At 32.3% G+C, this 115343-nt stretch carries 90 protein-coding genes, 2 tRNA genes and 1 riboswitch (2 of these 93 running past the window's edge); of the genes, 39 read left to right on the top strand and 53 right to left on the bottom strand.

The window, feature by feature from the left end; all coding sequences use genetic code 11:
* From thrA to FUA26_RS09675, 3 genes are all read right to left on the bottom strand, one after another.
* Nucleotides 1–1845: the 5' portion of a bifunctional aspartate kinase/homoserine dehydrogenase I gene (gene thrA, locus FUA26_RS09685; RefSeq protein ID WP_147135083.1), read on the bottom strand. It extends 1554 nt beyond the left edge of the window; the window shows 1845 of its 3399 coding nt (coding positions 1–1845); it begins with the start codon at nucleotides 1843–1845; its stop codon lies off the left edge, out of view.
* A 262-nt stretch (nucleotides 1846–2107) separates the two neighbouring features.
* A complete protein-coding gene (locus tag FUA26_RS09680; protein WP_147135080.1) occupies nucleotides 2108–3382 on the bottom strand; it encodes an O-acetylhomoserine aminocarboxypropyltransferase/cysteine synthase family protein in 1275 nt (424 codons plus the stop codon).
* A gap of 188 nt (nucleotides 3383–3570) precedes the next feature.
* Nucleotides 3571–3696: riboswitch (SAM riboswitch) on the bottom strand.
* 85 nt (nucleotides 3697–3781) lie between these two features.
* The gene (locus FUA26_RS09675) at nucleotides 3782–5326 is read right to left on the bottom strand and encodes a hypothetical protein (RefSeq protein WP_147135078.1); all 1545 of its coding nucleotides are present in this window, start codon (nucleotides 5324–5326) and stop codon (nucleotides 3782–3784) included.
* A 149-nt stretch (nucleotides 5327–5475) separates the two neighbouring features.
* On the opposite strand from FUA26_RS09675, the gene FUA26_RS09670 reads away from it, so the two are divergent.
* From FUA26_RS09670 to FUA26_RS09660, 3 genes are all read left to right on the top strand, one after another.
* Entirely contained in the window at nucleotides 5476–6651 is a 1176-nt protein-coding gene (locus tag FUA26_RS09670) for a 2-isopropylmalate synthase (RefSeq protein WP_147135075.1), read from the top strand.
* Between the two features lie 11 nt (nucleotides 6652–6662).
* Nucleotides 6663–7772 (top strand): 3-isopropylmalate dehydrogenase, encoded by a 1110-nt coding sequence (gene leuB, locus FUA26_RS09665; RefSeq protein ID WP_147135073.1) that lies wholly within the window; start codon nucleotides 6663–6665, stop codon nucleotides 7770–7772.
* Nucleotides 7773–7948: 176 nt separating this feature from the next.
* Nucleotides 7949–9391, top strand: coding sequence for a mannosyltransferase (locus FUA26_RS09660; protein ID WP_147135070.1), 1443 nt, complete (start codon nucleotides 7949–7951; stop codon nucleotides 9389–9391).
* Here the strand turns inward: FUA26_RS09660 and FUA26_RS09655 are convergent.
* From FUA26_RS09655 to FUA26_RS09620, 8 genes are all read right to left on the bottom strand, one after another.
* Complete coding sequence (locus FUA26_RS09655; RefSeq protein ID WP_147135067.1) at nucleotides 9375–9605, bottom strand: hypothetical protein; 231 nt, start codon at nucleotides 9603–9605, stop codon at nucleotides 9375–9377. The two genes, FUA26_RS09660 and FUA26_RS09655, sit on opposite strands and share 17 nt — an antisense overlap.
* Before the next feature lie 24 nt (nucleotides 9606–9629).
* On the bottom strand, nucleotides 9630–9926 hold the full coding sequence (locus tag FUA26_RS09650; RefSeq protein ID WP_147135065.1) for a hypothetical protein: 297 nt from the start codon (nucleotides 9924–9926) through the stop codon (nucleotides 9630–9632).
* A 200-nt stretch (nucleotides 9927–10126) separates the two neighbouring features.
* Nucleotides 10127–10951 (bottom strand): pseudouridine synthase, encoded by an 825-nt coding sequence (locus tag FUA26_RS09645; protein WP_147135062.1) that lies wholly within the window; start codon nucleotides 10949–10951, stop codon nucleotides 10127–10129.
* A gap of 114 nt (nucleotides 10952–11065) precedes the next feature.
* Nucleotides 11066–11968, bottom strand: a complete 903-nt coding sequence (locus tag FUA26_RS09640) for a geranylgeranylglycerol-phosphate geranylgeranyltransferase (protein WP_147135059.1) — start codon at nucleotides 11966–11968, stop codon at nucleotides 11066–11068.
* Nucleotides 11969–12016: 48 nt separating this feature from the next.
* A complete protein-coding gene (locus FUA26_RS09635; protein WP_147135056.1) occupies nucleotides 12017–12946 on the bottom strand; it encodes a mevalonate kinase family protein in 930 nt (309 codons plus the stop codon).
* Between the two features lie 79 nt (nucleotides 12947–13025).
* Nucleotides 13026–14111 (bottom strand): diphosphomevalonate/mevalonate 3,5-bisphosphate decarboxylase family protein, encoded by a 1086-nt coding sequence (locus FUA26_RS09630; protein WP_147135053.1) that lies wholly within the window; start codon nucleotides 14109–14111, stop codon nucleotides 13026–13028.
* 5 nt (nucleotides 14112–14116) lie between these two features.
* Nucleotides 14117–14650, bottom strand: coding sequence for a DUF1697 domain-containing protein (locus FUA26_RS09625; RefSeq protein ID WP_147135050.1), 534 nt, complete (start codon nucleotides 14648–14650; stop codon nucleotides 14117–14119).
* Nucleotides 14651–14654: 4 nt separating this feature from the next.
* Nucleotides 14655–15857 (bottom strand): BaiN/RdsA family NAD(P)/FAD-dependent oxidoreductase, encoded by a 1203-nt coding sequence (locus tag FUA26_RS09620; RefSeq protein ID WP_147135047.1) that lies wholly within the window; start codon nucleotides 15855–15857, stop codon nucleotides 14655–14657.
* Between the two features lie 105 nt (nucleotides 15858–15962).
* Here FUA26_RS09620 and FUA26_RS09615 point away from each other — a divergent pair, with 105 nt between their 5' ends.
* The gene (locus FUA26_RS09615) at nucleotides 15963–16775 is read left to right on the top strand and encodes a hypothetical protein (protein ID WP_147135044.1); all 813 of its coding nucleotides are present in this window, start codon (nucleotides 15963–15965) and stop codon (nucleotides 16773–16775) included.
* On the opposite strand, the gene FUA26_RS09610 is transcribed toward FUA26_RS09615, so the two are convergent.
* Genes FUA26_RS09610 through msrB form a run of 4 tightly spaced genes read right to left on the bottom strand, consistent with a single transcriptional unit; the run spans nucleotide 16772 to nucleotide 22736 of the window.
* Nucleotides 16772–20479, bottom strand: a complete 3708-nt coding sequence (locus tag FUA26_RS09610) for a metallophosphoesterase (RefSeq protein WP_147135041.1) — start codon at nucleotides 20477–20479, stop codon at nucleotides 16772–16774. The genes FUA26_RS09615 and FUA26_RS09610 overlap by 4 nt on opposite strands.
* Nucleotides 20480–20514: 35 nt before the next feature.
* On the bottom strand, nucleotides 20515–21738 hold the full coding sequence (locus FUA26_RS09605) for a bifunctional alpha/beta hydrolase/OsmC family protein (RefSeq protein WP_147135038.1): 1224 nt from the start codon (nucleotides 21736–21738) through the stop codon (nucleotides 20515–20517).
* Nucleotides 21739–21748: 10 nt separating this feature from the next.
* Nucleotides 21749–22285, bottom strand: coding sequence for a peptide-methionine (S)-S-oxide reductase MsrA (msrA, locus tag FUA26_RS09600; protein ID WP_147135035.1), 537 nt, complete (start codon nucleotides 22283–22285; stop codon nucleotides 21749–21751).
* A 1-nt stretch (nucleotide 22286) separates the two neighbouring features.
* Nucleotides 22287–22736: a peptide-methionine (R)-S-oxide reductase MsrB gene (gene msrB / locus FUA26_RS09595; RefSeq protein WP_147135032.1), complete on the bottom strand. Its 450-nt coding sequence runs from the start codon at nucleotides 22734–22736 to the stop codon at nucleotides 22287–22289.
* 140 nt (nucleotides 22737–22876) lie between these two features.
* Between msrB and FUA26_RS09590 the strand changes: the two genes are divergently transcribed.
* Nucleotides 22877–24157 (top strand): Pycsar system effector family protein, encoded by a 1281-nt coding sequence (locus FUA26_RS09590; protein WP_147135030.1) that lies wholly within the window; start codon nucleotides 22877–22879, stop codon nucleotides 24155–24157.
* Here FUA26_RS09590 and FUA26_RS09585 read toward each other — a convergent pair.
* The 9 genes from FUA26_RS09585 to FUA26_RS09545 form a co-directional block, all read right to left on the bottom strand.
* Nucleotides 24154–26532 carry a GAF domain-containing protein gene (locus FUA26_RS09585; RefSeq protein ID WP_147135027.1) on the bottom strand — a complete coding sequence of 793 codons (2379 nt, stop codon included), beginning with the start codon at nucleotides 26530–26532 and terminating at the stop codon, nucleotides 24154–24156. The genes FUA26_RS09590 and FUA26_RS09585 overlap by 4 nt on opposite strands.
* 119 nt (nucleotides 26533–26651) lie before the next feature.
* On the bottom strand, nucleotides 26652–28526 hold the full coding sequence (locus FUA26_RS09580) for an alpha-amylase family glycosyl hydrolase (RefSeq protein ID WP_147135024.1): 1875 nt from the start codon (nucleotides 28524–28526) through the stop codon (nucleotides 26652–26654).
* Between the two features lie 19 nt (nucleotides 28527–28545).
* Nucleotides 28546–29502 (bottom strand): alpha/beta hydrolase, encoded by a 957-nt coding sequence (locus tag FUA26_RS09575; RefSeq protein WP_147135021.1) that lies wholly within the window; start codon nucleotides 29500–29502, stop codon nucleotides 28546–28548.
* Between the two features lie 2 nt (nucleotides 29503–29504).
* On the bottom strand, nucleotides 29505–31445 hold the full coding sequence (locus FUA26_RS09570) for a glycoside hydrolase family 13 protein (RefSeq protein WP_246109117.1): 1941 nt from the start codon (nucleotides 31443–31445) through the stop codon (nucleotides 29505–29507).
* A 2-nt stretch (nucleotides 31446–31447) separates the two neighbouring features.
* Entirely contained in the window at nucleotides 31448–33562 is a 2115-nt protein-coding gene (locus FUA26_RS09565) for a glycoside hydrolase family 97 protein (RefSeq protein ID WP_147135018.1), read from the bottom strand.
* Nucleotides 33563–33577: 15 nt separating this feature from the next.
* Nucleotides 33578–35887, bottom strand: coding sequence for a glycoside hydrolase family 65 protein (locus FUA26_RS09560; protein ID WP_147135015.1), 2310 nt, complete (start codon nucleotides 35885–35887; stop codon nucleotides 33578–33580).
* 7 nt (nucleotides 35888–35894) lie between these two features.
* Nucleotides 35895–36554: a beta-phosphoglucomutase gene (pgmB, locus tag FUA26_RS09555; protein WP_147135012.1), complete on the bottom strand. Its 660-nt coding sequence runs from the start codon at nucleotides 36552–36554 to the stop codon at nucleotides 35895–35897.
* Entirely contained in the window at nucleotides 36547–37923 is a 1377-nt protein-coding gene (locus FUA26_RS09550; RefSeq protein WP_147135009.1) for an MFS transporter, read from the bottom strand. The genes pgmB and FUA26_RS09550 overlap by 8 nt, the downstream gene beginning before the upstream one ends.
* A 133-nt stretch (nucleotides 37924–38056) precedes the next feature.
* Nucleotides 38057–39130, bottom strand: coding sequence for a LacI family DNA-binding transcriptional regulator (locus FUA26_RS09545; protein ID WP_147135006.1), 1074 nt, complete (start codon nucleotides 39128–39130; stop codon nucleotides 38057–38059).
* A 248-nt stretch (nucleotides 39131–39378) separates the two neighbouring features.
* Here FUA26_RS09545 and FUA26_RS09540 point away from each other — a divergent pair, with 248 nt between their 5' ends.
* The 5 genes from FUA26_RS09540 to FUA26_RS09520 all read left to right on the top strand — a co-directional run bounded on the left by FUA26_RS09540 (nucleotide 39379) and on the right by FUA26_RS09520 (nucleotide 49325).
* The gene (locus FUA26_RS09540) at nucleotides 39379–42297 is read left to right on the top strand and encodes a SusC/RagA family TonB-linked outer membrane protein (RefSeq protein ID WP_147135003.1); all 2919 of its coding nucleotides are present in this window, start codon (nucleotides 39379–39381) and stop codon (nucleotides 42295–42297) included.
* A gap of 11 nt (nucleotides 42298–42308) precedes the next feature.
* Entirely contained in the window at nucleotides 42309–43910 is a 1602-nt protein-coding gene (locus tag FUA26_RS09535; RefSeq protein WP_147135000.1) for a RagB/SusD family nutrient uptake outer membrane protein, read from the top strand.
* Between the two features lie 15 nt (nucleotides 43911–43925).
* On the top strand, nucleotides 43926–45026 hold the full coding sequence (locus tag FUA26_RS09530; RefSeq protein ID WP_147134997.1) for a SusE domain-containing protein: 1101 nt from the start codon (nucleotides 43926–43928) through the stop codon (nucleotides 45024–45026).
* A gap of 19 nt (nucleotides 45027–45045) precedes the next feature.
* Nucleotides 45046–46509: a SusE domain-containing protein gene (locus tag FUA26_RS09525; protein ID WP_147134995.1), complete on the top strand. Its 1464-nt coding sequence runs from the start codon at nucleotides 45046–45048 to the stop codon at nucleotides 46507–46509.
* A gap of 65 nt (nucleotides 46510–46574) precedes the next feature.
* Nucleotides 46575–49325, top strand: coding sequence for an alpha-amylase family glycosyl hydrolase (locus FUA26_RS09520; RefSeq protein WP_147134992.1), 2751 nt, complete (start codon nucleotides 46575–46577; stop codon nucleotides 49323–49325).
* 85 nt (nucleotides 49326–49410) lie between these two features.
* Here FUA26_RS09520 and fsa read toward each other — a convergent pair whose 3' ends face one another.
* The 3 genes from fsa to FUA26_RS09505 all read right to left on the bottom strand — a co-directional run bounded on the left by fsa (nucleotide 49411) and on the right by FUA26_RS09505 (nucleotide 52439).
* The gene (fsa, locus tag FUA26_RS09515; protein ID WP_147134989.1) at nucleotides 49411–50064 is read right to left on the bottom strand and encodes a fructose-6-phosphate aldolase; all 654 of its coding nucleotides are present in this window, start codon (nucleotides 50062–50064) and stop codon (nucleotides 49411–49413) included.
* 18 nt (nucleotides 50065–50082) lie between these two features.
* Nucleotides 50083–52122 carry a transketolase family protein gene (locus FUA26_RS09510; RefSeq protein WP_147134986.1) on the bottom strand — a complete coding sequence of 680 codons (2040 nt, stop codon included), beginning with the start codon at nucleotides 52120–52122 and terminating at the stop codon, nucleotides 50083–50085.
* 235 nt (nucleotides 52123–52357) lie between these two features.
* A tRNA-Leu gene (locus FUA26_RS09505) sits at nucleotides 52358–52439 on the bottom strand.
* Between the two features lie 119 nt (nucleotides 52440–52558).
* Here FUA26_RS09505 and FUA26_RS09500 point away from each other — a divergent pair.
* The 10 genes from FUA26_RS09500 to FUA26_RS09455 all read left to right on the top strand — a co-directional run bounded on the left by FUA26_RS09500 (nucleotide 52559) and on the right by FUA26_RS09455 (nucleotide 67062).
* On the top strand, nucleotides 52559–53947 hold the full coding sequence (locus FUA26_RS09500; RefSeq protein WP_147134983.1) for a dipeptidase: 1389 nt from the start codon (nucleotides 52559–52561) through the stop codon (nucleotides 53945–53947).
* 122 nt (nucleotides 53948–54069) lie between these two features.
* A complete protein-coding gene (locus FUA26_RS09495; RefSeq protein ID WP_147134981.1) occupies nucleotides 54070–54936 on the top strand; it encodes a DMT family transporter in 867 nt (288 codons plus the stop codon).
* Between the two features lie 92 nt (nucleotides 54937–55028).
* A complete protein-coding gene (locus FUA26_RS09490; protein ID WP_147134978.1) occupies nucleotides 55029–55616 on the top strand; it encodes an RNA polymerase sigma-70 factor in 588 nt (195 codons plus the stop codon).
* A gap of 141 nt (nucleotides 55617–55757) precedes the next feature.
* Nucleotides 55758–56879: a FecR family protein gene (locus FUA26_RS09485; RefSeq protein WP_147134976.1), complete on the top strand. Its 1122-nt coding sequence runs from the start codon at nucleotides 55758–55760 to the stop codon at nucleotides 56877–56879.
* Between the two features lie 13 nt (nucleotides 56880–56892).
* The gene (locus tag FUA26_RS09480) at nucleotides 56893–60252 is read left to right on the top strand and encodes a SusC/RagA family TonB-linked outer membrane protein (protein ID WP_147134973.1); all 3360 of its coding nucleotides are present in this window, start codon (nucleotides 56893–56895) and stop codon (nucleotides 60250–60252) included.
* Between the two features lie 4 nt (nucleotides 60253–60256).
* Nucleotides 60257–61735, top strand: a complete 1479-nt coding sequence (locus FUA26_RS09475; protein WP_147134970.1) for a RagB/SusD family nutrient uptake outer membrane protein — start codon at nucleotides 60257–60259, stop codon at nucleotides 61733–61735.
* Nucleotides 61722–63203 carry a hypothetical protein gene (locus FUA26_RS09470; RefSeq protein WP_147134967.1) on the top strand — a complete coding sequence of 494 codons (1482 nt, stop codon included), beginning with the start codon at nucleotides 61722–61724 and terminating at the stop codon, nucleotides 63201–63203. The genes FUA26_RS09475 and FUA26_RS09470 overlap by 14 nt, the downstream gene beginning before the upstream one ends.
* A gap of 4 nt (nucleotides 63204–63207) precedes the next feature.
* Nucleotides 63208–64353, top strand: coding sequence for a cytochrome-c peroxidase (locus tag FUA26_RS09465; protein WP_147134965.1), 1146 nt, complete (start codon nucleotides 63208–63210; stop codon nucleotides 64351–64353).
* Between the two features lie 30 nt (nucleotides 64354–64383).
* Nucleotides 64384–65796 (top strand): T9SS type A sorting domain-containing protein, encoded by a 1413-nt coding sequence (locus FUA26_RS09460; protein WP_147134962.1) that lies wholly within the window; start codon nucleotides 64384–64386, stop codon nucleotides 65794–65796.
* A gap of 165 nt (nucleotides 65797–65961) precedes the next feature.
* Complete coding sequence (locus FUA26_RS09455; protein ID WP_147134960.1) at nucleotides 65962–67062, top strand: DUF4407 domain-containing protein; 1101 nt, start codon at nucleotides 65962–65964, stop codon at nucleotides 67060–67062.
* Nucleotide 67063: 1 nt separating this feature from the next.
* Here FUA26_RS09455 and FUA26_RS09450 read toward each other — a convergent pair whose 3' ends face one another.
* Both FUA26_RS09450 and FUA26_RS09445 read right to left on the bottom strand, forming a co-directional pair.
* The gene (locus FUA26_RS09450; protein ID WP_147134957.1) at nucleotides 67064–67342 is read right to left on the bottom strand and encodes an STAS domain-containing protein; all 279 of its coding nucleotides are present in this window, start codon (nucleotides 67340–67342) and stop codon (nucleotides 67064–67066) included.
* A gap of 155 nt (nucleotides 67343–67497) precedes the next feature.
* Nucleotides 67498–67776 (bottom strand): hypothetical protein, encoded by a 279-nt coding sequence (locus FUA26_RS09445; protein WP_147134955.1) that lies wholly within the window; start codon nucleotides 67774–67776, stop codon nucleotides 67498–67500.
* Between the two features lie 204 nt (nucleotides 67777–67980).
* On the opposite strand from FUA26_RS09445, the gene FUA26_RS09440 reads away from it, so the two are divergent.
* Entirely contained in the window at nucleotides 67981–68418 is a 438-nt protein-coding gene (locus FUA26_RS09440) for a Cif family virulence factor (protein ID WP_147134952.1), read from the top strand.
* A gap of 145 nt (nucleotides 68419–68563) precedes the next feature.
* Here the strand turns inward: FUA26_RS09440 and FUA26_RS09435 are convergent, their stop codons facing one another.
* The 8 genes from FUA26_RS09435 to FUA26_RS09400 all read right to left on the bottom strand — a co-directional run bounded on the left by FUA26_RS09435 (nucleotide 68564) and on the right by FUA26_RS09400 (nucleotide 73842).
* Nucleotides 68564–69142: a PhnA domain-containing protein gene (locus FUA26_RS09435; protein ID WP_147134949.1), complete on the bottom strand. Its 579-nt coding sequence runs from the start codon at nucleotides 69140–69142 to the stop codon at nucleotides 68564–68566.
* 30 nt (nucleotides 69143–69172) lie between these two features.
* Nucleotides 69173–69532 (bottom strand): MmcQ/YjbR family DNA-binding protein, encoded by a 360-nt coding sequence (locus FUA26_RS09430; protein WP_147134946.1) that lies wholly within the window; start codon nucleotides 69530–69532, stop codon nucleotides 69173–69175.
* Between the two features lie 60 nt (nucleotides 69533–69592).
* On the bottom strand, nucleotides 69593–69991 hold the full coding sequence (locus tag FUA26_RS09425; RefSeq protein WP_147134944.1) for a GNAT family N-acetyltransferase: 399 nt from the start codon (nucleotides 69989–69991) through the stop codon (nucleotides 69593–69595).
* Nucleotides 69988–70599, bottom strand: coding sequence for a DUF4230 domain-containing protein (locus FUA26_RS09420; RefSeq protein ID WP_147134941.1), 612 nt, complete (start codon nucleotides 70597–70599; stop codon nucleotides 69988–69990). The genes FUA26_RS09425 and FUA26_RS09420 overlap by 4 nt, the downstream gene beginning before the upstream one ends.
* A gap of 5 nt (nucleotides 70600–70604) precedes the next feature.
* Nucleotides 70605–71354: a cyclase family protein gene (locus FUA26_RS09415; RefSeq protein WP_147134938.1), complete on the bottom strand. Its 750-nt coding sequence runs from the start codon at nucleotides 71352–71354 to the stop codon at nucleotides 70605–70607.
* Between the two features lie 63 nt (nucleotides 71355–71417).
* The gene (gene hemW, locus FUA26_RS09410; protein ID WP_147134936.1) at nucleotides 71418–72605 is read right to left on the bottom strand and encodes a radical SAM family heme chaperone HemW; all 1188 of its coding nucleotides are present in this window, start codon (nucleotides 72603–72605) and stop codon (nucleotides 71418–71420) included.
* A 37-nt stretch (nucleotides 72606–72642) separates the two neighbouring features.
* Entirely contained in the window at nucleotides 72643–73200 is a 558-nt protein-coding gene (gene ruvC, locus FUA26_RS09405; protein WP_147134933.1) for a crossover junction endodeoxyribonuclease RuvC, read from the bottom strand.
* Nucleotides 73201–73842 (bottom strand): outer membrane beta-barrel protein, encoded by a 642-nt coding sequence (locus FUA26_RS09400; protein ID WP_147134930.1) that lies wholly within the window; start codon nucleotides 73840–73842, stop codon nucleotides 73201–73203.
* Nucleotides 73843–73869: 27 nt separating this feature from the next.
* Between FUA26_RS09400 and FUA26_RS09395 the strand changes: the two genes are divergently transcribed.
* Nucleotides 73870–74829 (top strand): lysylphosphatidylglycerol synthase domain-containing protein, encoded by a 960-nt coding sequence (locus FUA26_RS09395; protein WP_147134927.1) that lies wholly within the window; start codon nucleotides 73870–73872, stop codon nucleotides 74827–74829.
* 1 nt (nucleotide 74830) lies between these two features.
* Complete coding sequence (locus FUA26_RS09390; RefSeq protein ID WP_147134924.1) at nucleotides 74831–75955, top strand: glycosyltransferase family 2 protein; 1125 nt, start codon at nucleotides 74831–74833, stop codon at nucleotides 75953–75955.
* 12 nt (nucleotides 75956–75967) lie between these two features.
* On the opposite strand, the gene FUA26_RS09385 is transcribed toward FUA26_RS09390, so the two are convergent.
* The 4 genes from FUA26_RS09385 to FUA26_RS09370 form a co-directional block, all read right to left on the bottom strand.
* On the bottom strand, nucleotides 75968–76444 hold the full coding sequence (locus FUA26_RS09385; protein ID WP_147134923.1) for a hypothetical protein: 477 nt from the start codon (nucleotides 76442–76444) through the stop codon (nucleotides 75968–75970).
* A 98-nt stretch (nucleotides 76445–76542) separates the two neighbouring features.
* Nucleotides 76543–77994, bottom strand: a complete 1452-nt coding sequence (locus FUA26_RS09380) for a M56 family metallopeptidase (protein WP_147134920.1) — start codon at nucleotides 77992–77994, stop codon at nucleotides 76543–76545.
* Nucleotides 77995–77996: 2 nt separating this feature from the next.
* Complete coding sequence (locus tag FUA26_RS09375) at nucleotides 77997–78359, bottom strand: BlaI/MecI/CopY family transcriptional regulator (RefSeq protein ID WP_147134917.1); 363 nt, start codon at nucleotides 78357–78359, stop codon at nucleotides 77997–77999.
* A gap of 140 nt (nucleotides 78360–78499) precedes the next feature.
* Complete coding sequence (locus FUA26_RS09370) at nucleotides 78500–80752, bottom strand: T9SS type A sorting domain-containing protein (RefSeq protein WP_186826895.1); 2253 nt, start codon at nucleotides 80750–80752, stop codon at nucleotides 78500–78502.
* A 227-nt stretch (nucleotides 80753–80979) separates the two neighbouring features.
* Here FUA26_RS09370 and FUA26_RS09365 point away from each other — a divergent pair, with 227 nt between their 5' ends.
* Nucleotides 80980–81480, top strand: coding sequence for a DUF456 domain-containing protein (locus FUA26_RS09365; protein ID WP_147134911.1), 501 nt, complete (start codon nucleotides 80980–80982; stop codon nucleotides 81478–81480).
* Nucleotides 81481–81753: 273 nt separating this feature from the next.
* On the opposite strand, the gene FUA26_RS09360 is transcribed toward FUA26_RS09365, so the two are convergent.
* From FUA26_RS09360 to FUA26_RS09350, 4 genes are all read right to left on the bottom strand, one after another.
* Nucleotides 81754–82428: a response regulator gene (locus tag FUA26_RS09360; RefSeq protein ID WP_147134908.1), complete on the bottom strand. Its 675-nt coding sequence runs from the start codon at nucleotides 82426–82428 to the stop codon at nucleotides 81754–81756.
* 13 nt (nucleotides 82429–82441) lie between these two features.
* Nucleotides 82442–84274, bottom strand: coding sequence for a tetratricopeptide repeat-containing sensor histidine kinase (locus FUA26_RS09355; RefSeq protein WP_186826894.1), 1833 nt, complete (start codon nucleotides 84272–84274; stop codon nucleotides 82442–82444).
* Nucleotides 84275–84391: 117 nt separating this feature from the next.
* Nucleotides 84392–84538: a hypothetical protein gene (locus FUA26_RS15710; protein ID WP_186826893.1), complete on the bottom strand. Its 147-nt coding sequence runs from the start codon at nucleotides 84536–84538 to the stop codon at nucleotides 84392–84394.
* A 307-nt stretch (nucleotides 84539–84845) separates the two neighbouring features.
* Nucleotides 84846–85865: a LacI family DNA-binding transcriptional regulator gene (locus FUA26_RS09350; protein ID WP_147134902.1), complete on the bottom strand. Its 1020-nt coding sequence runs from the start codon at nucleotides 85863–85865 to the stop codon at nucleotides 84846–84848.
* A 198-nt stretch (nucleotides 85866–86063) separates the two neighbouring features.
* Between FUA26_RS09350 and FUA26_RS09345 the strand changes: the two genes are divergently transcribed.
* Nucleotides 86064–86879, top strand: coding sequence for a helix-turn-helix domain-containing protein (locus FUA26_RS09345; protein WP_147134899.1), 816 nt, complete (start codon nucleotides 86064–86066; stop codon nucleotides 86877–86879).
* Here FUA26_RS09345 and FUA26_RS09340 read toward each other — a convergent pair.
* Nucleotides 86876–87442 (bottom strand): RNA polymerase sigma factor, encoded by a 567-nt coding sequence (locus FUA26_RS09340; RefSeq protein WP_147134896.1) that lies wholly within the window; start codon nucleotides 87440–87442, stop codon nucleotides 86876–86878. The two genes, FUA26_RS09345 and FUA26_RS09340, sit on opposite strands and share 4 nt — an antisense overlap.
* Before the next feature lie 137 nt (nucleotides 87443–87579).
* On the opposite strand from FUA26_RS09340, the gene FUA26_RS09335 reads away from it, so the two are divergent.
* From FUA26_RS09335 to FUA26_RS09290, 10 genes are all read left to right on the top strand, one after another.
* Nucleotides 87580–88722, top strand: a complete 1143-nt coding sequence (locus FUA26_RS09335; RefSeq protein ID WP_147134893.1) for a FecR family protein — start codon at nucleotides 87580–87582, stop codon at nucleotides 88720–88722.
* A gap of 156 nt (nucleotides 88723–88878) precedes the next feature.
* On the top strand, nucleotides 88879–92511 hold the full coding sequence (locus FUA26_RS09330) for a SusC/RagA family TonB-linked outer membrane protein (RefSeq protein ID WP_246109116.1): 3633 nt from the start codon (nucleotides 88879–88881) through the stop codon (nucleotides 92509–92511).
* A gap of 11 nt (nucleotides 92512–92522) precedes the next feature.
* Entirely contained in the window at nucleotides 92523–94058 is a 1536-nt protein-coding gene (locus FUA26_RS09325) for a RagB/SusD family nutrient uptake outer membrane protein (RefSeq protein ID WP_147134887.1), read from the top strand.
* A gap of 183 nt (nucleotides 94059–94241) precedes the next feature.
* Nucleotides 94242–95624 (top strand): TlpA family protein disulfide reductase, encoded by a 1383-nt coding sequence (locus tag FUA26_RS09320; RefSeq protein WP_147134884.1) that lies wholly within the window; start codon nucleotides 94242–94244, stop codon nucleotides 95622–95624.
* 2 nt (nucleotides 95625–95626) lie between these two features.
* Nucleotides 95627–96832 (top strand): TlpA disulfide reductase family protein, encoded by a 1206-nt coding sequence (locus tag FUA26_RS09315; RefSeq protein ID WP_147134880.1) that lies wholly within the window; start codon nucleotides 95627–95629, stop codon nucleotides 96830–96832.
* 4 nt (nucleotides 96833–96836) lie between these two features.
* A complete protein-coding gene (locus FUA26_RS09310; RefSeq protein WP_147134877.1) occupies nucleotides 96837–98066 on the top strand; it encodes a TlpA disulfide reductase family protein in 1230 nt (409 codons plus the stop codon).
* Between the two features lie 19 nt (nucleotides 98067–98085).
* The gene (locus tag FUA26_RS09305) at nucleotides 98086–99288 is read left to right on the top strand and encodes a TlpA disulfide reductase family protein (protein WP_147134874.1); all 1203 of its coding nucleotides are present in this window, start codon (nucleotides 98086–98088) and stop codon (nucleotides 99286–99288) included.
* Nucleotides 99289–99307: 19 nt separating this feature from the next.
* Nucleotides 99308–100492, top strand: a complete 1185-nt coding sequence (locus FUA26_RS09300; RefSeq protein WP_147134873.1) for a TlpA disulfide reductase family protein — start codon at nucleotides 99308–99310, stop codon at nucleotides 100490–100492.
* A gap of 7 nt (nucleotides 100493–100499) precedes the next feature.
* Complete coding sequence (locus FUA26_RS09295) at nucleotides 100500–100988, top strand: protein-disulfide reductase DsbD domain-containing protein (protein WP_147134870.1); 489 nt, start codon at nucleotides 100500–100502, stop codon at nucleotides 100986–100988.
* Between the two features lie 4 nt (nucleotides 100989–100992).
* A complete protein-coding gene (locus FUA26_RS09290) occupies nucleotides 100993–102480 on the top strand; it encodes a hypothetical protein (RefSeq protein WP_147134867.1) in 1488 nt (495 codons plus the stop codon).
* A gap of 246 nt (nucleotides 102481–102726) precedes the next feature.
* Here FUA26_RS09290 and FUA26_RS09285 read toward each other — a convergent pair.
* The 4 genes from FUA26_RS09285 to trxA all read right to left on the bottom strand — a co-directional run bounded on the left by FUA26_RS09285 (nucleotide 102727) and on the right by trxA (nucleotide 104831).
* A tRNA-Asp gene (locus FUA26_RS09285) sits at nucleotides 102727–102800 on the bottom strand.
* Nucleotides 102801–102930: 130 nt separating this feature from the next.
* Nucleotides 102931–103860 (bottom strand): DUF58 domain-containing protein, encoded by a 930-nt coding sequence (locus tag FUA26_RS09280; RefSeq protein ID WP_147134864.1) that lies wholly within the window; start codon nucleotides 103858–103860, stop codon nucleotides 102931–102933.
* A 12-nt stretch (nucleotides 103861–103872) separates the two neighbouring features.
* Entirely contained in the window at nucleotides 103873–104418 is a 546-nt protein-coding gene (locus tag FUA26_RS09275) for a ClpP family protease (protein ID WP_147134861.1), read from the bottom strand.
* Nucleotides 104419–104513: 95 nt separating this feature from the next.
* A complete protein-coding gene (trxA, locus tag FUA26_RS09270; RefSeq protein WP_147134858.1) occupies nucleotides 104514–104831 on the bottom strand; it encodes a thioredoxin in 318 nt (105 codons plus the stop codon).
* Nucleotides 104832–105150: 319 nt separating this feature from the next.
* Between trxA and FUA26_RS09265 the strand changes: the two genes are divergently transcribed.
* Entirely contained in the window at nucleotides 105151–107223 is a 2073-nt protein-coding gene (locus FUA26_RS09265) for a hypothetical protein (RefSeq protein WP_147134857.1), read from the top strand.
* Nucleotides 107224–107267: 44 nt separating this feature from the next.
* On the opposite strand, the gene dnaE is transcribed toward FUA26_RS09265, so the two are convergent.
* From dnaE to FUA26_RS09250, 3 genes are all read right to left on the bottom strand, one after another.
* A complete protein-coding gene (gene dnaE / locus FUA26_RS09260; RefSeq protein ID WP_147134853.1) occupies nucleotides 107268–111653 on the bottom strand; it encodes a DNA polymerase III subunit alpha in 4386 nt (1461 codons plus the stop codon).
* A gap of 180 nt (nucleotides 111654–111833) precedes the next feature.
* Nucleotides 111834–112283, bottom strand: coding sequence for a ferritin-like domain-containing protein (locus FUA26_RS09255; protein WP_147134850.1), 450 nt, complete (start codon nucleotides 112281–112283; stop codon nucleotides 111834–111836).
* A gap of 148 nt (nucleotides 112284–112431) precedes the next feature.
* Nucleotides 112432–112881, bottom strand: coding sequence for a ferritin-like domain-containing protein (locus tag FUA26_RS09250; protein WP_147134847.1), 450 nt, complete (start codon nucleotides 112879–112881; stop codon nucleotides 112432–112434).
* Between the two features lie 201 nt (nucleotides 112882–113082).
* Here FUA26_RS09250 and FUA26_RS09245 point away from each other — a divergent pair, with 201 nt between their 5' ends.
* From FUA26_RS09245 to rimM, 3 genes are all read left to right on the top strand, one after another.
* Nucleotides 113083–114141: a lactonase family protein gene (locus tag FUA26_RS09245; protein ID WP_147134844.1), complete on the top strand. Its 1059-nt coding sequence runs from the start codon at nucleotides 113083–113085 to the stop codon at nucleotides 114139–114141.
* Nucleotides 114142–114227: 86 nt separating this feature from the next.
* Entirely contained in the window at nucleotides 114228–114749 is a 522-nt protein-coding gene (locus FUA26_RS09240) for a 30S ribosomal protein S16 (RefSeq protein ID WP_147134841.1), read from the top strand.
* Nucleotides 114750–114890: 141 nt separating this feature from the next.
* Nucleotides 114891–115343: the 5' portion of a ribosome maturation factor RimM gene (gene rimM / locus FUA26_RS09235; protein ID WP_147134838.1), read on the top strand. 78 nt of this gene lie beyond the right edge of the window; the window shows 453 of its 531 coding nt (coding positions 1–453); the start codon lies at nucleotides 114891–114893; its stop codon lies off the right edge, out of view.

The following is a 115343-nucleotide window of genomic DNA, read 5'->3' as shown; positions in this document are numbered from 1 at the left end:
TGGTTTAGCCGTAATTAATGTACCTTCATCATTTGCATTAAACGTATTTAGTATACGTAAGTTAATGTTTTTTTCAACCAGCGGAATAATAGTTTTAGCATGTAAAACAGAGGCACCAAAGTTTGCCAACTCATTAGCTTCACTAAAAGAGAGTTCTCTAATTTGTTTAGCATCGGGCACTAAATTAGGGTCGGCGGTATAAATACCGTTAACATGTGTGTAGTTTTGAAGCTCTTCGGCATCTAAAAAATTAGCTAATAAAGCCGCTGTATAATTACTGCCGTTTCTACCCAAAGTAGTAGTTTCATTATTTAAATTTGAAGCAATAAAACCTGTTACAATATTTACAACACCTGTATTTTGTTTGAAATAATTTTTTGTGTTTTCTTTTGAAAGTTTTGATAGCGGTTGTGCATTACCAAAAGCGGCATCGGTTTTTATTAAGTTTCGCGCATCGGTAGCTTTAGCCTTTATACCACGAGCATTTAATAAATTAGCAATAAGTTTAACCGATAATAATTCGCCTTGCGCCAAAATATTATCCTTTGTTTTTTTACTGTAGTCTCCTAACAAACTAACCCCTTCAAATAACTTATCTAACAATAAAAATTCTTCTGAAAAATCTATACTTTCAGCAGGTAACTGTTGGTATTTTTTAAAAGCCTCTAAATCGTTTTTATAAGGTTTACCCTTAATGGCTTTGTTTAAAATAGCCTCTAAATCATCAGTAGCTGAACCTCTTGCCGATACCACAACACTTATTTGCTCTCCGGCATTTACTTTAGCTTCAATAATAGACAATACGGTTTCTAAACCTTTGCCATTGGCTAAAGATTTTCCACCAAATTTCAACACCTTTATGCGTTTATTTTTAGAGTTTGGCACAAAAATACTCTCAATAATATGCTCTAACTGCTCATACTCCATTAAAAAAGCATCGTGCCCGTGAACAGAGTGAATTTCGTTGTAAGTAACATTAGGGTGTGTTAAAGCTAATTGTTTGTGTGTTTCTCTATTTTCTTCTGCTGTAAAAAACAAATCTGAATCTACGCCAACAATATGTATATTAGCCTTAATGTTATCTAACACATTAAAATCTTCTTCTCTGCCTTTAGTAACATCAATAGTTTTTAATAATTGATTCATCAATTTATAAGCCGATAATTGAAAACGTTCTTGCAATTTTTTTCCATGGTGCAACAACCAACTCTCTACATTAAAAATCTCTAAATCTTCATTTTTAGTACGTTTAAAACGCTCTTTAAATGACTCTGGCGTGCGGTAACACAACATAGCATGCATGCGAGCATCATGCACTGGGTTTTTAGAATTCAATAAAAACTGCTCTTGTATTTGGCAATTAGCAATTAACCAATCGGTAGATTTCCAATCGGTTGCCACAACTACCAAATGCTCAGTGAAATCAGGTTTTAAAACAGCCATTTCCCAAGCAATTCCGCCTCCTAAAGAGCCGCCAATGGTAACAAAAACCTTTCCTGTTTTTAAAATCTGCAAACCTTGTAAAAAAAGTTTAGCAACATCGCGCGCTACAAAATCTTTATAATTATCTATTACAAAACCATCAAACCCATTTCCTGGAATATTAAAGGCTAAAATTGAATACGTATTTGTATCAATCACCTTATTTTCTCCAATTAAATCTTTCCACCAACCATCATTCCCTGCCACGTTACTATTGCCCGTTAGTGCATGATTTACCAATACTATTGGCGCTGTACCTAAAGCCTTACCAAACACTTGATAACTAAGCTTAATTTCGGGGTTAGTAACACCACTTTCGGTAGTGTAATTACTAATTGTTATATGTTGCAATTCGTTTTTCAAAGTATTATAAATTTTGGGCGTTACCTTATCAGGTCGGGCTATACACTATATCTTTTTTGTTTTATAGTTCATCATGTCATTACTAACATTGTTAAGCAATCTCCTAATAGCAACAGATTACTTCGTTGTGCCACCTCGTAACAGCGGCATATTTGGCTACACAAAAAAGGATGCCGTTTCTATCCCTAACGCAGGTATACCTGCCAATATCAATTAAAGCCTGCAAGTTTATGTTTCTTGCAGGCTTGTGTATAAATGTTAATTATATTTTAGCAAAAGCCTGTTTAAGGTCTGCTTTTAAATCTTCAATATCTTCAATACCAACAGATAACCTAATTAAATCTGGAGATACACCCGCACTAGCTTGTTGCGCTTCATCTAACTGTTGGTGCGTAGTACTTGACGGATGGATTATTAAAGATTTTGTATCGCCAATATTGGCTAATAATGAGAAAATTTGAGTTTCGTCTGCAATAGTTTTAGCCGCATCAAAACCACCTTTATGGCCAAAAGTAACAATACCGCTTTGCCCTTTAGGTAAGTACTTTTTAGCTAAAGCATTATACTTACTACTTTCTAAACCAGGATAGTTTACCCATGCAACTTCATCTTGGGCTTCTAACCATTTTGCTAACTCTAAGGCATTTTCACTATGTTGTTTAATTCTAACTGGTAAAGTTTCTAAACCTTGTAAAATATTAAACGCATTAGTAGGACTAATAGCACCACCAAAATCACGCAAGCCTTCTAAAATTAGTTTAAATGTGTATGATGCTGCACCAAGTGTTTCATGGTATTTTAACCCGTGGTAACCCGCTGAAGGCTCAGTAAATTCAGGGAATTTCCCGTTTGCCCAGTCAAAAGTTCCAGCATCAATAATAGCACCACCAAGTGATGTACCTTGCCCACCAATGTATTTTGTTAATGAGTGAATTACTATATTAGCACCATGCTTAATTGGGTTTAACAATGCAGGTGTAGCCACTGTGTTATCAACAATAAACGGTACACCAGCTGTTTTTGAGTGTGCAGCAATAGCTTCTAAATCTAACACATCTAATTTAGGGTTTCCTAAAGACTCAACAAAAAAGGCTCTAGTATTATCTTGCACTGCATCTTTAAAATTATCAGGGTTAGAGGCATCAACAAATGTAGTTGTAATTCCTAAACGCGGTAAAGTTACATTTAACAAATTGTAAGTACCACCATATAAACTACTTGAAGCTACAATATGATCGCCCGCTTTTAAAAGTGTTAATAAACCTGTTGAAATAGCTGCTGTACCTGATGCAAACACAACCGCACCAATACCACCTTCAACAGCAGCTAAACGCTCTTGCAAAATTTGATTTGTTGGGTTATTTAAACGTGTATAAATGAAGCCTAATTCTTGTAATGAAAACAGGTTTGCAGCGTGATCAGAGTTATTAAAAACATACGATGTTGTTTGGTAAATAGGCACTGCCCTTGTACCTCCGTTTGCTTTTACATCATGCCCTGCGTGTAATGCGTTTGTTGCTAATTTTTGATTACTCATTTTTCTAATATCTTTTTAGTTAATTATATAAATTCTCGTTTTTGTAAGAATATTCATTTTTAAAGAATATAGATGAAAAACATCTTAAAATTCTTTTGTAAACAAAAAGCCAAATATGCTTCAAAATGAAGCGTACTTAATAGAAAAATGTTATAAAGAAATATAAAACTACAGGAAGTAGTTTTGTTAAGTTATCTATCCAAACACCAATAAATGAATTGGTAGTTTAAGTAGAATTTAGCACCTTTTCCGATAAATTCGGGAGGTTGCTAAGGCTTCACAGGGTCTATTCCCTCCACCTTTCTTGATAACATTTCAATAAGTGTTTTGAACTTTGTGAATGCAAATATTCAAATAGAAAAGTGTATTTTCCAAATTTTTAACAAGAAATTTTAAAAATCAGTTTAAATTCTTTTCAAATTTACCTCTAATAATTTGTCCTATTGGTTTATTTTCAATTTTAGATTCTAACCACGAAATAATATCTAAATACAAAAATGCTCTGCTTTGGTAAGGGTCTTCTTCAAACTCTTTTAGTTTTTTGTGTAGTTTTATAAATTCATTTTTAACCTCATGCGGATAAATATCACCCAATCTTCGTAAAAACTTAATAAACTCTTTTTGTACTTCGTATAAATCTTCCATTTTTATTAAAAATTTATAGGTACTTTTTATTAGGGTGTCTAAATTATAATCTAAACCAGCTTCGTAGTGCGCTACCAAATTTAAAATACGCGAAAAACATAATAAATCTTCTCGCATTTGTAGTGATTTATTATCTATTATTTTTTCTAAATACACAATACATCCTTTATTGTTTCCGGCACCAAAATACATACTGGCAATTTTATAATAAAATACCATTATGTGGTGTTCATCAATTCTGTCTTGATAATTTTTCAACTGTTCTAAAACCTCATCAATTAAGGGTAATCCTTGGTTAAAACTACCTTCAATAAAATGAAGATTAAACCTATTTGTGTATAAGTACAAAAAGGTTAAGCCTTCAATATTATCATCAGACGGGAACCATTTTTCTTGGGTTACTGTTTCTAATTTATTTAAATACTCTTTAAATTTTTCATGCTGGCGTAGGTAAAACAATGCTTCTAATAAATAATGATTTCCGCGTAAAAAGAATACGGGATTTAGCACTATCATGTCTTTATTGTCATAAAATAAAGTAACCCATTTTGTAGCATATTTGTAGCATGATAAAAAATCTTGTGTTAAAAAACTATACCATAAATGCGCTTTGTAAAGCCATAGTTTTTCTCTAAAACCAAGATCGTTTATATCATATTCTGGTAATCTGGCATTAAAATATTCTGTAATACGTTTGGTTTCGGCATCGTTTTTAACATAGCCTGTTTTTAAAAACAACCCGTACAATTGCAGTGATAAATTAGACAATTTACTTGCTACAACATTTTGCTGGCTTAACGCTTTGGCTTGTATGGTAAGCTCATCAGCCCTATTGCTTAAACTACGTGTAATGTATTGTGATTCAATTATTTTTTCAAGCTCAACAATTTCATAAGCAATGTTTTTTTCTTCATTTGCTATGGCCATGTTTTTAGCTTTTTCTAATATTTTTAAACTTTGTTTATAAAGCCCTTTATGGTATAAAATAGTAGCAAAATCAAGCTGTTCGCGTATTTGTATGCGTGCATCTTGGTGTGATGGGTTTAACCTTAAACTTATTAGTATTTGCTTGTATAAATGCGCTTTTAGGTTTGATAGCTGCTGCTTTTTTACAATACCCTTTTTTAGTATGGCAGCCTCATCATATTTGGTTAGTTTATCTAAAATATTAAATAATAACAAAAATTTTGAGTCTTCATTCACCCCCAATCGGCCAACATAAAGTTTAAATTGTCTTTTTTCTGACTTAGATAATGATTTTACCAAAACAAACAAATTATCTTTTTGCTCTCTTGTCATAGGCTTAAAAACATAGTTAAAATACTGTAAAACAAATATTTAACCCTAAAGCTAACTGGTTAAACATCGTAAAAAAAGCAATTAAAGTTCTGTGTTTTACGAAACCAAAATATACATTCGTAAAAGAATAAGAAAATATATTTTAATAAATGTCTGATAATAAGGTACAAATTTTTGACACTACGCTAAGAGATGGCGAGCAAGTTCCTGGTTGTAAACTAAATACTGAACAAAAGTTAGTTATTGCTGAACAGCTTGATCTTTTAGGCGTTGATATTATTGAAGCTGGTTTCCCTGTTTCTAGTCCTGGTGACTTCAAATCTGTTGAAGCTATTTCAAAAATAGTTAAAAACGCAACTGTTTGTGGACTTACACGCTCAGTTGAAAACGATATAAAAGTTGCGGCAGAGGCATTAAAACTTGCTAAAAAACCAAGAATACATACTGGTATTGGTACTTCTGAATCTCATATAAAATTCAAATTTAAATCTACCCAAGAAGCTATTATTGAACGTGCAGTAAAGGCTGTAAGTTATGCAAAATCGTTTGTTGAAGATGTTGAGTTTTATGCTGAAGATGCTGGTAGAACTGATAATGAATATTTAGCACGTGTTTGTGAAGCTGTTATTAAAGCTGGTGCTACAGTTTTAAACATTCCAGATACTACAGGCTACTGTTTACCGCATGAATACGGTGCAAAAATTAAATATTTAAAAGAAAATGTAAAAGGTATTGATAAAGCCATATTATCTTGTCATTGCCACAATGATTTAGGTTTAGCAACCGCTAATTCAATTGAAGGTGTAATTAACGGCGCCAGACAAATTGAGTGTACAATTAACGGTATTGGTGAACGCGCAGGAAACACCGCTTTAGAAGAAGTAGTAATGATTTTAAGACAACACCCTTACTTAAATCTTGATACAAACATAAAATCTGAAATGCTTTACGGTTTAAGCCAATTAGTTTCAGATAGCATGGGTATTTACACACAGCCAAATAAAGCTATTGTTGGTGCCAATGCATTTGCACACAGTTCTGGCATACACCAAGACGGTGTAATTAAAAACCGTGAAACTTATGAAATTATAGACCCAAAAGATGTTGGTGTAACAGAATCTGCTATTGTATTAACAGCTAGAAGTGGTAGAGCTGCATTAGCCTACAGAGCTAAAAATGTAGGTTATGAGTTAACAAAACTTCAATTAGATGAAGTTTACACTAAATTTTTAGAATTTGCTGATAAGAAAAAAGAAATAGACGATAATGATATTCATCAAATTGTAGAGTCTAGCTCTGTTTACAAAGATATCGTTTCGGCATAAAAATAATAGGTATGAAACTAAATATAGCTGTTTTACCAGGCGATGGTATAGGACCCGAAGTTACAGCACAAGCCGTTAAGGTTTTAAAAGCTATAGCTATGGAGTTTAACCATGTATTTACTTTTAAAACAGCTATAGTTGGTGCTAGTGCCATAGAAAAAACTGGTGTACCATTACCCGAAGAAACTATTAGCACTTGTGACAAAGCAGATGCTATTTTATTTGGCGCCATTGGAAACCCAAAGTACGATGACCCATCAGTTGATGTACGCCCAGAACAAGGTCTTTTAGGCTTACGCAAAACCTTTGATTTACACACCAATATTAGGCCCGTTATTGCTTATGAAGATTTATTAAACAAATCATCATTAAAAGTAAAACAAATAAAGGGTACTAATATTTTAATTTACAGAGAACTTACCAGTGGTATTTATTTTGGAGACAAACACTACAGTGATACCGAAGCTTCTGATGTTTGCAAATATACCCGTAAAGAAATTGAGCGTATAGCGCACCAAGCATTTAAAGCAGCTCAGGGACGCAAGAAAAAATTAACATTAGTTGACAAAGCCAACGTACTTGCTAGCTCAAGGCTTTGGCGTAAAGTAGTTAAAGAAATTGCTACTGAATACCCCGATGTAACTTTAGAATGCCGTTATATTGATAATGTAGCCATGGCGCTAATTATTAACCCCAGACAGTTTGATGTTATTTTAACTGAAAATATGTTTGGCGATATTTTATCTGAAGAAGCCAGTGTAATTGTTGGTTCCATTGGTTTATTAGCTTCAGCCTCAATAGGAGACAACCATGTTATGTTTGAACCTATTCACGGTGCATACACAAAAGCTACTAATAAAGGTATTGCAAACCCAATAGCATCTATTTTATCAGCTGCCATGTTGTTAGATCATTTTGGTTTATATGACGAGGCATCTTTGGTTAGAGAAGGTGTTGATAAAGCTTTAAAACTACACATTACAACACCAGATTTGAATACAAAATATGACAATATAAGCACCACTAAAGTGGGTGATTTTATTGAAGATTTTATTCATAATCCAGACGAGACCAATCTAAACTTTACTAACATACATTTAGGACAGTCAACAATCATTTAATTATTTGAGTTAGTCGCCAAAACACAATTAAAACTACAGACGTCCGAAACAAAAAGAGCACATTAAGTGCTCTTTTTTTAATGGTTATACTTATACACTATTCAATCACCTTTTTTAAATATTTAGGTAAGTTTTATAAAATTCTCACTACAAACAAATAGTAGTATATTTAACCTATGCAAATTAATCTTTCTATTCTAAAACCTCTTAAAACACCAATTCTATTAAGTGTATTAAGCTTATTTGTGTATTTTAATTTTGCTTATAACTTACAACGTACAGAATACTTAAAACTTACCGCACTTTACACAGCGCTTTTTGCCTTTTTTTATTGGCTTGTTAGTACTTATAAAAAAAACATTACCCTTTTAACAGCTTTTACATTTTTATTTAGAGCCGTTTTTATTGTAGCTATACCTAATTTATCACAAGATTTTTACCGTTTTATTTGGGATGGCAACATGATTTTAGAAGGTTACAACCCCTACTTACACACCGTTTCTAGTTTTATAGATGCTAATAATTACCCTTTTGAAAACGCTTTAAGCCTTTATTATGGCATGGGCTATTTAAATGCTAGCCACTTTACAAACTACCCACCAGTAAACCAGTTTTGCTTTGTTTTGGCCAACCTAATACCAGGAAATAGTATTTTAAGCTCCGTAATTGGCTTACGACTTATTATAATTGCTGCTGATTTTGGATCTTTTTACTTTGGAAAAAAATTACTTAAAGCCCTTGGCTTACCCATACACAATATATTTTGGCTATTGTTAAACCCGTTTATTATTATTGAACTAACCGGAAATTTACATTTTGAAGGTGTTATGGTTTTCTTTTTAATTTGGAGTTTATATTTACTTCAAAAAGGAAATTGGATTTGGAGTGCTGTAGTTTTAGCACTATCAATAGCTACTAAATTAATACCATTACTATTTTTACCTTTATTTTTTCAATGGTTTACTACGTATCCATTAAATACTAGTAAAATATTACATCTTAAAAGTAATTTAAAACATCATGATAAACACAGCATTAATAAATCATTACTATTCAAAAATATAAAAAAACTTATTGTGTTTTATACTGTAGTAGGTATTACCACAGTTTTACTTTTTGCGCCATTTTTTTCTTTACAATTTGTTTCTAACTACACTCAAACGGTTGGGTTGTGGTTTAAAAACTTTGAGTTTAATGCTAGTATTTATTACATAGCACGCGCTGTTGGTTATACATTTAGAGGTTATAATGAAATAGCTATTATTGGCAAAGCCATACCTATTTTGGTAATTTTATTTGTATTAATTAACACCTTTTTAAAAAAACGTATTGGCCTACAACAACTTATTGTAGCCATGCTAATGGCTTTAAGTTTTTATTATTTTATATCTACCACTGTACACCCTTGGTATGTGGTTACACTTCTAGCACTATCTATTTTTACAAATTATAAATTTCCGTTAGTTTGGAGCTATATAATTATTTTAAGCTATTTAGCGTACATACAAATAGGTAATGCTAGCAAACAAGAAAACCTCATTATAATTGGTATTGAGTATTTAATTGTTTACAGCGTATTTATTTGGGAAATTTTTAACCAACCTAAGCAAGTAGCGTAAGCGAGTCTATTCTGTAAATTACAGAACTATCTAAATCATCATATATTTCAGAATAGGTTAATTTAAATGTTTGGTCTATTAGAGCTTTATCTTCTTTTAAGTTGTATTTGTATAAAGCTTTGGGATGCACTTCTTCAAAAGCCAATTCATCCCCATTATCAAACCAAAACGTAAAGTATCCGTTTTGATATGATTTAAAAACTGCGGTTTTCATGCGTTGTAAAAAGGAATCTTATAATTAATTTTCATCGTCATCAAAGTCGCCTTCTGGCGTTGGTGGTGGCGTGTCATTAGAGTCGTCATCATTATCATCATCATCGTCTCCAAAATCTTGCATTGCCTGTACCAGGCGCTTACCAACTTTTACTAAATAAACGGTATCATCTGTTTTAACTTCAACAGCTTCAATTATTTCGTTTTTAGCATTTCTGAACGATATAATGTCATCATCATCATACCCATCAGGAAACTTTTCTACAAGAAGATTTAAAATATCTTGATTCAGTTTTTGGTAATCTACAATTTTACGTATCATTTTATTTTTGGGGTTATTTGGTAAAATGGTTACTTAAACAATAGTGTTAAATTAAAAATTATTTTTAAAAACAACTAAAAAATAAATTGAAAATTATTGTTTATAACGCCGCTACAAATGAAACATGAAAAATAAAACGGTTGTATTATGTAATTGTTAACTTTAAAAAAAACCACACTGTAAATTAGTGTGGCTTTTTTTTATATCATTTTTAACATGGTAAGTTCTTCTTTTGATAGGTGTTTCCAATGCCCGCGTGGTATATCTTTTTTGGTTAAATGTGCAATAGCAACACAATCTATACTTAAAATATCATAATTAAAATGCTCAAAAATTGTACGAATTATTGTGTTACCCGTATTTTTAATTTTTAAACCAACTTCTTTTTTTGATGAGCCATCAACATAGCTAATTTCTTCAACAGAAATTAATTTATCTTGAATTTTGAAACCGTTTTGAATTTTCTTTAAATCTTCTAATTTCAAATTTTTATCTAGTTCAATATGAAATAAACGTGGCACGCCTTTTTTTGAACTTTTAAATTTGTCTTCAATATCTTTATCGTTTGTAAAGAGTAATAATCCTTTTGAGTTTCGCCCTAAACGACCAATAGGTTTAATACGAGATGATGTGGCGTTTGCTACCAAATCCATAACTGTTCTTCCTTTACCCTCACTAGTGGTGGTAGCAAATCCTTTTGGTTTATTTAAAAGCACATACGCTTTTTGCTCTGGGCTAATTCTAGAACCATCATAACGCACTTCATCAGTTGGTTTTACTTTATAACCCATTTCAGTTACCACTTTTCCATTTACGGTAACTAAACCTGTGGCAATGTGTACATCAGCTTCTCTACGTGAACAAATACCCGCATTAGCAATGTATTTATTTAACCTAATATCTGTACTATTACTATTATTTTTTACCTGTGGTTTGGGTTTTGGCGCTCTATCTTTTTCATTATCTTTTGCATTTTTACTAAATGCTTTTCTGCCTTGTGGTTTTCCTCCGCGTTGCCTATTCATACTTGAAATTTTTGACAAAGATATGCTTTAAATTGTGATTTTCGATTTTTTATCAACTGATTTATATTTGATTAGAAGCCATTAAAAAAACTGTTTCAACACCTTAAAACAGCTCTAAATTCTATTCAAAATAACACCTACATCAATTAATAAAATACTAAAAACACCTACTAATAAAATAAATTTTAAAATGTTGTGAAGTATTAAATAATGTGTTTTTGTTTGTGATTTCCAAAGTATAATTAAAAACAAAAGTAGTAATGCAATACTTAAATAAAAGAAAAGGTACATGTGCCCAATGCTGTATTTAAACAGTAGTAAATATGTTGGTATTAATGTTAAAGCCGACAATATGGTTAGCATTGCTTTTGATGCCTTTTCACCGTAAGTAATGGGTATTGTTTTATAATTTTGAGCTAAATCTCCTTTAATATTTTCTAAATCTTTTGTGAGCTCGCGCATTGAAACTATTAAAAATAAATAAGTAGCATGTACAAAAATAACGGTGTCAAAATTTTTGTAGTACATAAAAATGGCAAAAAAAGGTAATATGGTTAACACCGCCGAAGTAACATTACCAACCATTGGCATTTTTTTTAATTTATGCGAATAAAACCAAATACCAAAAATATATACCGAAAAAAATAAAACCGCATTAAACGCAACATAGCTGGCTAATATTACGGCTATAAAATTGAGCACAAAATAAAAAGACAGTTTGGTATTTTGGCTTATTAATTTATCTAGTTTAGATTTAATTGGCCTGTTGATTAAATCTTTTTCAGAATCATAAAAGTTATTAATAATATAACCTCCAGCAATTGCTGCTGCCGATGCTAATACAAGCATAAGCAAATTAACATCAAAAACCACGGTTCTTAACTGTTTTTCTGGGGCTAAAATATAAACAGATGTTAAATATTGCGCCACTACAACAACCAAAATATTGTAGCCTCTAACCACAGAAAACATACTAAAAAACTTCAACAATATGTATTTCTGTTTTCGTGAAAGCATAAAAAATGGAATATATTATCTTAAAAAACGCTAGATAATATAAAGGTATTAAAAGTTGTAAACTACTTCTAATTTATAATCGGAAAGTGCTTGTTTTGCCTTTTGAATATCTTCAGTAAAACCAAGAATATAGCCGCCGCCACCTGAACCACAAAGCTTTAAATAATAGTCATTTGTTTCTAATCCTTTTTTCCAAAGCTCATGAAATTGCACTGGAATCATAGGTTTAAAATGACTTAAAACTACTTTTGATAATTGCTTTGTATTGTTGAATAATGATTTCACATCGCCTTTCAAAAAATCTTCCACACAAGCATCGGTATGTTTTATAAATTGATTTTTAATCATTTTACGAAAACCTTCTTGCTTCATATTTTCCATAAAAATGCTAATCATTGGTGCCGTTTCTCCAATAATACCACTATCTAATAAAAATACAGCACCTTTACCATCTGCTTTTTGCGAAGGAATTCCTGTAGCTTCAATATTATCTTTTGAATTTATTAAAATAGGAATACTTAAATAACTATTTAAAGGATCTAGGCCTGATGATTTTCCGTGAAAAAAAGATTCCATTGCCGAAAAAATGGTTTTCAACTTTAAAAGCTTTTCTCTTGTTAAGTTTTCTAAAACGGTAATTTTATCATGGGCATATTTATCATAAATGGCAGCAACTAAAGCACCACTACTACCAACACCATAACCTTGCGGAATTGAAGAATCAAAATACATACCCGCATTTACATGATTTTTTAGGGCTTCAATATCAAAAGACACTAAATTAGCATCAATTGTAGCTAAATAATCTGTAAACTTTTTTAAACTTTGATTAGATTTTATAGCAGTTTCTGATGGATTTTCATCAGTTTTCAAAGCACCATTATAAAAACTATATGGTATTGATAACCCTTTGGAATCTTTAATAATTCCATACTCACCAAAGAGTAAAATTTTAGAATAAAATAATGGTCCTTTCATAATTTCCAGTCAGATTAAGGGGCGTTACCTTAATTTTTGTTTAATAAAATTACAGTATTTTTAAACAAAAACCAAGTTTTTAATCTATTTTATTGGCACCTAAGCCAATTTGGTCGCAAATATAATGTCCGTTTTGGCAATATACAACTAATTCATTATTAATGAATTCTAGCACTTCTTGTTTTTCGTTAACTGGGTATAAAAGATGCACATTGGCACCAGCATCTAGCGTAAAACATAACTTTGAGCCTGTGCTGCTTCTATAAGTCCATATTTTATTTATAATTTCTAATGTATTGGGTTTCATTAAAATAAAATACGGCATACTTGTCATCATCATTGCATGAAGCGTTAAAGCTTCACTTTCAACAATTTTTATAAACGCCTCTAAATTACCTGTTTTAAAAATTGTAATTAAAGCTGAAAGATTTTGATGCGCTTGTTTAAAACGCTGTTCAGCAAATGGGTGATTATGCATTAAACCATGACCTACTGAACTGCTAACTTGCTTTTCGCCTTTATCTACTAGCAAAATGGTGTCTTGGTAATCCTTAAAATTATCATGCACTTCAAACGGATATTTAACCCCAAATAAATTTGAGCTTTCTGAAATATCATGATGCTCACCCCAAGCCACTAAACTTCCTTCAATACTACGGCATGCGCTACCCGAGCCTAAACGTGCTAAAAAAGAGGCTTTTTGGCCAAAGTAGTTATTGCTTATTTCAGCATCACTTAACAAACGCTCTAAATCCATTAAACACAAGGCTAAAGCACTCATACCAGAAGCCGATGAAGCAATACCGGAACTGTGCGGAAATGTATTTTCGGTTTCAATTTTAAAATGAAAATCTTTTAAAAAAGGCATATAAATTTCAATACGCTTAAAAAAGGTTTCAATTTTAGGTTTAAAACTATCTTGCTTTTCGCCGCTTAAATAAACATCAAAAGAAAAGGTATTATTCGTATCTTTTTTTGAATAAGTTAAGGTTGTTTTTGTGTTACAACCACTTAGAGTAAAACTTATAGATGGATTTGCTGGAATTTGGTTTTCCTTTTTCCCCCAATATTTTACCAAGGCAATATTACTGGGTGCTTGCCAAGTTACACTACCGTTTTCTATGGTTTTGGTATAGGGTTTTGGGATGAAATTTTGTGCTGTCATAATTTTCATTGAGTAGACAAAGATAACAACTTTAACATTGTTTTATAATTTCTTGCTGTTGCGGTTACTTTTAATTTTTGTTCAAAAAAATTGTTGTTACATTTTGCCTTTCCGTAGCCAGTTTTACAGTAAAAATACACACATTTATTTGTTATACTGAATGTTTCATTAGGGCAATTAATTTGTAACACATCATTTATTAATGCATTATTGGGTTTAGCAAAAAGCAACATAAAATAGCTGTTTTCATTTTCGCTTTGCGGAAACGGACACTTGTTAAATATTGTATGCAATGTACTTGGTTGCAAAACTAAAACAGGCACTTGAAAACCAAAACAAGATTGTATACCTTTTTCAATTTCAGCCGCTAAAACCAATGTATTATTATTTGCAGATTGAAAAATTATATTACCTGTTTGAATGTACGTTTGCACATTAGCAAAACCCAACTTGCTTAACAGTGCTCTTAGTTCTGCCATAGGTACTTTGTTTTTTCCGCTAACATTAATACCGCGCAATAAAGCTATGTATGTTTTCATTTAATTACATTATATTTTTTGCTACAATGAAAGCGCTTGTCCATGCATTTTGAAAATTAAAGCCGCCTGTAACCGCATCAATATTTAAAACTTCGCCAGCAAAATATAGGTTTTTATGGTACTTACTTTCAAATGTTTTAAAATTAACTTCTTTTAAATCTACACCACCTGCAGTAACAAACTCTTCTTTAAAAGTACTTTTTCCATTAACATTAAAAATAGCTTTAGTAAGTTGTGCTGCTAAAGCCTCTAACTGATGTTTATTTAAATCTGCCCACGTGGTACCATCACCAATATTTGCTGCTAAAACCAATTGTTGCCATAAACGTTTTGGCATATCAAATTGCGAAAACTTAAATACTGTTTTTTTTGCCAATGTTTGTTTTAGGTTTTTTAAACTACTTAAACAACCATTAAAATCTTGTTGAATAAAATTAATTTCTATTTGAAATTTATAATCCATTTGGGCAAGTTCTACCGCACCAAAAGCCGAAAGTTTTAAAATTGCTGGCGCACTAAAACCAACATGTGTAACCAATAAAGGCCCGTGAGATTCTAAATTAGTATTCACTACTTTTACAGTTACGTTTTGCGCCACAACACCTGGAATATTTGTAATACGTGCATCTTTTACATTAAAGGTAAATAATGACGGAACAGGCTTTACTATAGTATGATTTAAGGTTTTTAAAATTTCCCAAATTTTTACACTACTGCCTGTTGCTACAACCAGTTTATCTGCAGTAAAAACACCTGCATTAGTATCAATACACCAAGTAGAACCTTCTTTTTTAACAGATTTTACACCACAACTATAATTAATATTTACTCCAAACTTATTAGCTTCGTTTAAAAAACAATCTATAATGGTTTGTGATGTGTTAGATTCTGGAAACATACGCCCATCATCTTCAATTTTAAGTGCAACACCTCTACTTTCAAACCATGCAATAGTATCGCCCGTCATAAATTGATGAAACGGCCCTAATAGTTCTTTTTTTCCTCTTGGGTAGTTATTTACCAATTCTTGCGGAATAAACTCAGCATGTGTTACATTACAGCGTCCGCCTCCAGAAATTTTAACTTTTTGTAAGCCTTGCTTAGCTTTTTCTAATATAGTAACATTTGCTTGCGGATGCTGTTCTGCAATGTTAATAGCGGCAAAAAAACCTGCTGCACCACCACCAATTACAATAATTTCATTCATGTTTTCGTTTATTTTGCCTATTAAATTTTAGCACTAATTTAAGTGTTATATTTTTTTTAAGCATTGCAAAATACTTATATTTTCTGCGGAAGAAAACATACTATTATGAACATTATTCACAAAACCATTATATTTTCAACATTACTGTTAAGCGCATGTAAAACAGGTAATTTAAACCTTGTAGCAAGTATAGATTCTGAACTTAAAGAAGCCTCTGCAATTGAACTTGTTAAAGGCTCAGATTTACTATGGACTATTGAAGACGCCGGAAACAAAAACAATATTTATGGCTTAGATTTAAAAGGAAATATAATTAAAGATATTGATGTTGATAATGCAAAAAATGATGATTGGGAAGATTTAACATCTGATACAATGGGTAATATTTACATTGGTGATTTTGGTAATAATAGTAAAAAGCGAAAAACATTTACCATATACAAAATAAGCAACATTGCCAATAAAACCGATGAAACCAACGCCGACATTATTGATTTTAAAATGCCAAAAGGTGTAAAATCTGAAGATTTTGAAGCCTTCTTTTTACTTAACAACGCCTTTTATATTTTTAGTAAAGACAACAAAAAAAACGTTTTACTTAAAGTACCTAATAGCATTGGTAAACACACAGCAGAACTTATTACAGAATTTAAACTTGATGACGGTAAAGACAACAAAGTAACATCGGCTGCTATAAGCCCAGATAGAAAAACTGTAGTGCTATTGAACCATGATAAACTTTGGAAATTAACAAACTTTAAAGGTGATAATTTTTTTAACGGTGATATTACTGCTCATGCCTTTAAACATAACTCGCAAAAAGAAGGTATTTGTTTTACCAACAACAATACGGTAGTTATTTCTGACGAGCAAAAAAACAGTACTGGCGGTAATATTTATACGTTTAGTTTAAATTAGAAGTTTAAGCCAAACCCAAATGAAAAACGTAAGCCTTCGGTACTATTAAAAAAGTTAAACGTACCAGATAAGCTTTCGGCTGCTGTTACCCAAAAACCGCCACCGTAATCATTATGCCATTTGTCTGAAAAATCACCTTTCAACCATACTCTACCTATATCAAACCCACCAAAAACACCAATTTGCATTGGTAAAAAACTTGTTTTAAATGAGTTGAAACTGTAGCGTAAATCTGCACTACCAACAAAGGCATTTTTTCCTGTAAAGCGTTCAGTTCTAAAACCTCTTAATCCATTATTACCTCCAATATTAGCTGCTTGGTAAAAAATTAAATCGTCTCCAACACGTATTTGTGTGCGGGCGTCGGTTTTTAAAACTAGTTTTTTATTTGTTGTTAATGCATTGTAAAACCCTAAGTTTGAGTTTAAGTAACCATATGTGTTTTTGGTTTCTTTAAACTCTGTTTTACCACCAACTTGTATCATAAAAGCCATCCCTTTTTTAGGGTTTATTTTATCATCAAAACTTTCGTAATTAAATTGAGCTTCTAAACCACCAAAAAACCTAGTTTTGTAAAATTCTTCGTTTGTTGTGGGCATAAAATCTGTGATAAAACGGTTGGGAGAATCTTCAATTTCAACACCTTCTAAAATTGCCCTAAAGCCGTAATCGCTTCCAAAGTTTCCTTTTTTCACAATACCAACTTTAACGCCATAAATACCTGTTTTAACACGGTTATAATCTAGGTCTAAATCATCATCATTATTTACGGTTTCATTTCCGTAACCAAAAAAGTTATTTGTAAAATTTGCACTTGTAAATTTGGCACCAACGTGTAAATTCCAATCGTTCATTATATTAGCAATTTCCCCATCATAATTTAATGAAAAACCACTAGTTGCAAAGTAGTAACCGCCCTTAAACTTATGTTGTTGCGAAAACGGATTACGTTGAAAACCTTTTTTGGTTCTTACGTACTGAAGCCCAAGTAAAAATCCGTCATCAGGATTAAAACCAATAGCTGGTGTAATAACACTTGTGTTAACAATATTTTTGTTGAAATTGAATAAATTAAGGTTATAAACATCAGTTAATCTAATGGTTGCACCTTTGTTTTCTTTAATTGTATTTGGTTTACTTTCATGGTCATACACTTTTATGCGCCTTCCGTTTTTAATTATGTATGTATCATTTTCTTGTCCGCCAATTAAACGTGTAAAAATTGGATTATTTGCTTTTCCTGATGTTTCAAAAACATCTTTATCATCTAAACCATAAATCCAAATTTCTTTGGTTATATCTCTATTAAACGTTCTATCAACAATAACCTCGCCTTTTTCACCATCAATAATTCTAGAAATAATTACGCGAGTTTCTTTGTTGCCGGTTCTAATAACTTCTATATAATCATCTTTATCTGTTCCTGTTAAAATAACCAACTCGTTTAAGTAATTATAATAGCGGGTTGCTATGTTTTGTAAGTTATTAAGCCTGCCTTTTAGTTTAGTTTTAATATCGGCTAAAGTTTCATCTTGTGCTGCTTTAGGCACTTTTGTAAATGCTTTGTTTATTACATCATCTGTTATGTGTTTTTGAAGAAACTCAGCCTGTTTTAACCACACCTCTTTATTTGCCTGCTGAATAAGTACACGGTCTAGCTTTATGCCCGCACTATTCATCCATTTAATATCTTTTAGCTCAGCATCATATACCTGAAGTTGTTTGGTTGAGCCTGAAATAAATTTCATAACATCTAGCAATGCACCATCAAAATTTGAAAATACTTGATCTCTATCTCTTGGTATTGGATGGTAAAATTTATCGCCATTAGACTGATCAAACTGTGCCCAACGCCATTGGTCTTGGTGCCTATCCCAATCACCAATTAGCATATCAAACAAACGCGCTCTTATAAACTCATTTTCAGCTATTTTATATTTCTCGTCTTTACGCACTTTTTCAATAATATCATGCGTGCTTTCAATATCATCAGCATAACCAAAGTTACGCTTGCCTTCGTAATTATCTTCAGGTCTTTCTTCAATCATATACAACTCACCACCGTACTCTGCGTTATATTTGCCTAAATGTTTATGCTTGGGCACAAAATACAATTTAGGGTTTGTGTGAAATATTTTAGCGGCATTTGACAAATCTGGCACCACGGTAAAAGCATACGGATGTGCTGCTGTGTAAAAATCAAAAATCAACTCTTCAATAGCTGTTTTTTCAAATTCTTCTTGTATATAATTATCTTTAAAAAGTACGGTTTGCAAATATTGTGTTGCACTTTTTCTAAGCGCACGCATATTTAATTCTCTACCATCTTTAGTTTTTAAACGCAAAGAACGTGTTTGGTGGCCACCGCCTTTTCTTACAACTTCTAAGCCACCATAAAGGGTATCTAGCGTTACAACTTTTGCTTTAATTTTGGTACTGTAAACATCACGATAATGCTCACCCCAAACAGACTCAAAAAATCCTGAAACATCAGTTTCTTCTTTTTTATAAATTGAAACTTCAACCTCTTGCGGAAATGTATCTGGCAATGTTGAAACATCAAAATTTTGGGCTACAGGAAAAATTTCTTTTTCAAAAAGTAATGTAGGCTCTCCATTTTCAGCACCATAATATTTTACCCAACTACTACCGTTTTTAAATATATTAAGTTCTACAAAACCTTGTTTACCGTATGAAAAAAGCCCATCTTTACCCAAAGCTACTGGCGATTCTTTTGCACCTGAACCAGATACTATTTGTTTTATACTACCTTTTTCAATATACTGCAGTGTGTGCTCATGCCCCGATACAAACACAACATTTTCAGCGCCTAAGGTTAAGGTTTCTAAACGGCTCATAAGCTCATGATAGCGTTCATTATAGCGGTCTTGAATTGAAACACCTCCCTGTGTACGTAACTGTGTTATAAACGAACCTATAACTGGCAATGGTATTTTTTGTTGAAATGGAAATATATGCTTTGATAGCGGGTATTTACCACCATGCGTACCATTAGTATACATTGGGTGGTGCATTGCAAACACGGTTGTTTTGTTTTGTGCTTTTTTGAGTTCGCCTTCTATTTCTTCAAAAAAACGGTCTCTAGTTTTAATTTCACATTTATCATTTATGGTTGGATGTGAATTCCAGTTTTCTAAATACCATTGTGTATCAATTATTATTAATTGAATGGTTTCACTAACATCAATACTTTCTAAAGGACAACCATTTTCAGGCTGAAATGTGTTTTTACCTAAAGCGTTTTCAATGTATTTTTCTTGACGTTTTAATCCTTTTAACCCGTTTGCATACCAATCATGATTTCCTGGTATAAAAATAGTTTCGCCTTTAAAATTACTTACAGATTTTGCTTGAGCATTTAACGCATTTTCGGCCGTTGGCCTATACTTATCTTCTTTGTTTGGTAAACCTGCAGGGTAAATATTATCGCCTAAAAACAAGGTATAATCACCTTTGGTTTTTCTACCTTCAATATGCTTATTAAAAGCAGTTAAGGCTTTAGACATTCCGTTTTGAGGAGATATACCAGCATCTCCAATTAAATAAAACGTTTTATCTATGCTTTGTGATGGTGTTTTAGGTTGGTTTTTATTTGGTGTTGCGTATTGCGGACTGTAGGTTGAACATGCACTTAAAAAAAAGCATATAACTACGGTGAAAATATATTGTGACCTGACTACCATTAACGAGGGATTTTTATGAAACAAAAATAGGCAATTTAATCTGGAATATGCTCTGTTTTAAACACAACTCCATTACTTAAGGTTTTATGCACTGGGCATTTTGATGCTATTTCTATTAAGCGCTCTTTTTGCTGTTGTGTTAAATTACCAATGAGTTTTATACGTTTGGTTATAAAATCTAAATACTTAGGTGTATCAGTTTCAATATTTAAATCATCACTATGTTTTTTTGAATGATTAGTATACACAAAAACCTCTTGTAAATTCCATTGTTTTCTTTCGGCATACATTTTTAGCGTCATAGCTGTACAAGCAATTAAACTGGCGCTTAACAATTCATATGGCGATGGCCCAAAATTATTGCCCCCAACATCTTCAGGTTCATCGGCAACCAAACTATGTTTTTTTGTTTGAATAGTTGTTGTGAAATTGTTTTCTAAAATATTTAAATAACCTACAACCTGTTGCCCTTTTATATCAAGTATTTCATTGTTTTCAAAAGGAAAATAACGTTTTACCCAGCTACCAATAACATCGCCAACGTAAATGCTGTCATTATCACTACTCAATAAATGGTCTGCTCCGTCTAAACTTATAAAACTTTTAGGGTGATGGGCATATTCATAAAGCGCTTGTGCATTATTAACACCCACAATAGCATCAAAAGGCGCATGCATTATCAAGAGCGGTTTTCTTAAGTTTTTAACAATTTGTGGTAAATTAGTTTTATCAAAATCTTCAACAAACGCATTATCAATTTTAAAAGGCCTGCCTCCAATATTCACGGTTACTTCACCTTTTTGTTTAACTTCATCAATACCATGAGAAAACAAGTGTTTTACGTGCGATACAGAAGAAGGTGCACCAATAGTTGCTACTGCTTTTACATTTTCAAGTTTTGAAGCCGCAACCAATACTGCTGCACCACCTAATGAGTGGCCAACAAAAAGTGACGGTGCCTTGTAATGTGTTTTTAGGTAATTGTTTACAGACACTAAATCTTCTACGTTTGCTGAAAAATGACTATCAGCAAACATACCTTCACTACGCCCAAGCCCCGTAAAATCAAACCTTAAAACAGCAAAACCATGGGTTGTTAGTGATCTGCTAATATTTTTTACAGCATTTAATGAACTTGAACAGGTAAAACAGTGTGCAAATACAGCATAATTATTAGGCTTTTGGTTTGCTGGCAATTCTAAATACGCCCTAAGTTTTTGGCCTTTGCTGTTATCTATTTCAAGTTTTGTATTATTCATTTGTTATTAATTATTTGAGCTTATCGGTATATAATTGCCTAAATTTTGCAAGCTTTGGTGCTATTACAAAACTGCAATACCCTTGATCTGGATTGTTTTTATAGTAGTTTTGATGATAATCTTCGGCATTATAAAATGTTTCTAAAGCTGTTACTTCAGTTACAATAGAATCATTATAATACGGCGCTACTTTATTAATTACATTTTGTGCAATATCTTTTTGAACATCATTATGGTAAAAAATAACAGAACGGTATTGTGTACCTACATCGGCCCCTTGTTTATTTAAAGTTGTAGGATTATGTGTGGTCATAAAAATTAATAAAATTTCTTCAAAAGAAATAATATTAGCATCAAAAGTTATTTGTACAACTTCGGCGTGCCCAGTTAACCCAGAACATATTTCTCTGTACGTAGGATGCCCTGGCACAGTGCCTCCAGAATAACCTGAAACCACAGCTATTACACCTTTCACCTCTTGAAAAACAGCCTCTGTACACCAAAAGCAGCCACCACCAACTGTAGCAATTTGTATATTCTTACTCATATTAAATAGCTTTTTCTAGTTGCATAGATTCTGAATTTATACAGTAACGCAAGCCACTAGGTTCTGGCCCATCAGGAAAAACATGTCCTAAATGCGCATCGCAAGCATTACACATAACCTCAACGCGCACCATACCATATGATGTGTCTTTTTCATATTTAATAGCATTTTCAGCTATTGGTTGCGTAAAACTTGGCCAACCCGTACCCGAGCTAAATTTTATGGTAGAATCAAACAAAGGCTCATTACAACAAACACAATTATATTTACCCGCATCATGAGTTGTACAAAGTGCACCACTATGCGGGCGCTCAGTACCTTTTAAGCGTGTAATTCGGTATTGTTCTGCTGTTAGTTGTTGTTGCCATTCGGTCTCTGTTTTTTCAACACGCTTGTTAGGTTTAGGGTTTCCGTTAACACTATAACTTATAATATCTTTCCAGGTAAGCATTTAAAATAATTTTTCTTTACAATTCAATTAATAAATAGTCGTTTATTACGTGTAATTCTTACAAACAAAATCTTTATTCATAAAGTTCAAAAATTACACATAAATTTTAGTACTTTGTGGTTAAAATTCAACTTGTTTTTATGTCGAAATTAATTGAAAAGACCGAAAAATTTGTATTTGATTTGTTAAAAAACGAATTAGATCAAAGTTTTTTATACCATAACTACACGCACACAGAACGTGTTTTAAGAAGCACTAGAGAAATTATTGAAAACACCGATGTGAGTGATAAAGATGCTGAAATACTTGAACTTGCAGCCTTATTACATGATACAGGTTATACAAAAACAAGAGATGACCACGAGGAAGAAAGTGTTAAAATAGCTACTAAATTTTTAACAGAACAAGGTACTGATGAAAAAGTAATTACAGCAGTTAATGCGTGTATAATGGCTACTAAATTTAAAGATTCTCCAAAAACAGAATTAGACAAAATTATACGTGATGCCGATGCTTCTCACTTTGGAAAAAAATATTTTGATGAAGCTAGTGAGTTTTTACGTAAAGAATTTGAACTACAAGGTATTGCCGATTATTCACCAATTGAATGGGAAAACGAAAACATAACGGTACTTACTGAAAAACATGAGTTTTACACCGATTACGCTTTAAAAAACTGGCAACCTAGAAAAGAAAAAAACTTAGCTAACCTTATAAAATCTAAGAAAAAGCGTAAAACAAAATTAAAAACCGAAGAAATAAAAGCCAAATACAAAGCACAGTACAAAAATGAAAGTCCGGAACGTGGCATTCAAACCTTTTATCGCGTAGCGTTAAGAAACCACATTAAACTTAGTGATATTGCAGATACTAAAGCCAATATTTTACTATCTGTTAATGCTATTATTATTTCATTGGTTTTGGCTAATTTAATTTCAAAATTAGACAGCAACCCTTATTTGGTTTGGCCTACAGCTATATTTACGTTATCGTGTGTTATTTCTATGGTTTTATCAATTATTGCCACACGCCCTAACATTACAAGTGGCGAGTTTACTAAAGAAGATGTAGCCAACAAAAATGTAAATCTTACGTTTTTTGGAAACTTTCATAAAATGAGTTTAGAAGAATATGATTGGGCCGTAAGAGAACTTATAAAAGACAAAGATTATGTTTACAGCTCATTAACTAAAGATTTGTATTTTTTAGGTAAGGTTTTAGAACGTAAATACCGTATTTTACGTATTACTTATACTATTTTTATGATAGGTATGATTGTATCTGTACTGTCATTTGGTGTTGCTTTGAAAACAAATAACGCAGAACTTAAAGATGTTTTACCTGAAGGCGCTAGTGAAACTTTAATAAACTCTAATTACCAAAAAAACTTTAATAAAATTAAGGCTTATAAATTAATTTAAGCCTTAATTTCATTCATTAAATCATCGTATGAATAAAACGTGTTTTCATTTTCACGCTTTTGGTAATTCATGCTAACTCTAATAGCTTTTAAACCTGTTACACCCTGCAAATCTTCTAACTCAACTATTTCAACATCATTTGCAAATAGGTTTTTAGATTGCATAAAACTAATGTATTTTAAATACTCAACCTCATCTTCTTTTTGCGAGTAAATAATAGTCATTTTCCCTTTGGCAGTAACACGTTCATCTGTACCTTTTATAAAGGCCTTATCAACACGTTTTTTTACTACTTCATAGCGCGCATTATAAGTACCATCTACATCAAACTGTTTTTCATCCATTCTAAACCTAATAGATAATGGTTGGTTAAATACCAAAATCATTGATGCTACATCTAAACCAATTGGGTATTCGCTTTGGTTTTGGTAAAAGCTGTTTTCCATTTCATACATTACCTGTAATTGCCATAGTCTTAAGTTGTACAAATAAATAGTATTAAAACTATCTTCTTTTGTAATAGACTCGCCAATGTACATGTTATGCTCTACGCCATCGGTTTTAAAACGCTCAAAAAAGTGCGGATACATGTTTTGTGCCTCCACTTGTTTCTCATCAAGTAATGCAGACATGTTTTTGTTTATTAAAGCAATGGTATCATCGTAATTTTTTCTGTAATAATAAATTACACCAAGATTGGTATCTACTTTACTGAAATAATCTTCTATTTCTTCTTTAGCAAAATTCTTTTTTTCTAAAAAGAAAATAAATAAAGGCTCTATTTCTTCTTTAAAGAAACGTGTTAATTGTTGCTCTGTATCAACTTTAAAATCGGTTTTAATAGCTTTATCAAAAGATGCTATTTCAAACTTAAGCTGCTCATAAACTGGTAATTTTTCATTAGCCGGTATAACATCAAGAATTTTATCTACAAGTGTTAATTGTAGTGCCAGGTCTTTTTGAGTTGCATGATTTCTAGCATCAGACGATCCTTTAACATCAATTTGCCCATAAAGTGGGTACACACCATCAAAAGCAATTTTTTTAAACCTTGCTTGTTGACCTAACATGTCTTTTTTAATAAACTCTTTTGCTTCCTTTGCAAAACGCCAATGTACACTTGGGTGTATAGATGTACATTCTTTTTGTATTACAGCTTCAATTAAGTTTTCTTCTTCAGTTTTTGAACGCTCTACCGCAGATACTATGTACGGCATTATATCTACCAATTTGTTGGCATTAATACTGTTTAAAACTTTGGGTTTATTTGATACAATTTCAATAACTCCCATAAGGCCGTTTTCATTTGCTATAGGTGCAAAAATGGCACTTTTTATACCTTGGTCATGTAGTTTTTTTATGTGTGGTAATTGACCCTCAGATTTTTTATAAAGCTTTTCAATATCAGATACCGAAACGTTTTTATGCTCGTTTATTATTCGGTCATAAGACCAGTTGCAAAGTGTGGTTTTACAATTTTCTTTTTCAATATTACCTAACAAATAACTACTAGCTTTAACACCATAAACATGCTCAAAACTGTTTTCTTCTTCATTATAAATTGAAAAACCTACTTTAATATCTTTAATACCTAATAATGAACGGAATATTTCATAAAAGCTTTCCATGAAACTTTCATCTTTATTTCCGTCATCTCTAATTAATGTAGATTTTATGTTTGATATAGATTGGTCATCTGTAATATCAAAAATGTTAGAAATTACAAAGCCTTCAAAAAGATAACTATTGGGTGGAAATTTTTCTTTCCAAAGCTCTAAATTATCAAAATTATCAAGTAATTCATCATAATCTTCTTGTGTAATTTTAGGTCCTGTTCCTGTTGGTTTAATTTCACAAAAATCTGCATTGTACATTATTTTATAATAACGCATAATACCATTAGCATCAGGAATTTCGTAGTAAAACGGACGCTTAAAATTTATATCATAGCCATAACAGAAATTTAAAATTATTGTACACGCTATAATATATCGGTAATCTTCGGGCATATTTTTTATTTGAAGTTCAAAACTACTACCCGCTGTTTTTATAATATTTTCAAACCTTTCAGATTTATTAAAAATTAAATCATGAAATGGTACCGATGCTGTTTTTATTTCGTTTTTTGTTAGAAGAGGGCTAAAAGAATCTTGTAAAATTATGCCTATTTCTTTTTTTCTTTCTTCTAAAATTTTGGTTTCAGTAAAGCCCTCACGCAATACAGGGTAAGATTTTGCTGTACTTAAAACACGTTTAGCTTTTGCCACAACAAACTCATCATCATGCTTTAGCAAGTCTTCATAATACTGAAGTAGCTTATTAAAGCTCACCTTTAGAATTAAGGGAGATTCTATGTTGTCATTTATATTTATCATGTTAAGCGTCTTGTGCTGCAAATTTACAAATATTTAACTTAGTCGTTAAATACAAGACATCATAACATTAAAAAAGTTACACTTTTTAGGCAATATTTTATTTTGAAATGCGTTTTGGTTTAATTTTGAAGTTTTAAAATAAAGGATTCCAAGGGTTTAATATGGAGTGCTAATTCTCCTTGAAAATTTTCAATTTTTAAAGATGTTTTGTAATTATTATATAAAATATCATGCATTTTATAATTTCCATTTTTAAGCCCTAGTGCTTCAATACTACTTTTAGGAATCTTTAAGTTGAATTCTGATGCGTTTTTTGCATCAAAATTTGTTACTATTAATAAGGTTTGTTCGTTACTCCATCGTAAATATGATAACACTTTATCAGAATAATTTTCAGTATGTTTCCTATTGTAAACATGAATATCTTCATAATTACCTGCCAAAGCAGAATTTGATACAGTAAGGTTTAACAAGCGCTTGTAGAAATCTCTTAGGCTTTTTTCATTTTGGGTAAGCTGGCCGCCATCAAATTGTTTATTATTTACCCAACGTTGGTACGCTGGAACTCCAATGTAATCGAAAATTGAAGTTCTTGATGGTTGCCCAAAACCTGCATTTTCGCTACCATCTTCACCAACTTCTTGCGCAAAATACACCATTGTTGGTGCAGTACTTATGGTTGCCGAAACCACCATTGCTGGCTTACCTTTTTCTGCATTTCCAGCAAATTCAGCACTTGCAATACGTTGCTCGTCATGGTTTTCTAAAAAATGAAGCATGTGGTGCTCAATATCCTTTAAACTGTCTTGTATTGGCGGAATATTATCTGTTTTTCCATGCCCTTGCATAATATGCTTAATGGTATCGTATAACTGTACCTTATCGTACAAATAATCCATTTTTCCCTTTTTTATGTAATCTCTGTACAACTTTGGGTTGTAAACTTCTGCCAATAAAAAAGCATCAGGATTTTCGGTTTTTATATGCGAATTCATATAACTCCAAAACGCAACGGGCACCATTTCTGCCATATCAAACCTAAAACCATCAACGCCCATACACGTCCAATACAAAGCAATATCTTTAAATTTAACCCACGAATTAGGCACCGTTTTATCTTGCCAAAACTGAAAATGCGCTTTATAACTTTTAGCATCGAAACCTTGCGGAAGTGTATCAAAATCTTTACTTCCATCAGGTTTTATACCATAATTAACTTTAACAGTTTCATACCAATCGTTCATTTTAGGCTGTGATAACCTAGACCCGTTACCTGTCCATTTTGCAGGTTGCTCATCAAAATAACCATCTTCTAACGGATGTGTATAATCACCTAGAGGCGAATAACCATTTTCCCAATTTGGCACTTTAAAAGACTCGTCTGGATTATAATAAAAGTTATTATTTACGTGATACGTTACCGTTTTATCATCATCAGCTCCAAAATCTTTAACACCTTCAGGGTTTGTAAGACTTTTATAATTTCGGGCAACGTGGTTGGGCACAATATCAATAATAAGTTTTAAACCAGCATTGTGCGTGCGCTCTATCAAAGCTTTAAATTCTTCTAACCTATTTTCAACATTAACTGCTAAATCTGGGTTTACATTATAATAATCTTTAACCGCGTAAGGTGAGCCGGCTCTTCCTTTAACCACATCAGGATCATCGTTAGTAATACCAAAAGCGGTATAATCTGTAATAACATTGTGATGCGGCACTCCTGTGTACCAAATATGCGTAACGCCTAATTTTTTTATTTCTTTTAGTGCTTTATTAGTAAAATCGTTAAACTTACCAACACCGTTTTCTTGTATAGTACCCCAAGGTTTATTTGTAGTGTTTGTGTTTCCAAAAAGCCTTGTAAACACTTGATAAACAACATATTTTTCTTTCAATACTATGTTTTTTTTGGATAATTCTGCTTTATCATTTTTGCAACAAACAATAAACAAAAACGACAATAAACATACTAAAAATACTACTTTTTTCATAAGTATTTATTATTGAAATTTATTTTTTTAGCAGAAATGTTAGTGGCTCGTTTAAGCGTTTATTCCATGAATTTTCACTATGGTCTGTCCCTTCAAATTTTAAATTTTTATAGTTTGAAGCTGTATAACCGTTATTTAAAAAAATACTATCTACGGTAGAAGCGTATTGCGGATAATGAGCATCTAGGGTTTCGGTTCCGTAATCAAAATATAATTTATGATTTTTTGCATTAGGCACATTATTTTTCACATATGTAAAAATAGCTTTAGGTAATGGGTTGTTGTCTATTGGCGCAGCTCCTGGCCAATGTGTAGACATGCATGCAGCTCCACCAAAAACCTCTGGGTATTCGCAAATAGCATACATACTCATTAAACCACCCATACTAGAGCCTGCTACAAATGTATGCTCCTTGCTTGGTAACGTTGCGTATTGGCTATCTATAAAAGGCTTTAGCTCTTTTACTAAGAACTTCAAATAATTATCACCAGACAAATTGCTGGTTTGCTTAATTTCATTTTTCTGAGTTGAAATCAAGGTTTTCTCTTCCTTATTTAAATTTGAAAAGGCTTTTTCTGGAAATAAATCTTGCCATCTTATTTCAGCAATATTATGAATTGCTACAACAATAAAATCTTGCGTTAAGGCTTCATTTTGAAGCTTACTTGCCCACTCATCAACCTTCCATTCTTGCTTATTCCATGTGGTTGTGCTATCAAATAACATTTGCCCATCGTGCATATATAATACTGCATATTTTTTATTTGTTGAATAATTATTAGGCAACCAAACATCAACCGTTCTTGGTTTGATAAAATCGGTTTTAAAATTGGTATAACGCTCTAAAAAACCACCACTAATATTTTCAGTTATTTTAACTGGGTTTATGCGCTTAATTTGAGTTGTTTGTTTAGGTTCATTTTTACAAGCGCTAAAAAGTAAAAGGAAGCCCACAAATGCTATTAATCTATACATAATTATAACCTATATAAAAAAATGAAACTTCCTTTTTGGTTTAATTCTAACACGTCATTCCAAACAAACGTTTGGTTAGACATTATATTTTTGAGTGTTTTACCTTGCAATCCTATTTCTTCAAACCTTTCTAAATTAAGAGTTGTTTTGCCTTCATTTTTATTTAATACATGCATTACAACTTCGTTTTCAAAAATTCTAAAAAGTACGTAAACTCCATTTTTAGGTGCAAAATGAATGGTTTTACCTTTATGAATAGCTTTACTGTTTTTTCTAAAATTTAAAAGTGTTTTAAGGTACTTTTGCATATCTTTTTGAGCATCGGTTAAACCTTCGCCAGTAAATGCATTAACAGTATCATTATCCCATCCTCCAGGGAAATCTCCTCTAAGCAAACCGTGATCTCCAGGTTTATCAAAATCGTTCATTAAAATTTCGGTACCGTAGTAAATTTGTGGTGTGCGTGGTAATGTTAAAATAGTACTTAACGCCATTTTTGTATTGGTAACATCGCCTTTTAATTGGGTAAAAATTCTGCTCATATCATGGTTATCATTAAATACCATAATATCATGAGGCCTTGCATAAGCAAAATCGTTAGCAAGTGCTTCATAAATTTTAACTAAACCTCCATCCCAAGATTCTTCTTCACGTAATGCTTCGGTTATTTTGGCTTGCATTGCAAAATCCATGGTCGATTTTAAGTTAGAATCGTAACCATCGTTATTTTTGTGACCGTCTTGCCAATAGGCAATTAGTAATGGGTTGTAGCTCCATTCTTCACCAACAATATTAAAATTAGGATACTCATGCATGATGGCTCCTGCCCAATCACTCATAAAATCTTTATCAGGATATGGGTATGTATCTTGACGAATACCACCAAGCTCTAAAGTTTCTACCCACCAAATACTATTTTGAATTAAATAAGTTGCTAAAAAAGGATTTTTCTGATTTAAATCTGGCATTGTTGGTACAAACCACCCTTCACTCATCATTGCTTTATCACTTTTAGAAGCGTATATATCTTGATTGGCTGTTCTTCGGTGGTTAGAATTGAATAGATTTTCTTTGTTTTTTAAATACGTATCTTGCTGATTTAACCAGTTTTTAAACGGCAAATCCTTCATCCACCAGTGCTCTGAACCGCAGTGATTTGCTACTTGATCCATAATTAATTTCATGCCACGTTCTTGTGCCTTTTTAGAAAGATTGATGTATTCATCTAAAGTACCAAAACGCGGATCTACCTGATAAAAATTTGTCATTGCATACCCATGATATGAAGAACTAGGCATATTATTAGTTAATAATGGGCAAGGCCAAATGGCAGTAAAACCCATATCATCAATATAATCTAAATGCTTAGTAATACCAGCTATATCGCCACCATGCCTACCATAATCATTGGTTCTATCAACAGTTTTTTCTAATAATTGTGTGTTTACATCGTTGGTGGTATTACCATTTGCAAACCTATCGGGCGTTATTAAATACACTGCATCACTACTATTAAAACCTACAAAATCTTCGGCTGCTTTGGTGCGTTCTTTTAATTCGTAGGTGTACACTAAATCGGTTTTATTAGCTTCGGTAAATACGATATTGAATTTACCTGCTGGTATATTGTCTTCAATAATTAAATCTATAAACAAGTAATTTGGGCTATCTGCTTTGTGTATCTTTTTTATAGACACACCCGGATACGAAACATGAGGTGTTGCATTAGAAATATTAGGATGCTTTACCAACAACTGCAAAGCATTGTTTTTAAAGCCAACCCACCAATTTAAGGGTTCAATTCGTTCAATATCGTGTTTTTCAACATCAATTACTGGTGCTTTTGCAACAGCGTTTTCAACGTTGTTTTTACAAGATAAAGCAAAAATAGTTAACGTGAAAAGTACTAATTTTAATGTGTTTAGTTTTAGTGGTTGCATCATAATTATTTTATTTCTGTAATACTAATTGCGTAGCCGCCTCCAGGAACTGACTGTAACGCTAATTTACTTTTATGTGTTACCTTTTTTGTTGAAATTTTATATGCCTGTGGATTGGTTTTATAGTGCGCATCTTTAGCATCGGCATAAATAGTAGCCTTGTACTTTTTATCTTTATCTAAAAAGTTTAATTTTATAGAAGATGTTCTGGTATTCATACCATTTACATTGCCAACAAACCAACTATCCCCTCCTTTTTCTTTACGTGCTACCGTAATATATTGCCCAGGTTCTGCTTCTAAATATATACTTTTATCCCAATCTACGGCAACATCTTTTATAAACTGAAAAGCATCCATAAAACGTTGGTAGTTTTCTGGTAAATCGGCTGCCATTTGTAAGGGACTATACATAGTAACGTACAGTGCTAATTGATTTGCAATAGTGCTATTTACGTGCGAATTATTATTAGGGTTTAGCTTACTAATATCCATTTCAAAAATACCCGGTGTATAATCCATTGGGCCACCAATTAAACGTGTAAAAGGCAATACCGTAACATGGTTTGGTTTAGAACCTCCAAAAGCCTGAAACTCTGTACCTCTTGCTGATTCGTTACCAATTAAATTGGGATATGTTCTGCAAACTCCTGTTGGCCTTACCGCTTCGTGCGCATTTACCATAATTTGATAATCGGCCGCTTTTTCAATGGCATATTGATAATGATTAACAGCCCACTGGCCATAGTGGCGCTCTCCGCGCGGTAAAATATTGCCAACATAACCACTTTTTACGGCATCGTAACCATTATCTTTCATAAATTGATAAGCTTTATCCATATGGCGCTCATAATTTCTTGTAGAACCAGAGGTTTCATGATGCATAATCATTGTTACGTTTTTAGACTTGGCATAAGCGTGAAGTTCTTCAACATCAAAATCTGGATATGGTGTTACAAAATCGAACACATAATCTTTAGATTTACCAAACCAATCTTCCCAACCTTCATTCCAACCTTCAACTAATAAACCGTCAAAACCATGTTCAGAAGCAAAATCGATATAACGTTTTACATTCTCATTATTAGCTGCATGTTTTCCATTGGGTTTAACTTTGGTATAATCTGTAATTCCTAATTGAACCGCAGGCAAATCGTCTGTATATGCCCAACTGCTTTTTCCGGTAATCATTTCCCACCAAACACCCATATATTTTACAGGTTTAATCCATGATGTATCTTCAATAGCACATGGTTCATTTAAATTTAAGGTTAATTTTGATGCTAAAATTTCGCGAGCACCACTACTAACCATTACGGTTCGCCAGGGCGAAGTACACGGTGCTTGTAAATAGCCTTTATTACCCTGAGCATCGGGTGTTAAGTGTGATTCAAAAATTAAGTTTTCATCATCTAGCTCCAAGTGCATACACGAATAATTAATTAATGCAGCTTCGTGTAAATTGATGTATAAACCATCATCAGATTTCATCATTAAAGAGGTTTGAACACCTGTTTTAGAGAATTGTTCTTGTGATGCGTTATGTGTTACAGCTGTATCAAAAAGCCCGCGGATTTCAGATAATTTACTTTCGGTGTAATCATACTCTTGAGAATCGTAATCTCCGGGTAACCAAAACGCTGTATGATTACCTGCCATAGCAAATTGTGTACGCTCTTCTTTTATTACAAAATATACCAATTCGGTTTGCTCAGGAAATTCGTAACGAAAACCTAAACCATCGTTAAACAACCTAAAACGCAGAGTCATTTTTCTATTGGTTTCGTTTTGTTTTAAGATTACAGCTAACTCGTTATAGTTATTTAAAATTTCTTTTTGCTCACCCCAAACTGGTTGCCAAGTATTGCTATATGTTGATGTATTTGTTGTAACAACTTTAAAGTCATTTAACAAAGATTTTTCATCATCTTTTAACTCTAAACCTAATGTACTTTGTTTAATAACCGCTTTATTGTTGTAAGTTAACATGTAAGTAGGCACGCCATTATCTTGCATGCTAAAAGTCATAACTAATTTACCGTTAGGCGATTTTAGCTCTTGTGCATTTAGGGCTATTGTAGCTACAAAAAAGAGTGTTACTAAAATTGCTATTTGTTTCATTACGAAAATTTTTATTTAGTTTGAGGTTTGTAGTGCCTTTGGTTTTACCATTTGTGGTTTGCCATTTACACAAATATTGAGTGCGTTACCGTTTACCATTTCGAAACTGGTTTCGGTTTGTGTAACATTCACTTTTATAATGTGATTTCTAAAATTCACTTTAAACGAAAATGCTTCCCATTGTTCTGGAATTTTTGGCTCAAAATGAAGCGTATTATCTTTTACACGCATACCACCAAAACCTTCAACAATGCTCATCCATGTGCCCGCCATACTTGTAATATGTAAGCCTTCATGAACTTCTTTATTATAATCATCTAGATCTAACCTTGAGGTTCTTAAATAGAAAGTGTAAGCTTGTTCCATTCTGCCTAATTTTGCAGCTTGAATACTATGAACACATGGCGAAAGAGAGCTTTCGTGTACTGTATAAGGCTCGTAAAAATCGAAATGACGCTGTAAATCTTCTGTAGAAAACTTATCTTCAAAAAAGTAAAACCCTTGTAATACATCGGCCTGTTTTATGTAAGGCGAACGTAAAATTTTATCCCAAGACCAATGTTGGTTTATGGGGCGTTCTTCTTTTGGTAAATTATTTACAGTAATTAATTCTTTATCTAGAAAACCATCTTGTTGTAAAAATACATTATGTTTCTCTGAATATGGAAAATACATATTATCTGCAACTGCTTTCCATAAGGCAATTTCAGATTTTGTAAGTTTTACTTTTTCTGCAATTCTTACAAAATCATCGTTGTATTTTGAGTCTACAATATCTAAATTTTCTAGCGTATAATTAATACACCATTGCGCCAAATAGTTAGTATACCAATTGTTGTTTACGTTGTTTTCGTATTCATTTGGCCCTGTTACCCCTAGAATAACGTATTTATTTTTTTCGTTTGAAAAATTAGCACGTTGATGCCAAAAACGAGCAATACCAATTAAAACTTCCAATCCTTTTTCTGGAATATAACTGTAGTCTCCCGTGTAACGATGGTAATTATAAATAGCAAAAGCTATGGCCCCGTTACGGTGAATTTCTTCAAAAGTAATTTCCCATTCGTTGTGGCATTCCTCACCATTCATGGTTACCATTGGGTATAATGCTGCGCCATTTTTGAAACCTAATTTTTCAGCATTTTCAATAGCTCTATCTAAATGATTGTATCTGTATTCAAGTAAAGTTTTTGCAACACTTTGATCTTTAGTTGCCATGTAAAAGGGTATGCAATAGGCTTCGGTATCCCAGTAAGTGCTTCCGCCATATTTTTCACCTGTAAACCCTTTAGGCCCAATATTTAATCTAGAATCTGTACCTAAATACGTTTGGTTTAATTGAAAAATATTAAAACGAATACCCTGTTGTGCTTTTACATCGCCGCTAATAGTAATATCGGCACGTTCCCATATGTTGGCCCAAGCCGCCTTTTGGTCGTTTAAAAGCGTATTGAAACCTAAAGTTTGTGCCTTCTCTAAAACTTGTTTTGCAGCTGAAATTAAGGCCTTTTTATCGTGATTTCTATCTACTGTATATCCTGCGTATTTGTTTATAGTGCAGGTTTCGCCTTGCTTTACATTGAGCTTATATAAAAATGTAATTTTATTTGTTTCGGTTGTAAGTGAAGGTGCTACGTTTAATACTTTTTCGTTTACACTAATTTGAGACTGCATGAAGGTACACACATGAAAATCTGTTTTCATGGTTCTTGCCTCAATAAATGCTTGTTCACCTTGACTGCTTACGTTTAAAACATCCCAAAAGGTATCATCCCAATTGGTATCTTTATTTGTAATACCATTATCTAAATAAGGTTTAAAAACAACCTCAACATCGGCATTTAAAGGTGTAACATTATATTTAATAGCACCTAATTCGTCTATTGATAAACTTAAAAAGCGAAGACTTTCTACCTTTACTTTTATGTTGTTTGGCATGGTTGCCGTAAACGATCTAGCTAACCAGCCCTCTTTCATGTTTAACTCGCGTTTAAAACCTTCAATGTTAGTACAAGTATTTAAATCTAGAGTTTCACCATTAATTTCAACACCTATCCCTATCCAATTTGGTGCATTTAACACTTTTGCAAAATACTCTGGATAGCCGTTTTTCCACCAGCCTACACGGGTTTTATCTGGATAATAAACACCAGCAATATAACTACCTTGGAAGGTTTGCCCCGAATAGCTTTCTTCAAAATTAGCACGTTGCCCCATGGCGCCGTTACCAATACTAAACAAACTTTCTGAAGCCTCTACTCTACTAGCATCAAAACCTTCTTCTATGATAGACCAGCTATTTGGTTTTATATAATCTTGATTCATTTTTCTTTCAATTTAATGTCATTAACGTTTCAAAAAAACGTTCTGAAATTTCAGTTAAGTTGTTTACGTTATAATCTGCTTTATGTAGTGTTTTCTTATCGCCCACACCTATAGCAAACATACCTGCATTTTTAGCGGCTTCAATACCAGCAATGGCATCTTCAAAAACCACACAATGCTCTGGTTTTATATGCATTTTTTCGGCACCTAATAAAAACACCTCAGGATCTGGCTTTGCTTTAGTTACACTATTACCATCTACAATAGCTGCAAACCTGTTGTACAAGCCAACTTGCTTTAAAATTAATGGTGCGTTTTTACTTGCAGAACCTAATACGTATTTTATGCCTGCTTCATCTAAATAGTTTAGTAGTTTATTCACACCAGGTAGAATTTCATCTGCTGTCATTTTTGTAATAAACTCTAAATAATCTTCATTTTTACTTACCAAAAAGGCTTGTTTTTGTGCTTCAGTAATGGTTTTGTTACCAACCTCTAAAAGAATTTCTAAAGAACGTACTCTACTTACGCCCTTTAAAAGCTCATTATGGGTTTCGGTAAACTCAAAACCTAAACTATCGGCTAATTTTTTCCAAGCTAAAAAGTGGTATTTGGCAGTATCTACTATAACGCCATCTAAATCGAATATTACACCTATATTACTCATTTTGTGTTTGATATGATATGGCAGATTTATTGATTATTAAAAAGTTACATAAACCTGCTACAATTAAACTCATTCCTGCAACTAGCATTGCATTTATTGCTTCTTCACCTAATAATCCTGAAATAAAATTTATTCCACCCAAAGCTGCTATAATTTGTGGTATAACTATAAACATGTTAAATATGCCCATAAACATGCCCATTTTTTTGGGGTCTACAGAGCTTGATAACATGGCATAAGGCATAGATAATATGCTGCCCCATGAAATACCAATAAGTACAAAGCAATATTTTAAGTGATCGGGATTATTTATAAAATACATTAATATAAACCCTAAACCACCTAACATGAGTGATACCATGTGTACGTATTTACGGTTTATTGTTCGTTTTGATGTGTAAAAGGTTAACAACAAGGCAAAAGCCATAGATGACAACCCGTAAATACCCATTGCAGACCCTACTAAATTAGACGCCTTTTGAAACGCCGTATTAGCCACATTGAAGGCTTCTTTTTCAGTTATATTTTCCATGTTAAAATTAGCTTCAACGGGTGCAGGCGCATTAAATACATGCTCTGTTAATGCAGGATTAGCTAAACTCCACATGGTAAAAAAAGCAAACCATGAAAAAAACTGAATAACACCAAGACGTTTCATTGTTTTTGGCATTTTTCCAATATTTTCAGTAATATCTTTTATGAATCTACCTTTTTGTTCTTTTTCCTTTTGAAATGCTTTTAGGTCTTCTGGAGGATATTCGCTTGTAGTAAAAATGGTGTACAATACACTTAATAGAAAAACAAAGCCGCCAATAGCAAAGGCTACTTTAACTGACATAGGAACAACGCCTTGTGGAGCCGCATCGCTATAACCAAGTTGCGACACCATCCATGGTAAATTACTAGCCACCCAAGTACCAATACCAATTATTAAAGTTTGCACAACAAAACCGTACGACCTTTGTGATTCTGGCAACTTATCGGCCACCAATGCTCTAAAAGGCTCCATAGATATGTTTATAGACGCATCTAACACCCATAAAAACCCTGCGGCTACCCATAATGCAGGCGAATGCGGTACAAAAAATAAAGCTATTGAACTTAAAACAGCTCCAATTAAAAAGTATGGTCTGCGTCTACCAAGTTTAGAATGCCACGTTCTGTCACTTAAATACCCAACAATAGGCTGAACTAGCAAACCTGTTAAAGGTGCAGCAATCCAGAGTAATGGGATATCATCATGATTAGCTCCTAATGTTTGAAAAATGCGAGACATAAAGCCTCCTTGTAGTGCGAAACCAAATTGTATTCCTAAGAAACCGAAACTCATATTCCAAATTTCCCAGAAACTTAACTTACGCTTTTCCATTAAATAGTATGTTTAAATTAATACTATTTGATAAGCGATATGTACTTATCAAAACTTATGTGAGAAGTGAAAATATAAGTTTTGAATTTGGCTCAAAGATATGTAAAAGTTTTTAAACTATTACAAAAAAAAATTATTTAGTAGATTCTCTTTCAATGATTTCTGTTTCAATCACCAACTTTATAAAATCTTTTTTAGGCTCATTATTAGCCAAATACGAGGGCTTATCATAATCCATAGCCTCTAATCTATCTATTAATAAATTGGCCGATTGCTCTCCTATTTTTTGTCCATGTTGGCTTACCGTTGTTAAACTTGGCGTAGCGTGTTTAGACAAAACACCATCTGTAAAACCAATAACTTGCATATCTTCTGGAATACTTAAACCTAATTTTCGGGCAACTTTCATGGCTGTAACTGCATACAACTCATTTACAGCAAACAAACCATCAATTTTAGGATTGGTTTTAAAAAATTGTTCAATTTCATTTTCTAAAACTTCAATATGATTTTCAACATCTAACGTATCATCAATTTTTAAAATTAAGTTAGGGTTTGCCTCAATATTATTACTCTTTAAAGCCTCTAAATACCCTTGTGTTCTTAACCTTCCAACGCTTATATAATCCATGGTTGTTATAAGCGCTATATTTTTGCATTTGTTTACAATAAGTTTTTCTGTAGCTTTAACAGCACCTTTAAAATCATCTACAATTACTTTATCGCAATCTACCTCATCAACAACTCTATCAAACATAACAATTGGAATTCCTTGATCTATAGTAGCGTTAAAATGATGATAATCTTGCTTAAGCATTGTTTCTTTTGAAATAGAGAGAATAAACCCATCTATACTACCGCCAGCAAGCATTTCCATGTTTATAATTTCTTTGGTAAACGACTCGTTAGAAAGCCCAACAATTACATTATAACCACGCCTGTTAGCTACACGCTCAATACCACGAATTACCGTAGAAAAAAAGTGATGAACAATTTCTGGTATTAAAATACCTATAGTTTTTGTTTTTCGGTTTTTTAAACTTAAAGCAATGTTATTTGGCCTGTAGTTGTATAATTTTGCGAAAGCTTGTATTTTTTGCTTAGTATCTTCGCTAATTTCTTTGCTATCACTCAACGCTTTTGAAACTGTGGAAACTGATACATCTAACTCTTTTGCTATTTGTTTTAGTGTAATTTTTCTTTTCATTTAGTGTAAAAAGTACAATTTAGTTGTTAAAGTAAAGGTACACAAAAACAACATGTTAACAACAATCAAAATATATGAAATAAGCAAAATAAAGCCTTTAAAATAAAAAGTTGTTAACACGAAAACGTTTTCGATGAATATTTCGTAATTATAAATTATTTGTTTACAATTTCTTTACATAGTTTTATTCTCGAGAAGTGAAAATATACTCAAGACTAACTAAAAGACATTAATTTAAAAATTATTGTATGAAAACAACAATGAATGGGTTACTCCTTTTTTTGTTTTTTGTGCCAATAAGTTTATTTGCACAAAATATTGTTAAAGGAACAGTAACTGAAAAATCAACAGCCATTCCGCTTCCAGGGGTAAATGTTGTAATTAAAAATTCTACAACAGGTACATCAACAGATTTTGACGGGCAATACCAATTACAAGCCAAAAAAGGCGATGTTTTAGTATTCTCTTATGTTGGCTACTTACCAATAGAAATTCCTTTTACAGGACAATCAACAATAAATGTTGAAATGGCCGAAGACGCCGCATTACTTGATGAAATTGTGGTAATAGGTTACGGTTCTACAACCAAAAAAGATGCCACAGGCTCAGTTGAAGCCATAACCTCAGAAGATTTCACAAGAGGTAATATAGTAACGCCTGAAAACCTTTTAAGTGGTAGAATTTCTGGTGTTAGTATTAATACTAGTGGTGCTCCTGGATCAGGGTCTCAAATTAGAATTCGTGGTGGCTCTTCTATTAACGCATCAAATGATCCGTTAATTATTATTGATGGTTTACCAATTACTAACGACTCTAACCGTGGGTCTCGTGGTATTTTGGCTAGTATTAACCCCAATGACATTGACTCTTTCTCGGTATTAAAAGATGCTTCTGCTACAGCTATTTATGGTTCTAGAGCAGCAAATGGTGTTATTATTATTGTAACCAAAAAAGGCAAATCTACTTTTAGCGCTACTTTAGATTCGCAATATAGCTTTGGCGAATTAACCGACAGAATTAACGTTTTTAGCGCTAACGATTTTAGAAGTTTAGTAGCATCGCAACCTATAAATGGTTCAAACTTAGATGAAACGTTATTAGGTAACGCTAACACAAATTGGCAAGACGAAATTTTTAGAAACACTGTTTCTTCTCAGCATAATTTATCTTTACAAGGATCTTTATTTAAAGCCATTCCTACTAGATTTTCTTTCGGAATAACAAATCAAGAAGGCGCAATTACAACTTCTGAATTTGAACGTAGAAATTTAGGCTTAGCCTTAAACCCAAGCCTTTTTGATGATCATTTAAAAATTAACTTAAACGCAAACTTATCATTTGAAGATAACCGTTTTGCAGACTCTGGGCAAATTGGTGCAGCTTTACGCTATGACCCAACACAACCAGTGTATGACCCAACATCGCCGTTTGGTGGTTTTTATCAACACCGTAACGGAAACACTCTTTTAAATGGTACGACAAACCCAGTAGCATCATTATTACAAACTAATAACCAAGGTGATTCAAACAGAGCTTACGGTAATTTAAATTTAGATTATAAATTTCATTTCTTACCAGAGCTAAAAGCTGTTTTAAATATTGGTTATGATGAAACTGAAACAAAAGAAATACAAAGAACATCTGCCTTAGTAGCTACTAATGATGATGTTAGAGGTAATGTTTTTGATAGATTTGAAAAAAGAACCAACGAGTTATTTGATGGTTATTTAAACTACTCAAAAGAGTTTAATAAAGTACGCTCTGAGTTTACTGCTGGTTACTCATATCAAAAATTCACTTTTAAAGGTAATAATACAGGGAACCGATTAGACCCAAACAGTGCGCCAGATACTTACGCAGATCCTAACGTGGTTTTAATTGGCTTTTTTGGTAGAGCTAACTTAACCTTTGCCGATAAGTACTTATTAACACTTACTTACAGACGTGATGGATCATCAAGATTTAGCGAAGAAAACCGTTGGGGTAATTTCCCTGCAGCTGCCTTAGCTTGGAATATTAGCGATGAAGATTTCTTAAAAAACTCAAACGTTATTTCAAACTTAAAGTTAAGAGCTGGTTATGGTATAACAGGGCAACAAGAAGTATCTCAAAAAGATATCTTTTTAAACCGCTACCGTGGTGGTAACCCTAACTCACAATACCAATTTGGTAACACTGTTATTCAGTCTTTAATTGCTTCTGAAATTAATCCAGATTTAAAATGGGAAGAAACAACTACTTTTGAATTTGGTGTAGATTATGGTTTATTTGACAATAAGTTATCAGGATCATTAAACGTTTTCCAAAAAAACTCAAAAGATTTATTATTTGAAGCATCTGTGGCCGATGGCGCAAACTTTTCAAACAACGTTATTCAAAACATTGGTGAGTTACGCATACAAGGTTTAGAGTTTTCTTTAAATGCCGATGTTGTTAAACAAGAAGATTTTAATGTAAACGTAAACTTTAACGCTACATTTTTAGATAGAGAAATTACAGATTTAGCCTTAGGGCAAGACGTAAGAACCGGTGGTATTGCGGGCGGTACAGGTAATAACATTCAAATGCACAGAATTGGCGAAGCGCCCAATTCATTTAGCGTTTACAAACAACTTTATGATACTGCAGGAAACCCAATTGAAGGGGCTTATGCAGATCTTAACGGTGATAATGTTATTAATGATGATGACCGCTACATTAAAGAAAACCCAGGTGCCGATGTTATTTTAGGTTTCCAATCTAACATTAACTACAAAAACTTCGATTTATCTTTTAACATGCGTGCCAACTTAGGCAACTATGTATACAACAACGTAAACTCATCTAGAGCACAATTAGGTCAATTACAAGACAATGCTGTTTTAGGTAATGTACCAACTTCTGTGCTTAACACTAATTTCCAACGAACTTCAGATGTTATTACTTCAGATTTATATTTAGAAGATGCTTCATTCTTAAAAATGGACAACATTACATTAGGCTACACATTCAACAACATTTCTAAAAAACTAAAAAGTATTAGACTTTGGGGTGGTGTACAAAATGTATTTGTTATTACAAACTACACTGGCTTAGACCCTGAAGTTACAGGAACAGACCCAGGTATAGACAACTTAATTTACCCAAGACCAAGAACCATTTTGGCTGGAGCTAATTTTAAATTTTAAAAAAATTAACTATGAAAACAAGATTTAAAATACACAAAGCACTTGGTTTTATATTCTTATGTGTTGTAACGCTAACAGCTTGTACAGACGATTTAGATATAACTCCAAACGACGACCAAACAACACTTAGTAACGATTTGTACGCCAACGAAGGTGCTTACAAACAAGTACTTGCAGGCATATACGCAAACTTAGCACTTACTGGAACAGACGGACCTGAAAGCTCTAACTTAGATGGTATTGATGCCGGTACTAGCCAATTTGGGCGCGTACTTCTATACACACAAACCTTGGCTGCAGATCAAATGATATGGTCTTACGAAAATGACCCTGGAACCAGAGAAATCCAAAGAAACATCTGGACAGCGCAAAACCCATTATTACTTGGTATGTTTAGTAGAGCGCACCTATCAGTTGCTTTAGCTAATGATTTTTTAAGAGAAACTACTGATGCTAAATTAGACAGCAGAAATGTTTCAACTGCAGTTAGAAATCAAATACCTGCTTACAGAGCCGAAGCCAGATTAATGCGTGCTATGGCCTACTATTATTTAATGGATTTATTTGGGCAAGCAAACTTTACCACTGAAAACGATGCTTTAAACACCCAACCAATTGCTTATGGCAGAACAGAATTATTCAACTTTATTGAATCTGAATTATTAGCCATTGAAGCAGATTTAGTGGATGCTAAACAAAATGAATACGGGCGCGCAGACAAAGCTGTTGCTTACATGCTTTTAGCTAAAATTTATTTAAATGCTGAAGTTTACGTAAACGAAAACAGATATAACGATTGTGTAACATATTGTGAAAAAGTTATTAGTGGCGGCTTTACTTTAGCCACAAATTACCTACACAATTTTATGGCAGATAACAATTCAAACTCTGCAGTAAATGAAATTATTTTTCCAATAATTTCTGATGGTCTTACAACACAAAACTATGGCCCAACAACTGTTATGGTTAACGGTTCTGTTGGTAGTATTGAACAAAACGGTGCTGAAGTTGGTGTTACTGAAGGCGGTTGGGGCGGTGCCCTAAGAGTACGCAAGCAGTTTGCTCAGTTATTTGAAGGACCTTTTGCTGATGATGATAGAAACACCATTATTTCTGAAGGTAGATCAATTGATATTAATGATATTTCTGATAGAGATAGCGGTTATATCATTCAAAAATATTCAAATGCAACCACAACAGGTAGCTTTGGTATAGACTTAACATTTGTTGATACTGATTTCCCTTTATTTAGATTAGCCGATGTATACCTAATGTATGCTGAAGCTCATTTAAGAGGCGGAGGCGGAAGCGCTTCAACAGCATTAGATTACTTAAATGCTTTAAGAATTAGAGCAAATAATCCTGCTGTATTAACCGCTGGCGAAATGACTTTAGATTATATTTTAGATGAACGAGCAAGAGAGTTACACTGGGAAGCTCACAGAAGACAAGACTTAATTAGATACGGCAGATTTACTGGCGGAAATTACAATTGGGCCTGGAAAGGTAATGGTAGCAATGGTATTTCATTAGCATCACACTTAAACCTATATCCTATACCAACTGCTAGTTTAGCTTCAAACCCTAATCTTACTCAAAATCCAGGATATTAATATTAAAAATTTAAAATGATGAAAAATTTAAAACAATTTTCAGCAGTTAGTATCATTGGTTTGGTTATGCTATTCTTTGCAACATCTTGTGATGATACTACTGATACATTTAACATAACAGACCCTTCTGCACCAATTTTAGCAGATTTAAATTTTACAGAATTAGAGCTAGACCCTGTTAATACAGGAAACCCAGCCGTAACGCTTAATTGGTCTGAGTCTGATTACGGCCAACAAACAGCCGTAAACTACGCCATAGAGTTTTCAAAAGATGAAGCTTTTACAACAACTGAAGTTGCTGCAACTATTACTGGCCAAACAGCTTTAACATTATCTGTTGGCGAAATAAACACAGCTGCAGGTAACGCTGGTTTAAATCCGTTTACTTGGGCTACATTATATGCAAGAGTAGTAGCTTCACTTGGCACACAACAAAGTGAACCTATTACATCAAACACTGTTAGTTTTGAAGTATATCCGTATTTCAACTACACTTTTAATGATTATATTTTAGTAGGAGACGCTACTGCACCAGGGTGGAATAATAACAATAATAACCCACCACTATTTAGAGATGAAAGCAACAGCAGCGTATATTACTATACAGGTAAATTTGCAGAAAACGGTCACTTTAAAGTATTACAAGAAAAAGGATTATGGCAACCACAATGGGGAACAGATGATGGCAGTACAGTAGGTGCAAACTTAGGAAGCGGCGATGACCCAGAAAGATTCCCTTATGGCGGTGGCGATGGTATTCCAGAAGGCTTTTACACCTTTACCATTAACTTTTCAAGTAACACGTTTACTTTTGAACCTTTTGATGCCTCGGGTATTACTAGTCCTACTTCATTAACTATTGAGGGTTCTAGTGTTGCTAACACAGCATTAACACCTTTAGCTTTTGATGGCCATATTTGGTATGCCAACGGTGTACGTTTAACTCCAGGCGAAGTATCTTTTATGGCAGATGGAAATACTTGGGGAAGCACAACGGCATTCTCTGGAGTTGCTACAAATGGCGGTGGTGCAATACCTGTACCAGTAGAAGATGATTATGATATTTGGTTTAATGATTTAACAGGTCGTTACATTCTTATTCCTTTAAACCTATAATTAATTTAAACTAAAAGACATGAAATATTTTATTAATAAAATAAGCTTTCTTTTGCTGTTTTCAGCATTTATTTTCACCGCGTGTGAAACCGAAGAAAGCCTAACTATAATAGAACCAGAACCACAGTTTGTTTTAAACACACCAGGAATAAGTAGTGTATTTTTAAATTACAGTTTACCAGATAATCCTGCGTTTACAATAACATGGAATGATGAAATTTACGGTGGTAATTACACCGTAGAAATGGCAACCGATGCAGATTTTTTAACGCCCGTAACATTAGGAACTACAGACAAAAACAATTTCTCAATGACCGTTTCTGAGCTAAACAATGCCATTAGAAATGCAGGCGTAACCACTTTTAGAGATGTACCTGTTTACATGCGTGTTTTAGCAGGTAATGCAGTATCAAATAATATTTTATTGCTTGTTACTAGCTACCCTACTGATGCGCCTGAAATTACAAGTCCTACCGCAAGTGACGCCATTGTTTTATCAATAGATACTGTTAATGATACTGCACTTACAGTTACTTGGGCTGATGCTGTTTTAAACTCAACATTAGGTTTAGAAATAACCTATACTGTTGAAGCAGCTGTTGCAAACACAGACTTTGCATCACCTGTTTTAGTTGGCACAATTGTTAATGATGATTCTATCACATCAACTCATGCCGATTTAAACGCTGCTGCCTTAGGTATTGGTTTAACACCTGCCGAAGTGAATAATATGGAAATTAGAGTAATAGCTAGAAATACAAACGAAAACGGTAATACTTTAGAAAGAATATCAGAGTCTGTAATCTTTTCTATAACACCTTATAGTGTATCATTCCCTAACTTATATTTTGTAGGCGATGCCACAAATCCAGGTTGGAATCCTGATAATAATAACACACCTGTTTTTAGAGATCAAGATACGCCAAACGCTTACGTTTACACGGGTTATTTTAACGCAGGTGCTTTCAAATTAATTGAAGTTATTGGGCAATGGCAGCCACAATGGGGCACAAATGATGGCTCTACATTAGCCGTCAACCCAGGTGGTGGTTCAGATCCTGGAACTTTTAACGTTTCTGCTGCTGGCTACTACACATATACTTTTACAACTGTTGGTGAGTCTGGTAGTTTTAGTGTTGAAACTTATGATGCTTCAAGCGCTACAACATACACTGCAATGGGTATTATTGGCAACGCTATTGGCGGATGGGGTGATGCTGATGAAGTGAACTTTACACAACCAGACATGAATAATCCGCATATTTGGAATGCTCAAAATGTAACATTTACTGAGGGTGAAGAATTCTTAATTAGAGCAAATGACGCTTGGAGCGATGTTTGGAGATATACGGGCTCAACAGAATTACATGGTACTGCACTTTTAGCAGGTAGTGGAGATAATTTTGTATTTAATGCTCCAACGGGTAGTTACAATGTTTGGTTTAATGATTTAGACGGAAGTTACATTATAATACCTAATTAATAACACCACAGAAACTAATAAAAAGGCTGATTAATTCAGCCTTTTTATGTCTTAAACTATAAATTATGAAGAAGCTTTTTGGCCTTATTTTACTATTATTATCTATAACGGTAAACGCCCAAGTATCTACCGCTCCAACAATACCTACTGCTTCTGATGCTATAACCATAACGTTTAATGCTGTTGGCACTGGTTTAGAGGGTTACACTGGCGATGTCTATGCGCACACAGGTGTTTTAACAACTAACTCAACAAGTCAATCCGATTGGAAACATGTTATTGGTTCATGGGGCAATAATGCTACACAACCTAAGCTAACACGCTTAGGGGCTAATAGTTATGAACTTGTTATAACTCCAAACATAGCCTCATTTTACGGTTCTGGATCAGAGGTTGTTACAGACATTGCTTTGGTTTTTAGAAACAGCGCAGGAAACGCACAAACAAACCCTGACATTTTTATAAAAATATACGCTAACGGTTTAAATATTGCTCTTACAAACCCATCAGATGAAGCTGTTTTTAATGTAAACGACAATGTTAACATTACTGCAGAGTCTAGCATAAATGCCAATTTAAATTTAAAGGTTAACAACAGTACAATACAAACTGCAACAAACGCCACAACCATTTCATCTAATTACACATTTACCTCACCAGGAAATTACACCATTGAGGCTGTTGCTTCTCAAAATTCTGAAACAAAGACTGATGTTATTTCAGTATTTGTAAAAACACCAACTCAAAATGAATCAATTCCCCCTAATTTAGAAAATGGAGTTAATATTAATAACAATGGTTCTGTAACATTTGTATTGCAAGCACCATTTAAAAATGATGTTTTCATTATAGGAGATTTCAATAATTGGTCGTTAAACGCTGCGTATCAAATGAAAAAAGATAACGATACTTTTTGGCTAACGGTTAATGGTTTAGATGCTGACACCGAGTTTGCATACCAATATTTTATTGATTATAGTTTGAAAGTTGCCGATCCGTATGCGAAAAAAATCCTAGACCCAGATGACGATCCATACATACCAAACACAACATACCCAAACTTAAAAGCATACCCAACTGGCTTAGCAACGGGTAATGTATCTACCTTTAAAATAAACCCTACACCTTATACATGGCAAAACACTACTTTTACTAAACCCAACAAAGAAAACTTAATAGTTTACGAAATGCTCATAAGAGATTTCACTGAAAACGATTCTTTCATTGAAGCCATGACGCATTTAGATTATCTTGAAACACTTGGTGTTAACGCCATAGAATTAATGCCCATTAGTGAGTTTGAAGGAAACGATAGCTGGGGCTACAACCCTTCGTTTCACGGTGCATTAGATAAAGCTTATGGCACCCAAAACCATTTCAAATCGTTTGTTGATGCTTGCCATAGCCGAGGTATTGCCGTAATTTTAGATGTAGTTTATAACCATGCCTTTGGGCAAAGTCCTTTAGCTCAAATGTATTGGGATAGCGCTAATAATAAACCTGCCACTAACAATCCATGGTTAAACCCTGATGCTAAACATCCGTTTAACGTAGGTTATGATTTTAATCATGAAAGCCAATACACTAAAACATTTGTAAAGCAAACTTTAAAATATTGGATTGAAGAGTTTAAAGTTGATGGCTTTAGGTTTGATTTATCAAAAGGATTCACGCAAACAAATAACCCAAGTAATGTAGGAGCTTGGAGCAGTCAGGATAACTCCAGAATTGCCATTCTTCAAGATTACGCCAATTATATTTGGAACAACGTATCAACTGATGCTTATTTAATTTTAGAACATTTTGCTAATAACTCTGAAGAAACCATTCTTGCTAATTACGGGTTTATGCTTTGGGGCAATTTAAACCATAGTTTTAACCAAAACACTATGGGTTTTAGCACCGATGCTGATATATCTTGGTTATCATACCAAAATAGAGGTTGGAGTAACCCGCATATTGTTGGCTATATGGAAAGCCATGACGAAGAACGTTTAATGGTAAGAAACATAGCCTACGGAAATTCAAATGGTAGCTATAACACAAAACAACTTAGCACTGCTTTAGATAGAATTGAAGCTGCTACAGCTATTTTTTACAGCATTCCTGGTCCAAAAATGCTATGGCAATTTGGTGAATTAGGTTATGATAAAAGTATAAATTGTGAAAGCAATATTAATGATAGCTCTTGCAGATTAGACAGAAAACCTGTTGCATGGACTTTAGGTTATGATACCAACACAAACAGAATGGATGTGTATAATGTTACCGCTAAAATGATTAACCTAAAAAAACAATATCCATCTACTTTTAATACAGATAATTTCAGCATGAGCGTAAGCGGATTATTAAAACGCGTAAACTTGTATGATAACGTTGGTAATTTAGACGCTGTAGTTATTGCAAACTTTAATGTAACCGCACAAACTATAAACCCTAATTTCCCTAATACAGGTACTTGGTATGATGCATTTACTGAAACATCAATTAATGTAACCAGCCCAACCGCAGGCATTACATTACAACCTGGAGAATACAGATTGTACACCCAAACCGCTAGTTTAAATAATTCAAAATTTGAATTATCTGAAACAGTAAAGGTTTACCCAAACCCAACTCAAAATACATTTTCAATAAATAAAAATATAAATGAATTACATATTTACACTACCACTGGTAAGTTGGTAAAATCGTTTAAAGGCAACTTTTCTAAAGGGTTTGCTTTTGATATTTCAACACTACCACAAAGTATATATGTAGTAAAAACCAATAGTGTTTTGGAAACGCCACAAGCGTTTAAAATTATTAAACTATAGTTTAGTTTTTCATAGTTGTTTAGTTGTAAAAAAAAGCTTCTCAAAATTGAGAAGCTTTTTTAATACTATAATATTTGAAAACTGTTTAGTTTCCTTTTTTATAATCTTCTAAAAATTTAGCTAAACCAATATCAGTTAATGGGTGCTTTAATAAACCTGTAATTGATTTTAATGGCCCAGTCATTACATCACTTCCTAATTTAGCACAATCAATTACATGCATTGTGTGACGGATTGATGCTGCTAAAATTTGCGTATTGAATTGATAGTTATCATAAATTTGACGAATTTCTGCAATTAGGTTTAAACCATCAGTTGAAATATCATCTAATCTACCCAAAAAAGGCGATACATACGTAGCACCTGCTTTAGCAGCTAACAATGCTTGTCCTGCTGAAAACACTAATGTTACGTTAGTTCTAATACCTTTATCTGAAAAATACTTACATGCTTTAATACCATCAGCAATTAAAGGTAATTTTACCACAATTTGTGGGTGTAAAGCAGCTAACGCTTCACCTTCTTTTACCATACCTTCAAAATCTGTTGATATTACTTCGGCACTTACATCACCATCAACAATTTCACAAATCTTCACATAATGGTTTAAGATGTTTTGTTCACCTGTAATACCTTCTTTAGCCATTAATGATGGGTTTGTAGTTACACCATCTAAAATACCTAGTGCTTGCGCTTCAGCAATTTCATCAAGGTTGGCAGTGTCTATAAAAAATTTCATAGTTTTTAGTTTTGTTTATTATTGAATAGTGTTTAAGTACGCTAATACATTTTCACTTACCTGTTGGCCAGTGAAACCAAATTTTTCATCTAGCACGCCTGCTGGTGCAGAATAGCCAAAGTGCTCTAAACCAAACACTTTACCGTTGGCACCTACTAAAGCTTCTAAGTTAACTGGTAATCCTGCTGTTAAGCCAAATTTAGGTTTATTAGAAGGAATTACAAGCTCTTGGTATGCTTTTGGTTGGTTTCTAAATACACCTTCAGAAATTACTGAAGCAATACTTACTTTTAAATTATTTTCAGTTTCTAAAATTTCGGCAGCAGCAATTAACGTTGATACTTCTGATCCGTTTGCAACAAGTACAACATCAGGATTTTCTACTTCTTTCACTAAATACCCACCTTTTTCAGCCGCCAAAGCCTCTTCATATCTAGATGCACCAATTGCTGGTACGTCTTTAATACCTTGTCTTGATAATATTAAACCTGTTGGCGTACCGGTGTTTTCCATAGCCATTTTCCATGCAACTGATGTTTCAGCAGAATCTGCAGGACGTAAAGCTAAGAAACTCATGTTTCCTTTATGGTTTTTAAGTTTTTCTAGTAATCTTATTTGTGCTTCTTGTTCAATTGGTTGGTGTGTTGGGCCATCTTCACCTACTCTAAAGGCATCATGCGTCCATACATATTTTACTGGTAATTCTTGTAAAGCACTTAACCTAATTGCTGGTTTCATATAATCTGAAAACACAAAAAATGTTGCTACTACAGGAATTACACCACCGTGTAAAGCAATACCATTTGCAATACAAGCCATGGTTAATTCGGCAACACCTGCTTGTAAAAATGATCCGTTAAAGTTTCCTTTTTGAAGCGCAGATGTCTTGTTTAAAAAACCATCTGTTTTATCTGAGTTTGATAAATCTGCTGAAGACACAATCATGTTTTCAACATTTTCAGCTAAATATGCTAACACGTTTGATGATGCAGCTCTAGTTGCTAAACCATCTTTATGTGAAATAGATTCAAAATCTAATTCAGGTAACGCTCCTGATAAAAAGAAATCTAATTTATCAGCCAATGCTGTATTTTCTTTTTTCCAAGCGTTAATAGCTTCTTTTTTCTTAGCTGCAGCAGCTGTTTTAGCAGTAATTACATCTTTATAATAATTAGCCACATTAGCATAAATATCAAACGGATTATCTAAATCTGCACCTAAGTTTAATAGTGTTTTTGCGTAATCTGCACCTGTTGCTCCAATTGGCTTACCGTGTAATTCACAGCGGCCTTCATACATAGTGCCATCGGCAGCTACACAACCTTTACCCATTATTGTTTTACCAATTATAAGGGTTGGTTTTTCGGTTTGGTTATTAGCATCGGTTAATGCTTTTCTAATTTCGTCATGGTTATGAGCATCAATAGTTACAACATGCCATCCCCATGATTCGTATTTCATAGCAGTATCTTCAGTAGTAACCTCATCAGTTGATGTTGATAATTGAATATCATTAGAATCAAAAAACATAATAAAGTTACTTAACCCTAAATGCCCTGCAATTCTACCAGCACCCTGCGATATTTCTTCTTGAATACCACCATCAGAAATAAATCCGTAAACTTTATGGTTCATCCAATCTCCAAAGCGTGCTTGTAAAAATTTTGCAGCAATGGCGGCACCTACACCCATAGTATGACCTTGGCCTAATGGGCCTGATGTATTTTCAATACCTCTTTCAAAATCAACTTCTGGGTGCCCTGGTGTAATAGAACCCCATTGTCTGAAATTAGCAATATCTTCTTTTTTATAGTTACCTAAAAGGTAATATTGTGCATACATTAAAGTAGATAAATGACCCGCATCCATAAAAAAACGGTCTCTAAATGGCCAAGTCATATCTGTTGGATCATAGTTAAAAAACTCAGAGTACAGTATGTGCATAAAATCTGCACCGCCCATTGGGCCTCCTGGGTGTCCTGAATTTGCTTTTTCTACCATTGCTACAGCTAAAGCTCTTATATTATCGGCCGCTTGCTGGTCTATTTGTTTATTCATTTTAATGTATGGTTAATTTACTATTTACTAACTCGTATTAATTTGTTTTTAACTAACTTAAATTTGAAAAGAATCAAGTTTTATTAGCTATAAAAATATTTTTTGCAAATATATAATCTTTAATTAGTTGAGGTGGCAAAAACACAATAATTTCATGAAAAAACACGAAACTGTTTACGTTGGGTTTTTTACACATAAAAAAAGCCTTTCAGTTTCCTGAAAGGCTTTCTCGTTGTACAGGCGGAGAGACTCGAACTCTCACACCTTGCGGCACTAGATCCTAAGTCTAGCGTGTCTACCAATTCCACCACGCCTGCAACTTTCCTACTTTACTATCGTAAAATCGGGATGCAAATATAATCAATAGTTTTAAATTGCAAACTTCTTAAGTAAAAAAACATTCTTTTTTATACATTTGATTCTTAAAAATCATTTTATGAATACAATAAAAACATATATAAAAGACCATAAACAGCGTTTTTTAGACGAACTTTTTCAACTTATTAAAATACCATCAATAAGCGCAGATTCTGCTTATAAAAATGATGTTTTAAAAACTGCCGAGGTTATAAAAACAAGTTTAGAACAAGCTGGGTGCGACACTGTTGAAGTTTGCCAAACCGAAGGCTACCCCATTGTTTATGGCGAAAAAATAATAGACAAAAACTTACCAACCGTTTTAGTTTACGGGCATTACGATGTACAACCACCAGACCCCGTTGAACTTTGGGATTCGCCACCTTTTGAACCCGTTATAAAAACAACAGAAAAACACCCCGAAGGCGCCATTTTTGCCAGAGGTGCTTGCGATGACAAAGGCCAAATGTTTATGCACGTAAAAGCCCTTGAATACATGACCACAACCAACCAATTACCGTGCAATGTTAAGTTTATGATTGAAGGCGAAGAAGAAGTTGGTAGCAAAAGCCTTGGCACGTTTGTAAAAAACAACAAAGAAAAACTTGCAAACGATGTTATTTTAATTTCTGATACCGGTATGATTGCTAATAACACACCATCAATAACCACAGGTATTAGAGGCTTAAGCTATGTTGAAGTTGAAATAACGGGCCCAAACCGCGATTTACACTCTGGTTTATACGGTGGTGCCGTTGCTAATCCTATAAATATTTTAACAAAAATGATTGCTTCTTTGCATGATGAAAACAATCATATAACCATTCCTGGTTTTTATGATAACGTTGAAGAATTATCAAAAGAAGAGCGTACAGAAATGGCCAAAGCACCATTTTCTTTAGAAAACTATCAAACAGCATTAGATATTGAAGCTGTTTACGGTGAAAAAGGCTACACCACAAACGAACGCAATTCTATAAGACCAACTTTAGATGTTAATGGTATTTGGGGTGGTTACATAGGTGAAGGCGCAAAAACCGTAATACCAAGTAAAGCCTATGCAAAAATCTCAATGCGTTTAGTACCTAATCAAGATTGGGCTGAAATTACTAAACTTTTTAAAACCCACTTTGAAAGCATAGCACCAAAAGGCGTAAAAGTAAACGTTAAACCACACCACGGTGGCAATGGTTATGTAACACCACTAAACAGCATTGGGTACCAAGCAGCTAGTAAAGCATATGCCGAAACTTTTGGCAAAACACCCATACCACAACGTAGCGGTGGTAGCATACCAATTGTAGCCTTGTTTGAAGAAGAACTTAAAAGTAAAACCATACTTATGGGCTTTGGGCTAGATAGTGATGCCATACACTCGCCAAACGAGCATTTTGGTGTATGGAATTACCTAAAAGGTATTGAAACCATACCGTATTTTTATAAACATTTCACAGCATTATCTAAATAAAATTTGGGTGTTCCCAATAAGGTGTTTATAATTGGTAACACCTTATTGGGCGCGCTTTCCGTTATATCTTTTTTTGCCACTTATTAAAGCAAAAAAAGGATGCCACTACAATCACTAACACAATGAAAAGCACACATTTAAAAAACGTCCTAGAACTAAGTTTTGCCACATTTTTAATTAGTACCGCTGCAGTTTTAGGTAAATACATTCAAATGCCAGCAGCCATTATAATTTGGTGGCGTGCTTTTATTGCATTATTGGTACTTTACGTATTTTGCAAGTACAAAAAAATAACGTTTAAATTTAGTTCATTTACAGATAAAGCCGTAATAATTTTAAGCGCCTTATTTTTAGCTGCTCATTGGATAACATATTTTCATTCAATAAAAGTTTCAAACGTATCAATTGGCATGTTATCACTTTATACGTTTCCTGCCATTACCTCTATTTTAGAACCTATTTTTACAGATACTAAATTTGATAAAGCACATTTACCTTTGGCGCTTTTAGTACTCATAGGTATTTATGTTTTAGCACCAGAATTCAACCTTCAAAATTCCGATTTTATTGGTGTTATCTGGGGCCTTATTTCAGCAGTATTATTCACCTTAAGAAACATTCTACTAAAAAAAAGAGCTCAAAAATACAATGGCACTATGCTAATGACGTATCAACTCATTGTTGTAACCATAATATTATCGCCAGTGCTTTATTTCTTTGATACTTCGGGCATAAAAACACAATACCCATATATTATTTTATTAGCGCTATTTGCCACTGCCATTGGGCATTCTCTTTTTCTAAAAAGTTTAAAACATTTCTCGGCAAGTACGGCCAGTATTATTTTAAGCACACAGCCCATTTTTGGTATAATTTTGGCGTTTTTATTTTTAAACGAAATACCTTCACCAAACACTTATATTGGCGGTGCTTTAATTTTAACTACTGTAATTATTGAAAGCATAAGAAGCAAGAAACAAGCCAACTAACAAAAAAATATTTTTTTGAAGTAAAAGGATTGTTAAATAATTATTTAATAATATTTATTACTTACATTTATTGCCTTTTTTAACAAGTATACATGATAAAAGGCAATGAAGAAGACATACTACTACTCCTATTTAAACAATTTAAATCAGGAAACGAAAAAGCGTTTGAGTTTTTTTTCAATAAACACTACAGCCATATTTTAGGCTTTTGTATTCAGTTTATATATGATGAAAGTGATGCTAAAAACATTACGCAAGAAGCCTTTTTAAACCTTTGGGAACACCGCAAAAACATAAAAAAACCTAAAGGCATTGAAACCTATTTGTATACCTATGCTAAATCTAAATGCTTAAATGCCATTAGGCATAATAAGGTGAAAGAAAAATACAAAAACCACACTTTAAACAAAAAGGAACAAACCATTAATTTAGAGGTTTTAAAATCTATGGAGTTTGACACTTTATCACTCAATGAATTACAAGCACTTATAGACAAATCTTTAAACGAACTACCTAAAAAAACAAAAACCATTTTTATTAAAAAGCGTTTTGATAATAAAAAAAACAGTGAAATTGCTAAAGAACTTGGCATTAGTATAAAAACTGTTGAATCTCACATGACAACAGCATTAAAAGTACTTAGGGTTAAGTTAGCCTCATACCTTTCTTCTTTGTTTTAAACTTCATTTAACACAGGTTTTACAAAAAAATCAAAATTTTTTATAGGGTTACTTCAACCTTAAGGGTACTTATTATATCATGCCATTTAGAAGAACACATTAATCTTCTAATAAAAACCAATACAACTAAGCATTTTTAACATGAATAAAAAGTTAATTTACAAATACTTAAACAACAAAGCTTCAGAAACTGAAATCCAAAAAATTTACAACTGGATAGAAACTTCTGAAAACAATAAGCAAGAATTTATTGCTCTTAAAAAAGCATGGGCAATGGCGCCTGCCGAAAACTTAACTAGTAAAACAATTGCTTTAAAACAATTACAAGCAAAAATTAAAAAGAAACCAACATTTACAACACAAACAATACTTAAATATGCAGCTGCTGTTGTGTTATTAATTTCAGTAAGTTTTTATTTTAAAAACCACTACAGCAACACCCCTATTGAAAATGAAGTGGTACTAGAACTTGGTAATGGCAATACCCAAAAACTTACAAACACCACTACAAACAAAGTAATAACAGATACAGAAGGACATGTTTTAGGCAAACAACAAGCAAACCAAATTGTTTACACTAATACAGAACCCATAACAAATAATGCAACATACAACACGCTTAAAGTTCCTTACGGAAAAACATTTAGAGTAGTTCTTTCTGACAGTACTATTGTTCACTTAAACGCTGGAAGCACACTTAAATACCCAGTGCAATTTGCCGGATTAAACAACAGAAAAGTAACACTAACAGGTGAGGCTTTTTTTGAAGTAACCAAAGATAAAGCACACCCATTTATAGTAGAAACAAATAATATAAACATTGAAGTTTTAGGTACAAAATTCAACCTAAGCACATATAACAACGATGATTTTGCTCACTGCGAACTCATGGAGGGTGCCGTATTAGTTTCTGAAACTAACAACCCTAAAAACACCATGCATTTAGCACCAAACCTGCAAGCTAAATGGAGCAAAACAACAAAAACATTTAAACTTAATACCATTGATATAAACAACCACATTTCATGGATCCATGGAGAACTTATTTTTAAAAACATGCCGTTTCCTGAAATGCTAAAAAAACTTGAACGTGCCTATAACGTTACAATAACCAACAATAGCAAAACATTAGCCCAACAACAATTTACGGGCTCTGTAAATGTAAAAGATGATGTTACCAATATTTTAAACCTTTTAAAAATTGACACCCCTTTTAACTATAGCATAAAAAACAAGACTATAAAAATTACACAACCTCATTAATTCATTAATGTATATGACAATAACTATCCCTAACCACTTAATTAAAAAACTAATAACCGTTACGCTCTTTTTATGTTGCTTAAACGGGTTTTCACAAAATAAAAAGCTAACTCTTAATTACAACAAAGAACCCTTAAGCAACATACTAAAGTATATTGAAAAAGAAACCAACTACCGTTTTATTTATAACACAAAAAAAATTGATGGTAGCAAAAAAATAAGTGTTTCAACAGAAAATAAAACACTAACCGAAACACTAAAAGCGCTATTTATAAACACAAACATTGCGTTTATAATAAACAACAATCAAGTTTTACTTACTACAAAAAACACACAAACTAACGCCATTACACCTCAGCAAATACAAGAACGTTTGGTAAAAGGCACTGTAAAAAGTACAGCAGATAACTTTCCCTTACCAGGCGCCACCATAAAAATTAAAGGCACAGCCAAAGGCGCCATTACCAATTTAGATGGCCAATTTACATACTTACTAAAAGGCGCAGATATTAGTAACACCATTTTTGAAGTGTCTTACTTAGGTATGAAAACCCAAGATGTTTTGGTGGGAAACCAATCAAATTTCACTATTTATTTAAAAGAAGATGCTGATAACTTAGAGCAAGTAGTTATAACAACTTCATACGGTACAGAAAAATTAAAAGAAGAGGTAGTTGGAAGTATTTCTACAATAAACGCTAATGATATACCAAAAGAGCAAGCAGTTGAAAGTATAGATAAAATGATTGAAGGGCAAATGGCAGGTGTTTTGGTTGAAAACACATCAGGTGTTGGTACACCGGTAAAAATAAATATTCGTGGCCAAGGTAGTTTAAGTCCTTTAGGAAACGCAGTTTTAGGCACCTCAACACAGCCCTTAATTATAATTGATGGTATTATATTAACTGAAGAATCTGGAATAGATAGTTCTTTTTTTGATGGTAGTGGTAGTTTCGCTGAAGACTTATCAAATCCGCTTGCTCAAATATCACCAGAAAACATTGAAAGTATATCTGTTTTAAAAGATGCTGCCGCAGTAAGTATTTATGGTGCAGATGGTGCCAATGGCGTTATTATAATTACTACAAAAAAAGGAAAATTAGGAAGCCCTAAATTTGAATTCTCAACACAATTAGGTATTTCTTCAGCCATTAATCAAATTCAATATTTAAACGGCGAGCAATACCATGAATTAAGAAACGAATACCTAAAAAACACATCAATAGGCTATACACCAACACCTTATAATGGCGTTAACACAAATTGGTTTGACCTTTTAAATAACACAGGTGTTTTTAAAAGTTACAACTTTAACGTTTCTGGAGCTACAGAAACATTTTCTTATAGAACAAGTATAAGCTACAAAGATATTGAAGAACCGCAATTAGGCAACAATACTAAGCAACTTAACGGAAGTATAAATTTAGGGTACAAAAAAAATAAATTTGATGTTAGTGTAGCTTTAAACCCTAGTTATATAAAAAAAGATGCTCCAAACATTTATTACAGTTACGCCTTTGTTCCTACACTGTCTCCATATAATGAAGATGGCTCATATGCCAATGTTGGCGTACTGGGTTTAGGCAACCCACTAGCAGCTATTGAGCAAAATAAAAATGTAGCTAATACATACAGTATGTTAGGAAGTTTAAGAGCTGCTTATCAAATATCAAGCGCTATTAAAGTATCATCATTGTTTGGTTTATCATATTCAAACAAAGACCAAGACCGTTATTTTTCTGGTGCTAATGAAAGCGGAAGGTTTAGTGGAACTTTTACACTTAACGGCATAACCTACCCTAATTGGGGTATGCGTTTACTAAACGAAAGAAATACTACAAAATGGAACTGGCAGGGGCAAGCTTCATTTAACAAACAAATAAATGAACACCACAACATTGACGGTATTTTAGGTATTGAGCTAGCTGAAGATAAAGTAGATTTTAATTACACAAGTGGTCGTGGTTTTACAAAACCAAATGTGGTAAACCCAATTTCTAATGCCATAAGAGATGACAACCCAAGCACACCATCTGACGAAACTTTTGACAGCCAAAGCTTTAAAGATGATATTAGTTACAACTCTAGAGTTTCATATTTTTCTCAAATAAATTACAACTATAAAAAACGCTACTTTTTTTTAGGAAACTTTAGAAGAGACGAAAGTTCGGTTTTTGGTGATGATACTAATATAGCTTACAATGGTGGTGCTGGTATTAGCTGGATTGCCAGTAACGAAAACTTTTTAAGTAATAGTAGTTGGATAAACTTTTTAAAACTAAAACTAAGTTACGGTACAACCGGAAACTCTAGAATTGGCTCATACCGCTCAAAAGGGCTTTATAACATCTTTGATTTTGGGTATAATGGTACGCCTTATGCAACACCATCAACAGCTCCAAACGGCAACTTAAGCTGGGAAAAAAACACCAAGTTTAACGCTGGCATAGATTTTAATGTTTTTAATACTGTAAACTTATCTGTAGAATATTATCATGATGACATAACAGACTTAATTACAAGCAGAAACATTCCTTCGGAAACCGGGTATACTTCAGTTCAACTAAATGCTGCTAGTATGTATAATAAAGGTTTAGAAGTTTCAACACGTGTAAAATGGATAAATTCTGAAAAATTTAAATGGTCAACTTCTTTTAATATTTCAACCTTAAATAGCGAAGTAACAGATCTTGTAGGTTTAGGCGATGCCTTTTCTACTTCTGAGCGTGCTTTGGCTCAAAAAATTGGCCATAGCACATCAACTATTTGGGGTATTAACTGGGTTGGTATAGACCCCGCAACTGGTAGAGATTTACTTGAAAAAGACGGCCAAATATATGATGCAGCTACCTACAACTCATTATTTGATGCTGATGATTGGGTACCAATTGGCGATAGCCAACCAGATGCTTTTGGTGGTTTTAGTAACACTATTTCTATTAACAATAGTATTGATTTTTCGGTGAGAGCTTCATTTCAAATTGGTGGCGATTATTTAGCACAAGATGAGCTTATTTCAAAATACAATATAACATCAAACAGAAACTTATCTGTTAACGCATATGATTATTGGCGCCAACAAGGTGATGTTGCACTTCAACCTGTTGTAACCAGTAATAATCCGCCTCTTTCAAATTTAAGTAAGCATTTATATGACGCTACATACTTAAAAATTAACAATATTAATTTACGTTACCGTTTTCCGCATAACAGCATTCCCTTTTTAAAAACCCTAAGTGCATTTATTGATGTATCAAATGTTGCGTATTGGTATAAAGACAAAAGCCCAAGTAACAGAAACGGTATTAGAGAATTTAGGTTTACTTACCCACAAGCCAGAACCATTTCATTTGGTATTAACGGAAAATTTTAAAAACATGAAAAACACAATAAAAACTATTAAAAACGCACCTTACAAAGCACTTTTACTTGTTGTTTTAGTGTTTGGTTGCAGTGATTTTTTAGAACAAGAACCTGGGTCTCAAACCTCAATAACACAACAGCTAAGTACCAAACAGGGTGTTTTAGAAGCTCTCAATGGCGCTTATGTTAGCTTAGAAGCGCATGTAAGAGGTGAACGCTTTGCTGTATATGCCGATTTACAAGGAGGTAACCTAACGTTTTCACCAATAATTACAGGTAGTAATGCTGGTAAAATAACAACCCCTATAAATATTGAAAACGTTTATGCGTTTGAAGATTTAGCCATTGAAAGTAATTTTGATTCGTTTTACAATGAAAGCTATGACATTATAAATCAGGCTAATTTAATATTGGAATATGTTGATGCTTTACCCAATACTACACCCGAAGAAAAAAACCAAATTACCGCCGAATGCTTAACTATTAGAGGGTTTACACACTATATTTTAGCATTACTATATTCTCAAAACTATACCTTTACAACAGATGCTAGTCATCCAGGTATTGTTTACAACACCTCAACTTTAAGCAATGGTATAGCATATCCTAAACGCGAAACTGCTAAAAACACCTACAATTATATTATTGATGATATTACAAACGCTTTAGATTTATATACTAATAATTCGGCCTTAGCTGGTGTTAACTATTCGTTTTTTAATAAAATAAATACTGAAGCACTTTTAGCCAGAATTTATTTAACCACTAACAATTGGGATAGCGCTTATAACGCTGCAAACAACGTTATTAACAGCGCTGGTGTAAACCTTACATCAACTGATAATTATATAACCGAATGGGAAGACCCCAATAATGCTATTAGCGAGATACTTTTAGAGTTTTCTATTCCTAGAGATGAAGAAGACACCATTGGTGGTTCATTAGCACAACACTTTGGTTTTTTCTCTAATTCAGATTATGAAAAATACGTTGCCTCTACCGATTTGATGGCGCTTTTTGATGAATCTGATATTAGAAAAAATCTATTCTTAGAGCAACACTTACCAACATTTGTTATTAATGATTTTGAAGATGCACCGTATTATTTCACTAAAAAATTTCAAGATAACCCAGGATACCCTGTTTTAAGATTAAGCGAAATGTATTTAGTACGTGCCGAAGCTTCATTAAACCTTAACAATTTAGATGACGCAAAAAACGACATTAATGTTATTAAACAGCGTGCTAATATAGAGTTACTAACCACCAACAATAATTTAGAAGACCACCTTTTACAAGAACGCCGAAAAGAATTTTGTTTTGAAGGACACTTGTTTTTTGATTTAGCCAGATGGCATAAAGATGTTGTTAGAAACAATGATTGTATATCAAACACATGTAATTTAAACTATCCGTCTGCAAAATATATTTTACCAATTCCGCAAGACAATATCAACCTTAACTCAAACTTACAACAAAATGAATCATACTAAAAAAATACCATTTTTAGCACTAATATTATTAGCATTAGTATTGGGGTGCTCAAATGATGATGATACAAATATTACTGAAAACACAACGTTTGTAAGGTTTAACTTTTTAGCAAACTCAAATAATGAACCATTGGTAAATCCGCTTATAAATAGTGGCCTTTTACCCAAAGAATCATTCACAAATAATGTATTAAAAACATTAAAAATTCCTGTAACACTTTCATCTAAAACACTAAACGAAACTGTAACAGTAAACTATAGTATTTCAACCAACGCTAATAGCAACTTATTTAGCGTAGCACCAATTAACCAAGTTTCTTTTGAAAACACACAACTTACTGATACTATTTATATAAATTTTAATGAACGTTGGGAAAACACTCAAAATATTACTTTAAAATTAGAAAGCGCCTCAAACCCTTCAATAGCCATAGGCAACCTTAACAACACTTATAAAAACGATGTTTTTACAGTTAATTTAGAAGCGCCTAATACAACCTACACATTTCCTAAAAACCGTATTGAAATAGCTGGTAATGCTGGTGAAGAAATTAATTTCAAAGTAAATTTTCCAAACGGTTTTATTCCTTCTGAAGTTGAAAACCTTAACATGTTTGAATTTTTAAACGGTTTTGATTACACGCTTACTTTAAATGAAATGGCAGAAGATAGAACCTTTATAAACTATACCATTACATTAAATGAAAGCATAGATAATGATAATGTATATTATCAAACCATTGTAACATTACAAGATACCGAACTTTATAGTACCGTTGGTAACAACACCCTTCAAATTGTAAAACCAATAAAAACTAATAGAGACGTAAGCGTTAACACTGCATCAAATTTCTACAATGCATCTGATCAATTTCACAGAACTTACGGCGAACACTGGAACGACTCTAACAATGATGGTGTTTGTGATTGGCAAGGCTTTTTTGCTTTTACCTATCCGGTGGTTGTAGATGAAAATGATGAAAATGCAGTGCTTTTTAATGATAATGGCACACCAAATACTGATGATGATATTTACCATCATGCTTTTAAAATAGGTTTTAATGCAACTATTAACCCAACGGCTACCACAAACGCTTTTAATTTTAAAAGATGGTTTAATGGCGAATCTATTTCATCAGCAAATTCTCCAGGTTTTAATGTACAAGATGCTATTGAGTTTTTCCCTGAAAACGGAAACAGCAACACCAAGGGCAACGTAATTATAACACCTCAATTTATAACTATTTCTAGTAGCAGCGGCACAAGTTACAGCATTGCAATTTCTGGCGAAGGCACTTATGAAGAAATTGAAGATGGCTTGTTTGAAATAGTCTTTACTCTAAACGCTACCAACGATGTCCTTTTTGGAGGTACTGTAAGCTCTGAATATAGAATATATAACAACAACTCTTACACAGACCCTGAACCATTAACCAACAACAATTGTATAACTGATTACGATTTATAAGAAAATGAAAAAATCCCTAACAACTATCTTTTTATTTGCTGTATTATGTTTTTCATGCAAACAAAAAACCACAGAACAGTACACTGATATTTCTTATTTAAAAAAAGTTTACTCTAGCGGCAACACAAGTAAATGGCCAACACCAAATTTAGATAGCCTAATAGATAAAACTACCTTTAAAGATATTGGCGCATTACCAAAAGTAACACACCCAGAATACAATCCGTATTCAGCTGAAAAAGCCAAACTTGGTAAAACCCTATTTTTTGACCCAAGACTATCTGTAAGCGGGCAAATTGCTTGTGCTTCTTGCCATAACCCAGAACTAGCATGGACAGATAATTCTACCCGCTCCTTTGGTCATGATAGGCAAACAGGCAAAAGAAACTCTATGACTATTTTAAATAGTGCTTTTGCACATACCTTGTTTTGGGATGGGCGTGCAAGCAGCCTTGAAGACCAAGCAAGATTTCCTGTTGCAGACCCTTTAGAAATGAATGAGAAGCTAAATATAGCTGTTGATAAAATTGCTAACATTGAAGGCTACAAACCACTTTTTAAAGCTGCTTTTGGAAACGATTCTGTATCTTTAAAACGCATACAATATGCTATAGCTACTTTTGAAAGAACTGTTAACAGCTACAAAAGTAACTTTGATAAATTTGTTGAAGGCGACTCTACTAAACTTACAAACCAAGAAGTACTAGGTTTACACCTATTTAGAACCAAAGCACGTTGTATAAACTGCCATAACACACCTTATTTTAGTGACAACAATTTCCATAATGATGGGCAAACCCTTTTTGGAACAAAAGATGAAGATTTTGGCAGATACCATGTAACAAACAACATGGAAGATATTGGAAAATTTAAAACACCAACCTTAAGAGAAATATCAAGAACTGGCCCTTGGATGCACCACGGCAACTTCCCTAGCCTTTTAGATATTATTGAATACTACAACCTTGGTAACCCAGCACCAATACAAAAAAAATATTTAGGTGTTGGTAGAGACTCTTTAATACCAACTACATCTCCAATTCTAAAAAAACTACACTTAGAAAAAACAGAAATTACTGCCCTAATTGCCTTTTTAGAGAGCTTAAAATCTAATAAAGGCAGAACCATGATTCCTGAACTTCCTATGTAATAATTAATAACTCCTTAAAACTTAAAATTTATGAAAAAATTACTACTTCTTTTTATAACATTACTAGCTATTGTTAGCTTAAATGCACAAATAACACAAGTAAAAGAAATTAATGATAACGGCACTTCTGGCTCTAATCCAGCAAACTTATTTACCTACAACGGAAAAATTTATTTTGCAGCCGATGATTCTAACGGCTCTAACACTCCTGGTGGTGCAGACCTAGGCAAAGAACTTTGGGTTACAGATGGTACAGAAGCAGGAACCACATTTGTAAAAGATTTAAATACAGGCTTTGATAATTCTACCCCCAATAGTTTTTTTGAGTACAATAATACACTCTATTTTTCTGCAAAAACTACTAGTATTAGTGAATTATTTTCAACCGACGGTACAGAAAGTGGTACTAATGCAACAGGAAACTTATTTATATCTAAACCTGTTGAAACTGGTGGTTTAATATACTTTGTATTAACTACAGATAGTAATAAACTCTATCAATTTGATGGCACTAATACATCTACAGTAACAAATAATGGTACTGGAACTGAGAATATTCTTGGAGGTCATACTGTAGCTTTCAACAACAAATTATTGTGTTATATGAGTTATTCTAATGATGTATCTACCGTTGGTCTTGAACTTTATGAATACGACCCAAGTACTGGATTATTTACTTTAATTAAAGATATTGACACGGGTACAGGTCCTTCAAGCATTAGCTTTTTAACTGTATTAAATAATGAAGTATACTTTGAGGCAGATAATGCACTTTGGAAAACCAACGGTACTGAAGCAGGCACAATAGCTGTGGCGCAAGCAAGTACTTTATCAGGCATAACAAACCTTTATGCTTGGAATAATAATTTATATTTTGAAGGTGATGATGGTTTAAACGGAGACCAATTGTACACCTACAACCCTACTACAGATACTGTAACTCAAATTAGTAATATTTCAGGATCAAACATTAACCATGACCCTGCTGAATTTGTAGTAAATAATGGATTTTTATATTATAAAGGTAAAGATGGCAATGACAGTAGCTACCACCTTTATAGAACCGATGGCACTTCAATTCTTCAAATAGATAGCACTATTAAAGACGTAGATGATCTAGCAGTTTTAAACGGAAAAGTATATTTTGAAGGCGATAATGATATAACAGGCAATGAACTTTATAGTTTTGATCCTTCAACACTTTCTACTACAAATAATGTTGCTGAAATAGTATCTATTTATCCAAATCCTGCTTCAGATTTTATAAAAATTTCTAAAACATTAATAAATCAAAAATACAGCATTTACAATACCACCGGCAATTTAATAAAGCAAGGTGTTATTGAAACTGAAAGCATTCCGCTAAACTTAAACAGCGGTATTTACATTTTTAAAATTGAAACTCAATTAAGTAGTATTAGCAAAAAAATTGTAATTAAATAATATTAATTGTCTGATTAATAGCGTTTCTTGAATTATCCCTAATAGAATTCTTGAAAAAGAGAGTCCCGAAATTTCGGGACTTTTTTTGTAACATATTATCATTTTTTACGTTCTAATAGTTTATCATCAATCTATTAAAGCAATCAATCAAAAAACAATCATACTATGTTAAAGCAATTCTTTATTATTTGCTCTGGTGCAGATACCGATATCTTAGAGGCATGCTCAAAAGGAGAACAAAATAAATATGCCGGAATTGGCGCTACGGTTTTTTTTACAGCGCTTATGGCAACACTAGCTGCAAGTTATGCACTTTATACCGTTTTTAACAACGCATTTAGCGCTATATTTTTTGGTATAGTTTGGGGTTTACTCATTTTTAATTTAGACAGATACATTGTTTCTACCATAAAAAAAACAGGCCATTTTGTTGACGAAGTTATACAAGCGTCACCCAGAATACTACTAGCCATTATAATAGCCATAGTTATTTCAAAACCTTTAGAATTAAAAATCTTTGAAAAAGAAATCAATCAAGTATTATTAGAAGAAAAAAATCAATTAACACTTAATAATAAGGCGCAAATAGCTGAACAATACAACCCAAGTATTGATGCTTTAAAAAAAAATATTACTAAACTTGAACAAGAAATAGATAGTAAAGAAACCGAAGTTAATGAGCTTTACAACACATACATAGCTGAAGCCGAAGGAACAGCAGGCACAAAACGTGTTGGCAAAGGCCCTGTTTACAAAGAAAAACGTGATAAACATGATGCGCTTTTAGCAGAATTGCAACTACTAAAAAAAGAACATAAAGAAAAAATTAAAACAGCAGAACTAAACATTGCGCAACTACAAAAAAACTACCAAACACAGGTTGATAGCACACAACCTATAATTAATAATTTTGATGGTTTAATGGCACGTGTAAATGCATTGAATAAGTTGCCTTGGTTACCTTCTTTGTTTATTTTTCTATTGTTTTTAGCTATAGAAACATCACCCATTTTAGCTAAATTATTAGCACCCAAAGGCGCCTATGACTTAAGGCTTGAAGACCAAGAAGACATGATTAAAACAAACGTAACGCAAAACAAAAAACAAAGAGCACTTATGTTACAAACTGACAGCAATATTAATGATCGTATTTACACAGACATTGAAAATGATGATGCACTGTACAAGCACAAACACCAAACAACAAAAGAGCTAATGCAATTACAAGCTAATGCTTTTTTAAAAAATCAGACAAAAGTACTCTAGCTTATGCTGCCGTATTGGTATTAATATGGTTGTATAAATCTTTACAGCCATAACCAATAATAGCAATACTTTTATTAGAGTTTAAAGCTGCTTGGTGCACTTTAGTAATAATATTTACACCATGCCTATCTATAGCACTAACCTCTTCAATATTAATAACAACCTTATTAAATTTTTTAAGGCCTTTGTTTAGTACTTTTTCTAAATCTTTAGCATTAGTTTTGGTTAACTCTCCAATTAATTGGTAGTTATTTTTAGCAGTGTTAATTATCAAACTCATAACTTACGATTTAAATTTTACAATAAATTTAGGGACTAATCAAAAAATAAGACTAGCAAATAAAGATAATGCAAAAAAAATAAGTTTCTGCTAAATAATACCAAAATACATATTTGTTGCGTTAAATAACCAATAAGTATAGACCAATTGCTATTTTATGCAGCTGCTGTTGCTTTAAAATGATTGTATAAATCTTTACAACCATAACCAATAATAGATAAACTTTTGTTTTTCATTAAAGCTTCTCTATGAAGTTTAGTTATAGCATTAACACCGTGTCTATCCATACTTTCAACACCTTCAATGCTAACTTTTAGGTTATCCATTTTTTCAAAAATATTTTTAAACTCTTGGTTGAAAAGCACAATACTTTCTTTGTTTAAAACACCTCTAATTTTAAAAAAATTGTTGCAGTTAGTAATTCTTAAATCCATAATAGCATTTTTATAAGTTAATATTAAATTTGAGGGAGATATTTAATTTTGTAATAAAATTACATTAGAAAGCTTCAAATCCATTATTAAATCGATGAATAAAGAGGAACATTAGATAAACCAAAAATGTGTGTCAAAAACTCCGATGAATAACCATTATAAACTTTGTTTTATTTATTTTTACCACGCTTATAAACATTTACAATGAAGAAACTTACACTTATTTTATCACTATTTTTGGCTACCACTTTTATTGCTACAGCGCAAAATTCTGAAGAAAAAGACATAAAAGATATACAAGCCGTTTTAAAAGCACAAAGGCTTGCTTGGTCTAAAGATAATATTGAAGAATATATGGAAGGCTACTGGAAAAGTGACTCACTAGCTTTTTATAGTGCCAATGGTATTACTCAAGGTTGGGAAAACACATTAGAAAGGTACTTAAAAGCTTACCCAACTAAAGAACACACAGGTAAGTTGAATTTTAGAATTAACGCCATTACTAAAATTACTGAAGGCGCTTACTATGTTTTAGGCGAATACCATATAAAACGCGATGTTGGTAATGCCGATGGTATTTTTATGCTTGTATTTAAAAAAATTGATGGTGCGTGGAAAATTATTGCTGATACCTCAACTTAATTAACCTTGAAAAAAAACTACTTATTTGTACTTTTAATACTATCATTAATAATTACAGCTATTGGGGTTATTACTGGTAAGTACTTTTTTTATTGTTAATGGTACCTTTTAGTTTTAATTGGTTTAAAAATAAGAATGGAAACAATTAAATCTTTTTAACATAATCTGTAATAATAACTATTAATTGTGCGCCTACTTTACCTTCAATATATTTAGCATTCTCGTGGTCTAACCTAATATTTCTTACGGCAGTACCTTGTTTTGCCACCATGCTAGAACCTTTTACTTTAAGGTCTTTTATTAAAACCACAGCATCTCCAACCTGTAACTGAACACCATTAGCATCTCTATGAATAATTTTTTCGCTAGGGTCTTTATCTTCTCCAGTGGCTCTTGCTAACGCCAAAGCCTCATCGGGTAAATACATCATATCTAACAAATCTTTTGGCCAACCTTCATTACGCAATCTTTGTAGCATTCTCCACGCCATAATTTGTACTGCCACATGCTCGCTCCACATACTATCATTTAAACAACGCCAATGGTTAACGTCCATATTTTCATTGCCATTTATTTGGTTTTTACAAGTAGAACAAACCAACAAATCATTATCTACATTTTCATTTAATGACGGCGGAATTGTATATTGAGATACATTATTTGTTGCACCACAAAGCTCACAAGTATTGTTGCTTCGTTCTTTTAATGTTTGTAATACGCTCATGCATGAAATTTTGTGCAATAATACTATAAATTACAAACTTTCTCTTAGTTTTTTTGGCAAGCCTTTTATAACCATTTCGTAAGAATGATCTATAAGTTCTTTTATAAATTGAATTGATAACTCACCTTCATGAATATATACTGTATTCCAATGTTTTTTGCTCATATGATATCCCGGACGAATACTACTATACTCAGCGCGTAATTCTTCGGCGTAATCAGGGTTACATTTTAAATTGATTGCTGCTTCACCACGCTCCCACCATTGTAATGATGCTAATGCAAACATTTTACCATGTACTTTAAAAACCAAGGTATGTTCATCAAAAGGAAAATTTTCTGTTGTGCTTTTTTTACTTAGGCAATATGAGCGTATTTGTTCTATATCCATAAAGCATATTTTAAGTGTATGTTCAGCGTTTCAAATATCTTTAATTAACACAAAGGTTTTTTATAGCAAGCGTTCCATTAATAAGTTTGGGTTGCTCAATTCTTTATATCCAAATTGTTTGTAAAGCCCATGGGCATCTAATGTTTTAAGCATCCAAACTGTACAGGTTTTTAATGCCTCATCAGAAGTTACAGCTTCTATTAATTGTTTTGAATAGCCTTTGCCTCTGTATTCTTCTAAAATAAACACATCCATTAAATAGGCAAAAATGGTGTAATCTGTAGCTATTCTAGCAAAGCCTATTTGTTTTTCGTTTAAATATACCCCAAAACACAAGCAATGGCTTATGCTTTTTTCAACATCTTTAATAGTTCTACCTTTTGCCCAATAAGCATTGGTTAAAAACCCATGAATAACATCTATTTGAAGTAAACTTTTGTCTTTAGAAATTTTAATCACTCTTTTAACTGTTTTTTATTATTACTTGGTAATTTTAATGTTGAATAATCTAACTGCCATCCAATAGTTTCAACAATGGTTTCTATTAACTGAATGGTTTCTTTTACCTCGGCTTGTGCTATTTGTATTAGTCCGCTTTCAGGTATTTTTGCTTGTATGTGGTGTTTTGCTTCTTGGTGTAAATCAGTTAAATCAGTGGCTTCAAACTTGTTAAAAAAGCCGTCAGATTTATCGTAATAATTTAAATTAGTTTCTATTGATAATACTTCTGGCTCAGGAAAATGCTCTAAAACAATGGTTTTATTGGCAGTATTACTTGTTAGTTGAATTTTAGATAAATCATACCCAACATGAGCCTTGGCATTAATTACAACCAATGCCTTTTTTTTGCTGCTTATTAACTTTAAAAACTTCTGTTTTACATCTTCATAATGGTAAATTTCGGCAAAATCGCCTTCAACAGTAATAAATTTACACACCTTTTTTATTTTATCTAAAAGTATTACAGACTGTGCATTTACTAGCTGTTTTTTCTTTATGCTTTTAAAAACAGTTACTATACCTAAAGTTACTAATGCTGTTATTATAATGGCTAAAAACGTTTCCATAAATGTTATTCTAAAATGTTGTACAAAATAGGTTTACTTGGTGTTGCATCATTTTCAAAAGGTGCTATTTGAAGGTTTAAAATATACATACCATCATTTACCTTGTTGGGCACATAAATAAGCTCTGTTATGGTAGCGTGCTTTCTAATTTTTCCTTTAGTATTCCAAAAGGCATTATGGGCTAAAAGTTGGCAATCGTCTTTTTCTTTATCAACACTTGGCAAATCTATTAGTAAATGTTTCACCCCTTTTTGCCTTAAGTAAACAGCTGCTTCTTCTAACAAATACGGCGGATTGGTATGCGAATATTGCTGTGTTAATTTTTCATTGGTATTAGGCAATGTTCTAATAACAATGGCATCGCGTTTTTTATTTCCTATGGCAAATTGTAATTGCTTTTTTGAAATCACAAAATCATCATTTAACTTCTCGGGGGCAACGGTTATAACTTCGGCTAAAAAAAAATATGTTTTTAAGTGTTTGTTTATAGATTGAACCTCTTCAGTTATATGGCCAACACACTCGGTATGCGTACCATGTGCATGCGGGTTAAATTCAATGTTATTAAAATTTATACAAGCGCCATTTTTAACATTTGCAACCCAATTACCATCAACAACTGGAGTTATTTTTGGTGGTGCTACATACCACGCGTTTACATTGTTTTTGCTGGCATTTATAGCTATTGAAATATCAATGGGTTGAGTTAAATCTATTTTAAGTTTTCTTGATTTATATTGAATAGTAGCAATCATTATAATTTTATGAAATTTTTCAGGATTTTGTGTGTTTACATGCTTTTTTCAAATATAAGTTTTTTAACTCAGGATAAATAGTTCGGCAGCAATTCCGTCTGCCAAAAACTTGCCCTTGTTTGTTGTTTTTAAAACACTATTACTACTTGTATTTTGTAAAAACTCACCTTTTTTTGGTGTTGAAGATGGTTTTGCTTCATTCACAATATTGAGTAAACCTTCTGCAATAAATTTTTCAGCTGTTTTTTTTAAACGGTTAAGTGTATTACTTCCAAATTCTGTTTCTACCCTATTAAAAGACACACCCCAAATGGTTCGTAATCCTGTCATTATATATTCATTAAACCTATCATTATTAGATAAATTTTCATGTGTAACAGGCGGTTCTTTTTTTTCAATTGCAGCAATGTACTTTGCGTTATTAGACACGTTCCAAGCCCGTTGGTCACCAAAAAATGAATGCGCCGATGGACCAATACCTAAATACCATTTACCTTGCCAATAGCTTGTATTGTGTTTTGAAAAAAATTGAGGTTTCCCAAAGTTTGAAATTTCATAATGCACAAAACCCTGTTGCGCTGTTGTTTCAACTAAATGATTAAAATGTTGAAGTGCTAATGCCTCATTTAATGGCGGATATTTGCCTGAATTTATAAAGCTATGCAACGCTGTTTTGGGCTCAACAGTGAGTGCGTAGCTTGAAATATGATTAACAGAAAAGCTAAAGGCTATTTCTAAATTTTTATGCCATTTTTGAAGAGACATGTTAGGTATGCCGTAAATTAAATCTATGGTAATATTATTGAAATATTGTGTTGCTACTGATAAACATTTTTTAGATTCGGAAGCATTGTGGGCTCTGTTCATCATTTTTAAATCGTCATCAAAAAACGATTGTACGCCAATACTTAGCCTATTAATTGGGGTTTTTGATAATTCAATAATTTTTTCTGTAGTTAAATCATCAGGATTTGCTTCTAAAGTAATTTCGGGAGTTTCAACAACTTCAAAATTATTATATACAGTTTCAATCAATAAATGTAACTCACTGATATTTAACAAAGAAGGTGTGCCACCACCAAAATAAATAGTTTCAATTCTTTTATTCTGTAATGTATGTTTACGAAGTTTAATTTCATTAATAAGCGCGTTTATTAAACTATCTTTCTTTTTAAGTGAAGTAGAAAAATGAAAATCGCAATAATAACATGCTTGTTTGCAAAAAGGTATATGAATGTAAATGCCAGCCATTTAATATAGTATTCAGCCTAAACTTAGTGTTTATTTGTTATTTCTTAGTACCTACTTTATCGGGGTTTTGTTTAACAAAACTTGCCCACCCAGAATAACTTTTACCAACTTTAACGCGGCCAGAGTTATAAAAATGACACACCGCAGCCGCCAAACCATCAGTAGCATCTAAATTTTTAGGTAATGTTTTTATACCCAATAAACTTTGAAGCATTTTAGCTACCTGCTCTTTACTAGCATTACCATTGCCTGTTATGGCCATTTTAATTTTTTTTGGCAAATATTCTGTAATAGGTATTTCTCTGCTTAAACCCGCAGCCATAGCAACACCTTGAGCTCTACCTAATTTTAACATACTTTGTACATTTTTACCAAAAAAAGGGGCTTCAATAGCTATTTCATCAGGGTTGTGCGTGTCTATAAGTTCTATGGTGCGCTCAAAAATAAGTTTCAATTTTAGGTAGTGGTCATCGTATTTTTTTAAATCTAACTCATTCAATTGTAAAAATTGCATGCGCTTACCTACCACTTTTATGAGTCCGAACCCCATAATGGTTGTTCCTGGGTCTATGCCTAAAATAATGCGTTCTTCCATTTACTGATTACAAAAATAACAACCGCTAAGCGAAATAGAAGCACCAAAGTTTAGTGTTAGCATATTACCATTAAATGCGCCGAAACCATCTTGAATTGGGTTAAAATTTTTAGCAAACCCTTGTATGTAAGAAACATCGGTAAAAACAGATAATTTATCTGAAATACCGTAGTGCACCTCAACACCAGCCATTATATTTAAAAATGATATGTTATTTTCGGTATAATTTCCAAGAGGCTTCACTATAGAATATCCTGGGCCTGCATGTAAAAATACGCCTAACCTTGGTGGTAAAAAATTAAGGGTTTCATTAACATCTAAAACCGCTTGTGCATTAACACGCGTATAATTTAATTTGAATTCTTGAGCATTATCTTGATTTTTAACACGATTAAAACCATAATCTAACTTAGCCCCAAGCTTAGGTGTAAACATATATTGCAAGCCTAAATTTACTGACGGAAAGTTATATGTTTGTCCTTCAAAACCCGTAACAAAACCGTCACTTGATGGGCTATTTACCCCTAAAGCAAACTGCGCTTTTAACCTACTTTTGCTGTCTTGAGATTGCATGGTATCTATACCAAAAAACACAAACAACAAACAAAAGGTTAATGTATATTTTTTAAAAGCTATTATCATACCTAAAATATGGTTTAATTTGCACAAATGAATACTGCGCTTTCATACAAAACTAAGCATTTCTTTTTTGTACTTATTAAGTTAAGCATTGTAATTGGCGCTTTTTATTTTATTATTAAAAAACTACAAAGTAATCCAGAATTTAATACATCCATTTTCATCACTTTTTTAAGCAAAACAAACCTGTTTTCTTTTAAAAATGTGCTTTTATTACTGGTTTTTACGGGTTTTAATTGGTTTTTAGAGTTTTTAAAATGGCAAAAACTTGTTTCAACATTAAAAAAAATTAGCACAACAGAAGCACTAAAACAGTGTTTAGGCAGTTTAACCGCTTCAATAATTACCCCAAACCGTATTGGCGAATATGGTGCAAAAGCCTTGTTTTACCAAAAAACATTCAGAAAAAAAATAATGTTATTGAATCTTATTGGCAACACATCTTTAATGTTTATAACATCAATTTTTGGCGTTATAGGTTTATTTTTTTTTATAAAAAAACACAGTATACATGTAAATTATACTAAACTTATAAATACCAGTATTATTGTTACCTTACTATTATTAGTTTTAGCGGTATTTATATTGAAAAAAAATGATGCCCTTGGACTTAATAAATTGATAGCTTTTTTTAAAGCCTTACCAAAAAAAATACTTTATTCAACAGTAAGCTTTTCGCTATTACGCTACATAACTTTTTCGTTTCAGTTTTACTTATTACTGCTTATGTTTAAAATTGATATTTTATATTTTAATGCTATGGTTTACATAACATCAATGTATTTATTAGCATCTGTTATACCATCAATATTAATTTTTGATGTGGTTATAAAAGGTAGTATTGCCTTATATTTATTTGATTTTTTAGGCGTTAATTCAATAGTTATTTTAAGCATTACAACCATCATGTGGCTTTTAAATTTTGTACTACCAAGCATTTTTGGAAGCTATTTTGTGCTTATTTTTAAATTACCTAACACCAAAAGTTAACATGCTGCCAATAACTTGTTGTATTATAATTTTATACTTTTTTTTAATAGGAAGCTTTGTTTACGGATTTAATAAAGTTGACATTTTTAAAATTACAGAAACTCAAAACAACACACTATTTTCTATAATCATTCCTTTTAGAAATGAAGCTGATAATTTACCCGATTTATTAGAAAGTATTCTCAATTTAAACTATACTAAAGCAAATTTTGAGTGTATTTTTGTTAATGATGACTCATGTGATAATTCAGTTAAAATTATTGAAAATCATCTTCAAAATAGTAACATAAATTTTAAAGTAATTGATAATGCACGTGTATCAAACTCACCAAAAAAAGATGCCATTACAACCGCTGTAAAAGAGGCGAAAAATTCTTGGATTATTACCACTGATGCCGATTGTATATTACCTGCAAACTGGCTTAGTTGTTTTAATAGTTTTATAAAAACGCATAATACAGCGTGTATTGTAGCTCCCGTTACTTACAAAAATGTATCTGGTTTTTTAGAACAGTTTCAACTTTTAGACTTTTTAAGTTTACAAGGTACTACAATGGGTAGTTTTGGTATTAACAAACCTTTTATGTGCAATGGTGCAAATTTTGCTTACACAAAAAAACTGTTTAACAAGCTTAATGGCTTTAATGGCAATGAAACTATTGCTAGTGGTGACGATGTGTTTTTTTTAGAAAAGGTTGCAAAAAACCACCCTAAAAAATTACATTATTTAAAAAGTGAGCATGCTATTGTATGCACCAAAGCACAAGCATCATTTAAAAGTTTGATATATCAGCGGTTACGTTGGGCATCAAAGGCTAGCGCTTACAAACATTGGTTTGGCAAACTTACCGGAGTAATTGTTTTATTAACTAACAGTTTACTTTTAGTTTTGGCAATATTATTTTTATTAAATATTACTAATTTTAAATTACTGTTAGGTTTTGCTATTTTAAAGTTTATTATTGATTTTATTTTACTGCACAAAGCAACTCATTTTTTTAACCAAAAACACAGTTTAAAGTACTACGGTTTAGCGTTTTTATGCTACCCATTTTTCAGTGTATTTATTGTTTTTATTTCGGTTTTTAAAACTTACAAATGGAAAGACAGGCACTTTAAAAAATAATAACCACAACAACTATTCTACCCCAATAATTATAGGCAACGTAAATGTTGTTTTCACATACTGATCGCGCTTAATTGCAGCATATACTTTAGGCAATGTTTGCAAACTATTGTTAATAAGCACTTTTAAATTAGGTATTTCTTGCAATGTTACACTATCAATATCAGTTTTATTAAGTGTAATAGCACCTTTTTCAGAAATTTTAAAATTAAGTGTAATAGTATCATTTACATCTTGTGTTACCACAATAACTTCTTCTTGTAAAAAATTTAAAATATGTGCTGACAATGTATGCTCAAAACACGCCCTTTTGGTTGCTTTGGTTACTAAAGAATCGCATATTGAAAACGATGGATATACATCAACTTCATCCCAATTAAAGGTTTTAAGCTCTTCGTTTAAAATAGCTTCAGAAGTTGTTTTTTTAGCCTCAAAATACTGGCACGAAGTAAAAAAAATTAATATTATAAAACCAAAGGCCTGCTTCATGGATTAAAACTATGTGCGTAAAGTACGATTTTTTTGGTTTTTAAATAAAAAAACCAAGGCTAACACCTTGGTTTTTTTTAAAATTAGTTAACTTATTTTTATTCTTTCGTGCTGTCCTTTTTAACAACTTCAAAAATAATTGGTAAACTATAGGGTACATTTACTTTTTTACCTTTATGTTCACCAGGAATCATTTTAGGTAGCAAATTAATTACACGTTTAGCTTCTTCTTCTAAAGCAGGGTGTGATGCTCTTGACCTTACTTCTACAACATTACCTTCTTTGTTAATTTTAAAAATAACACTTATACGCTGTCTGCCTGTTAAATTATGTTCATTAGCTATTTTAGTGTTAAAATTCTTATTCACAAAGCTACTTATCTCCTTAGACATACATGCCTTACGATCATTATTACTTGACAAACCATTACAGCCTGGAAAAACTGGCACCTGCTCAATAACTCCAAAAGGAACGTCAAGGTCTTGATAAGCCCCATTCTGTTTTATAGCCATTTTCCAAGGATATGAATTTGATACAGAAATATTTACATTTTTAACTAACCCCATTAAAATACTTTTTTCTTCGTCTGTTAGCTGCCCTTCCTTTGCATTTAGAGATAATTTTAGGCTTTCTACCTGTTCAGAAATTGATAGTTGATTGGTTTCACTCTTTACTTCTTCTTGAGTACAAGAAGTATAAATTAACATTCCAAAAACAAGCGGAATTAATAAAACATACTTTAATAAATTGATTTGTTTTGACTTTGATTTTTGTAACATAACGATTCGTTTTTTGATTAATGATTGTTTAAAAAATGGATTGATGAATGATATCTTTTCAGTATCAAAAACCTGTGACAATAAATTCTGATAATAAATACTTTTGTTTTCAGTTTTAACAGCGTTAGCATCAGCTAAAAACTCATGAAGTTCTCCTATTCTATTTTGATACATATAAATTAAAGGATTAAACCAAAAGAAAATTCTTAATACCTCAAAAAGCAATAAATCTAATGTGTGGTATTGTTTAACATGTACCATTTCATGTTTTAAAATGGTTCTCTTTTTATTTTCATCAATTAATTCACCTAAAAAAATATATTTGAAAAATGAAAAGGCAACATTACTTTTTAGCAAATTAATTATGTGTAAGTTTCTTACCTTTTTCTTCGGATTGTTTTTAAACAAATTAAATATTTTAAGACACTTAAAACCTAAAAGTATAACAGCTATTAAGGCCCCTAAAAAGAAAATTAACTCCCCATACCAAAATGTTTTTGATGAAATAATTGATGGATCTAATAAAATAACATCTAGTTCTTGTTGTTTTTTGTTCCCTAAAAAAACTTCGGGTAAAGAGATTATATATTCTTGAGAAACTACATTTTTAAAACGTTCAATTTTTATTAATGGAATTATTAATGACAAAAGAGTTGTGCCTATTAAATATGCTCTATTCCAATTAAAAAAGGTTTCTTTCTTTAAAATGAAATCGTAAATAATTAAAAAGAAAAGTTGAAATGCAATGGTTTGTATAACATATTGAACCATAATTAAGAGTCTTTTTCATTTATTTCTTTAAGTACAGCCTCTAGGTCTTTAATATTCATATCGTTTTTCTTGACAAAAAAAGACACCATGCTTTTAAAAGAGCCCTGAAAATAATTATCAACAAGCTTATTTATGGTTTGATTACTATAATCGTTTTTTTCAACTATTGGAAAATATACGTGTCCTTTCCCTTGTTTTTCATAACCTACAAAACCTTTACTCTCTAAAATTCTTACAATGGTTGACACCGTATTATATGCAGGTTTAGGCTCTGGAATTTGTTCTATTATAGATTTTACATTGGCTTTTTGTAGAAACCATAATATTTGCATTACATCTTCTTCTGCTTTTGTTAACTGTTTCATTTTCAATACATTTTATTAAACTAACTTTTTAGTTAAAGCAAATATAACTAAAAAATTAGTTTAAACTAAAAAATTAGTTGAAATATTAATAAAAAAAGCCGCATTATACATACGGCTTTAAACAGCTGAAGTACTAATTACTAGTTAACTATTATCTTTTTAGTTATTGATGCTTCATTAGATATAACCTTTAGAATATAAACACCATTTACATAAGTATTAGTATTAATGGCTAAGGTTGAACCGGATTGTACATTATTGCTAATGTTTTTATAAATAGTTTTACCAGATAAATCTGTTATATAAACATGTACAGGTCCTGGTTTTGAAAGTGAAGTATTAATAAACATATCATTACCCTTTTTTATAGGATTAGGATAAACTTCAAAATTCAAATTTTCTTCAGTTATTTCATTTGTATAAGTAGCCTTCCCTTGTTTTCTACCCTGTTGGTTTGGCACTACTATATACTCAAAAGTTTCCCATAAATTTGGAGCAGCGCCATTTACAAATACTTGTGCATTGTTATCTGGTGTACATTGTACCCATGCATTATTATTACCAAAAACATATGACCTTAAAGCAAATTTATTTGCTCCTAGGTCTCTCCATTCAAATTGCTCCCAACTCAAAGGAGCACTTGTTTTTAAAGGCCCATTAGCTTTTAATGGCGTACTCCTATTAGTTCCGTTAACTTGTAAATATTTATTATTCGCTAAAGAATATATAGCCACTCCACCATTAGGATGTTGTTTAACAACAAAACGCTCCCAAGTTTGCCACGCTTCATTTGGTGGATTTACACCGCCAGTTGAGGCTAAATTAGCTCCAGTATTGGGGTTAACCTGTAAAAAAGGTTTTGTTGCATGTGAATGTTTTCTAATAGCAATTTCTTGCCCAAAAGGAATAGAACTATTATTATTGTTTTCTTGTCCTAATAAATAATAAACATCATTAGCTACTCCAGATTTTGGGTTATGTTTTTCTAGATTAGATTTTGTTGTCCATACATAATTATTAGTAAAAGTAATTGTGTTAAACTGTATAAAACGATCTTTACGCATTACAAAACCATCAAATAATCTTTCAGCATAAAAGCTATGATTATTTGTCCACGTGTTATTATTAGTACCATTAAAACCAGGAACACCTTCTCTTGAAGCCTCTGTTCCGTTTTCTTGGTATGCACCTTTACCTGCATTACCCAATGGTGTCCCTTCTGTTGCTGCATCTAAAACAATACCTACATTATTATTAATAGTATTATTATTTGCGTCAATTTCAGTCCAAATTAAAAGTCTGTCTCTAGCACCAATAACAACGTTTTCGTTAACATTAAAACCAGACACATACGAATCTAGATCTATTCCATCAAATTTAGAATTAGTAAGTAAGTTATTTTTAATAGAGCCCCAACCATTGGTATTCCAAGCGCCTTTTAAGTGAAGAGCTCTATACAATGTATTATCAATAAAATTGTTATTTACATTTATATCAAAAGAATATTGAGACAAGAATAACCCTTGAAAAGAATTCTTTATGGTTACACCTTCTATATTAATTTTAGATGCATTCATTACCGTAATACCATTTACTTGCGGTAGTAATTGGTTAGAAGGATCAGTATAATTACCTTGAGCTACAATTATTTGCCCTTGTCTTGTGCCATAAACATTAACATTTTGAATATCATAGTTAAATCTATTATTACCTCTAAACTTTTGGTTTAATAAAGCTTCATTATCATTTTTGTTTGCTGTACTTGTTGGCTCATCTTTAAAAGCACCTTGAGGTCTTATATTAAAAACACCATCATATTTTGATGGCCTTGGAGTAAAAGCAGCTCCAGTAGCTGTTCTAGGAGCATCATATCCATCATAGCTTAAAGTACCATCTACCCATATGGTTGTATTAGAACCTACTGCAATTGGCCACCCTGGGTTAATCCAACCTTGAAATACAAAAGTTAAATTATCATTACTAGCAATTCTATTTCTATTATTATCTAGTATTTGTCTAGAATTTATATAGATTACTGTACTTGAAGCCGCAGGAGGTGTTGCTGAAATTGATGTTACTTTTCTAACATTTTGAGCCGTTTGTTTTGTAGCCCACATGTCTGAAATTTGTCTTGCAAATGTACCATCTCCTAAAAATCTATTATTATATATAATTGTATTAGGAATTCCAGCATTCTCATAAGCTGTTCGTGAATTTGCTCTATTATCTGGTGTAGTTGGCGCTGTTTTAAATCTAACAGTGCCGTTTGGTTGGTTAGGCTCACCTACTTGTTGAGCTGCTACATCTGTAGTACCTCCATTAGAATAAAATATTTGAGCGTTTAAAAAATTAACTACTAAAAAGAATAGTAAAATAAGTAATTTGTTTTTCATTTTAATTAATGTTAAAGGTTTTAAAAAGTTTATTGGTATTTTCAATATACCCATAATTACACCTCAAAATTCTAATTAAAAACATATGTTGCATATATTAGTTGTTTTGTTGCAATAGACATACTTTTCATCGATGTTTAAAAAGCAAACAACTAAAAACAAACATATTACATAATACTTTGTAACAATTATTCTCCTATTAGGTCTATATAATAAATACTATTTTTATGGACATTTTATTAATTATCATAGCAATGCTATTTATGGTTTTAGGTATTATTGGTAGCTTTTTACCGGTTTTACCAGGACCAATAACTAGTTGGGTTGGCCTTTTAATTTTACATTTAACCAATGCAATACCCGCAAATAAATCTTTTTTAATAGTAACATTATTAGTTGCTATTATAATTTGGGTATTAGATTATATTATACCCGCTATAGGCACAAAAAAATATGGAGGAAGTAAATATGGTGTTATTGGCACATCAGTTGGATTAATTATTGGCATAATAACTCCTATACCTTTTGGTATAATAATAGGACCATTTTTAGGCGCCTACATTGGCGAAATTTTAAATAAAGCAGATAGCGCAACAGCATTAAAAGCTGCTTTTGGTTCTTTAGTGGGGTTTTTAACTTCTACTTTTATAAAATTTATTGTAGCTATGGTGTATTTAGGTTTATTCTTATCAATACTTTGGGAATATAAAAACCTAATAATCAATTAAAAAAAGAAGAGCCCTGTGGGTCTCTCACCTCCACAGGGCTGTAAATTGCTATTATCAACAAAAAAAATTGAGGGATTAATTAATTTTTGAAGTGTTGACAGTACAAAGATACATAATGTAAGCCAATATTTACTGTGGAAAAACCGTAAATTAGTTATGGAATTGAGTATTTTTTGAGTAGTACGCGCGTATTTTTTAACCAAAACCCTTTAAAACACAAGCGCTTACAAAATAATCGATATAAAATACCGTTCGTCGAATAAATTAATAAAACTAAACAAAACCTTTTTTTCTGGCTTCGTTTAATAGCGTTTCATCTTGTCCGTCTTCTACAGAAAAGAGTTCTTTTAATTGTTTTTTTCGTTTTTCAACTGCACTTAAAGAAATATCTAAATGCGAAGCTAAGTTTTTAGTTTTAATACCTTGCGAAAGCAAATATAATATTTTTCTATTCTTTTCATCAATAACAATATCACTTGCTATTACCTTTTTAATATAACTATTAACAGTGCCACTGTAAAAAGGTGGGTTGTTTAATACAGCCTGAAATGCACTTGCTAGCTCACTAGATGTTAAATCACTTTTAATTAAAAAACCTTCAGGTTCAATATTTTTTATAATGTTATGAATTCTAAATGATTCATTAAACATAGTTAAGATTATAATTTTTGCGTCTGGTAAAATAGACCTAGCATATTCCGCTAAGTCTTCGCCAGAACTCATTCTACCATCTGTTGACGGTGGTAAACTAATATCAATGAATAATAAATTATAAGGGTAATTTTCTTTTACAGACTTATCCATAAGTTTAACCGCCTCATCGCAATTATTAGCTATATCTATTTGTAAATCTTGAGTATCTTTTTTTGTGAATAAGAGTGTATTTTGATAACCTTCAATAATCATTGGATGATCATCAATCATTAAAATTTTAATTTTTTCAGTCATAAAAACAATGGTTTTATGCTATAGGAACTTCAATTGTTACTGTTGTTCCTTTGTTTTTTGTTGATGTTATGTTTAGTTTGCCTTTAATGTCTTTTATTCTTGATGTCATATTTTTTAAGCCTATGCCCGATTTAGCTTTATCTACATCAAAACCGTTTCCATTATCTTCAAGCGTTAAGCAAATTACATTATTTTTTAGTTTAAAACTAATTTTAACAAATAAAGCATTGGCGTGTTTGTGAATATTATGAAGGGTTTCTTGAATAATTCTGTATATATGAATTTTATTTTTGTTAGCTACAGCATCCCAATTAATGGTATCATCATGTAATAGTTTGTATTTTAAATTATATACTGATGTTTGGGTTTCAACTAAGGTTTTAATTATATCTATAAATCCAGCACCAGACACAAAATCGGTATTTAATTCATGTGATACTTTTCTTATATCTTCTTCTATAGCTTTTAACTCATTTATATATTGGCTACGGGTTTTTATAGCTTGCTCTGTATTGTTCATATTTAAGCTATCTAAACTTAAGCGTGTACCAAATAAGCGCCCTAAAACGCCATCATGCAATTCTTCTGAAATACGTTTTTTTTCTAAAGTTCTGGCTTCTTCAATACTTTCATTTTGAGATAGCATTAAATTATAAATTTCTTCGTTGGAAGCTTGTTGTTTTTGTGCAAATTGTAATTCTTTATTTTTATTACGTTGAAGTATTATTAGGTATAGTAAAAATGATGTTATAATAATTACTATTGTTATAATTAAAAGCCACATGCGCTCTTTGTTTATACGAATATTTTCTTGCTCAATTTGTTTAGTTTCAAACCTAATTCTGGCAAATTTATCACGTCTGGCGCGTTCAATTTTTTGCAAACTATCGTTTAATACAACGTAATTTCTTAAGTGGTTTGCAGCAACTTCACCTGTTTCAATTTTTGAAAGAATGCGTAAGGATTTTAATAAATCATCATTATTAAATTCTTCTGAAAGCGCTTTGGCTTTGTAGCCATAATATTTAGCTGAATCTTTCTTGTTTAAATCATTATAAAATTCGGCTAAATGCTGATGTAGTATTATGGAATTATATCTGCCCCCTATACTATCACTAATTTTTAATGCTTTTAAATATAAACCTGGTAATTGTTCATGGTTTTTTGATTGGTATAATGTATAGGCGTAATTACCTAATGCTAGTACATATACATCAGGATAATTTTTAATAAGATTTTTGTTTGCAACTATTTCATTAAACTTTTCAATGGCCAAATTATACTTTCCGGCCCGCCTGTATACTTTTAATAAATTATTTAAAGTTAAGCCTATACTTCTCTCAAAATCACCTTCTAAACTACGTTTTAATTGTAATGATTTTTCATAATAATTAATAGATTCTTCAAACTGCTCTAACTCATCATAAACAATACCTAAATTATTAAATATGTAAGCTTTATACATATTTACATTATTTGTAGGTGGCAATTCATTTAAAATAGCTCTAGCTTCGGTAGATGTTAGTTCACTTCCTGTATAATCTTTATCATAAGTTTGACTTACTGCTATACCATAAAGTGCCATGGCACTTTCGTATTTACTGTTATAGGCTTTAAATAGTTTCTCGGCTTTTCTTAAATAATGATATGCGCTATCACCTAACAAAGATTTTCTATAAATTTCGCCAATTTGAAAATACTTACCTGCAATTTCTAAAGAATCGTTTGTTTTTAACAACTTCAGTTGTTTTTGAATAGAATCTACAGATTCTAAATTTTTAGTTATTTGTGCATTTGTAGTTAAAAAAACACACATTAAAACTATATGCAGTAAGTTAAACTTCAAGAAAATAATAATTTTTATATTCTCAAATTTATAGTAATATTTTAAAATTAAAAATGCTTAAACAAAAAAATCCTGTGCCATGGCACAGGATTTTACAAATATGATTAAGAATTAAAACTAGTCTTGACCATTACCACCAGTGTATGGTGCTTCTTTAGTGTCAGGAGATTCTAATACATCGTCTTCATTTAAATCTTGTTTAGTACAAGAAGTTAAAGTTGCTAATAAAACTGCAATTGCTAAAGTAATTTTTAGGGCTTTCATAATTTTTCGGTTTTTAAGGTTTAATTATTTATTTAAATTTTTGAAAAACTCATTTCTATTAGATTTTGAAATACATCAAAACCTGACTGTTGAGGGTACAATGGAATAATTAACCTTAAATTGACGCGAAAAAAACACGCAATTTAATTATGAGGGAAGGTTGTGAAAGAAATTCACTATTTAAAATGGATTAAATTACTTAACAACTGAGGGTGATATTTCTGTTAAGCGTTGCTAAACTAGGTTAAAATACACTTATAGTAATTATAAAATCGATAAAAAGTAAATAAAATCGTTAAAGCACAGATTATGGGTTATTTTCTTTCAAAATAGATTTTGTTTTTACTAAGCTGGTTTTCACTATTTTAGTCTTTACATCTTCATTTAAGTGCATGTTCTGTAACCTATGAACCAGCATTTGGGCTGCATTAGCTCCAATAACTTTGGCATGTTGCCTTATTGTGGTTAATCGTGGGAGTGTATGATTTGAATCTGCTCTACTAGCGTAACCTATAACAGATATATCTTTAGGCACTTTCTTTCCCTGGTTTACCGCTGTGTTAATTGCAATAATGCCTGATGAGCTATCGGCAGCAATAACGCCATCAATATCTTTATTTTTCTTTAAAAACGATTTTATCTTCTTTTGATGATCGTCTTTCTTTTTAATTATTAGCGTAATAGGTTCCATGTCATGGTTTTCTAAAATGGCTTTTGCATAACCACGCTCTCTAAGTTTACCAACACTAATTTGATCTATATTACTAATAAATGCTATACGCTTTCTTCCTTCATTTAACAGCCCTTTTGTTGCATTATAAGTAGCATCAAAATCATCAACAATAACTTTATCGCACATAACATCATGTGCCACTCTATCAAACATTACAATAGGTAAGCCTTGACTAATGGTTTTTTTAAAATGATCAACTTCGTTTTTAATTTGGGTTTCTTCGGCAACACTTAATATAAAACCATCAACACTACCATTTGCCAGAATTTGCAAACTTTCTTTTTCTTTATCTAAAGATTCGTTTGATATGCACGTTATTATATTGTAACCAAGTTTAGTGGCTTCACGCTCTATACCAAATAAAACTTTAGCCAAAAAATGATTTAATATGTTAGGAATAATTACACCAATAGTTTTAGTTTTGTTTTGCTTTAGGCTTAAAGCAACTTTATTTGGCTTATAATTATACAGTTCTGCAAGCTCTTTTACACGCCTTACAGTTTCTTCTCCAATTTCTTCACTATTATTAAGTGCTTTAGAAACCGTTGATATTGAAACATTCAACTCTCTTGCTAACTGCTTTAATGTTACCATATATTAAACTATTAATCTGCCCCGCAATTTACAAAATAACTTGAAGCAAAAAAGTATGAATTTATAACATGTAAAAACTATATAAAAATTATATATAGCCAAATAAAACCCTTTTACTACCTAATTTGAACTTAAATTTTAAGCATTAACTAAAAGTAAGCACTAAATTTGTGTTTTTGTAAATTGACATTTTAAATAATGAAAGACGCTGCAGTTTTAAAAATAAAAGACAAAACTCAATCTATAGACACAATAAAAATTGAACCTTTTAAAAAAAGTGTTAGAAAAACGGCGCCCCACAAACACAACAAATATTTAGAGTTTGTTTACTTTACAAATGCAACTGGGTATCATGCTATTGATAACTTAAAAATTACTATTAAACCTCCTATTTTTTTTGTTGTAAGAAAAGAGCAAGTCCACTTTTGGGACATAACCACAGAACCTGAAGGCTTTGTAATTATTATTAAAAAAGAATTTATTGATGATTGTGCTGATTTTGAATTACATCAATTATTATTAAAAATAAGTGCGTTTACTCATTTTACACCAAAAGACAACACCTCTATTATTACAATTTTTGAACTGTTATCTACTGAATATAAAAGTAAAACTAAAAGCAGAAGTATTATTGAAGGTTTGCTAAAAGCTTTATTAGGTAAACTTTTACAATTTAACACCAATGACCAACAGTTAAACAACAGTGTGTATCATAAATTTACAGATTTATTAGCTAATGAAAATAAGCTATCAAATAGTGTTGAATATTATGCTGAACTGCTAAATACTAGCCCGCAAAATTTAAATACAAGTTGCAGAAATGAATGCGGAAAATCTGCTTCAGAAGTTATTTCAGATTATATTTTAAGTGAAGCCAAACGCCTGTTGCTTTACACAGATAAAACTATTACCGAAATTGCTTATACCCTATCTTTTAAAGACAACTCACACTTTACAAAGTATTTTAAAAGGCACATTGGTTTTACACCCAGTGCTTATAAATTACAACATTAAGTAAACAAATCTGTAATAAATACTAACACTGTAGAATCATTATCAAAACCTTCTCTAATACGTTGGTAAGCTATACGCATTTGAGACTCAACTGTTTTAACCGAAATTTGAAGTTTCTCAGCTATTTCTTGATATTTTAATCCGTGTAATTTATTGAGTTCTAAAATCTCCTTGCATTTAGGTGGCAGTGTTTCTACAATTTGTTGTAATTTTCTTATGCGCTGCTTAACTATGTGTTTATTTTCTTTAATAGCATCTCGTAAAGCTTTTTCTTTTAACTCATCAAAAAAAGCATCTCTACGTTTAGTACTTCTATAAAAATCAATGTAAGCTCTATGAGCCACGGTATATAAATATCCTTTAACAGATTTGGTAACATTAAGTTCACTACGCTTAACCCAAATATTTATAAACACCTGTTGCACAATATCTTCGGCCGTAGGTTTATGCTGTGTGTAAACCAAAATATAATTCACAAGATTAGTGTAATACTTTTGAAACAATACTTCAAAAGCATTCTTATCATCTAATTTTATAGCATGTATAAGATCTAAATCCTGCATTAATTAATCCATTCTTATACACAAAAGTGAAAATATAAATCCTAAAAAAAAAATTTAAAAAAAATGTTAAATTCTTTTAAGGGTTTTTATAAAACTAAACCGACACATAAATATAACACCACATAATTTACAAAAAATTGAAAAAGATAATTATTAAATACTTAACCAATTCTATTGATAATATAGAACTAAATAAGCTAAAAGACTGGTTAAAAAAACCCAAAAACCAAGAAATATTTAAAAATTTCATAACGGACGATTTTAACCTAAACAACACCTACACAAGTGTAAATGTTGATGAAGCCCTAAATAATGTTTGGAAAGAAATTAACAAAAAACCTAAGGTTATTCCATTTTATAAAAAGAACATATTTAAATATGCAGCTGCTGCCTCAGTGGTATTATTATTAGCTGTTTCTTTCTTTTTAAACAATAAAAACCAATATAACAACACACCAATTATTGTAAATAACAATATTGAAACGGGTACAGACAAAGCTATTTTAACCCTAGGAGACGGTACAAACATAACACTAGCCAAAGGCCAAAATTACATTACAAGCAACATTTCTAGCAATGGCGAAGAAATAGTTTATAACAAGCCTAACCAAAAAAGCACTGAAACTGCATACAATTATTTAACCATACCAAGAGGCGGGCAATATTATTTAAAATTAGATGATGGCACACAGGTTTGGTTAAATTCAGAATCTAAACTTAAATATCCTGTAAGTTTTGCAAACACAGAAAAAAGACAGGTTGAGCTAGTTTATGGCGAAGCGTATTTTGATGTGTCTCCAAGTCACAAAAACAACGGCACTAAATTTAGTGTTACTACAAATAACCAAGAAATTGAAGTATTAGGCACAGAGTTTAATATTAAAGCATATAACAACGAAAATGAAATTTACTCTACACTTATTGAAGGTAAAATAAATTTAAAATTAGGCGCTAGTATTGTTGCTGTAAAACCAAACCAACAAACAGTATTAAACAAAACAACCAACAATATTACCCTAAACAATGTAACCGATATTTATAGCGTAGTATCATGGAAAAGTGGCGTATTTAGTTTTAAAGATATGCCCCTTAATAAAATAATGAAAGTACTTACAAGGTGGTATGACTCTGATGTTGTTTTTGTTAATAAAGACGTAGAAAACATTGAGTTTACAGGAATACTAGATAAAAACCAAACTATAGAAGAAATACTAAATACAATTTACAACACAAACAATGTACCGTATGAAATAAATAATAAAACTATAATATTTAGGTAAAAAAAAGGGAAATGAGGCTAGGAATTCTCACAACACAAACCTCAAGTTCCCCCTAATCAATTAATTAATGTCTAACTAATTAACGCTAACAAATTTATGGAATTTAAATTAACAAAGGTTTTTTTCTTGTTAAGAAAAAAGCTCCCTAAAATCATTATGAGAACATTTATATTCTTATTATGTACCACAGTTTTTGGCTTCTCATCCACAAACATTATGTCTCAAAATGCTAAGGTGAAAATTGAAGCAGACCAAACCCTTTCTGTTGATGAAGTTTTTGATCTAATTAAAGCACAAACAGATTACAGATTTATTTACAGGTCTGACATGTTTAGAAACTACCCAAAAGTAGATGTAAAAAAAGGTATTGTAAAAGCGAACAGACTTTTAGAAAAAAGCCTCTCAAAAGGCAACTTTAAGTTTAATATTTCTGCCAACAATACCATTACCATTAGAAAAGCTGCTGATGTACAAGATATAGTATTAACAGGAACTATTACTGATAAAAATGGCATGCCCTTACCCGGTATTACTGTGTATGTAGCAAGTAGAGAACCTGGCTCTGGTAAAATATCTAGCGATTTTATAATTAGAGGAACCGCTACCGATATTGATGGTAAATTCTCATTAAAAGCTGAAGTTGGATATTATTTAGTAGCCTCTGGCTTAGGTTATGAATATTTCAAAACACAAATTACTTCAAGTAAAACTTTTTATAACATTGAGTTAAAAGAAGAATTAAGCTCTCTTGATGAAGTTGTAATTGTTTCATCAGGATACCGCGAAATTTCTAAAGAACGCGCAACAGGGTCATATGTGGGTGTTTCTAAAACTCAAATTGAAAAACCTTCAACCAGTATTGCTGAAAGATTAACAGGTGCTGTAGCTGGTTTACAAACAACTACTAATGCCGATGGTTCTATTGATATTCAAATTAGAGGGCAATCTTCATTAACAGCAAACGCACAACCGCTTATTGTTGTAGATGGTTTCCCTATAGATTCTGGTTTAAATATTGCAGGAGATTTGGGCATTTTTGGCAGCAACAGCCCTAACATTCAAGGTGGTTTTGGCACTATAAACCCTAATGACGTAGAAAGTGTAACTGTTTTAAAAGATGCCGCTGCGGCCTCTATTTGGGGTGCTAAAGCTGCAAATGGCGTTATTGTAATTACAACAAAAAAAGGAAAAAAAGGAAAAACCAGTGTTTCAGTGTCTTCGTTTGTAAGAGCTTCTAGTAAAATTGATTTAGATTATGCCTTAGCAAGAGCTAACTCACAAGAAACTCTAGCCTATGAACAGGCTGGTTTTAACACAAACTTTTTTGGTAGCGTTATAGGCAACCCTCCAGGAATTAGCCCAAGAGATTTAGGAGCACAATCTCAAGCTATTGTAGCTATGAACGAAGCTAGATTAGGTAGAATATCTGAAGCCGATAGAGATGCTACTCTTGCCTATTTAGCATCTTTAGACAATAAAAAACAAATTAGAGATAATTTATTAAACGCTCCATTAGTAAGCCAACACAATATAGCCATTAATGGTGGCAATGAAAAAATGTCTAACAGCTTATCTTTAATGTATGAAGATAGTAAAACTTTTTTTCAAGGTGATAAACAAACAAAATACTTGGTAAATTTTAGAAATAACACCAAGCTAAGTAAAAGACTTAATTTTGAGTTTAGCGCTATGCTACAGCATAACGATATTGATACAAACTCTGGACAAGAAGACCCTTTATTTGGTACAGGCGGCATGTTAAACACCATTAAATCTTTAGCACCATGGGATATGCTTAGAAATGATGATGGCAGTTTAACAGATATGTCTTATTTAAAATATTACAGGCCAAACTTAAACGCCTTTGTTCCTTTTAATAATTTTGCGTATTCAGATTGGTCATACAACCCAATAACTGAAGTAAACAACAGAGATTTAAACACCAAACAATTAAATGCTAGAATTAATGCAGGCTTAACTTTAGACCTCATTAAAGGCATGAAATTATCATCTAGAATTCAGTACGAAATTTTTAACTCTGATGCCGAAAACTATTATAGCGAAAAAACATTTGATGTACGCCAATTTGTTAACGAAACATCTGGTCCTGAATGGAATTTTGGCGGAGTACCAACACAATTAGTACCTAAAGGCGGTATTTTAGAACAAGGAAAAAGTGAAATTAGGTCTTATAACTTTAGAAACCAATTAAGCTACAACCGCACATTTGGAGATAAACACAACATAGATTTTATAGCAGGCACAGAGGTATCAAACAGAGTGTTTTCTACAACGTCAAACCCAACAGCCTTTGGTTATGACCCTGAAAGATTAACAACATCACGCTTATTAGCTGATGTAGACACACACTCACTATGGAACTTTTTTCCTGCACGCTTTACTAGTTTTTTCTATAATTTCAACCTAGCACCAGAACACACATTTACAGAAAGAACTAACAGATTCTTTTCTATGTATGGTAACTTAGCTTATTCATACAATAATAAGTACACCATTTCTGGTAGCTACAGAACAGATGCAGCTAATATTGTGGCTCCAGACCCAGAATTACGCTATGACCCTTTTTGGTCAGTTGGCTTAGGTTGGCATATTTCAAAAGAAGAATTTATGGCAAACCTAACATGGGTTGATAGGTTATCGTTAAGAGCCACTTATGGTGCTGGTGGTAATATTATACCTAGTGCCTCTTTCACACCATTAATTAATTTAAGTAATTCTTTAAACGATGTTACAAACCAAATAACAGCAAGTATAACAGACCTTGGAAATCCTGAGCTACGTTGGGAAAAAACGTATAGCTGGAATATTGGTGCAGATTTTTCATTATTCAATAATAAAATTAATGGCGCCATAGATGTTTACAACAAACAAGGTAAAGATTTAATTGTAAACCAAAACTTAACATCGGTTTACGGCACAACAAGCCAGTTATTAAACAGAGGCGAAATGGTAAATAAAGGTGTTGAAATTAGCTTAGGTAGCACACTACCAATTAGCGGCAATGATATTGTTTGGTCTGGTAATTTAACATTTTCACATAACAAAAATGAAATTACTAGTTTTAAAAGAGGGGTTTATGATGCTACTGAATTAACGTCAGGTCCCACAACCTCATACCGCGAAGATTATGATGCTAATACACTTTGGTCTTATAAATACGGAGGCATGTTTGATTTTGGCAGTGGTACACCAGAACCAACCGTAATAGGTGTAAACGGTGAGCTTGCACCTTTAACTACATTTGTAAATGGTGATGCAAGATTATTTATGGAGGCACAAGGTACTACCAATGCGCCTACAATTGTTGGTTTTAGAAACTCTTTTAAATTATATGATTTTAACCTATCATTTATTGTAACAGGTAAGTTTGGACATGTATTTAGAAGACAAAGCTTTAATTACGATGCTTTTACAGGAGGAAACTCTAGTGTTAATGAAAAATATAATGAAGTTGCCAATGGTAACCCTAATAGCATTATACCAATACCTGAGAACCAACCTAGATATTTTTTCTACGGTAGGTTTTACCCTTACATGAACTATTTAACTGAAAACGCAGATCATATAAGATTTCAAGAAATTAACTTAACCTATAATTTACCTCAAAAACTAACTTCTAAATTAGGGTTAAATAGCTTTAGTCTTTACGCACAAGCAAATAATGTTGGTGTAGTTTTATTTAATGATTTTGATGAAGACCCTGAGTTCCCTAAAGGCACCTTAAGGCCACAGGCTACTTTTACATTTGGTATGAATTTAAACTTTTAAAAAAAAACACTATGAAAAAAACATATAAATATATAGTAACATTACTACTAATTACAGCTTTTTTTAGTTGTGATGATTTTTTAGAAGAAAATCCTTCTAAAAACGACTCTGTAACACCAGAATCTTTAGAAGATTTTGAAGCGCTACTAAACAACTATAATGAGTTCTATCAGGAATCCATTTACCCTCTAATTTTCTCTTCAGATGATTTTGAGTTAACCACTACAATGTTTGATAATTTTAATAGAGCTTACTCTGCATCAGATGCAATTTATGGTACTTGGAACACTGAGTTGGCAGCCAATGAATCGGCCAGATTTTCTGGATGGCCTGCAGAATGGGAAAAAGTATTTACAGCCAATTATATAATTGAACAAATTGATGGTGTTGCTGCCTCAGAAGAAGAAAAAGCTAACATAAAGGCCGAGTGTTACTTTATTAGAGCCTATAGCTATTTTGTATTAGCAAATGTTTTTTGCTTACCATATTCTGATGCTAATTTAGATGAACTAGGCTTACCCATTAAACAAACCACAAGTTTTAGTGAAAGTACAGCCAGAGCCACATTAGGTGAAACTTACAACTTCATTGAATCTGATTTAATGAATGCCTTAGAAATAACACGCAGCTTTGGCACAGAAAATGGTTTAAACAATTCTTGGCGCGCAAGTACTGCAGCCGTAAATGGTTTTGCTGCTAGGTTTTACTTAGCTTTAAACAACTATAGTTTAGCACAAGAATATGCACAAAAAGCTTTAGATAAATACAACACACTTAGAAATTACAATACTGGTATGCGTTTTTCAGATATCCCAAGCTTTGCTACTATTTTTAATCCTGCACCAGAGCAAGTTGAAATATTCTACCCATATACTCATGATCAACAACGCGTAGTTGAAGACAGGTTAGAGTTTGGTGAATCATACTACTTCAGAATGTTAGTAAATACTGCATGGGCATATTGGCCTTCGCAAGACCTACTAAGCCTGTATGATGAAGATTATGATTTAAGATATAAATTTCACGTAGTTGAAAATTACTCATATGCTCGTGGTGCTATTTCTCCGCCATTTAGCTACCCTGGTTACATTTTCTTTTTTAAGAGTGATATTCCTAACGGCCCATCAGTACCAGAAATGCTTCTAATAAAAGCTGAGTGTCAAATTCGTCAAAATGCTTGGGCAGAAGGTTTAGAAACCGCCAATATTCTAAGAGCTGCTCGTATGGATGCATCTGCACCTACAAATGCTATTAACTTAACAGCAGCATCACAAGAAGAAGCGTTAACTAAAATTATTGAAGAGCGCCGTAGAGAAATGCCATTTGTTCACAGATGGTATGATATTAAACGCTATAACAATAATGATAACCCTGCTGATGATGTTATCTTATCAAGAACATTCTACCCTTTTAACTCAAGTGCTATTTTTGGAGGAGAAACACCCGTAACTACAACACTTGATGTAAAATCTAGAAAATACGCCTTTCCAATTCCAAATGAAGAAATTTTAATTTCCAACGGAGAGCTAGAACAAAATCAGTATTAATTATTTTGTTAGTTATTTTTTCAAACAAGGCTTATAAATATAAATTATAAGCCTTGTTTTCTCTGTAAGCTATTGCATAAACCACAGTTAATTAACAAATTATTAACTAAAATATTTAAGGGTAGCATAGCCTAAAATTCTTCATATATAAAAACACAAAACTCTATTTAAAAACCTTAAAGTATGGGCAAAATAAAATTTATAACCATTGCATTTTCAATTATTATGCTTTGGGCATGCAAAAAAGAAACTCCTGTTAACTACGCTTTGTTCTCTGGAAACATTAGTAACACAAAAGGAGGCGAACTTAAAGTTAGTGCACTTAACGGCTTTACTAAAACTATAAATGTTAAAGACACCGGTGCGTTTTCAGATACACTATTTATTGAAGAAAATGGCTTATACAATATACGCTTTGGCAATTTAAGATTTGCAACCTACATAACACAAGGCGCTAACATTAGCCTTGAAGCTAATGAAAAAGATGCTATAAAAAGCCTAAAACTATCGGGAAGCAATGCAGAGTTAAACAATTATTTTGTTTACAAAGAAGCTCAAAATATTGGCTTTATGGAAAATAGAGAAAATAATTACAGTGCTGACGAAGCTACTTTTGAAACAAAAATTACAAATTTTAAAAACAACCTAGAAGAACGCCTAAATGCCATACAAAACATACCAGATGACATAAAAACAAAAGAACTAAGAGCCATTAACTACGGAAGGTTAACAAAAAAATCTCAATACGAAAGAATGCATGGTTATTTTTCAAAAAACAGAGATTTTAAAGCCTCAGGAACATTTAAACAAGAGCTAAACAACCTATCTCTTAATAATGCCGAAGATTATTTATACTCATCAGATTACCAAGCAATGGTTAGCAATAACATAAGGCAAAAAGCCTATGAGTATTACCAAAAAGACTCATTACCTTACCAAGAAGCTAACGCTAAAGCATTATATGAAATAAGCAACCAAACCATTAAAAATGCCGAATTATACAAAGCTATTTCAATGCGTTTACCAATGTCTAAAAATAAAGATAAAGACCTTCAAGATTTTATAAATGCTTCAACAAACCAAAAACATATAAGTAAAATAAAAGAACTTCACGAATCTTTAAAGATCTTAGATAAAGGGCAACCTTCACCTAAATTTAATAACTATGAAAATTATGCAGGAGGCACAACATCATTAGATGACTTAAAAGGGAAGTATGTGTACATAGATGTTTGGGCTACTTGGTGCGGACCTTGTAAATATGAAATTCCATTCTTAAAAAAAGTTGAAGAAAAATACCACGATAAAAACATTCACTTTGTTAGTATTTCAACAGATAAGCAAAAGGATAAAGACAAATGGAAACAAATGATTGCCGAAAAAGAAATGGGCGGTATCCAATTAATAACTGATAATGATTTTAACACATCATTCATTTCACAATATAAAATAATGGGCATTCCTCAATTTATACTTATTGATCCTCAAGGCAATATTGTACAAGCAAATGCTCCTAGACCTTCTGACGAAAAACTAATAGAACTATTTAACACCTTAGACATTTAATTATGAAAAAAAACATTTTGCTAATAATTACTTTAATTACAATGTTAGCCTGTAAAAATAAACCTGAAACACAAGAAACCCACACTGGTTACATTATTACAGGCACTGTTAAGGGTGTAAATAATGGCACTATAAAACTAAACGAAGAAGGTGTGCAAGACCGCTCTAAAATTAAAACTATTAACAGTACAGAAATAGTTAATGGTACGTTTAAGTTTAAAGGAAACGTTGAACACCCTGATATGGTAAGTGTTATTGTAAATGATAAATACAATGGCCGTTTTATTATAGAAAACAGCAATATTACTTTAGATATTGATGTTACTGATAGAAACGAAAGAAACACATACTTTAAACCAATTGTAAAAGGCTCTAAAAGTCATGATTTGTATACCGAAATGGAAGAAAAATCTATTGCAGCCTTAAATAATCCTAAATTTAAAAAAATAGATACACTACGTGCTTTATTTGACAAAGCTAAGCAATCTAAAAACCAAAAAGATATGGATATTGCTTTAGCTGCTCAAAAAGAGCTTATGCCTTTAATTGAAGAACAAGCAAAAGAACGTGTAAAAGTAAAATACAATTTTGTTAAGCAAAACCCTAGCTCTCCTGTTGCAGTGCATGTATTAGGCTATCAATATTCTGAAGGCAGAATGAACGATGCACAATTAAAAGAGTATTATAACCTATTTACTGGAGATGCACGTAAAACAAACTTTTTTAAAAGTTATATAACCAAAGTTTATAAAGATAATTTTGAAAATATTGGTGTTGGCAATACAGCGCCCGATTTTACTTTAAAAAACCTAGAAAACACTAACATAACCCTATCTAAAGTAAATGCTAAATATAAGTTAGTAGACTTTTGGGCTAGTTGGTGTGTACCTTGTAGAGCATCTTTCCCACATTTAAAAGAGCTTAGAAAAAAATACCAAAAAGATGGCTTTGAAATTATTGGTATAGGTACTGCCGATGTAGAAGAGAAATGGAAAAAAGCTATTGAAGAAGACCAAACCCCTTGGCTACATGTTTTTGATGTAGCACCAGTAGTTAAAGGCAGAGCAAGTTATGGCCCTGTAGCTAAAGCCTATGGTGTACCGCATTTACCAACAACCTTGTTATTAGATGCCAATAATACAATAGTGCTGCGCAACCCAACAAAAGAAGAGTTAGATACTAAATTAAAAGACGTTTTTAAGCATTAATTATATGATGAATACATTAAAAAATATATTATTAATAACAGTTATTACATTAAGTCTGGCTTCTTGTAAAAATCAACAAAAAGAACCTAAAACTGAAAATGGTTTTGTAATTAATGGCACCATAAATGGTATAAACTCTGGTAAAGCACTTATAACTTTAAACGATTATGGCAACAGAGATCCAAAAAGAAAAATTACAGTGCTAGACAGTGCTCAAATTGTAAACGGAAAGTTTCAGCTTAAAGGTAAAGTAGCGTTTGTAGATCAAGTTAATATAGTTATCAATGATAAATACAGGTCGTATCTATTTTTAGACAATAGTAACATAACTATTGCTATGGACACAACCAATGCAGAAAGAGGTGGCTTAATACCAAACCCAATAGTAACAGGTTCTGTACATCAAAAAACATACAATACACTAAAGGCTAAAGAAGACAGTGCAAGAAACCAACCTAAATTTGGCCCAATACTTAATCTTAGGGCAGAAATGGATGCTGCTTATAAATCTAAAGACGAAAGCAAGATAGAAGCTTATAGAAATAAAATTTCAGGCTTAAGAGAAATGCTGCTACAACAAGCAAAAGAGGTTAAAGAGTTTAAATACAACACTGTTAAAAATAACCCTTCTTCACCAGTAGCTATTTATATTTTAGGATTTTCTTATGGCGAAAGTAGAATGACTAATGAAGAACTAGAAACTTACTATAATGTGTTTAAAGACGATGCTAAAAAAACCGCTATGTTTGCCTATTATGAAAAAACATATGACGAGGTTTTAAAATCATTAGCACCTGGAGCAACAGCACCAGATTTTACACTAAACAATTTAAATGATACACCTGTTACCCTATCTAAAATAGATGCAAAATACAAGTTGGTAGACTTTTGGGCTAGCTGGTGTGTGCCATGTAGAGCTTCGTTTCCGCATTTAAAAGAACTTAGAAAAAAATACAGTAAAGATGGCTTTGAAGTAGTTGGTATTGGTACTGCAGATCAAGAAGATAAATGGCGTAAAGCTATAGAAGAAGACCAAACCCCTTGGATACATCTTTTTGATGCTGTTGATGCCCCTACAGGCAAGGGTAAAGGTGCGTATGGCAAAGTTTCTGTTACTTATGGCGTACCTTTTTTACCTACTACTTTTTTAGTAGATAGCAATCAAAAAATAATATTAAGAAATCCTAGAAAAGAAGAGTTAGATGCTAAGCTAAAAGAATTGTTCGGGTATTAACCATTATTAAAAATAAACTATGAAAAATTCTTTTTTAAAATTAACAGGAGCCCTTCTTATTAGCTGCCTATTATGTATAAGTTGCACAAAAAACAAAGCGCATAATGGTTACACTATTACAGGAACTGTTAACGGTGCAGAAGATGGCACTTGGGTGCGACTTAAAAGTACACCATCTTTATTTACAGACCCCATTGTAGTTTTAGATAGTGTTAAAATTAGCAATGGCACATTTATGTTTAGTGGTAAAGTAGATTATATAGATATGGTGAATATACAAATAGAGCCAAACACCAATGTTTATTTTTACTTAGAAAACAGTGCTATTGCAATAAACATAGATATATCAAAATCTGATAAAGGAAACGGATACAATCCTGCTAAAGTAACAGGTTCTATAACACAAGATTTGTACGAGTTACAAATGCAAAAAATGGATAGTATAAGAAACCAAGATAAGTATAGTGCTTTTAAAGGATTCAGAGAAATGGTTATGGCAGCAAAACAGTCTAAAGACAGTGTTTTAATGGAGCAAGTAAAACAAAAAATGGATGCTTTAGAACCATTGGAAAAACAGCAGCAAGAAGAGCTTAAAGCGTTTAAAATAAACTTTGTTAAAAATAACCCTAGCTCGCCAATTGGTCCTAAAATTATGGGCATAGCTTTTAGTGAAATTATGATGTCTAGAGAAGAAATGAAAGCAGTTTACAACCTTTTTAAAGGTGATGCAGTTAAGGCTAGTTCTTTTGCCTTTATTAAAAAAACATACCAAGATTATGTAGAAAAATTTGTTCCAGGTTCTGTAGCTCCAGATTTTACGTTAAAAACAGTATCTGGAGAAAACTTAACACTCTCTAAGGTTAACGCAAAATATATACTGGTAGACTTTTGGGCTAGCTGGTGTGTACCTTGCAGGGCATCTTTTCCTAAGTTAAAAAGGGTTTACAGTACATACAAAAATGATGGTTTTGAGGTTGTAGGCGTTGCCACTGGTGATAAAGATAAAAATTGGAGAGATGCCATTGTAAAAGACCAAACTCCTTGGCTACATGTTTTTGATGTTAACAAAAAAAGCATTGGGCGTAATGGAGATGTAGCTGATGCTTATGGCGTACCCTTTTTACCAACTACCTATTTGCTAGATAATAATCTGAAAATTATACTTAGAAACCCTACAAAAGAAGAATTAGATGCTAAACTTAAAGAATTGTTTAGACCATAATAATTAAAATAAAATTAAAATGAAAAATATTTACAAAACAGTGTTAGTTTGCTTTATTGCACTTACTAGTTTTAAGCAAAATAATGCTCAAACTAACAATAAATCATTTACAATTACTGGAGAAATCAAAGGATTAAACGGTAATTTATACTTTAGGCACCCAGATAAGGAATATACAAGAAATACACCATCAGACTCTATTGTGGTTACTAATGGCAAGTTTAAATTAACCACAAACATATCTAAACTAGCTATGATACGAGTGTTCCCTTCATTTAAAGGACCAGATAAAAAACTATCTAAAATTCCTAAAGGCGGCAGAGGTTATTTCCCTGTAAAATGCGGTTACATTATGGTATATGCATCGCCAGGGGCAAATATTACAATTAAAGGCGAAGCAAAAGATTTTTTTGATGCCTACCCAAGTGGTGATGCTTTTAATGATGGTTTAGCAAAAGTAAATAAACTTATGTATCCAATGTATAACGAAATGGGTAACCTAGCCGTAGAAAGTACTTATGCTGATGATGAAACTAAAAAAGAAGAAATTGAAAAAAAATCTGAAATCATCTTTAAAAAATCTATAGATGCTTTAGTTAATCATATAAAAAATAATCCTAATGATTTGTCTTCGGCTTGGTATTTAAATGATTTAATGTTACGTACTCAAATTACCAATGAGCAGGCAGAAGAATTGTTTAATTTATTATCTACAGATTTAGCAGAATATGCAGATTATAAAGATGTGGCAACAAGAGTACAAGGTATTAAAGAAACTGCCGATGGCTCTCCTGTACCTAGCATAAAAACGAATGCAACGTTAAATGGAGGTACTTTTGATATTAATAGCCTAAAAGGAAAATATGTACTTATAGATTTTTGGGGTATTTGGTGTGGCCCTTGTGTTGCAGAAATGCCAGAAGTTAAAAAATTTCAAGAAAAACATAAAGATAATTTGGTAGTTCTTGGTATTAACTCTGGGGACACAAAAGAAAAAATACAAGCTTTTGTAGATAAGAATAATTATGGCTGGATACAGCTAATGAGCGATAAAAATAATACACCTGATAATTTTGTAAACAGGTTCAACGTACAAGGGTTTCCCACGAAGTTTATAATTGACAGAAGAGGAAAAATAATTAAACGATTTGTAGGTAGCGGAGAAGAAGCCTTTAAGATGCTTGAAGAACTACTTAAAAGCTAATATAAAAATGATGCGTTTAAAACATTTTATAGTACTTACAGCTTTTATTACTATTAACTGTACAATTGTTGCACAAACTACGGGCAATGAATTTGATGCGCCAACACCTTTAGATCCTGTAAAAGTTAATGCAAGCATAGAGTCTACAGAAGATTCTACTATTAAAACATTAATTTTTAATGCTACAATTTTAGAAGGTTATCATATTTATGCCTATGTATCTCCTCAAGATCCGTACATCCAGTCTAAGTTAGAATTAGAACTTCCTGAAGGTGTTACAAGTTTCGGGGAGCTCCAAACCCCCACTCCCACAGCTTACCCTGGTAAAGGAGAATTGTATGTACATACAGGTACAATTCAGTTTAAACAGCAAATAAAAGTAGCTTCAAACTATAACAATAATGTTATAAAGTGTGGTTTGTTTTACCAAACCTGCAATACAAATATATGTTTGCCGCCTACACAAAAAGACGTTTTACTAACTTTAAAAAATTAATGATATGAAAAAATCACTTCATAAATTATTGCTTTTCACTTTTATTATAGCACTAGTGCCTCTAAGCTATTGTCAAACAAAAAAGTCCGATTTAAAAATTCTATACGTAGGCACAAACCCATACAAACCATTAACAGATAGAGAGAAAAGATTATCTAGTAACATAGAACGCAAAGTTGCATTAAGAAAAACTAGGGCAAACGATTTTAAAAATTTAATTACTCAATATTTTAAATTTGTTACTGTAGTCTATGCAGATGATTTTAAAGAAGAAATGGCATCTGATTATGATGTAACAATTATAGATAATTATTTAAAGCCTTATGCAGGTGGGTATGAAAAAGATGAAAACGGAAAAGTAATAGGCTATAGCACCAGAAAGTTTTTAACAGAAAACTATAATGCAGCAACTATAATGATAGGTGAACCTTCTGCATTTATAGGTGAAGGTAGAGATTTAAAAATTGATCATCTTTGCTTATGCTTAGATGCGCATGCACACGGTATGAAGTTAGAACATCCAATTTTTAATAGCCCTCACAAAGTAAATATAACTTATGAAACCAAAGAAACTCCTGCTAACTACAAGGCAAGATATGGCGGTAGAGACTTAGATAAAACAATACAAATGTGGCGTATACAAACAGAAGGTTATGCAGAAGGTAAAGGAATGCCTATAGGTTTAGTATCTACAGGTTATGCTTTTGATAATGGTATAGATGCAGAGTGGATTTCTGGCGGTTACAACTCTAAAGGTGTAGAGGCCACTGCTATTGGGCGTCATGCAAACTTTTTGCATTGGGGTTTTGCTGCGGCGCCTGAGTATTTAACAGAAAGCGCTAAACTAGCTTTTATAAATGCTATACACTACATAGCCAAATATAAAGGCACTAAACAAATTACCCGAAAAATAAAAAGAATGCCTTTAAGACAATATTTGAGAGAAAGCCAATGGACAGTTTCAGATGAAGGTTCGGCAGCTTGGTTGCATTATATAAATAAAGACACTTTAAAAATGCGATTAGCTAAAGAAAAAATACAAGCTAAAAAAGCAGCAGGAAAAGAACTTTCTGAATTAGAAAAAATGCAATTAAATATGCCTATTAGAAAAGAAACTAGGATATGGACTATTAGGCATGAACCAAAGCATTTAAAAGAAAAATTTGGAGAAAACTGGGCAATGTATGAGGACTATTACAAAGAGAATATGGATTATTTTTATCCTATCCCTGATGAAAGATATACATATTGGAGTGCTGTAGATGAAGATGCTAAAGCTTTAGGGATAGCGAATAACAACATTAAAATTTTGGAAACAGCTATTACTATGCTAGCTAAAAAAGACAGAACTGAAATGGCTAAACGCATTTTAAAAAGGTATACTAATGAAACTTTTAGCACTGCAAAAGAATGGCAAAAATGGTTTAATAGCAACAAGAAAAAACTATACTTTTCTGAAGGTGATGGTTTTAAATACATAGTAATTCCTTAATATTCCCCAACAATATTAAGTTTTAAAATGAGCTATTAGTAGCTCATTTTTTTTGCTGTAACCACAAACAAAAAAGCATCCCAATTTTCAAAAATGAAAAAAGGAAAGCTTTCCATTGGCTTCGTGCTGAATTTATTTCAGCATCTTCAACCTTTTTACCTCAACTTATATTGAGATAAAACAACACAACTTCTTTAAAGTGCCAAAAAAAGCCTTAAGTGTCTTAAGGCTTTTGAGCAATTTTTGCGGTCTGGACGGGACTCGAACCCGCGACCCCCTGCGTGACAGGCAGATATTCTAACCAGCTGAACTACCAGACCGTTGCATGATTGCGGATGCAAATATACAAGGCTTTTTAAATATCACAAACATTTTTTAATCTTTTTTTGAAAAATATTTAAATAAAAATTCAACACTAATAAAACCTGCTGTTTACAAGGTTTTTAGCTGTTATATAAATTTTTGCCTTTCAACCATATAAGTTGTTAATATGTGATTAAACGTATTATTAATATCTGCTTCAACATATTTTATTTTATACTGTGCGCATTTTAATTTCAAAGCACTAAAATAAGCCTCTACTTTTTTTACATAATTTTCTTTTACGGTGTTGGCATATAAATTTATAAATTCGCCTGTTTCAACATCAATAAACCGTTTGGGTGTGTTATCAAAATTAAACGCAAATTCTTTTTCTTTATCAAAAACATGAAACAATACCACTTCATGTTTATTGTATTTTAAATGCCTTAACGCTTCAAACAGTTTAACATCATCTTCAGCTGTTTGAAACATATCTGTGAATAAAAATATCATAGATCGTCTATGAATTTTTTCAGCTATTTCATGTAAATAGGTATAGGTTTCGGTGTGTTTATTTAAAGGTTTTTTAATGACTGTTTCACTTAAAGCATTTAATAGCATTTGATGATGGCGCTCACTGCCTTTTTCTTGTGCATAAAAATTGTATGCATCACTATAAATACTTAAACCTACAGCGTCGCGTTGTTTTTTTAGCATTTGCATTAAAGCTGCTGCGGCAAGTGCTGAAAATGCTATTTTATTCAATTTACTTATTGAAAATTGAGTCATTTCAGGATAATGCATTGAACTACTATTATCTAGAATGATGTGGCAACGTAAATTGGTTTCATCATCATAACGTTTTGTGTAAAGCTTATCGGTTTTTGCAAAGAGCTTCCAATCTATATGGCGTGTACTTTCTCCTCTATTATATATTTTATGCTCAGCAAACTCTGATGAAAACCCATGAAACGGACTTTTGTGCATACCCGCAATAAAGCCTTCAACTACTTGTTTGGCAAGTAGCCCTATATGCTTAAAACCTTCAGCTTTATTTAGTTCTTGACGAATATCCATTTAAAAATAATTCTACTTTATAACAGCATCAACAATACCGTACTCAACAGATTCTTCAGCTCCCATCCAGTGGTCTCTGTTAAAATCTTTCATTACTTTTTCAAAGGTTTGCCCGCAATTATCAGCTAAAATTTGAGCACTTAATTCTTTAGTTAAAATAATTTCTTTGGCTGTTATTTCAATATCACTTGCTTGCCCACGCGCACCTCCACTTGGTTGATGAATCATTACTCTGGCGTGTGGCTGTATAAAGCGTTTGCCTTTTTCTCCTGCTGATAAAATTATTGAACCCATAGAGGCGGCAAAACCGGTGCATATTGTAGATACGCTGCTTTTTAGCGATTTTATACAATCGTAAATTGCAAAACCTGAGGTTACATAACCACCAGGACTATTAATATATAAATGAATAGTAGCTGTTTCTAAAGCATCTAAATACATTAAACGATCTATTACATGTTTAGCTGAATCATCATCAACCTGCCCCCATAAAAACACTTTACGTTCTTCTATTAATTTAGCATCTATAGCATCTTGTACTTTACCTTTTTTACTCATAGTTTTTTTATGTTTTTTGATTTTAAAAATTACTCTAAAATAAAAAAAGGTTTGCCATTACAGCAAACCTTACCTATTTTCTTTTTCTATATGTATTATAGAGCAGCGTCTATAGCCTCAGTGTATGAGTTTTTAGGAGCTACACCTACTTTTCTATCTACAACCTCACCGTTTTTAAATACTAAAACCGTAGGTATGTTACGTACACCGTATTTAGCAGCAAACTCTTGGTTAGCATCTACATCAACTTTACCAACAACTGCTTTACCTTCGTACTCACCGCTTATTTCTTCAATAATTGGCCCTACCATTCTACATGGTCCACACCAAGCAGCCCAAAAATCTACTAATACGGGTTTATCACTTTTTAATACTGTTTCTTCAAACGATGCATCTGTTATTTCTAATGCCATAATATATATTTTTAAATGTTATCAAATTATTTAATTACAAAATTAGTCAAAAAAAACGCCGAAGCTTACAAACTAACAATTTGTTTTGTTTATATCGTTATTATTTGGGTTTATTAACACTTACAAGTTAAACAAAACACCACACTAACAACAAAAAGCTAAGATATTACTAAAGAGACTAAACACACAAATTTATTACATATTGAAACATAAAACAACACATAAAACTCCATTTAATACAATTTTATGTTAAAAAAGTAAAAAAATGTTTTTTTTATATTCGCCAATACTAAAAACAACAATTACTAAAATTATTTTTATGAAAACAAGACTCCTTTTATTAATAGCACTAATAATTAGCTCAGTCTCATTATCACAAAACGCAAATCTAGACAGGGAATATTTTAATGTTTCTTATGTAAAACTTCCTTTAAAACCAACATTAGATGAAAGTAAAAGAACGTTTTCATCAAATCAAAAAAACATACAAATTAAAGGTTACACTAAAATAAACAACAACGCTACTTTGCATATTGATTACAAAATTTATGACACTAAAACAGGTAACACAGAAATAATTAAACATACACACGAAAAAAAAGATAAAGACGGCAATGTAATATCTACTAGCTACACTTACTCTATTAAAGTAAGCTTTATAACATTGGCTAATGTTGTTGTTAATAATTCTGAAAACTCTGAAAATGGATATAAGTCAGAATTCACAGAGAAAGACACTTATAATAGTAGCGAATACACCTCAGAAAAGGATGCTAATACCTACTTTACAAAAAACAAATTGAGCTTAGCAGCGGAATACAATACAAAACATAAAAAAGCAATAATTAACAAAATTGAGCAAGCTTTAAATAACACATATGGCTATGTACCATACACTAACGCTAAAGAACATTTCTGGATTTTGGGCAACAAAAAACACCCTGAATACCAAAAACATACTGAAGCTTACCAAAACCTAAAGCGTATTTTCTCAAATATGAAATACAACCAATCTATAGGAAATATTAAAACTGAAGTATTACCTATAGTTGATTATTTTGAAAGCGTAGTTTCTAAATACCAAGGGCCAAAGAAAAAAATGGCTAAAATGCGTTATGCTAGTTTCTATAACATAGCTAAAATATTTTATTTTTTAGATATGCCTGAAAAAACTAAAGTATATGCTAACAAGTTAATTGAAAATGGTTATGACAAATCTGACGGAAAATATTTTAACAGCATTTCCGATAAGTTAATTGAAAAATTTAAAAAGAATGAATTAACCACAAGACATTTTGAGGTTACCACTAAAAACTTAAGCACCAACATTAAGCCCACTGAAACTGTTGCTAAAAGCACACCTAAACAAACGGCCTCAGGAACCAAAACAAACACCATAAAAAATCCAAATTTTTATTATTCTGAAGGCAATATTAATAAAGACAATAAAGTTGCTAAAAACCTAATAAGTACTGTGAAAAATATTATAGTTGCCACTGATAAGCAATATGCATCTTTTGTTGAAGGTGATTACATTACAGATACTGAAGGAAGAATAACAGGTCAAAAAATAAAATATCCAGTGCTTGATAATTTATATCAAAATATAGTTATAATATGGAAAAACAATACAATTACTGAAGTGAAATTTGGCGAATCAACTAAGTTAAAACTAAGTTGGAATAATGATATTATTAACAACATTTCAATAGCTAGTAGAGCCGATTTTAATTTCAAAATAAATTATAATAATAATTTACCCATAACCGCAACTCAAACTTGGCAAAACGGAAATGCCGAAATTTATAACATAACTTATGATGACAAAAATCGCCTAAAATCAGTAAAAAAGTTCAATGTAATTAAAAAGAAGAAAAACATTAAAGAAGAAAAAAGCTACACATACACTAATGATGCTATTAAAACGAAAAGAGTTATATATAGGTACGAAAATAAAAACAGTAATCCCGAAATTTACTTTAACAAAGAGTACATATTTAAAACTTTAAACAACACTAGTTTTAGTATTACAACAACTGACAACACAGAACTTAACATTGCTAGCTTTGATGATAAAGCACGCATTATTAAGAGAGAAATAAAAAACAAGCAACATGGTTACATTGACAATTATAGCTACGCAAACAACAGTTTATTCAAATTAGAAAGACATTGCAATAGCAGTAATTCATGCTACGAAAACAGTGTAAAAAATATTACAATTTACACAACTGACACCAACAAATCATCACAACCAAATTATGAATGGCGTAAAGGAAGTTACGGCCTTAATAGTACCAATGAGTTAGTATTTGAAACTACTGAAGATGGTACAAAATTCAGAAAAAAAATAAACGGATCTTGGACAGACTGGAAGTTTTTTGAAATGTAACAATAAAAAAAAAGCCTCTAAATTAGTTTTTAGAGGCTCTTTTTTTAATTTAATTTATAATGAATATGTTGCGATTCTAGTTCTGAAATCAATTCTTGGCAAACACGTACTTTTTGTTTTCTACTTGACATATTAAGCTTAATCTTATCTTTAGTATCATACACTATAAAATTTAAAGCATGATTACCAGGATGCATACTTAATAAATCTTGAATTTTTAAAATAGTATCTTCTTTTAAATCGTTAATATTAAGTTGAAGCGATAGTTTTTTTGCATACTGCTCCATCACATCATGTAATAACTGAAAACTATTAAACTGTATTCTAGGGTCACTCTTTTTTCCAGTATCTTTATTAGTCCAACCTTCACGCACAAAGGCTTTAACAAATACAAAACTATTAACCATTAAAAAATGCCTGAATTTTAAGTAATCTTCACCAAAAATTCTAAATTCAAAACTATCGGTATAATCTTCAATTGTAAACATACCCCAACCTTTACCTTGTTTGCTTACGCGGTGTTGCACATCGGTTACCACACCTCCAAAAACTAATTCTCTATTTACATAAGGTTCTAAATTGTTAAACATACCAACAGTAGCATTACAAAAGGTTTTCATTTCGGTTTTAAAATCATCTAACGGATGCCCTGAAATATAAATACCAACCACTTCGCGCTCTTTAGATAGTTTTTCCATAGTTCCCCAATCTTCACATGGTGGAATTGTGGGTTCAGCAATTTGTACATCGCTGGCTTCGCCAAACAAACTTACTTGTGCCGAATTTTCGTTTTCTTTGTGCTTTTGCGCATATTTTATAACCATTTCTAAAAAGGTTAAATCACTTTCTTTATGAAAATATTGCGCTCTATGAGTGCCCTCAAAACAATCAAAACCACCAGCATAAGCTAAATTTTCAAAAGCTTTTTTATTTGCAGCTCGTAAATCTATACGTTTTGCTAAATCGAAAATAGACTTATATGGCCCTTCTTCTTTTCTATTATTTACTATAGTCATTACAGCACCATGCCCCACACCTTTTATAGCACCCATACCAAAACGTACAGCCCCATCATTATTTACTGAGAATTTGTAATAACTTTCATTAACACTTGGCCCAAGAACATCCAACTTCATCCGCTTACATTCCTCCATAAAAAAGGTAATGGTTTTAATATCATTCATGTTGTTAGATAGTACAGCAGCCATATATTCTGCTGGGTAATGTGCTTTTAAATAAGCGGTTTGGTAGGCTATCCACGCATAACATGTAGAGTGCGATTTATTAAAAGCATAACTTGCAAATGCTTCCCAATCTTTCCATACTTTTTCAAGAATTTTAGCATCGTGCCCATTTGCAGTAGCTTGCTCAATAAACTTAGGTTTCATTTTATCAAGTACTGCAATTTGTTTTTTACCCATGGCTTTACGTAAAATATCGGCTTCACCCTTGGTAAAATCGGCTAATTTTTGTGAGAGTAGCATTACCTGCTCTTGGTAAACTGTAATACCATAAGTTTCCTTTAAGTATTCTTCCATGGCTGGTAAATCGTACTCAATTTCTTCATCACCATGTTTACGGCGAACGAAACTTGGAATATATTCCATTGGCCCTGGACGATACAAGGCGTTCATGGCAATTAAATCTTCAAATACCGTGGGTTTTAAATCGCGTAAGTGTTTTTGCATACCAGGAGATTCGTACTGGAACACACCAACTGTTTCACCACGTTGGAACAACTCATAGGTTTTTTCATCATCTAAAGGAAAGCTTTCTGGATCTAGTTGTACATTATGTCGTGCTTTTACAATTTTAACAGTATCTTTAATTAAGGTTAGTGTTTTTAACCCTAAAAAGTCCATTTTAAGTAAACCTGCTGATTCTACTACGGAGTTATCAAACTGAGTTACATATAAATCAGAATCTTTTGCTACAGAAACCGGCACAAACTTAGTAATATCGTCGGGTGTAATTATAACACCACAAGCATGAATACCCGTATTACGTACCGAACCCTCAAGCATTCTTGCTGTATTTACTGTTTCTGCCTCTAAGCCGCTTCCTTCAGAAATATTTAAAAGTTCGTTTACTTTTTCTAACTCTTCGGCCCTAAATTTACCTGCCAAAGCTTTTTCATCTAAACCAAAAATTTTATTTAGTTTAGACATGTTGGGTATTAATTTAGCAATTCTATCGGCATCAAACAACGGTAAATCAAGCACACGAGCGGTATCTCTAATACTAGATTTTGCAGCCATAGTACCATAAGTAATAATTTGCGCTACTTGGTTGGCACCATATTTTTCTATTACGTAGTCCATTACTCTACTTCGGCCTTCATCATCAAAATCGATATCGATATCGGGCATACTAATACGATCTGGATTTAAGAAACGCTCAAAAAGCAAATCGTACTTCATGGGGTCTATGTTGGTAATCCATAAACAATAAGCAGCTACCGAACCCGCTGCCGAACCACGCCCTGGACCTACAGACACGTCCATGTTTCTAGCTTCGCGAATAAAATCTTCTACAATTAAGAAATATCCGGGATAACCTGTGTTTTCTATAACGCTTAACTCAAAATCGAGTCGTTCGGTTACTTCTTCAGTTAAAGGCTCACCGTAACGTTTTTTTGCACCTTCGTAAACCAAATGACGTAAATAGGCATTTTCACCCCGTTTGCCTCCATCAACTAAATCTTCGTCATGTTTAAATTCATCTGGAATATCAAAGGCAGGTAAAAGTACATCTCGCGCCAACTGAAAGGCTTCAATTTTATTTACAATGTCTTCGGTATTAGCAATGGCATCTGGCAAATCTTTAAAAAGCGCCTTCATATCATCAGAAGACTTAAAATAATACTCTTGGTTTGGTAAACCGTAACGATAACCTCGGCCACGGCCAATTGGTGTGGCTTGTTTTTCACCATCTTTTACACACAATAAAATATCGTGTGCATTGGCATCGGTTTGCTTTTGGTAATAGGTATTATTTGTAGCAACCAATTTAACATTGTGTTTGCGAGCCAATTTAACCAAGGTATCATTTACACGATTTTCATCTTCTTGATTATGACGCATAATCTCTACATACAAATCGTCTCCAAACTGCTCTTTCCACCAAATTAAGGCTTCTTCGGCTTGATTTTCACCAATATTTAGCACTTTACTTGGCACTTCACCATAAAGGTTACCCGTTAAAACAATAATGTCTTCTTTATACTGCTCAATGAGTTTCTTATCTATACGCGGTACGTAATAAAACCCATTTACAAAGGCATGTGACGATAACTTAGCCAAATTATGGTAACCATTTTTATTTTTTGCTATTAATACAATTTGGTAACCGTTATCTTTTCTGGTTTTATCTTTATGGTCTTCGCATACAAAAAACTCACAACCAATAATAGGTTTTATTAATTTTTTGTTGGTAGTTTCACCTTTTTCTTCAGCAGCTTCAATGGCTGCCTTTATGCCTTTATTTTGATTATTTACTGCGTTTATAAAATGAAAAGCCCCCATCATGTTACCATGATCTGTTAATGCTACTGCCGGCATATTGTGTGATGCCGCTGCTGCAACCAAATCTGGAATACTCATGGTGGACTGTAACACTGAGAATTGCGAATGGTTATGAAGATGAACAAAATCTACTTCCTTTAATTCGGAAATATTTTGTTTTATTTCTTCGGAAGATATTTGAGACCCTTCATTTTTTTGAAGCTTCGCCCTAATTTTAGCACTTTCTTTTTTAAGATTAATGTGCTTTAAACCGATAAGTTGAATTTCTTGCGGATTTGCTTCCTTGAAATTTTTAAAATAATCGGGCTCTACATCAAGCTGCTCTTTAGTGTATTCTTGTAAACGAATAAGTTCTAAAAAACAACGTGTAGTTGCCTCAACATCGGCAGTGGCATTATGCGCTTCGGCAAATGGCTGGTTAAATAAAAACTCATGCAACTCTGTTAATGTTGGTAGTTTAAATTTTCCGCCACGGCCACCTGGAATTTTACAAAGTTCTGCAGTATGTTCTGTACAAGTATCTAAAACTGGTAATTCTTGTAATGAGTTTGCAACATTTTCTCGTACAAACTCTGCTCCCATTATGTTTAAATCGAACTTTACGTTTTGCCCTACTACAAATTTAGTTTTACTTAAAGCTAGATTAAATTTTTCTAAAACCTCGGTAAGCGGCACACCTTGTTCGGCTGCCAACTCTGTTGAAATACCATGAATTTTTTCGGCATCGTACGGTATGTTAAATCCATTGGGCTGTACCAAATAGTCTTGACTCTCTATACAATTACCCATAGCATCGTGCAATTGCCATGCAATTTGAATACACCTTGGCCAGTTATCTACATCGGTAATTGGGGCGTCCCAACGCTTTGGTAATCCGGTAGTTTCGGTATCAAAAATTAAGTACATGCGCTAAAATTTATGTATTGCTTTGTAACGTTGTTGTTTACAAAAAATGAGTTTATAAAAATACGTAGAATTTCGGCTTTTTCTACAGGAACTTGTTATGAGTTTTAAACAATAAAAAAACGCAACTCAATAAGCATTGAGCTGCGCTTTTTCAAACTAACTAACCAACTAAAATTGTTTTTATGAAACTAATTCTTCGTGAACTTTTTCGCTATTAATGGCTGCCTGTATTGCATTTTTTTGATTAAACAACATAGAATCAATACTTGGTGGCAACGTTCTATCTTTTAAAATATCGTTATACTCTTTTAAACTTGCTTCTTCGCCTCTTATAGCTTCTTGCAAAATAGCTTCTTCATCATTTGATGTGAACATTGATTTTAATGACATCCAATTTCTATGCATTAACCCTGTAAAGCTACCAGATTCTTTAGGCGTTTCACCGTAATTTAAAATTTCGGTTCTAATTTGTTTAGCAAATTCACTACGCTCTGTGGCTCTTCGTTTAAAAAAGATTCTCAAGTTGGTACTTTCTACATTTTTAGCTGCATTTAAATACCCTTTTTCAGCGTCGTAATTTTTTACTAAAAGTTCATTTAACTTATTTGAAATTTCTTCTGTGTACTTCATAATTCTAATCTTTTCATTTTTAAATTTCAATAATTTCTTTTGAGATGCTTATTGTATCACATCCATTGTAAATATAAGGCTTAACCTAATTTTTGTCAAGCTATTTAACAAGGTTTAAAATACCTTTAAGAACGTATTAACATTTTAATTAAAGTATAATTTTGAGGTATGACTGCTCTGTATCAATTACATTTCTTATTGATGCTTTTTGAGCCTGCAACATATTACTTGTACTTTTAGGCAACTTGGTGTTTTTTATAAAATCGTCATAGGTATTCAGGTTCGATTTTTCTTCTTTAATAGCCTCTTCTAAAACCATAAGTTCAGAATTGTTACTAAAAAGTGTTTTTAAATTCATCCAATTTCTATTTAAAGATTCCGCAAAACTATCAGTACTTTGCGGCTTTGTACCAAAGTTTACAATTTCGTGCCTTAACTGTGTGTCAAATTTATTTTTGTCGGCTACACAGCGCTCAAAAAACAACTTAAGCCTATCATCTTCAACGTTTTCAATAGCATTTAAATACCCTTTTTGCGTATGATAGTTTTTAAGTAATAATTCATTTAATCCATTAGAAATTTTATCTCTATATTCCATAATTCATTTGCATTTTAAATTTCAATATTTTTAATAATAGTTTATTATTTCACATCCATTTGTTATAAAACTACAAAGCATATTAACCAATTAAAAGCGTTTAACAGTGTTTAGCAGAATTTTAATACAATTTAACAACTCAAAAAGGTTTTAATAGTAACTTTTATTAGCTTATTTTTGAAAACCAACAAACTAAACACCATGAAGATCAAATATTTAATTTTCACATTACTAATTTCAAACCTGCAATTAATTGCGCAAGAAACACCCTTATACATTGGTACTTTTACTAATGAAAACAGCCAAGGTATTTACCACACAACATTTAATACCCAAACAGGCCAATTAGGCCCTATTGAATTGGCTATTGCTATTGACGATCCATCTTTTTTAGCCTACTCACCAAACAAAAAATATGTATATTCTGCACATAAAAATGGGTTTGTATCATCATATAAAATTGAAGACAACAATAAATTAACACTATTAACCCGCGTTAAAAGCGAAGGAAAAGGCGCTTGCCACATTGCTATTAATGCCACTAGCAACAAAGCAGCAGTTTCTAATTATGGCGGCGGCACTTCTGCTATTTTACCCATAAATTTTGATGGTACATTAGCTGAAGCCTCACAGGTTTTAAATAAAAATTTAGAAAACAAAACAGCTAGAGCACATGCTGCCTTTTTTTATGAAAACGAACTTTATGTAGCCTATTTAGGTAAAAATGCTGTTTCACAATACAAACTACAAAAAAACGACACATATAAATTAACAAATAATGCTATTGTTGACGTAAATGGAAACCCTGGCCCAAGACATTTTAAGTTCACTAAAAATGGTCAATTTGTTTACATAATTAATGAGCTTGCTGGCTCTATAACAGTAGCAAAAAGAACAAAAAAAGGTTTTAAACTTATTGAGACGGTTTCTACACTACCAAAAGATTTTAACGGAAAAAATGCGTGTGCTGATATTCACCTATCTAAAGACGAGCGTTTTTTATATGGCTCAAACCGTGGTGAAAACACCATAGCTATTTTTGAAAGAAACCAAAAAAACGGGAAAATAAAGCGTATTGAAAATGTAAGTGTTCATGGCAATTGGCCTAGAAACTTTACCATAGACCCCAGCGGTAACTACCTTTTAGTAGCTAACCAAAATAGCAACAACATATCAGTATTTAAAATAAATACAACTAACGGCCACCTCAACTTTTTATATGATGTTAAAACACCTACACCTGTATGCTTATTATTTTAGCTAATTGCTTGAAAATTAAAAATATTAGAGTATCTTTGCGCCCTCATTAATAACCCGAGGTCGTGAACCTCAATTAATTAATAATTATGCCAGTTAGAATTAGATTACAAAGACACGGTAAAAAAGGAAAACCTTTTTACTGGATTGTTGCCGCAGATTCGCGTGCAAAAAGAGACGGTAGATACTTAGAAAAATTAGGTGTTTACAATCCTAACACAAACCCTGCAACTGTTGATTTAGATGTTGATGGTGCTGTAAAATGGTTACAAAATGGTGCCCAACCAACAGATACCGCTAAAGGATTATTATCTTACAAAGGTGCATTATTAAAAAACCATTTAGCAGGTGGTGTAAAAAAAGGTGCTTTAACTGAAGAGCAAGCCGAAGCTAAATTCAATGCTTGGTTAGAAGACAAAGCTGCTAAAATTCAAGCAAAAGCTGATGGTTTATCTGAAGCTGATGCTAAAGCTAAAGCTGAAGCGCTTGCTGCTGAGAAAGCTGTTAACGAAGCAAGAATTGCTGCTGCTGCTGCACCAGTAGTTGAAGAAACTGAGGAAGCTACTGAAGAAACTGCTACCGAAACTGAAGCTACAAACGAAGAAGAATAAAAATTAATTTTTTATACTTTTAAACTCCGGTACAATGTATCGGAGTTTTTTTATTCCCACGAAAGTGAGAATTTAAACCAATAATAAATTTCTCAAAAAAAAATTTCTGCATGCGCGGAAATAAAAAAGATGACCTTTTCCATGAAAAAAGATAACTGTTTTTATTTAGGAAAAATTGTAAAAAAATACAGTTTTAAAGGTGAAGTTTTAGCAAAACTTGATACAGACCAGCCTGATATTTACGAAAATTTAGATGCTATTTTTTTAGACTTTAAAAATAATCTTGTGCCTTTTTTTATAGAAAAATCGCAGTTACATAAATCTGATTTATTACGTATTAAATTTGAAGATGTAGATACTGAAGCTGATGCTGATGCTATAATGAAAACAAACTTATTTTTACCTTTAGAAATGCTACCAAAACTAGAAGGCAACAAGTTTTATTTCCATGAAGTTATTGGGTTTACCATTACAGATAAAAACTTTGGCAACGTAGGCACACTAAAAGCTATAAATGATAGTACTGCTCAAGCACTTTTTGAAATAGACCGTAATGGTACTGAAATTTTAATACCAATGAATGATGAGTTTATT

Origin of the sequence: Seonamhaeicola algicola (assembly GCF_007997385.1) — a bacterium.
Classification (GTDB): Bacteria; Bacteroidota; Bacteroidia; order Flavobacteriales; family Flavobacteriaceae; genus Seonamhaeicola; species Seonamhaeicola algicola.
This window is presented reverse-complemented; position numbering and strand designations above follow the sequence as displayed.

Coding starts and splice junctions, on each gene's coding strand:
- dnaE (WP_147134853.1), bottom strand. CDS start 111,653: ATGTACTTAATTTTTGATACCGAAACTACCGGATTACCAAAGCGTTGG.
- FUA26_RS09465 (WP_147134965.1), top strand. CDS start 63,208: ATGAAAAAATCCCTAACAACTATCTTTTTATTTGCTGTATTATGTTTT.
- FUA26_RS09305 (WP_147134874.1), top strand. CDS start 98,086: ATGAAAAATTCTTTTTTAAAATTAACAGGAGCCCTTCTTATTAGCTGC.
- FUA26_RS09300 (WP_147134873.1), top strand. CDS start 99,308: ATGAAAAATATTTACAAAACAGTGTTAGTTTGCTTTATTGCACTTACT.
- FUA26_RS09650 (WP_147135065.1), bottom strand. CDS start 9,926: ATGATACGTAAAATTGTAGATTACCAAAAACTGAATCAAGATATTTTA.
- FUA26_RS09655 (WP_147135067.1), bottom strand. CDS start 9,605: ATGAAAACCGCAGTTTTTAAATCATATCAAAACGGATACTTTACGTTT.
- FUA26_RS09280 (WP_147134864.1), bottom strand. CDS start 103,860: ATGGATATTCGTCAAGAACTAAATAAAGCTGAAGGTTTTAAGCATATA.
- FUA26_RS09240 (WP_147134841.1), top strand. CDS start 114,228: ATGCCAGTTAGAATTAGATTACAAAGACACGGTAAAAAAGGAAAACCT.
- FUA26_RS09350 (WP_147134902.1), bottom strand. CDS start 85,865: ATGGTAACATTAAAGCAGTTAGCAAGAGAGTTGAATGTTTCAATATCA.
- msrA (WP_147135035.1), bottom strand. CDS start 22,285: ATGAGTAAGAATATACAAATTGCTACAGTTGGTGGTGGCTGCTTTTGG.
- FUA26_RS09565 (WP_147135018.1), bottom strand. CDS start 33,562: ATGAAACAAATAGCAATTTTAGTAACACTCTTTTTTGTAGCTACAATA.
- msrB (WP_147135032.1), bottom strand. CDS start 22,736: ATGCTTACCTGGAAAGATATTATAAGTTATAGTGTTAACGGAAACCCT.
- FUA26_RS09560 (WP_147135015.1), bottom strand. CDS start 35,887: ATGAATCAAGATTATATAAAACCAAATAGCTGGTCTATCATAGAAGAA.
- FUA26_RS09420 (WP_147134941.1), bottom strand. CDS start 70,599: ATGGAAACGTTTTTAGCCATTATAATAACAGCATTAGTAACTTTAGGT.
- trxA (WP_147134858.1), bottom strand. CDS start 104,831: ATGGCATTAGAAATAACAGATGCATCGTTTGAAGAAACAGTATTAAAA.
- FUA26_RS15710 (WP_186826893.1), bottom strand. CDS start 84,538: ATGAAAGCCCTAAAAATTACTTTAGCAATTGCAGTTTTATTAGCAACT.
- FUA26_RS09480 (WP_147134973.1), top strand. CDS start 56,893: ATGACAATAACTATCCCTAACCACTTAATTAAAAAACTAATAACCGTT.
- ruvC (WP_147134933.1), bottom strand. CDS start 73,200: ATGGAAGAACGCATTATTTTAGGCATAGACCCAGGAACAACCATTATG.
- FUA26_RS09680 (WP_147135080.1), bottom strand. CDS start 3,382: ATGAGTAATCAAAAATTAGCAACAAACGCATTACACGCAGGGCATGAT.
- FUA26_RS09395 (WP_147134927.1), top strand. CDS start 73,870: ATGAATACTGCGCTTTCATACAAAACTAAGCATTTCTTTTTTGTACTT.
- FUA26_RS09415 (WP_147134938.1), bottom strand. CDS start 71,354: ATGATTGCTACTATTCAATATAAATCAAGAAAACTTAAAATAGATTTA.
- FUA26_RS09370 (WP_186826895.1), bottom strand. CDS start 80,752: ATGAAAAACAAATTACTTATTTTACTATTCTTTTTAGTAGTTAATTTT.
- FUA26_RS09455 (WP_147134960.1), top strand. CDS start 65,962: ATGTTAAAGCAATTCTTTATTATTTGCTCTGGTGCAGATACCGATATC.
- FUA26_RS09585 (WP_147135027.1), bottom strand. CDS start 26,532: ATGATAAATATAAATGACAACATAGAATCTCCCTTAATTCTAAAGGTG.
- FUA26_RS09525 (WP_147134995.1), top strand. CDS start 45,046: ATGAAATATTTTATTAATAAAATAAGCTTTCTTTTGCTGTTTTCAGCA.
- FUA26_RS09265 (WP_147134857.1), top strand. CDS start 105,151: ATGAAAACAAGACTCCTTTTATTAATAGCACTAATAATTAGCTCAGTC.
- FUA26_RS09580 (WP_147135024.1), bottom strand. CDS start 28,526: ATGAAAAAAGTAGTATTTTTAGTATGTTTATTGTCGTTTTTGTTTATT.
- FUA26_RS09460 (WP_147134962.1), top strand. CDS start 64,384: ATGAAAAAATTACTACTTCTTTTTATAACATTACTAGCTATTGTTAGC.
- FUA26_RS09670 (WP_147135075.1), top strand. CDS start 5,476: ATGTCTGATAATAAGGTACAAATTTTTGACACTACGCTAAGAGATGGC.
- FUA26_RS09550 (WP_147135009.1), bottom strand. CDS start 37,923: ATGGAAAAGCGTAAGTTAAGTTTCTGGGAAATTTGGAATATGAGTTTC.
- FUA26_RS09250 (WP_147134847.1), bottom strand. CDS start 112,881: ATGGAATATAGAGATAAAATTTCTAATGGATTAAATGAATTATTACTT.
- FUA26_RS09475 (WP_147134970.1), top strand. CDS start 60,257: ATGAAAAACACAATAAAAACTATTAAAAACGCACCTTACAAAGCACTT.
- FUA26_RS09485 (WP_147134976.1), top strand. CDS start 55,758: ATGAATAAAAAGTTAATTTACAAATACTTAAACAACAAAGCTTCAGAA.
- FUA26_RS09450 (WP_147134957.1), bottom strand. CDS start 67,342: ATGAGTTTGATAATTAACACTGCTAAAAATAACTACCAATTAATTGGA.
- FUA26_RS09440 (WP_147134952.1), top strand. CDS start 67,981: ATGAAGAAACTTACACTTATTTTATCACTATTTTTGGCTACCACTTTT.
- FUA26_RS09380 (WP_147134920.1), bottom strand. CDS start 77,994: ATGGTTCAATATGTTATACAAACCATTGCATTTCAACTTTTCTTTTTA.
- FUA26_RS09325 (WP_147134887.1), top strand. CDS start 92,523: ATGAAAAAAACATATAAATATATAGTAACATTACTACTAATTACAGCT.
- FUA26_RS09470 (WP_147134967.1), top strand. CDS start 61,722: ATGAATCATACTAAAAAAATACCATTTTTAGCACTAATATTATTAGCA.
- FUA26_RS09625 (WP_147135050.1), bottom strand. CDS start 14,650: ATGAAAACATACATAGCTTTATTGCGCGGTATTAATGTTAGCGGAAAA.
- FUA26_RS09635 (WP_147135056.1), bottom strand. CDS start 12,946: ATGAAAGGACCATTATTTTATTCTAAAATTTTACTCTTTGGTGAGTAT.
- FUA26_RS09255 (WP_147134850.1), bottom strand. CDS start 112,283: ATGAAGTACACAGAAGAAATTTCAAATAAGTTAAATGAACTTTTAGTA.
- FUA26_RS09570 (WP_246109117.1), bottom strand. CDS start 31,445: ATGATGCAACCACTAAAACTAAACACATTAAAATTAGTACTTTTCACG.
- FUA26_RS09535 (WP_147135000.1), top strand. CDS start 42,309: ATGAAAACAAGATTTAAAATACACAAAGCACTTGGTTTTATATTCTTA.
- FUA26_RS09315 (WP_147134880.1), top strand. CDS start 95,627: ATGAAAAAAAACATTTTGCTAATAATTACTTTAATTACAATGTTAGCC.
- FUA26_RS09445 (WP_147134955.1), bottom strand. CDS start 67,776: ATGGATTTAAGAATTACTAACTGCAACAATTTTTTTAAAATTAGAGGT.
- FUA26_RS09620 (WP_147135047.1), bottom strand. CDS start 15,857: ATGAATGAAATTATTGTAATTGGTGGTGGTGCAGCAGGTTTTTTTGCC.
- FUA26_RS09320 (WP_147134884.1), top strand. CDS start 94,242: ATGGGCAAAATAAAATTTATAACCATTGCATTTTCAATTATTATGCTT.
- FUA26_RS09660 (WP_147135070.1), top strand. CDS start 7,949: ATGCAAATTAATCTTTCTATTCTAAAACCTCTTAAAACACCAATTCTA.
- fsa (WP_147134989.1), bottom strand. CDS start 50,064: ATGAAATTTTTTATAGACACTGCCAACCTTGATGAAATTGCTGAAGCG.
- FUA26_RS09390 (WP_147134924.1), top strand. CDS start 74,831: ATGCTGCCAATAACTTGTTGTATTATAATTTTATACTTTTTTTTAATA.
- FUA26_RS09510 (WP_147134986.1), bottom strand. CDS start 52,122: ATGAATAAACAAATAGACCAGCAAGCGGCCGATAATATAAGAGCTTTA.
- FUA26_RS09575 (WP_147135021.1), bottom strand. CDS start 29,502: ATGTATAGATTAATAGCATTTGTGGGCTTCCTTTTACTTTTTAGCGCT.
- FUA26_RS09385 (WP_147134923.1), bottom strand. CDS start 76,444: ATGAAGCAGGCCTTTGGTTTTATAATATTAATTTTTTTTACTTCGTGC.
- FUA26_RS09365 (WP_147134911.1), top strand. CDS start 80,980: ATGGACATTTTATTAATTATCATAGCAATGCTATTTATGGTTTTAGGT.
- FUA26_RS09640 (WP_147135059.1), bottom strand. CDS start 11,968: ATGCTTTCACGAAAACAGAAATACATATTGTTGAAGTTTTTTAGTATG.
- FUA26_RS09630 (WP_147135053.1), bottom strand. CDS start 14,111: ATGACAGCACAAAATTTCATCCCAAAACCCTATACCAAAACCATAGAA.
- FUA26_RS09330 (WP_246109116.1), top strand. CDS start 88,879: ATGAGAACATTTATATTCTTATTATGTACCACAGTTTTTGGCTTCTCA.
- leuB (WP_147135073.1), top strand. CDS start 6,663: ATGAAACTAAATATAGCTGTTTTACCAGGCGATGGTATAGGACCCGAA.
- FUA26_RS09490 (WP_147134978.1), top strand. CDS start 55,029: ATGATAAAAGGCAATGAAGAAGACATACTACTACTCCTATTTAAACAA.
- FUA26_RS09540 (WP_147135003.1), top strand. CDS start 39,379: ATGAAAACAACAATGAATGGGTTACTCCTTTTTTTGTTTTTTGTGCCA.
- FUA26_RS09435 (WP_147134949.1), bottom strand. CDS start 69,142: ATGAGCGTATTACAAACATTAAAAGAACGAAGCAACAATACTTGTGAG.
- FUA26_RS09310 (WP_147134877.1), top strand. CDS start 96,837: ATGATGAATACATTAAAAAATATATTATTAATAACAGTTATTACATTA.
- FUA26_RS09545 (WP_147135006.1), bottom strand. CDS start 39,130: ATGAAAAGAAAAATTACACTAAAACAAATAGCAAAAGAGTTAGATGTA.
- FUA26_RS09610 (WP_147135041.1), bottom strand. CDS start 20,479: ATGGTAGTCAGGTCACAATATATTTTCACCGTAGTTATATGCTTTTTT.
- FUA26_RS09605 (WP_147135038.1), bottom strand. CDS start 21,738: ATGAATAATACAAAACTTGAAATAGATAACAGCAAAGGCCAAAAACTT.
- FUA26_RS09275 (WP_147134861.1), bottom strand. CDS start 104,418: ATGAGTAAAAAAGGTAAAGTACAAGATGCTATAGATGCTAAATTAATA.
- FUA26_RS09360 (WP_147134908.1), bottom strand. CDS start 82,428: ATGACTGAAAAAATTAAAATTTTAATGATTGATGATCATCCAATGATT.
- FUA26_RS09590 (WP_147135030.1), top strand. CDS start 22,877: ATGTCGAAATTAATTGAAAAGACCGAAAAATTTGTATTTGATTTGTTA.
- FUA26_RS09530 (WP_147134997.1), top strand. CDS start 43,926: ATGATGAAAAATTTAAAACAATTTTCAGCAGTTAGTATCATTGGTTTG.
- FUA26_RS09290 (WP_147134867.1), top strand. CDS start 100,993: ATGAAAAAATCACTTCATAAATTATTGCTTTTCACTTTTATTATAGCA.
- FUA26_RS09430 (WP_147134946.1), bottom strand. CDS start 69,532: ATGGATATAGAACAAATACGCTCATATTGCCTAAGTAAAAAAAGCACA.
- hemW (WP_147134936.1), bottom strand. CDS start 72,605: ATGGCTGGCATTTACATTCATATACCTTTTTGCAAACAAGCATGTTAT.
- FUA26_RS09340 (WP_147134896.1), bottom strand. CDS start 87,442: ATGCAGGATTTAGATCTTATACATGCTATAAAATTAGATGATAAGAAT.
- FUA26_RS09645 (WP_147135062.1), bottom strand. CDS start 10,951: ATGAATAGGCAACGCGGAGGAAAACCACAAGGCAGAAAAGCATTTAGT.
- FUA26_RS09295 (WP_147134870.1), top strand. CDS start 100,500: ATGATGCGTTTAAAACATTTTATAGTACTTACAGCTTTTATTACTATT.
- FUA26_RS09375 (WP_147134917.1), bottom strand. CDS start 78,359: ATGAAACAGTTAACAAAAGCAGAAGAAGATGTAATGCAAATATTATGG.
- FUA26_RS09400 (WP_147134930.1), bottom strand. CDS start 73,842: ATGATAATAGCTTTTAAAAAATATACATTAACCTTTTGTTTGTTGTTT.
- FUA26_RS09495 (WP_147134981.1), top strand. CDS start 54,070: ATGAAAAGCACACATTTAAAAAACGTCCTAGAACTAAGTTTTGCCACA.
- FUA26_RS09520 (WP_147134992.1), top strand. CDS start 46,575: ATGAAGAAGCTTTTTGGCCTTATTTTACTATTATTATCTATAACGGTA.
- FUA26_RS09675 (WP_147135078.1), bottom strand. CDS start 5,326: ATGACAAGAGAGCAAAAAGATAATTTGTTTGTTTTGGTAAAATCATTA.
- FUA26_RS09615 (WP_147135044.1), top strand. CDS start 15,963: ATGAACATTATTCACAAAACCATTATATTTTCAACATTACTGTTAAGC.
- FUA26_RS09500 (WP_147134983.1), top strand. CDS start 52,559: ATGAATACAATAAAAACATATATAAAAGACCATAAACAGCGTTTTTTA.
- FUA26_RS09345 (WP_147134899.1), top strand. CDS start 86,064: ATGAAAGACGCTGCAGTTTTAAAAATAAAAGACAAAACTCAATCTATA.
- pgmB (WP_147135012.1), bottom strand. CDS start 36,554: ATGAGTAATATAGGTGTAATATTCGATTTAGATGGCGTTATAGTAGAT.
- FUA26_RS09245 (WP_147134844.1), top strand. CDS start 113,083: ATGAAGATCAAATATTTAATTTTCACATTACTAATTTCAAACCTGCAA.